The organism is Streptomyces sp. NBC_01384, from assembly GCF_045040035.1.
GTDB lineage: Bacteria > Actinomycetota > Actinomycetes > Streptomycetales > Streptomycetaceae > Streptomyces.
Genome location: NZ_CP109559.1, coordinates 2,461,296 through 2,576,638, shown reverse-complemented (window position 1 = coordinate 2,576,638; position 115,343 = coordinate 2,461,296). Strand labels below are relative to the sequence as shown.

102 protein-coding genes and 1 riboswitch (2 of these 103 cut by a window edge) are annotated in these 115,343 nt (G+C 71.1%); of the genes, 65 read left to right on the top strand and 37 right to left on the bottom strand.

The genetic code is table 11. The features are described from left to right. The 3 genes from OG747_RS11600 to OG747_RS11590 all read left to right on the top strand — a co-directional run. Nucleotides 1-657: the 3' portion of a glycoside hydrolase domain-containing protein gene (locus tag OG747_RS11600; RefSeq protein WP_405879234.1), read on the top strand. The gene continues 516 nt to the left of window position 1, outside the view; 657 of the gene's 1,173 nt are visible here — the last part of the coding sequence; its start codon lies off the left edge, out of view; its stop codon occupies nt 655-657. Nucleotides 658-816: 159 nt separating this feature from the next. Further along, nucleotides 817-2,169, top strand: a complete 1,353-nt coding sequence (locus tag OG747_RS11595) for a class II 3-deoxy-7-phosphoheptulonate synthase (RefSeq protein WP_405879233.1) — start codon at nt 817-819, stop codon at nt 2,167-2,169. A gap of 177 nt (nt 2,170-2,346) precedes the next feature. Continuing rightward, the gene (locus OG747_RS11590) at nt 2,347-2,607 is read left to right on the top strand and encodes a bacterioferritin-associated ferredoxin (protein WP_405879232.1); all 261 of its coding nucleotides are present in this window, start codon (nt 2,347-2,349) and stop codon (nt 2,605-2,607) included. On the opposite strand, the gene bfr is transcribed toward OG747_RS11590, so the two are convergent. Beyond that, nucleotides 2,604-3,083, bottom strand: a complete 480-nt coding sequence (gene bfr / locus OG747_RS11585) for a bacterioferritin (protein ID WP_405879231.1) — start codon at nt 3,081-3,083, stop codon at nt 2,604-2,606. The genes OG747_RS11590 and bfr overlap by 4 nt on opposite strands. A gap of 155 nt (nt 3,084-3,238) precedes the next feature. Between bfr and OG747_RS11580 the strand changes: the two genes are divergently transcribed. After that, on the top strand, nt 3,239-3,871 hold the full coding sequence (locus OG747_RS11580) for a sulfite oxidase-like oxidoreductase (RefSeq protein WP_405879230.1): 633 nt from the start codon (nt 3,239-3,241) through the stop codon (nt 3,869-3,871). A gap of 107 nt (nt 3,872-3,978) precedes the next feature. Here OG747_RS11580 and OG747_RS11575 read toward each other — a convergent pair whose 3' ends face one another. The 5 genes from OG747_RS11575 to thiO form a co-directional block, all read right to left on the bottom strand. Then, the gene (locus tag OG747_RS11575; protein WP_405879229.1) at nt 3,979-4,848 is read right to left on the bottom strand and encodes a deoxyribonuclease IV; all 870 of its coding nucleotides are present in this window, start codon (nt 4,846-4,848) and stop codon (nt 3,979-3,981) included. Between the two features lie 89 nt (nt 4,849-4,937). Further along, complete coding sequence (pknB, locus tag OG747_RS11570) at nt 4,938-6,884, bottom strand: Stk1 family PASTA domain-containing Ser/Thr kinase (RefSeq protein ID WP_405879228.1); 1,947 nt, start codon at nt 6,882-6,884, stop codon at nt 4,938-4,940. A gap of 200 nt (nt 6,885-7,084) precedes the next feature. Beyond that, nucleotides 7,085-7,879: a thiazole synthase gene (locus OG747_RS11565; RefSeq protein ID WP_405879227.1), complete on the bottom strand. Its 795-nt coding sequence runs from the start codon at nt 7,877-7,879 to the stop codon at nt 7,085-7,087. A gap of 3 nt (nt 7,880-7,882) precedes the next feature. Continuing rightward, nucleotides 7,883-8,083, bottom strand: a complete 201-nt coding sequence (thiS, locus tag OG747_RS11560; protein ID WP_405879226.1) for a sulfur carrier protein ThiS — start codon at nt 8,081-8,083, stop codon at nt 7,883-7,885. Further along, the gene (gene thiO, locus OG747_RS11555) at nt 8,080-9,282 is read right to left on the bottom strand and encodes a glycine oxidase ThiO (protein ID WP_405879225.1); all 1,203 of its coding nucleotides are present in this window, start codon (nt 9,280-9,282) and stop codon (nt 8,080-8,082) included. The genes thiS and thiO overlap by 4 nt, the downstream gene beginning before the upstream one ends. Continuing rightward, a riboswitch (TPP riboswitch) is annotated at nt 9,280-9,391 on the bottom strand. (Overlaps the previous gene by 3 nt.) Before the next feature lie 341 nt (nt 9,392-9,732). Between thiO and OG747_RS11550 the strand changes: the two genes are divergently transcribed. From OG747_RS11550 to OG747_RS11530, 5 genes are all read left to right on the top strand, one after another. Continuing rightward, nucleotides 9,733-10,896 carry an NAD(P)/FAD-dependent oxidoreductase gene (locus tag OG747_RS11550; RefSeq protein WP_405885508.1) on the top strand — a complete coding sequence of 388 codons (1,164 nt, stop codon included), beginning with the start codon at nt 9,733-9,735 and terminating at the stop codon, nt 10,894-10,896. Between the two features lie 411 nt (nt 10,897-11,307). Further along, nucleotides 11,308-11,679: an Rv2175c family DNA-binding protein gene (locus OG747_RS11545; protein WP_405879224.1), complete on the top strand. Its 372-nt coding sequence runs from the start codon at nt 11,308-11,310 to the stop codon at nt 11,677-11,679. Between the two features lie 150 nt (nt 11,680-11,829). Beyond that, nucleotides 11,830-12,480, top strand: a complete 651-nt coding sequence (gene thiE / locus OG747_RS11540) for a thiamine phosphate synthase (protein ID WP_405879223.1) — start codon at nt 11,830-11,832, stop codon at nt 12,478-12,480. A 168-nt stretch (nt 12,481-12,648) separates the two neighbouring features. Then, complete coding sequence (metF, locus tag OG747_RS11535; protein ID WP_405879221.1) at nt 12,649-13,572, top strand: methylenetetrahydrofolate reductase [NAD(P)H]; 924 nt, start codon at nt 12,649-12,651, stop codon at nt 13,570-13,572. A 56-nt stretch (nt 13,573-13,628) separates the two neighbouring features. Beyond that, nucleotides 13,629-14,645: a hypothetical protein gene (locus tag OG747_RS11530; RefSeq protein WP_405879220.1), complete on the top strand. Its 1,017-nt coding sequence runs from the start codon at nt 13,629-13,631 to the stop codon at nt 14,643-14,645. 48 nt (nt 14,646-14,693) lie between these two features. Here OG747_RS11530 and OG747_RS11525 read toward each other — a convergent pair whose 3' ends face one another. The 5 genes from OG747_RS11525 to OG747_RS11505 form a co-directional block, all read right to left on the bottom strand. Next, nucleotides 14,694-16,217: a phytoene desaturase family protein gene (locus OG747_RS11525; RefSeq protein ID WP_405879219.1), complete on the bottom strand. Its 1,524-nt coding sequence runs from the start codon at nt 16,215-16,217 to the stop codon at nt 14,694-14,696. A gap of 45 nt (nt 16,218-16,262) precedes the next feature. Then, nucleotides 16,263-16,877 carry a DUF4126 domain-containing protein gene (locus OG747_RS11520; protein WP_405879218.1) on the bottom strand — a complete coding sequence of 205 codons (615 nt, stop codon included), beginning with the start codon at nt 16,875-16,877 and terminating at the stop codon, nt 16,263-16,265. Nucleotides 16,878-17,286: 409 nt separating this feature from the next. Next, nucleotides 17,287-17,913: a TetR/AcrR family transcriptional regulator gene (locus OG747_RS11515; RefSeq protein WP_405879217.1), complete on the bottom strand. Its 627-nt coding sequence runs from the start codon at nt 17,911-17,913 to the stop codon at nt 17,287-17,289. Between the two features lie 11 nt (nt 17,914-17,924). Further along, nucleotides 17,925-20,009, bottom strand: a complete 2,085-nt coding sequence (locus tag OG747_RS11510) for a YhgE/Pip family protein (RefSeq protein WP_405879216.1) — start codon at nt 20,007-20,009, stop codon at nt 17,925-17,927. Continuing rightward, nucleotides 19,981-20,727 (bottom strand): ATP-binding cassette domain-containing protein, encoded by a 747-nt coding sequence (locus OG747_RS11505; protein WP_405879214.1) that lies wholly within the window; start codon nt 20,725-20,727, stop codon nt 19,981-19,983. The genes OG747_RS11510 and OG747_RS11505 overlap by 29 nt, the downstream gene beginning before the upstream one ends. Nucleotides 20,728-20,889: 162 nt before the next feature. Between OG747_RS11505 and OG747_RS11500 the strand changes: the two genes are divergently transcribed. From OG747_RS11500 to OG747_RS11490, 3 genes are all read left to right on the top strand, one after another. Then, the gene (locus tag OG747_RS11500) at nt 20,890-21,444 is read left to right on the top strand and encodes an SAV_6107 family HEPN domain-containing protein (protein ID WP_405879213.1); all 555 of its coding nucleotides are present in this window, start codon (nt 20,890-20,892) and stop codon (nt 21,442-21,444) included. 255 nt (nt 21,445-21,699) lie between these two features. Next, nucleotides 21,700-22,470, top strand: coding sequence for a methyltransferase (locus OG747_RS11495; RefSeq protein WP_405879212.1), 771 nt, complete (start codon nt 21,700-21,702; stop codon nt 22,468-22,470). A gap of 275 nt (nt 22,471-22,745) precedes the next feature. Next, nucleotides 22,746-23,144 carry a DUF3040 domain-containing protein gene (locus OG747_RS11490; RefSeq protein ID WP_101405634.1) on the top strand — a complete coding sequence of 133 codons (399 nt, stop codon included), beginning with the start codon at nt 22,746-22,748 and terminating at the stop codon, nt 23,142-23,144. 200 nt (nt 23,145-23,344) lie between these two features. Here OG747_RS11490 and OG747_RS11485 read toward each other — a convergent pair whose 3' ends face one another. From OG747_RS11485 to OG747_RS11470, 4 genes are all read right to left on the bottom strand, one after another. Continuing rightward, on the bottom strand, nt 23,345-25,729 hold the full coding sequence (locus OG747_RS11485; RefSeq protein ID WP_405879211.1) for a DUF3488 and DUF4129 domain-containing transglutaminase family protein: 2,385 nt from the start codon (nt 25,727-25,729) through the stop codon (nt 23,345-23,347). After that, nucleotides 25,726-27,087, bottom strand: coding sequence for a DUF58 domain-containing protein (locus OG747_RS11480; RefSeq protein WP_405879210.1), 1,362 nt, complete (start codon nt 27,085-27,087; stop codon nt 25,726-25,728). The genes OG747_RS11485 and OG747_RS11480 overlap by 4 nt, the downstream gene beginning before the upstream one ends. Beyond that, nucleotides 27,087-28,124, bottom strand: a complete 1,038-nt coding sequence (locus OG747_RS11475) for an AAA family ATPase (RefSeq protein ID WP_405879209.1) — start codon at nt 28,122-28,124, stop codon at nt 27,087-27,089. Before OG747_RS11475 ends, OG747_RS11480 begins: the two co-directional genes overlap by 1 nt. Nucleotides 28,125-28,388: 264 nt before the next feature. After that, the gene (locus OG747_RS11470; protein WP_405879208.1) at nt 28,389-28,952 is read right to left on the bottom strand and encodes a beta-class carbonic anhydrase; all 564 of its coding nucleotides are present in this window, start codon (nt 28,950-28,952) and stop codon (nt 28,389-28,391) included. A 436-nt stretch (nt 28,953-29,388) separates the two neighbouring features. On the opposite strand from OG747_RS11470, the gene rsmH reads away from it, so the two are divergent. The 16 genes from rsmH (at nt 29,389) to OG747_RS11390 (ending at nt 47,642) form a co-directional block, all read left to right on the top strand. Then, nucleotides 29,389-30,345 carry a 16S rRNA (cytosine(1402)-N(4))-methyltransferase RsmH gene (gene rsmH, locus OG747_RS11465; RefSeq protein ID WP_405879207.1) on the top strand — a complete coding sequence of 319 codons (957 nt, stop codon included), beginning with the start codon at nt 29,389-29,391 and terminating at the stop codon, nt 30,343-30,345. Between the two features lie 243 nt (nt 30,346-30,588). Beyond that, nucleotides 30,589-31,200, top strand: coding sequence for a hypothetical protein (locus tag OG747_RS11460; RefSeq protein WP_405879206.1), 612 nt, complete (start codon nt 30,589-30,591; stop codon nt 31,198-31,200). 5 nt (nt 31,201-31,205) lie between these two features. Further along, nucleotides 31,206-33,158: a peptidoglycan D,D-transpeptidase FtsI family protein gene (locus OG747_RS11455; protein WP_405879205.1), complete on the top strand. Its 1,953-nt coding sequence runs from the start codon at nt 31,206-31,208 to the stop codon at nt 33,156-33,158. A 233-nt stretch (nt 33,159-33,391) separates the two neighbouring features. Then, complete coding sequence (locus OG747_RS11450; RefSeq protein WP_405879204.1) at nt 33,392-34,912, top strand: UDP-N-acetylmuramoyl-L-alanyl-D-glutamate--2,6-diaminopimelate ligase; 1,521 nt, start codon at nt 33,392-33,394, stop codon at nt 34,910-34,912. A gap of 4 nt (nt 34,913-34,916) precedes the next feature. Then, nucleotides 34,917-36,347 carry a UDP-N-acetylmuramoyl-tripeptide--D-alanyl-D-alanine ligase gene (gene murF, locus OG747_RS11445; protein ID WP_405879203.1) on the top strand — a complete coding sequence of 477 codons (1,431 nt, stop codon included), beginning with the start codon at nt 34,917-34,919 and terminating at the stop codon, nt 36,345-36,347. Then, complete coding sequence (mraY, locus tag OG747_RS11440; RefSeq protein ID WP_389602223.1) at nt 36,347-37,417, top strand: phospho-N-acetylmuramoyl-pentapeptide-transferase; 1,071 nt, start codon at nt 36,347-36,349, stop codon at nt 37,415-37,417. Before murF ends, mraY begins: the two co-directional genes overlap by 1 nt. Next, nucleotides 37,399-38,832 carry a UDP-N-acetylmuramoyl-L-alanine--D-glutamate ligase gene (gene murD / locus OG747_RS11435; RefSeq protein ID WP_405879202.1) on the top strand — a complete coding sequence of 478 codons (1,434 nt, stop codon included), beginning with the start codon at nt 37,399-37,401 and terminating at the stop codon, nt 38,830-38,832. Before mraY ends, murD begins: the two co-directional genes overlap by 19 nt. Before the next feature lie 120 nt (nt 38,833-38,952). Continuing rightward, a complete protein-coding gene (gene ftsW / locus OG747_RS11430) occupies nt 38,953-40,317 on the top strand; it encodes a putative lipid II flippase FtsW (RefSeq protein ID WP_405879200.1) in 1,365 nt (454 codons plus the stop codon). Nucleotides 40,318-40,323: 6 nt separating this feature from the next. Then, nucleotides 40,324-41,415 (top strand): undecaprenyldiphospho-muramoylpentapeptide beta-N-acetylglucosaminyltransferase, encoded by a 1,092-nt coding sequence (gene murG / locus OG747_RS11425; protein WP_405879199.1) that lies wholly within the window; start codon nt 40,324-40,326, stop codon nt 41,413-41,415. 25 nt (nt 41,416-41,440) lie between these two features. Then, nucleotides 41,441-42,253, top strand: a complete 813-nt coding sequence (locus OG747_RS11420) for a cell division protein FtsQ/DivIB (RefSeq protein WP_405879198.1) — start codon at nt 41,441-41,443, stop codon at nt 42,251-42,253. Nucleotides 42,254-42,528: 275 nt separating this feature from the next. Continuing rightward, on the top strand, nt 42,529-43,722 hold the full coding sequence (gene ftsZ, locus OG747_RS11415; RefSeq protein WP_405879197.1) for a cell division protein FtsZ: 1,194 nt from the start codon (nt 42,529-42,531) through the stop codon (nt 43,720-43,722). A 26-nt stretch (nt 43,723-43,748) separates the two neighbouring features. Further along, a complete protein-coding gene (gene pgeF / locus OG747_RS11410; protein WP_405879196.1) occupies nt 43,749-44,456 on the top strand; it encodes a peptidoglycan editing factor PgeF in 708 nt (235 codons plus the stop codon). 6 nt (nt 44,457-44,462) lie between these two features. After that, nucleotides 44,463-45,182: a YggS family pyridoxal phosphate-dependent enzyme gene (locus OG747_RS11405; protein WP_405879195.1), complete on the top strand. Its 720-nt coding sequence runs from the start codon at nt 44,463-44,465 to the stop codon at nt 45,180-45,182. Nucleotides 45,183-45,311: 129 nt separating this feature from the next. Continuing rightward, nucleotides 45,312-45,953, top strand: a complete 642-nt coding sequence (locus OG747_RS11400; RefSeq protein ID WP_405879194.1) for a cell division protein SepF — start codon at nt 45,312-45,314, stop codon at nt 45,951-45,953. Nucleotides 45,954-46,015: 62 nt separating this feature from the next. Continuing rightward, nucleotides 46,016-46,300 (top strand): YggT family protein, encoded by a 285-nt coding sequence (locus OG747_RS11395; protein WP_028803186.1) that lies wholly within the window; start codon nt 46,016-46,018, stop codon nt 46,298-46,300. A gap of 46 nt (nt 46,301-46,346) precedes the next feature. Further along, a complete protein-coding gene (locus tag OG747_RS11390) occupies nt 46,347-47,642 on the top strand; it encodes a DivIVA domain-containing protein (protein WP_405879193.1) in 1,296 nt (431 codons plus the stop codon). Between the two features lie 291 nt (nt 47,643-47,933). Here OG747_RS11390 and ileS read toward each other — a convergent pair whose 3' ends face one another. Next, nucleotides 47,934-51,086, bottom strand: coding sequence for an isoleucine--tRNA ligase (ileS, locus tag OG747_RS11385; protein ID WP_405879192.1), 3,153 nt, complete (start codon nt 51,084-51,086; stop codon nt 47,934-47,936). Nucleotides 51,087-51,716: 630 nt separating this feature from the next. On the opposite strand from ileS, the gene OG747_RS11380 reads away from it, so the two are divergent. From OG747_RS11380 to OG747_RS11360, 5 genes are all read left to right on the top strand, one after another. After that, the gene (locus OG747_RS11380) at nt 51,717-52,787 is read left to right on the top strand and encodes a TraR/DksA C4-type zinc finger protein (protein ID WP_405879191.1); all 1,071 of its coding nucleotides are present in this window, start codon (nt 51,717-51,719) and stop codon (nt 52,785-52,787) included. Between the two features lie 92 nt (nt 52,788-52,879). Beyond that, a complete protein-coding gene (gene lspA / locus OG747_RS11375; protein ID WP_405879190.1) occupies nt 52,880-53,476 on the top strand; it encodes a signal peptidase II in 597 nt (198 codons plus the stop codon). Between the two features lie 71 nt (nt 53,477-53,547). Beyond that, on the top strand, nt 53,548-54,492 hold the full coding sequence (locus OG747_RS11370) for an RluA family pseudouridine synthase (protein ID WP_405879189.1): 945 nt from the start codon (nt 53,548-53,550) through the stop codon (nt 54,490-54,492). Further along, on the top strand, nt 54,489-54,956 hold the full coding sequence (locus OG747_RS11365; protein ID WP_405879188.1) for a GNAT family N-acetyltransferase: 468 nt from the start codon (nt 54,489-54,491) through the stop codon (nt 54,954-54,956). The genes OG747_RS11370 and OG747_RS11365 overlap by 4 nt, the downstream gene beginning before the upstream one ends. 101 nt (nt 54,957-55,057) lie before the next feature. Beyond that, on the top strand, nt 55,058-56,644 hold the full coding sequence (locus tag OG747_RS11360; protein WP_405879187.1) for a Na+/H+ antiporter: 1,587 nt from the start codon (nt 55,058-55,060) through the stop codon (nt 56,642-56,644). A gap of 172 nt (nt 56,645-56,816) precedes the next feature. Here OG747_RS11360 and OG747_RS11355 read toward each other — a convergent pair whose 3' ends face one another. Further along, nucleotides 56,817-57,968 carry a mechanosensitive ion channel family protein gene (locus OG747_RS11355; protein ID WP_405879186.1) on the bottom strand — a complete coding sequence of 384 codons (1,152 nt, stop codon included), beginning with the start codon at nt 57,966-57,968 and terminating at the stop codon, nt 56,817-56,819. 99 nt (nt 57,969-58,067) lie between these two features. Between OG747_RS11355 and OG747_RS11350 the strand changes: the two genes are divergently transcribed. Next, entirely contained in the window at nt 58,068-58,637 is a 570-nt protein-coding gene (locus OG747_RS11350; RefSeq protein WP_405879184.1) for a dienelactone hydrolase family protein, read from the top strand. A 24-nt stretch (nt 58,638-58,661) separates the two neighbouring features. Here the strand turns inward: OG747_RS11350 and OG747_RS11345 are convergent, their stop codons facing one another. From OG747_RS11345 to OG747_RS11330, 4 genes are all read right to left on the bottom strand, one after another. Beyond that, nucleotides 58,662-60,329 (bottom strand): alkaline phosphatase D family protein, encoded by a 1,668-nt coding sequence (locus tag OG747_RS11345; RefSeq protein WP_405879183.1) that lies wholly within the window; start codon nt 60,327-60,329, stop codon nt 58,662-58,664. Nucleotides 60,330-60,421: 92 nt separating this feature from the next. Next, a complete protein-coding gene (locus OG747_RS11340; RefSeq protein ID WP_405879182.1) occupies nt 60,422-61,231 on the bottom strand; it encodes a thioredoxin domain-containing protein in 810 nt (269 codons plus the stop codon). Between the two features lie 108 nt (nt 61,232-61,339). Next, nucleotides 61,340-62,026, bottom strand: a complete 687-nt coding sequence (locus tag OG747_RS11335; RefSeq protein WP_405879181.1) for a hypothetical protein — start codon at nt 62,024-62,026, stop codon at nt 61,340-61,342. Nucleotides 62,027-62,118: 92 nt separating this feature from the next. After that, nucleotides 62,119-63,462 (bottom strand): DUF2252 domain-containing protein, encoded by a 1,344-nt coding sequence (locus OG747_RS11330; protein ID WP_405879180.1) that lies wholly within the window; start codon nt 63,460-63,462, stop codon nt 62,119-62,121. Between the two features lie 337 nt (nt 63,463-63,799). On the opposite strand from OG747_RS11330, the gene dnaE reads away from it, so the two are divergent. Then, complete coding sequence (dnaE, locus tag OG747_RS11325) at nt 63,800-67,339, top strand: DNA polymerase III subunit alpha (RefSeq protein ID WP_405879179.1); 3,540 nt, start codon at nt 63,800-63,802, stop codon at nt 67,337-67,339. Nucleotides 67,340-67,478: 139 nt separating this feature from the next. Here the strand turns inward: dnaE and OG747_RS11320 are convergent, their stop codons facing one another. Continuing rightward, the gene (locus OG747_RS11320; RefSeq protein ID WP_405879178.1) at nt 67,479-67,655 is read right to left on the bottom strand and encodes a hypothetical protein; all 177 of its coding nucleotides are present in this window, start codon (nt 67,653-67,655) and stop codon (nt 67,479-67,481) included. Between the two features lie 229 nt (nt 67,656-67,884). On the opposite strand from OG747_RS11320, the gene OG747_RS11315 reads away from it, so the two are divergent. From OG747_RS11315 to OG747_RS11300, 4 genes are all read left to right on the top strand, one after another. Continuing rightward, complete coding sequence (locus OG747_RS11315) at nt 67,885-69,105, top strand: NYN domain-containing protein (RefSeq protein ID WP_405879177.1); 1,221 nt, start codon at nt 67,885-67,887, stop codon at nt 69,103-69,105. A gap of 260 nt (nt 69,106-69,365) precedes the next feature. Then, complete coding sequence (locus OG747_RS11310; protein ID WP_405885507.1) at nt 69,366-70,337, top strand: ABC transporter ATP-binding protein; 972 nt, start codon at nt 69,366-69,368, stop codon at nt 70,335-70,337. 168 nt (nt 70,338-70,505) lie between these two features. After that, a complete protein-coding gene (locus OG747_RS11305; protein WP_405879176.1) occupies nt 70,506-71,330 on the top strand; it encodes an ABC transporter permease in 825 nt (274 codons plus the stop codon). A 34-nt stretch (nt 71,331-71,364) separates the two neighbouring features. Next, nucleotides 71,365-72,024 (top strand): AAA family ATPase, encoded by a 660-nt coding sequence (locus OG747_RS11300; RefSeq protein WP_405879175.1) that lies wholly within the window; start codon nt 71,365-71,367, stop codon nt 72,022-72,024. 100 nt (nt 72,025-72,124) lie between these two features. On the opposite strand, the gene ybaK is transcribed toward OG747_RS11300, so the two are convergent. From ybaK to OG747_RS11280, 4 genes are all read right to left on the bottom strand, one after another. Beyond that, on the bottom strand, nt 72,125-72,625 hold the full coding sequence (ybaK, locus tag OG747_RS11295; RefSeq protein ID WP_405879174.1) for a Cys-tRNA(Pro) deacylase: 501 nt from the start codon (nt 72,623-72,625) through the stop codon (nt 72,125-72,127). 71 nt (nt 72,626-72,696) lie between these two features. Further along, entirely contained in the window at nt 72,697-73,437 is a 741-nt protein-coding gene (locus OG747_RS11290; RefSeq protein WP_405879173.1) for an LON peptidase substrate-binding domain-containing protein, read from the bottom strand. An 11-nt stretch (nt 73,438-73,448) separates the two neighbouring features. Next, on the bottom strand, nt 73,449-74,468 hold the full coding sequence (locus OG747_RS11285) for a hypothetical protein (protein ID WP_405879172.1): 1,020 nt from the start codon (nt 74,466-74,468) through the stop codon (nt 73,449-73,451). Between the two features lie 186 nt (nt 74,469-74,654). Further along, nucleotides 74,655-76,232 carry an oxidoreductase gene (locus tag OG747_RS11280; protein ID WP_405879171.1) on the bottom strand — a complete coding sequence of 526 codons (1,578 nt, stop codon included), beginning with the start codon at nt 76,230-76,232 and terminating at the stop codon, nt 74,655-74,657. 192 nt (nt 76,233-76,424) lie between these two features. On the opposite strand from OG747_RS11280, the gene hisD reads away from it, so the two are divergent. The 12 genes from hisD to OG747_RS11220 all read left to right on the top strand — a co-directional run bounded on the left by hisD (nt 76,425) and on the right by OG747_RS11220 (nt 84,871). Continuing rightward, nucleotides 76,425-77,744: a histidinol dehydrogenase gene (gene hisD, locus OG747_RS11275; protein ID WP_405879170.1), complete on the top strand. Its 1,320-nt coding sequence runs from the start codon at nt 76,425-76,427 to the stop codon at nt 77,742-77,744. After that, nucleotides 77,741-78,880 (top strand): histidinol-phosphate transaminase, encoded by a 1,140-nt coding sequence (locus tag OG747_RS11270; RefSeq protein ID WP_405879169.1) that lies wholly within the window; start codon nt 77,741-77,743, stop codon nt 78,878-78,880. The genes hisD and OG747_RS11270 overlap by 4 nt, the downstream gene beginning before the upstream one ends. Then, nucleotides 78,877-79,470 carry an imidazoleglycerol-phosphate dehydratase HisB gene (gene hisB, locus OG747_RS11265; RefSeq protein ID WP_405879168.1) on the top strand — a complete coding sequence of 198 codons (594 nt, stop codon included), beginning with the start codon at nt 78,877-78,879 and terminating at the stop codon, nt 79,468-79,470. Before OG747_RS11270 ends, hisB begins: the two co-directional genes overlap by 4 nt. A gap of 4 nt (nt 79,471-79,474) precedes the next feature. Beyond that, complete coding sequence (locus OG747_RS11260; protein WP_405879167.1) at nt 79,475-79,639, top strand: hypothetical protein; 165 nt, start codon at nt 79,475-79,477, stop codon at nt 79,637-79,639. A 2-nt stretch (nt 79,640-79,641) separates the two neighbouring features. Continuing rightward, the gene (hisH, locus tag OG747_RS11255) at nt 79,642-80,313 is read left to right on the top strand and encodes an imidazole glycerol phosphate synthase subunit HisH (protein WP_405885506.1); all 672 of its coding nucleotides are present in this window, start codon (nt 79,642-79,644) and stop codon (nt 80,311-80,313) included. After that, nucleotides 80,310-81,035, top strand: coding sequence for a bifunctional 1-(5-phosphoribosyl)-5-((5-phosphoribosylamino)methylideneamino)imidazole-4-carboxamide isomerase/phosphoribosylanthranilate isomerase PriA (gene priA, locus OG747_RS11250; protein WP_405879166.1), 726 nt, complete (start codon nt 80,310-80,312; stop codon nt 81,033-81,035). Before hisH ends, priA begins: the two co-directional genes overlap by 4 nt. Further along, complete coding sequence (locus tag OG747_RS11245; protein ID WP_405879165.1) at nt 81,032-81,445, top strand: RidA family protein; 414 nt, start codon at nt 81,032-81,034, stop codon at nt 81,443-81,445. The genes priA and OG747_RS11245 overlap by 4 nt, the downstream gene beginning before the upstream one ends. Beyond that, a complete protein-coding gene (gene hisF, locus OG747_RS11240; protein WP_405879164.1) occupies nt 81,442-82,197 on the top strand; it encodes an imidazole glycerol phosphate synthase subunit HisF in 756 nt (251 codons plus the stop codon). The genes OG747_RS11245 and hisF overlap by 4 nt, the downstream gene beginning before the upstream one ends. Nucleotides 82,198-82,264: 67 nt before the next feature. Further along, complete coding sequence (locus OG747_RS11235) at nt 82,265-82,483, top strand: hypothetical protein (RefSeq protein WP_405879163.1); 219 nt, start codon at nt 82,265-82,267, stop codon at nt 82,481-82,483. Continuing rightward, nucleotides 82,480-82,854 (top strand): hypothetical protein, encoded by a 375-nt coding sequence (locus OG747_RS11230; RefSeq protein WP_405879162.1) that lies wholly within the window; start codon nt 82,480-82,482, stop codon nt 82,852-82,854. Before OG747_RS11235 ends, OG747_RS11230 begins: the two co-directional genes overlap by 4 nt. A 155-nt stretch (nt 82,855-83,009) precedes the next feature. Beyond that, on the top strand, nt 83,010-83,600 hold the full coding sequence (locus OG747_RS11225; protein ID WP_405879161.1) for an ArsR/SmtB family transcription factor: 591 nt from the start codon (nt 83,010-83,012) through the stop codon (nt 83,598-83,600). A gap of 14 nt (nt 83,601-83,614) precedes the next feature. Continuing rightward, nucleotides 83,615-84,871, top strand: coding sequence for an MFS transporter (locus OG747_RS11220; protein ID WP_405879160.1), 1,257 nt, complete (start codon nt 83,615-83,617; stop codon nt 84,869-84,871). A 9-nt stretch (nt 84,872-84,880) separates the two neighbouring features. On the opposite strand, the gene OG747_RS11215 is transcribed toward OG747_RS11220, so the two are convergent. Next, entirely contained in the window at nt 84,881-85,516 is a 636-nt protein-coding gene (locus OG747_RS11215; protein ID WP_405879159.1) for a TIGR03085 family metal-binding protein, read from the bottom strand. A gap of 120 nt (nt 85,517-85,636) precedes the next feature. Here OG747_RS11215 and hisI point away from each other — a divergent pair, with 120 nt between their 5' ends. The 11 genes from hisI (at nt 85,637) to lgt (ending at nt 95,368) form a co-directional block, all read left to right on the top strand. After that, entirely contained in the window at nt 85,637-86,062 is a 426-nt protein-coding gene (gene hisI, locus OG747_RS11210) for a phosphoribosyl-AMP cyclohydrolase (protein ID WP_405879158.1), read from the top strand. An 11-nt stretch (nt 86,063-86,073) separates the two neighbouring features. Continuing rightward, nucleotides 86,074-87,552: an anthranilate synthase component I gene (locus OG747_RS11205; RefSeq protein WP_405879157.1), complete on the top strand. Its 1,479-nt coding sequence runs from the start codon at nt 86,074-86,076 to the stop codon at nt 87,550-87,552. Nucleotides 87,553-87,656: 104 nt separating this feature from the next. Next, nucleotides 87,657-88,310, top strand: coding sequence for a TIGR02234 family membrane protein (locus OG747_RS11200; protein WP_405879156.1), 654 nt, complete (start codon nt 87,657-87,659; stop codon nt 88,308-88,310). Between the two features lie 181 nt (nt 88,311-88,491). After that, on the top strand, nt 88,492-88,740 hold the full coding sequence (locus OG747_RS11195; protein WP_405879155.1) for an HGxxPAAW family protein: 249 nt from the start codon (nt 88,492-88,494) through the stop codon (nt 88,738-88,740). 94 nt (nt 88,741-88,834) lie between these two features. After that, complete coding sequence (locus tag OG747_RS11190) at nt 88,835-89,290, top strand: DUF2752 domain-containing protein (protein ID WP_405879154.1); 456 nt, start codon at nt 88,835-88,837, stop codon at nt 89,288-89,290. A 167-nt stretch (nt 89,291-89,457) separates the two neighbouring features. Further along, nucleotides 89,458-90,267 carry an indole-3-glycerol phosphate synthase TrpC gene (gene trpC, locus OG747_RS11185; protein WP_405879153.1) on the top strand — a complete coding sequence of 270 codons (810 nt, stop codon included), beginning with the start codon at nt 89,458-89,460 and terminating at the stop codon, nt 90,265-90,267. 7 nt (nt 90,268-90,274) lie between these two features. Continuing rightward, a complete protein-coding gene (gene trpM / locus OG747_RS11180) occupies nt 90,275-90,559 on the top strand; it encodes a tryptophan biosynthesis modulator TrpM (RefSeq protein WP_405879152.1) in 285 nt (94 codons plus the stop codon). Between the two features lie 604 nt (nt 90,560-91,163). Further along, complete coding sequence (gene trpB / locus OG747_RS11175) at nt 91,164-92,456, top strand: tryptophan synthase subunit beta (protein WP_405879151.1); 1,293 nt, start codon at nt 91,164-91,166, stop codon at nt 92,454-92,456. After that, nucleotides 92,453-93,268 carry a tryptophan synthase subunit alpha gene (trpA, locus tag OG747_RS11170; RefSeq protein ID WP_405879150.1) on the top strand — a complete coding sequence of 272 codons (816 nt, stop codon included), beginning with the start codon at nt 92,453-92,455 and terminating at the stop codon, nt 93,266-93,268. The genes trpB and trpA overlap by 4 nt, the downstream gene beginning before the upstream one ends. A gap of 94 nt (nt 93,269-93,362) precedes the next feature. After that, nucleotides 93,363-94,139: a DsbA family protein gene (locus OG747_RS11165; protein WP_405879149.1), complete on the top strand. Its 777-nt coding sequence runs from the start codon at nt 93,363-93,365 to the stop codon at nt 94,137-94,139. Nucleotides 94,140-94,258: 119 nt separating this feature from the next. Then, nucleotides 94,259-95,368: a prolipoprotein diacylglyceryl transferase gene (gene lgt, locus OG747_RS11160; protein ID WP_405879148.1), complete on the top strand. Its 1,110-nt coding sequence runs from the start codon at nt 94,259-94,261 to the stop codon at nt 95,366-95,368. Between the two features lie 64 nt (nt 95,369-95,432). Here the strand turns inward: lgt and OG747_RS11155 are convergent, their stop codons facing one another. From OG747_RS11155 to OG747_RS11125, 7 genes are read right to left on the bottom strand one after another with little or no spacing between them, the layout of a single operon-like run. Continuing rightward, on the bottom strand, nt 95,433-96,278 hold the full coding sequence (locus OG747_RS11155; protein WP_405879147.1) for an HpcH/HpaI aldolase/citrate lyase family protein: 846 nt from the start codon (nt 96,276-96,278) through the stop codon (nt 95,433-95,435). Further along, nucleotides 96,275-97,480, bottom strand: coding sequence for a CaiB/BaiF CoA transferase family protein (locus tag OG747_RS11150; protein WP_405879146.1), 1,206 nt, complete (start codon nt 97,478-97,480; stop codon nt 96,275-96,277). Before OG747_RS11150 ends, OG747_RS11155 begins: the two co-directional genes overlap by 4 nt. Next, a complete protein-coding gene (locus tag OG747_RS11145; RefSeq protein WP_405879145.1) occupies nt 97,477-97,935 on the bottom strand; it encodes a PfkB family carbohydrate kinase in 459 nt (152 codons plus the stop codon). The genes OG747_RS11150 and OG747_RS11145 overlap by 4 nt, the downstream gene beginning before the upstream one ends. Continuing rightward, nucleotides 97,932-99,293 carry an ADP-ribosylglycohydrolase family protein gene (locus OG747_RS11140; protein ID WP_405879144.1) on the bottom strand — a complete coding sequence of 454 codons (1,362 nt, stop codon included), beginning with the start codon at nt 99,291-99,293 and terminating at the stop codon, nt 97,932-97,934. The genes OG747_RS11145 and OG747_RS11140 overlap by 4 nt, the downstream gene beginning before the upstream one ends. Next, complete coding sequence (locus OG747_RS11135) at nt 99,281-100,450, bottom strand: ADP-ribosylglycohydrolase family protein (protein WP_405879143.1); 1,170 nt, start codon at nt 100,448-100,450, stop codon at nt 99,281-99,283. The genes OG747_RS11140 and OG747_RS11135 overlap by 13 nt, the downstream gene beginning before the upstream one ends. A 7-nt stretch (nt 100,451-100,457) precedes the next feature. Beyond that, nucleotides 100,458-101,708, bottom strand: a complete 1,251-nt coding sequence (locus tag OG747_RS11130; RefSeq protein ID WP_405879142.1) for an ADP-ribosylglycohydrolase family protein — start codon at nt 101,706-101,708, stop codon at nt 100,458-100,460. Then, complete coding sequence (locus tag OG747_RS11125; RefSeq protein ID WP_405879141.1) at nt 101,705-102,901, bottom strand: ADP-ribosylglycohydrolase family protein; 1,197 nt, start codon at nt 102,899-102,901, stop codon at nt 101,705-101,707. Before OG747_RS11125 ends, OG747_RS11130 begins: the two co-directional genes overlap by 4 nt. A gap of 249 nt (nt 102,902-103,150) precedes the next feature. On the opposite strand from OG747_RS11125, the gene OG747_RS11120 reads away from it, so the two are divergent. The 3 genes from OG747_RS11120 to OG747_RS11110 all read left to right on the top strand — a co-directional run bounded on the left by OG747_RS11120 (nt 103,151) and on the right by OG747_RS11110 (nt 110,302). Then, nucleotides 103,151-103,882: a VIT1/CCC1 transporter family protein gene (locus OG747_RS11120; RefSeq protein ID WP_405879140.1), complete on the top strand. Its 732-nt coding sequence runs from the start codon at nt 103,151-103,153 to the stop codon at nt 103,880-103,882. 365 nt (nt 103,883-104,247) lie between these two features. Next, a complete protein-coding gene (gene gltB / locus OG747_RS11115; RefSeq protein WP_405879139.1) occupies nt 104,248-108,849 on the top strand; it encodes a glutamate synthase large subunit in 4,602 nt (1,533 codons plus the stop codon). Beyond that, nucleotides 108,842-110,302 (top strand): glutamate synthase subunit beta, encoded by a 1,461-nt coding sequence (locus tag OG747_RS11110; protein WP_405879138.1) that lies wholly within the window; start codon nt 108,842-108,844, stop codon nt 110,300-110,302. The genes gltB and OG747_RS11110 overlap by 8 nt, the downstream gene beginning before the upstream one ends. Nucleotides 110,303-110,440: 138 nt before the next feature. On the opposite strand, the gene OG747_RS11105 is transcribed toward OG747_RS11110, so the two are convergent. The 3 genes in view from OG747_RS11105 to OG747_RS11095 are tightly spaced (at most 1 nt apart) and all read right to left on the bottom strand, a layout consistent with a single transcriptional unit that may run on beyond the window. Beyond that, entirely contained in the window at nt 110,441-111,460 is a 1,020-nt protein-coding gene (locus OG747_RS11105; protein ID WP_405879137.1) for an ABC transporter ATP-binding protein, read from the bottom strand. Continuing rightward, nucleotides 111,457-114,234: an ABC transporter permease gene (locus OG747_RS11100; RefSeq protein ID WP_405879136.1), complete on the bottom strand. Its 2,778-nt coding sequence runs from the start codon at nt 114,232-114,234 to the stop codon at nt 111,457-111,459. Before OG747_RS11100 ends, OG747_RS11105 begins: the two co-directional genes overlap by 4 nt. Nucleotide 114,235: 1 nt before the next feature. Next, nucleotides 114,236-115,343, bottom strand: the end of a protein-coding gene (locus OG747_RS11095; protein WP_405879135.1) for an FtsX-like permease family protein. 2,282 nt of this gene lie beyond the right edge of the window; 1,108 of the gene's 3,390 nt are visible here — the last part of the coding sequence; its start codon lies beyond the right edge, outside the window; its stop codon occupies nt 114,236-114,238.

Below are 115,343 nucleotides of genomic sequence, written 5' to 3'. Positions count from 1 at the left end.
TGCACCGCGCCGGGCCAGTCGGCGATGGACGCCTGGTGGGACGACTCCGACTACGGAGCCGTCGGCGTCTACATCGGCGGGATCAACCGCGCCTGCGCCCAGTCCAAGCTCACCGCCGGGTGGCTCCGGACGCAGTACGCGAACGGCTGGCGGTTCTTCCCGCTGTACGTCGGCCGGCAGCCCTCCGCCGACGGGGGCAGCTGCGGGGGCGGCTGCGCGGCGATCACCGACCCCGTACCGCAGGGCACCGAGGCCGCCGACGACGCGGTCAAGCAGGCGACCACGCTGGGCTTCGACAAGGGCACGGTGATCTACAGCGACCTGGAGAACTACGCTCTCGGCCGCACCGTGACCACCCAGGTGCTGGACTACCTCGACGCCTACACCGAGCGCCTGCACGAGCTGGGCTACCGCTCCGGCGTGTACGGCAACACCTCGTCCCTGGTCACCGACCTGGTGGCCAACAAGAGCCGCCTCACCCTGCCCGACGTGCTCCACTTCGCCCACTGGAACGGCAAGTCGACGACCAAGGACTCGGCGATCCCCTCGGATCTGTGGGCCGACCACCAGCGCATCCACCAGTACGCGGGCGACACGACCGAGAAACACGGCGGCGTGAGGATCTCCATCGACCGCGACCGGCTCGACGTGGGCTAGTGCCCGTTCCGCCTGCTCCGGGCGGTCGCACGGCCCGTCGTACGGCCCCGTCCACGCGCCCGTCGTACGGCTGCCCGGAGCGTTCCCGATCGAGCGCGATCCGTCTCAATCGATGGGCATAGGGAAGGACCCAGTACATGACCCCGTAATGTTGTCGGCGTGACCGTGAACGCTAAGCCCAGCGCGAGCGCTGGCAACACCTGGCGAGACCTGCCCGCGGCGCAGCAGCCCGAGTACCCGGATGCTGAGGCTCTGCGCGATGTGATCGCGGACCTCGAATCGTATCCGCCCCTCGTCTTCGCGGGCGAGTGTGACCAGCTGCGCGCCCGGATGGCGTCCGTCGCCAAGGGAGAGGCGTTCCTTCTCCAGGGCGGCGACTGCGCGGAGGCCTTCGACGCCGTGTCGGCCGACCACATCCGCAACAAGCTGAAGACCCTCCTCCAGATGGGCGCCGTGCTCACGTACGCCGCCTCGGTGCCGGTCGTGAAGGTCGGCCGCATCGCGGGCCAGTACTCCAAGCCGCGCTCCAAGCCGACCGAGACCCGCGACGGGGTGACGCTGCCGACCTACCGGGGCGACTCCGTCAACGGCTTCGACTTCACCGAGAAGGCCCGCGTCCCAGACCCCGAGCGGCTGAAGCGGATGTACCACGCCTCCGCCTCCACGCTCAACCTGGTGCGCGCCTTCACCACCGGCGGTTACGCCGACCTGCGCCAGGTGCACGCCTGGAACCAGGACTTTGTGAAGTCCTCCCCTTCCGGGCAGCGCTACGAGCAGCTCGCGCGGGAGATCGACAACGCGATGAACTTCATGCGGGCCTGCGGGACCGACCCGGAGGAGTTCAAGACGGTCGAGTTCTACGCCTCCCACGAGGCGCTGCTCCTCGACTACGAGTCGGCGCTGACCAGGGTCGACTCGCGCACGGGCCATCTGTACGACGTCTCGGGCCACATGGTGTGGATCGGTGAGCGCACCCGCCAGCTGGACGGCGCGCACATCGAGTTCGCCTCGAAGATCCGCAACCCGATCGGGATCAAGCTGGGCCCGACGACGACGGCCGAGGACGCGCTGAAGTACATCGACCGCCTCGACCCGAACTGCGAGCCGGGCCGTCTGACCTTCATCGTGCGGATGGGCGCCGACAAGGTCCGCGACAAGCTCCCCGAGCTGGTCGAGAAGGTCACCGCCTCCGGCGCCACCGTGGCCTGGGTGACCGACCCGATGCACGGCAACACCTTCGAGGCGGCCTCGGGCCACAAGACCCGCCGCTTCGACGACGTGCTCGACGAGGTCAAGGGCTTCTTCGAGGTCCACAAGGGGTTGGGCACGCACCCGGGCGGCATCCACGTCGAGCTCACCGGTGACGACGTCACCGAGTGCGTGGGCGGCGGCGACGAGATCTTCGTCGACGATCTGCACCAGCGCTACGAGACGGCCTGCGACCCGCGCCTGAACCGCAGCCAGTCCCTCGACCTGGCCTTCCTGGTCGCCGAGATGTACCGGGACCAGTAGCAGATCAGCAGGTAGTGCGCCTGTTACAGACAGATGGAGTGGGGCGCGGATCACATACGATCCCCGCCCCACTCCACTTTTACGGTCCCTGCGTGACGGGTAAGGTTAGGTTTGCCTCACCGATCAAGCGGGTCATCGGCCCATCGGTAGGGCACGACCTGTCTTTCCCGCCGGGAGGTGAACCGCGTGTACGTCTGCAGTTGCTTCGGCATCACCGAGCAGCAGGTGAAGAAGCATGCGGAGGACGGCGCCTGCACCCCTCGCCAGATAGCCTCGGCCTCCAAGGCGGGCACGGACTGCGGTTCGTGCGTGCGTCGGATCCAGGCTCTGCTGGGCAGGGGTTCGTGCCCGCGTCGTGAGCTGGCCGACCAGGGCAAGCCGGTTCTCTCCGAGGTTTCCGAGGTCTCCGGACTCTCCGGACTGGGCGAAGCCGCCTAGCTTTCCGGCTGCTCGATGAGCTGTGCGATGTAGAGCGCCTCGCCGAGTTTGTCCACCAGTTCGAGCTGGGTGTCCAGGTAGTCGATGTGGTGCTCCTCGTCCTCGAGGATCGACTCGAAGATGTTCGCGGACGTGATGTCGCCCTTGTTGCGCATTACCTCGATCCCGCGCTTGAGGCGGTCGATCGCCTCGACCTCCACCTGCCGGTCGGCCTGGAACATCTCGGTGAGGGTCTGACCCACCCGGACGTGGAAGAGCCGCTGGTAGTTGGGCAGGCCCTCCAGGAAGAGGATCCGGTCGGTGAGCACCTCCGCGTGCTTCATCTCGTCGAAGGACTCGTGCCGCGTGTACTTCGCGAGCTTCGTCCAGCCGAAGTTCTCCTGCATCTTCGCGTGCAGGAAGTACTGGTTGATCGCGGTCAGCTCGCCGGTCAGCTGCTCGTTGAGGAATTCGATGACCTCGGGGTCGCCCTGCATTGCACAGGCTCCTTCCAAGCGGGGGACTGGGCAGGTTGCGCCGCATCCTCGCATCGGCGTCCCGGAGCGTCCAGTAAGTGCACACTTAGTACGAGTTGCCCGAATTGAAACGGGGCTGGTCATGTGCACTGTCCCGGGTCTGTCAGGATGGAGTCATGGGTCAGCCGGTGGAGCGTGGAACGGGAGAAGCGGCACAGTCGGAGCTTCCGCCGGGGCAGCGACTGCAGCGCGGCTGGCCGGTCACGCACTACGGTCCCGTACCCAAGTTCCGCCCCGAACGCTGGGAGTTCAGGGTCTTCGGCGCCACCGCCGACGGCGAGAAGCACTGCTGGACGCATGAGGAGTTCACGGCCCTGCCGTACACCTCGGTCGTGGCCGATCTGCACTGCGTCACGAAGTTCAGCATGCTCGGGGCCGAATGGGGCGGCATCCCGGCTCGCACGATCCTGGAGATCGCCCCGCCCGCGCCCACCGTCACCCATGTGATGGTCTGGGCGGAGTACGGCTTCAGCTCGAACCTCCGCCTGGCGGACTTCGCCTCCGACCGCGCGATCTTCGCCACCCACAAGGACGGCGAACTCCTCACCGCGGAACACGGCTTCCCGCTCCGCCTCGTCGTCCCCCATCTCTACGCCTGGAAGGGTCCCAAGTGGGTCCGCGGCGTCGAGTACATGACGGCCGACCGCCGCGGCTTCTGGGAGGAGCGCGGCTACCACAACATCGGCGACCCCTGGCGTGAGCAGCGCTACTCCTACCAGGAGGAGCCCGGGGACGGCCCCGAGCTCTGAGTCGCGAGGGCTCAGCGGCGCTACTACGGGCCGTACGCGAGAGTCCCGCATGTTCGACCTGGCGTGTGGGGTACTGAATGTTCGTTCGGTTGTGGCGCTGGTCGGTGTCAGCCGTCCCTGAGTTTCTTCAGGCGCTCCACGTCCGCCGCGTGCCCCTCCTTTCCGCCCGGTGTCTCGATGATCAGGGGTACGCCCACGGTGGCGGGGTGGGTCATCAGCGCGCGGAACGGGTCCTCGCCGATGTGGCCGGAGCCGATGTTCTCGTGGCGGTCCTTGTGGGCGCCGACCACGTCCTTGGAGTCGTTGGCGTGGATCAGCTTGAGCCGGCCCGCGCCGACGGTGTCCACCAGCAGGTCGAGGGTCTGGTGCATCCCGCTCGGCCCGGTCAGGTCGTGCCCCGCAGCGTAGATGTGGCAGGTGTCCAGACAGACGCCCAGCTTCGGGTGGGCGTCCAGCGCCTCGAAGTACGGCCCGAAGTCCCAGGTGCGCGAGCAGAGGGAGGCGCCCTGCCCGGCGGTCGACTCCAGGAGCAGATACGGGTCGTCGTCGTGGGTCAGCTCGTCGAGCAGCGGCAGCAGACGCTCACGGACCTGTGCGAGGGCCACGGAACGCTCCCGGCCCCCGGTGGCGCTCCCCGTGTGCACGACCACACCGAGCGCCCCGATCTCCCGGCCCCGCCGCAGCGAGTGCCGCAGCGACTCCACCGACTTCTCGACCGTCGCCTCGGTGTGCGAGCCGAAGTTGATCAGGTATGGGGCATGGACGTACGCGGGGATCGACTCGGCGGCACAGGCCGCGCGGAACTCCTCGTCCTGCCGGGGATTGCCGGGGGGCGTCGCCCAGCCGCGCGGGTTGGCGACGAAGACCTGGACGGTCTCGGCGCCCATCTCGCGCGCATAGGTCAGGCCGACGGAGTTGAGGCCGCCGGCCACGGGGACATGGCCGCCGACGGGGTTGCGGAGCTGCTTGCTGGTCACGCCCTTCAGGGTGTCACGCGCTTCTGGCTGCCCCGTCGGCGGTCCTCGGAGCAGTGAGGATCTCCGGCTCGGCCCTCGGAATCTCCGGCTCAGCGGATCTCGATGGTGATCGTCGACCCCTTGGGCGCGGTCTGCCCGCCGTCCACCGACTGGCTCTTGACGTGGTCCCCGAAGAGGCCGAGCAGCCCACGGTCCTCGCTGACCTTGAACCCGGCGGCCTCCAGCTTCGTCTTCGCGTCGTCCACGCTGTCGCCCACCACGTCCGGGACCGAGACCATCTCGGGGCCCTTGGAGATCGTCAGCGTGACGGTGTCGCCCCCGGCGGCCTGGCTGCCCGCCTTCGGTGACTGCTCGGCGACCTGACCCTGATCGAACTCCGAATTGACCTGCGTGGAGGCGATCCTCACCTTCAGGCCCGCCTGCTCCAGCTCCGCGGTGGCGTCCGCGACGGACGCGCCCGTGACCTCGGCGACCTCCACCGGGCTGCCCTTGCTGACGGTGAGGGCGATGGCCGAACCGGCGTGCCGCTCCGTGCCCGCTCCCGGATCCGTACGGAGCACAAAGCCCCTGGGCACGTCCTGGCTGAACTCCCGGGTGACCATGCCCGCGGCGAGTCCGTCACCCTTCAGGACCTCCCGCGCCTTGAACAGCGCGAAGCCCTTCAGATCGGGCACCTTCACCGTCTCCGGGCCGTCGGAGATGGTCAGCGCCACGGAGTCGTTGTCCCGGATCCGCGAGCCCGGCGCCGGGTCGCTGCTGATGACGGTGCCGCGCTTCACGGTGTCGCTGTAGGCGTGCTTGACCTGCCCGACGTCGAGACCGGCCGCCTTGATCCGCGCCTTGGCCTGCACCTCGCTCTTCGCCAGCAGCAGCGGGACCTTGGTGAACTGGCCGGAGTTGATGTACCAGACGCCCGCGCCGAGCCCGAGCACCAGCACTATCGCGGCGACGATCGCGAGCATCCCGCGCCGGGGCCGCGAGCCGCGCCGCGACGGTACCGGCGCCCCGGACTCGAACCGGCTCGTCTGTTCGAACCGACTGGTCTGATGGAGCGCGGCGTCGTCCTCGTCGTCCTCGTTCACCGGCAGCAGGCGTGGCACGGACAGCGAGCGCGGTATCACGCTCGTACGGTCGCCCGCGTTGTCGTGGCCCACGGCGAGCGCCTGTGGCGGTACGGCGTCGAGCTGCTCGGCGGTGAGCCCGGCCCGCGCCTGAAGAACCTGGCCGAGCAGCGCCACCGCGTCGTAGGGGCGCCCCTCGGGGTTGCGGGCGGTCGCCGCGGCGACCAGTTCGTCGAGGGCCGAGGCCAGCGCGGGCACGGCGGCCGACGGCGGTGGCACGTCCGCGTGCAGATGCTGGTAGAGCACCTGGGCGGGGGAGTCCCCGGAGTACGGCTTGCCGCCGGTGAGCATCTCGTACAGGACGACCCCGCAGGCGTAGACGTCGACGCGGGTGTCGGCGGTACCGTGCTCGATCTGCTCGGGGGCGAGGTACGACACGGTGCCGAGCACGGCCCCCGTCGTGTTCGTGACGGTGTCCACGGCCCGGACGAGACCGAAGTCGGCCACCTTGACCCGGCCGTCGTCCCCTATCAGGACGTTCTCCGGCTTCATGTCGCGGTGCACGAACCCGGCGCGATGCGCGGCGCCGAGCGCGGCGAGCACCGGCTCCAGGACGTCCAGCGCGGCCCGCGGCTGCAGCGCGCCGCGCTCGCGCAGCACGTCGCGCAGGGTGCACCCGGCGACGTACTCCATGGCCAGATAGACATACGACCCGTCCGCGCCCTGGTCGAAGACCTGCACCACATTGGGGTGCGCGAGCCGGGCCACCGACTTGGCCTCCCGGATGAACCGCTCGACGAACGAGCCGTCGGCGGCCAGCGTCGGGTGCATCACCTTGAGCGCGAGCACACGGTCCAGGCGGGTGTCCAGGGCCCTGTAGACCGTGGCCATCCCGCCGACCGCGATCCGTGCGTCGACGCGATAGCGGCCGTCGAGCACCTGCCCGACAAGCGGGTCCTGAAGGGTCGTATCCACGCAGGCGAGTCTACGAGCCGCCACTGTCACCCCTCACCCTTCCGGCCCATACCGGGCCGGGACTGCAGCGGACCTGTGACGCATCTCGCAAGACATCCCGCACCCGCCGACGGCGAGACCCGCCCACAGGCGACCGCACCTGTAGGCGGGCTGGAAACGGACGGTGCGCGGGCGGGAGGAAAAACCCCGGCGCCGGGCGCCTAAAAAGCAGGCCGCTCAGGATCCAACCGAGCCAGCCCCTCCGCAGGAGAAGACGCGGCGGCGAAGTGCCGCCGAGGAATCCGCCCCGCACGCCAGGCAAGCCGCCCGGCCGCCACGGCGTGTTTCATCCCCTCAGCCATCAGCACCGGCTCCTGCGCCCGAGTGACGGCCGACGCCAGCATCACCCCCGCACACCCCAACTCCATCGCCAACGCCGCGTCCGACGCCGTACCGGCCCCCGCATCCAAAATCACCGGCACGCGCGCGTGCTCCACGATCAGCTGAAAGTTGTGCGGATTCCGGATCCCCAGCCCGGACCCGATCGGCGACCCCAGCGGCATGATCGCCGCGCACCCGACATCCTCCAGCTTCCGCGCGAGCACGGGATCGTCGTTCGTGTACGGCAGCACCGTGAACCCGTCGTCGACCAAGACCTCGGCGGCATCCAGCAACTCGATCGGATCCGGCAGCAGGGTGCGCTCGTCGGCGATGACCTCCAGTTTGACCATCTCGGTACCGAGCGCCTCCCGCGCGAGCCGGGCGGTCAGCACGGCCTCGCCCGCGGTGAAGCACCCCGCGGTGTTCGGCAGCACCCTGATGCCCAGCTTGTCGAGCACGGACAGCACCGAGCCGTGCGCCGCGGGATCGACCCGCCGCATCGCGACCGTCGTCAGCTCCGTGCCGGACGCCACGAGCGACCGTTCCAGGACGTCCAGGCTGGGTGCACCCCCGGTACCCATGATCAGGCGGGACGAGAAGGACGTACCGCCGAGGACAAAGGGATCGTCGGCCATGGGTCAGCCTCCTTGGACGGCGGTGAGGACTTCGACGCGGTCTCCCTCGGAGAGGGACGTGGACGACCACTGCGCGCGCGGGACGACGGTTTCGTTGAGCGCGGCGGCGACTCCGGACGGCGCGACGGTGAGGGTGGCGACGAGCGTGTCGAGGGCGGTGCCGGCGGCGATCAGCCGCCGCTCCCCATTGACGAAGATGTTCATGCGGGCTGCTCCGTGAGCGCCGTGCTGAAGCGCTGGGGGGTGAAGGGGCGTGCCTCGTCCGGCAGTTCTCCGGTGGTCAGGACGTGCGCCATGGCGTCTCCGGTGACGGGCGTGAGCAGGACGCCGTTGCGGTAGTGGCCGGTGGCCAGCAGCAGCCCGTCGAGCCCGGTCGGGCCGAGCAGCGGCGCGTTGTCGGGCGACCCGGGCCGGAGGCCCGCGCGTGTCTCCGTGAGCGGCAGCTCGGTGATCCCGGGAACCAGCTCGTGCGCGTCGCGCAGCAGCTCGTACACCCCGCCCGCCGTCACCGTCGTGTCCCAGCCCAGCTCCTCGCTGGTGGCGCCCACGACGAGCTCACCGTTCTCCCGCGGCACCAGATAGACCTGACTGCCGCGCACGACGGCCCGCACGGTCCGGCTCAGGAAGGGCGCGTACCGCTTCGGCACGGTCAGCCGCAGCACCTGCCCCTTCACGGGGCGCACGGGCGGCAGTACGTCGTCGGGCACGCCCGCGAGCTTCCCGCTGAGGCTCCCGGCGGCGAGCACCACCTGCCCCGCCGTCAGCTGTTCGCCGTCCGTCGTGCCGACGCCGGCGGCCCGGTCCCGTACGACGGTCAGCCGCTCCGCCCACGTCCGGTGGAACTCCACTCCGGCCCGCTCGCACGCCGTGACCAGGGCCTTCGCGAGCCGTCGCGGATCTATCTGGTGGTCGCCGTCGACCCGCAGCCCGCCGCGCACGCCCGGCGCGAGCATCGGCTCCAGACGGCGGCACTCACGTCCGCTGAGCCACTGCGAGTCGAGCCCCGACCGGCGTTGCAGGGCGTGCAGTTCGCGCAGATGGGCGCGGTCGTCGGCGTCCAGCGCGACGGCCAGTGTGCCGCACCGGCGGTAGCCGAGGTCCTGGCCGCTCGCCTCGCTGAGCTCGGCGGCGAAGTCGGGATAGCGCCGCGCGGAGGCGAGGTTCAGGCCCAGCAGGGTCTGCTCGCCGTAGTGCAGCTCGGTGACGGCGGCGAGCATTCCGGCGGCCACTCGCGCCGCCCCGCACCCCGGCTCGGGGTCCACGACCGTGACGGTGAACCCGCGCTGCGCGGCCCGCCACGCCGTGACGAGCCCGATGATCCCGCCCCCGATGACAAGGACATCTGATGTACGTGTATCCGATGTGCGTGCAGGTGCAGGTGCAGGTGTACGTGTAGGCGACATGGGCGTCCAGCCCCTCCCTTCGCCGGCATGACCCGGATCAGGTTCGTACGGTCGGAGGCCGCCAGCCTCCCTCTCAGCCCGGTGCGTCCGGGCTCCCGCGAGTGCTTTAACTTGGCCACCCTAGCCCGCTGCCGTATGCCTCAGTAAGGGAGCCTCCGTCCATGGCGCGTTCGCTCGACGGCCGCCTCGTCCTCGCGCCGGTCACGGCGAGATCTGGGCCGAGTACGCGGGCGGGGACGTCGTACGCGGGCACCTCGCCGGGACACGGGAGGGCAGCGGGACGAGCCTTGTGGAAGAGCTCACTGAGCACGTCCCCTGACTGACAGATTGTCAGTTGTCTATGGTGATCAGGTGAGCGAGCAGACGCAGGCACAGGCACAGCGGCAGGCGCAGTCGCAGTCGCAGTCGCAGGGGCGTACGGCACGGCGGGTCGTCATCGTCGGCGCGGGCATGGCCGGCGTACAGACCGCGGTCGCCCTGCGCGAACAGGGCTTCACCGGGGACGTGACGCTGATCGGCGCCGAGCCGCACCAGCCGTACGACCGGCCGCCACTGTCCAAGGCGGTGCTGCTCGGCACGGCCGAGGGCTCCGCCTTCGACATCGACTTCGAGGCTCTCGGCATCGAACTGCGGCTCGGCTGCGAGGCGCTGGGCGTGCGCCCCGGGGACCATGAGCTGGACACCGAGGCCGGGCCGGTGCCGTACGACGTCCTGGTCCTCGCCACCGGCGCGGAACCGATCCAGTTGCCGGGCGCGCAGGGCGTCCCCGGCGTCCATCTCCTGCGCACCCTGGACGATGCCGAGCGGCTGCGCCCCGTGCTGGCCCGGCAGCACGACATCGTGGTCGTCGGGGCGGGCTGGATCGGCGCGGAGTTCGCCACGGCGGCGCGCGAGGCCGGGTGCGCGGTGACGGTCGTCGAGGCCGCCGACCGGCCGCTGGCCGGGGCGCTGCCCGCTGAGGTGGCCGCGCCGATGACCGCCTGGTACACGGACAGCGGGGCCTCCTTGCGCACCCACGCGCGCGTGGAGCGCGTCGAGCCGGGCGCGGTGGTGCTGGACGACGGCTCCCGGGTGCCCGCGGGCGCCGTCGTCGTCGGTGTCGGCGCGCGCCCCGCCACCGCCTGGCTGGCCGGCTCCGGCATCGAGCTCGGCGCCCACCAGGAGGTGGTCGCCGACAACCACCTGCGCACTTCCGTGCCGGACATCTACGCGGTCGGCGACTGCGCCTCCTTCCCCTCGGGCCGGTACGAGGAGCGCCTCCTCGTCCACCACTGGGACAACGCCCTCCAGGGGCCGCGCACGGTGGCGGCGAACATCATCGGCGAGGTCCCGGTGGCGTACGACCCGGTCCCGTACTTCTGGTCCGAGCAGTTCGGCCGGTTCGTCCAGTACGTCGGCCACCACGCGCTCGCCGACACGACCGTCTGGCGTGGCGACCCCTCGGGCGCGGCCTGGACGGTCTGCTGGCTCCGCGAGTCCCGCCTCGTCGCCCTTCTCGCCGTGGGCCGTCCCCGCGACCTGGCCCAGGGCCGCCGCCTGATCGAGGCGGGCATGCCGATGAACGCGGAGATCCTCTCGGACCCGTCCCGCCCGCTGAAGGACGCCATGGCATAGCCGCCTCCGCCTCAACCGCCGAGGGCCTCCACCGGTCGGCCCTCTGGAGCCGGAGATCTCCCTTCCGCCGCCACGGCGAGCCGCCGGATGGCCGATTCCGGCCGTGCCGGGCCCGGCGGAGCCCGGGTTTGCCGCTGCGGCGCGTCGCACGGCGGCGGATTTCGGCGGCGCCGAGCGGCGGTCGGCCCCGGTCGGCTCCGGTCACCGAAGGTGGAACCGGTTCGGCGGAACGGGTCCGGCACAGCCGGAAAATCCCCTTTTTGTCACGGTAGTGGGGCACCTGGCGGTGGAGTCCGACGGCGTTGTGGGGCCGCAATCGTGGTCGAGGCTCCGCCCGATCCGTGGGGTTCGGACCGCTCCCCGGCGGACACTCGGGTACCGAGTGTCAGTCCGGGATGGCAGGCTTGTCCCGTGACCGAGATTGACGCAAAGATCGATGCTCTCGTCCCCGCCTGGCTCACCCTCCCCGACATCGCCGAACAGCTCGGCGTCGAGGTGACCCGCGTCCGGCAGCTGGTCAAGGAGGGCCAGCTGATCGCCGTACGCCGTGGTGAGAACCGCGCGCTGCACGTCCCCGCCGACTTCATCGACGGGAACGAGCAGAAGGTCGTCAAGGGCCTGGCCGGCACCTTGACGCTCCTGCGGGACGACGGCTTCACCGACGAAGAGATGCTCGAGTGGCTCTTCACCCCCGACGCGACCCTGCCCGGCACCCCCGCGCAGGCTCTGAGCGAGAATCGCGGCACGGAGGTGAAGCGCCGCGCCCAGGCGCTCGCCGTCTGATCCGACGAACCGTCCGGCGTACGGACCACGGCCGGCCCCGGACCACCCCGGCCGCCGCGGTCCGTACGCACCGCACCACGACCGTGCGCCGCGTACCACGACGGTGCGCAGCACCACGTCCGTACGCACCGCACCACGGGGGACATCCGCATGCCCGAGAACGCCGCCCGCGCCCAGCTCGCCGACGCCCGTGTCTACCTCTGCACGGACGCACGCAAGCGCCAGGGCGACCTCCCGGAGTTCCTGGACGCGGTCCTGGCGGGCGGCGTCGACATCGTGCAGTTGCGTGACAAGGGCATGGAGGCGGCCGAGGAGCTGGAGCACCTCGAGGTCTTCGCGGACGCCTGCGCCCGCCACGGCAAGCTCCTCGCGGTCAACGACCGCGCGGACGTCGCCCACGCGTCCGGCGCCGACGTACTCCATCTGGGCCAGGGCGACCTCCCGGTCCCCGCGGCCCGCGCGATCCTCGGCGACGAGGTCCTGATCGGCCGTTCCACCCACGCCGAGTCCGAGGCCGCGGCCGCCGCCGTCCAGGACGGCGTGGACTACTTCTGCACCGGCCCCTGCTGGCCCACCCCCACCAAGCCCGGCCGCCACGCCCCCGGCCTCGACCTGGTCCGCTACACGGCCTCCCTCGGCACCGACCGCCCCTGGTTCGCCATAGGCGGCATCGACCTCGGCAACCTCGACCAGGTGCTGGAGGCCGGCGCCCGCCGTGTCGTGGTCGTGCGGGCGATCACCGAGGCGGACGACCCCGAAGCCGCGGCCGAAGAGTTCGCGAAGCGACTGCGCCAGGCGTAGCGGCGTCCGCGCCACGCGTAGGCGTCCGGCGATGGTCCGATCGGCCGTTCGATCCGCCGTCCGACTGGTTGTCCCACTGGTGTCCGAAGGGTGGACAAGAAATCGACAAGTCGGACAATTTGTGTCGGTTTGGTTGGGGGACCGCCTCCCCCTGGCTAACCTGCGGGTATGGCCCTCGGATCTGCTTCCACCAGGACTGATCGCGCACGCACTGTGCGTGACATGCTCGCGACCGGTAAGGCGACCTATTCGTTCGAGTTCTCCGCGCCGAAGACTCCCAAGGGCGAGCGGAACCTGTGGAACGCCCTGCGCAGGGTCGAGGCCGTCGCGCCCGACTTCGTCTCCGTGACCTATGGAGCCGGCGGCTCCACCCGTGCGGGCACGGTCAAGGAGACCGAGCAGATCGTCGCCGACACGACGCTCACCCCGGTCGCCCACCTCACCGCGGTCAACCACTCCATCGCCGAACTGCGCAACATCATCGGCCAGTACGCGGACGCCGGCATCCGGAACATGCTCGCGGTCCGCGGCGACCCGCCCGGCGACCCCATGGGTGAGTGGGTCCCGCACCCCCAGGGCCTGGCCTACGCCGCCGAACTCGTCCGACTCATCAAGGAGTCGGGCGACTTCTGCGTAGGCGTCGCCGCCTTCCCCGAGATGCACCCACGCTCCGCGGACTGGGATGTGGACGTCGCGCACTTCGTCGACAAGTGCCGGGCCGGCGCGGACTACGCGATCACGCAGATGTTCTTCCAGCCCGAGTCGTACCTGCGCCTGCGCGACCGCGTCGAGGCGGCCGGCTGCGCGACCCCGGTCATTCCGGAAGTCATGCCGGTGACAAGTGTGAAGATGCTGGAACGACTTCCGAAACTCAGCAACGCTTCGTTCCCGGACGTCCTGAAAGAGCGGATCCTCACAGCCAAAGACGATCCGGCGGCTGTACGCTCCATTGGCATCGAGTTCGCGACGGAGTTCTGCGCGAGGCTGCTGGACGAGGGCGTCCCCGGACTGCACTTCATCACGCTCAACAACTCCACGGCGACCCTGGAAATCTACGAGAATCTGGGCCTGCACCACCCGCAGCGGGCCTAGACCGGTCGCACCCACGTACGACACACTGCGTAGCGGCCACTGGGAGAGGGGCGTACATGGGCTGGACGGTCCTCTATATCGCTTTCGGCATCGTCGCGCTGTGGCTGCTCGGCGAGGTCCTGTTGCAGTACAAGGCGCGGCTGCGCTGGCGCCTGCTCGCCTTCGTCGGCTTCCTCGGCGTGGTTTTCGGTGTGCTGATGGCCTCCGTGGTGGTCATCGGGCTGGGCGCGGCCGCCTTCGCGGTCGGCCAGACGTACGTCACGCTGTCGTTCCGCCGCGGCTTCTCGGCCGGCTGGGCCGTGGGCAACCGTCAGGGCGCCGACGAGGCCGCGGGCAAGGGCTTGGGCAAGAGCAAGCGCCGCCGCGGTGAGCCGGACCGCCAGGACCCGATGCTGGAGGGCTCCGACCCCGAAGCGGCCGAGGGAGCCGGGGCCGCCGAGGGAATGGCCGAAGGAATGGCCCGAGGCGCAACGTATCCGCAGGACGACGACTACGCCCGCGAGGACGACGTGTTCTCGCCCGCCCACTCCGACCGGTTCATGCCGCCCGGCTCCGCCGACCCCACGGCCGCCGAGACCACCGCCGTGTACGAGCCCCAGCCCCTGCCCGAGGACACCGGCTCGTACGGCGTCTACAACAACCCCGCCTACGCGCAGCCCGGCACCGACCAGGCCTACGCCGCCGCGGCCCAGTCCCAGGACCAGCAGGCATACGCCTACGGCGGCTACTCCGGCTACGACCAGCAGCAGTACGCCTACGACAACGGCCAGCAGCAGTACGCCGCCTACTCCGACCCGTACATCGGCACGCAGACCTACAGCGGCGCCTCGTACGACACCACCTACGGCGGCGGTGACCAGCAGCAGTACACGCAGCAGGGCTACGGCCAGGACCAGTACGCCACCGGCGGTTACGGCGGTGAGACCCCGGCCGGCGGTGTCTGGGTCCCGCAGCAGCGCAGCACCGACGAGCAGTACGGCGGCGAACTCCCGCCGGAGCAGCCGTATCCGTACCAGGGCAACACCAACGGCAACGCCAACGGCGCCGGGTTCGACGAGCAGTACCGCTACTGAGAGGTGCCGCCCCGGGGTCCGTGGGCGGCCTTCAGTGCACCGGCGCGCTCACTGCGAGCCCCGGAATTCCGGTCCCTCCACGATGAGTCCGGCCACGAGTGCGCCCGACATGCCCGCGTGCGGGAGGCCGCCGCCGGGGTGCGCCCAGCCGCCGACCGCGAACAGCCCCGGCATACGGGTGCCGTTCGACGGGTGCAGCAGTCGGCCGTCCGCCGCGGCGAGCGCCGGTGCGGGGACGGCGCCGCCTGCCGCGCCGGTCTCCTCCGCGATGTCCCATGGGGTGCGGACTTCCTGCCAGAGGATGCGGTCGCGCAGACCCGGTATCGCGAGCTCGGCACGGGCGACCAGATTTTCGGCCTGGACGGTGAAAACATCACGCGCAGCCCAGTCCGGGACGTCGCGGTACGCGGGCATCGTGGCGGTCAGGGTGACCGACTCGTGTTCGCTGTCCGGCGCCAGGTTGGCGTCTCCCGGTCTGAGCACGGTGACCGTGGGCTGCGCCGAACCCATCGGGGCGTTGCTGTCATCGAACAAGCCCTCCAACTCCTCGGCACGGTCCGCCGAGTGCACCACCGTCCGGTGTGCCACCGCCTCGGGCCGCCCCCCGCGCAGCGCCAGTAGCACGGTCAGCCGGCTGGGGGCCCCGCGTCGCGGCGCGACCTCGCCGCCGCCCCGCAGCGCCGTCCCGGGAACGAGGCCGTCCAGCACCTCGGGCGCGACACCGGCGACCACGAAGTCCGCGTCCGCGATCTGCCCGTCGGCGAGTTCCACACCGGCGGCCCGTCCGTCCTTCTCGACGATCCGCTCGACCGAGGCCCCGAAGCGGAACTCCACCCTGCGGGCGACACACCGCTCATACACCGCGCGCGCCAACTCCCGTATGCCGCCGCGCACATACCAGGTGCCGAAGGCATGCTCCATGTACGGCAGCACGGCCGCGCTCGCCGGGGTGACGCGCGGATCGAGCCCGTACGCGAGGGCGTGGCTCTCCAACAGCGCCGTGAGGCGCGCATCGCGCAGCTCCCAGGCGCCGACCTCGGCGAGGGTGCCGGCGTGGCGGGTGCGCAGCAGCTTCTTGTGCGGCACCGACGGGTAGGGCTCGCGCTCGGCGAGCACCGACCAGTTCGGCCACAGCGGCTCTTCCAGGAGGGGCCGACGGGTGCGGTCCCAGGCCTCACGCGCCCGCACCAGGAAGTCGCCCCACCGCTCGCCGGCGCCCGCCCCGAGCGCCTCGTCGAGGGCGGTGACGACCCCCGCGCGTGAGGCGTTCGGCAGCGCGACCTCCGTGCCGTCGGCGAAGACATGGCGCGACGAGGGGTCCACCTGGACCAGCTCGACGCATGCCTCCAGCGGCTCCTTGCCCGTCTTGACGAACAGATCGCGGTAGACCGCGGGCAGCGGGAGCAGCCCCGGGCCCGTGTCGAACGTGAAGCCGTCGCGCTCGAAGCGGCGCACCGCCCCGCCGTACGTCGCCGCGCGCTCGTAGACCACCACCCGGTGGCCCGCGACGGCCAGCCGGGCGGCGGCCGCCATGGCGCCCATCCCGGCGCCGATCACCGCAATCCGTCCCATGCCCGCGACTTTATCGGCCGCCACTGACAGCGCGGCCCGCGGAGCTCAGTCGGGCGGCTGACCGACCCGCCTGGCCAGCCGTTTCTCCTCCCGGTGCTGGGCCCTGCGGCGCAGGAACCGGCGGATTCGGGAGATCAGGAAGAAGAGCGCCAGCAGCCCCGCGAGCAGCAGCACACCCGCGATGATCGCCGCGGCTTCGGGGTGGAACATCGCGAAGGTCAGGATTCCGGCGACCCCGAGATCCTCGGTGGTACTCATGACGAAGTTGCTGAACGGCTCCGGCGAGGTGTTGATCGCCATCCGTGTCCCGGCCTTGACCGTGTGGCTCGCCAGCGCCGTCGAACCGCCGATCGCCCCCGCCGCCAGGTCGGAGAGCGAGCCGCTCTGCCCGGCCAGCAGCGCGCCGACCCATGCGCCCGCCACCGGCCGGATCACGGTGTGCACCGAGTCCCACACCGAGTCCACGTACGGGATCTTGTCGGCGACCGCCTCGCAGAGGAAGAGAACGCCCGCTGTGACCAGGATCTCAGGGCGCTGCAGGGACTCGGGAACGTCGTCGCTCAGACCGGTCGCGCCGAAGATGCCGAGGAGCAGCACCACCGCGTACGCGTTGATGCCACTGGCCCAGCCGCTGGTGAAGACCAGGGGGAGTACGGACACGGACGCGATCGTAACCAGTTGGCGACGGTGCGTCCTGGGCATGAGTGCGCAGGACTGAGTATCCGTACCTAGTGAGTGAGATGAGTACGCGCGCGGATGGGGCCCGACCTGCGCGAACGAGAGAGTGGAGGCACGGAAGGGGGCGCGGCTCCGGTACCGCCGACACGGGGCGGCGGAACGGTTCTCGCGCCCTTGGCCGCTCCTTCCGCCGGCTTTGTCGGCGGGAGCGAGGCACGGGGGAACCCGGGGAACGACCGAACGGGGGCCCAACGGGGGAGTACGGGGGAAGCAACGGGGGAGCACGGCGAAGCGCCGGTTCGAGGTGGCCCGCGGGGGACGCGGCCAGACCGAACCGGCGCTTTCGTGTTCCGTGCTCCGCAAGGGGTACGGGCAACTGCGCGACCGGTCGCTAACGGTTGCCGCTCACCCGTCCTTGGAGCAGCCGCGACAGCGCCGCGTGGACATCGTCCAGAGACCGTTCCGGCTGGAAGGCCTGCCAGTCCAGGGCGGCCACCAGGACCATCCCGACCAGCGCGGCGGCCGTCAGCGGAATGTCGATCTCGTCGCTGAGCTCGCCGTTCGCCACCCCCTCGCGCAGCACGCCCTCGACGACCGCGACCGCCTCCTGCCGGACCACCATGAGCGTGGACTGCCAGGCCCGGTTGGTGCGCCACAGCTCGGCCACGTACAGCTGGGTGAAGGCCGGGTAGCGGTCGATGAAGACGAGCCCGGCGCGGATCATCGCGTCCAGCGCGTCGACCCTGGTCCCGCCCTCCCGCTCGGTCTTCTCCGCCGCCTCCCGCAGGGACGCGGTGAGGAGTCCCACGCCGTGCCGCAACAGCTCTTCGAAGAGGACGGACTTGCTCGCGAAGTTGTAGTAGACCGTGCCCTTCGCGACCCCGGCCCGTTCGGCGATCTCGTCCACGGTGGTGGCGGAGAAACCTTGTTCCGCGATGAGTGTGACGGCCGCCTCGTAGAGCTTCTGCCGGGTCGCCTCGCGGCGACCGCCGCCTGCCGTGGTGCTGCTGCTTTCCATGGCCCTGATTGTCACAGGCTCAGCTCGGGGTGCAGACGGTCGAGGGTCCACACCTGCTTGCCGCGCGCCGACCGGGCGGTGAGCGCGATCGCGCCCACGGTGAAGGCCGCGAGGACGGCGCACGCCTGCCAGACCGGTCCCAGGCCGCCGCCCGTGATGAGCCTCCTGAGGGCCTGGACGACGTAACTCATCGGCAAGAAGGGGTGGATCGCGTTGAAGAAGCCGGGGCTGGTCTGGACGGGGTACGTGCCGCCCGCCGACGTCAGTTGCAGCATCAGAAGGGCGAGCACCAGGATCTTGCCCGCAGCTCCGAAGCGTGCGTTCAGCCACTGCACGATCGCCGCGAAGCACGCCGTCACCAGGCACAGGAAGCCGACCGTCCCGGCCGCCCGCACCATCTGCAGGCCGATCGCCCAGTGCAGTACGGACATCAGGGCCGCCGTCTGCAGCACTCCCAGGGCGGCCACCGGCAGCCAGCCCGCGAGCGCGATGCGCCAGGCCGAGGCGCCCGCCGCGAGCGCGCGCCGGTTCAGCGGCTGGATCAGCATGTACGCCACCATCGCGCCCACCCACAGGGACAGCGGGATGAAGTACGGGGCGAAGCCGGTGCCGTAGTTCGGCGCCTTGTGCAGGTCCTTGGAGGCGAGCCGCACCGGGTCGGCCATCACCTGGGTGCGCCGGTCACGGTCCTGCCTGTCGTAGTCGGGGATCCGGTCGGCGCCGTCGTGCAGTCCGCCGGCGAGCTTCCCGGAGCCGCCGACGAGCTTGTACATGCCCTCTTCCAGGTCGCCCGCGCCCGTCTTCAGCTTGCCGACACCCGTGTCGAGGTCCGCCGCGCCGGTCCTGGCCGTGGCGAGCCCGGTGCGCAGTCTCTTCGCCCCCTCGGCGACCTTCTCGGCGCCCTCGTTCAGCTTGTTGATCCTGGAGACGGCGTCGTCGAGGTCTTCGGAGAGGCGCGGCGCGCGGTTGGCGAGCGCCTGGGCCCGCTTCTGAAGGGTGCCCAGGTTCTTGTCGAGCCGGTCCAGATCGCCGTCCTGGTCGCCGATCAGCGTGTTCACGTCGTCGGCGACCGTGGCCATGTCCGCGGCTGCCTGCGTGGCCTTCTTCAGGTCGGGGCACGCGGCGTCGGGGATCGGCAGGGTCTCGCAGCGCGCCTTGTAGACGGCGTTCAGTGCGTCGGACGCCGTGTGGGCGCCCTTGGCGGCGGCCGGGGCCGTCTTCACCAGGGTGTCGAGGTTGTGGCGGATCCCGGCGGCGGAGTCGGCGACGAGTCGGGCCGTGTCGCCGATCGACTTCTCGTTGTCCCTCACGAAGGGGCCCACTTCGTCCGCGACGCCGTTGACCTCGGCGGCCAGCGTCCGCGTGCCGTCCGCGACCCGTCGTGAACCGTCCGCCAGGTCGCCCGCGCCCTTGTCGAGCTTCTTCAGGCCGCCGGAGAGCTTGCCGCTGCCCTCCTTGGCGTCCTTCAGCCCGTCCGCGAGATCCTCGGAGCCCTTCTTCGCCCTGCCGATCCCGCCCTTGAGCGTGTCGGCCCCCTCGGCGGCCTTCTCGGTCGCCCCGTGGATGTCCGAGAACGATATGAAGATCTTGTCGAGGAACGACCGCGACGCCTTCGTGGACGCCGCCCTGCGCACCTCGCCGAACACCGTCCGCGAGATCTGCCCGACGATGTAGTTGTTCGCGTCGTTCGTACGCACCTGGAGAGCGCCCGTCTCCGGCTCGTCCCCGGAGTTGGAGGCGATCCGCCGGCTGAGGTCGGAGGGCATGGTCAGCGACAGGTAGTACGTGCCGTCCTCGACCCCCTGGCGGGCCTCGGCCGCGCTCACCTCGTGCCACTCGAAGGTGTCGCTGTCGCGCAGCCCCTTGGTGATGTCGTCACCCGCCGTGAGCCTCTTGCCCGCGACGCTCGCCCCCTTGTCGTCGTTCACGAGCGCCACGGGGATCCGGTCCAGTCGGCCGTACGGGTCCCAGAAGGACCACAGGTAGAGGGCGCCGTACAGCAGTGGCAGCAGCATGAGTGAGACCAGCGCGGCGCGCGGGAGTCTGCCCCGGCCGAAGCGCCTGAGCTCAAGAGCGGCCAGTCTCGGCGAGCGCATCGGCCGTCTCCCTCTGGGTGGTGGGCTTGTCGGTGGATACGAGGACGGCCCCTTCCGGAGCCTCGCTGCACACCGCCACGACGGTGGTGCCGGACTCGGCGAGCGACTTCAACAGGGCCCATGTCTCGCCCCGTTCGGCGTCCGACAGCTTGAGGTCGGTGTCGTCGACGCCGAGCAGCCCCGGACGGCCGATGAGGGCCAGCGCGACGGACAGCCTCAGGGCCTCGAGCCGCTCCAGGTCACGTACGGCGGTCCGGGAGCCCTTGGGCAGGGCCTCCCGGTCCAGCCCGGCGGCGGCCAACGCGGAGTCGATGCGCAGCTTCCCCTCGTCCGCCTGCTCGCTGCGGGGCCGCAGCAGCCCCCGCAGCGAGCCCCCGAACCGCCGCTGCAACAGCGCCCGTTCGAGCAGATGCTCCCCGACGGTCAGGGCCGGGTCCAGGTCGGTGACGCCCGGGACATGAGCCAGTGCGCTCGCGCGGCGCACCGCGGCCATCTGCTTCGGCAGCCCCGCCCCGCCCACGGTGGCCGTCCCCGCGGTCGGCCGCATCCGGCCCGTGAGCGCGAGCAGCAGACACGTGCGGCCGGATCCGGACGGCCCCTCGACCGCGATCAGTGAGCCGGGTTCCGCGTCGAGGCGCACCCCCCGGAACGCCCAGCCGCGGGGGCCCTTGAGCCCGAAGTCCTCGGCCGTGACACCGAGTGCGTGCGGACCGTCCACAGCGTCCCCATCCCCTATTTTTTGAACTGACTGGTCAGTGCAAAAACTAGCCCGAACTTTCGATCGAAGCAAAAGCCCAGGTCAGAACGGATTGTCAGTGGCATACCTCACGATGGGCACATACGGCCACAGTGCCGTCACACAGACGACAGGAGGTTCGTCATGGCCACCTCTTCCGCAGCCGCCGCCCACCGGCGCCGCGCCTCCGGCCCTGCCCCCTCACTGACCGGCCCGGCGGGCGATGTGCACCCCGTGCTCCGCCGGGCCACGGCTCCGCCCGCCGCCCTCGACCTGCTCGCCCAGGCCCGCGCCGGACTCGACGAGGCGGCGGTCCTCGAAACGCCCAACGAACGGTATGCGACGGCCCACTTGGCCGCCCTGCGCACGGCGGCCGCCGTCCTCGCCGCACGGGGCCGTCCGGAGCCCACGCCACGACGCCGGGCCCGCATCCGGAGCGCCTGGGAGGTGCTCCCCGAGATCGCTCCCGAACTCACCGAGTGGAGCGCCCTGTTCGCCTCCGGAGCCACCCGCCGCGCCCGCGCAGAGGCGGGCATCCGGGGCGCGGCCGGCAGCCGCGACGCCGACGACCTGATACGGGACGTGGCGATGTTCCTGCGACTGGTCGAGCGGATGCTGGTGCTGCAGCCCGTGCTGCCCCAGCCGCGCCGGGACGGCGCCCGGGAGGGCGGGGAGCGGGAGGTCCCGGACGCCGGCTGACCGGCTGACCGGCGGCGCGGTCGCGGACGGCCGTGCCGGCCCGGCGCGCGCCCACGGCGTAGCCCGCCGCGCGCCCCATCCCGCGCCACCAGGCCATCCGCCCTGTGATCCGCAGCGCGATCCGCAGCGCGAGACGCGGAATCGGGTACGGCGGCGGAGGCAATAGGGTGGAGGCGCCTGCAGCCTCCTCACCAGGAGGCCCCCCCGATCGCTCCGCCGTGCAAGAGGCGGTGCCGCGCCGAGGAGTCAACTGCCGTGTCGGACCCGATGCGCCCCCGCGCTTCTCTCCGTACCGCCGTGGTCTGGGAGGTCCTCAAGGACGCCCTCGACCGCCGGGTCAAGACCACCGGACGGGAGTCGCTGGACGTCCTCGACACCGGGGGCGGCAGTGGCAACTTCGCGGTGCCCGTGGCCCGCCTCGGCCACCGCGTCACCGTCGTCGACCCCAGCCCCAACGCGCTGTTCGCACTGGAGCGCCGGGCCGCCGAGGCCGGGGTCGCCGACCGCGTCAAGGGCGTCCAGGGCGACGCGCACGGCCTCTTCGACGTCGTCGAGCGCGGCGGCTACGACGTGGTGCTGTGCCACGGCGTCCTGGAGTACGTGGACGACCCGGCCGAAGGCGTGCGCAACGTGGTGGACGCGCTGCGCCCCGAGGGCGTCCTCAGCCTCCTCGCCGCCGGCCTGGGCGGAGCCGTGCTCGCCCGCGCCCTCGCCGGGCACTTCAAGGAGGCCAAGCAGGCGCTCGATGACCCGGACGGACGCTGGGGCGAGGGTGATCCCGTACCCCACCGCTTCACCGCCGACCAGCTCACCGCGCTCGTCGAGGGCGCGGGCCTGCGCGTCGGCGCCGTGCACGGCGTACGGGTCTTCGCGGACCTGGTCCCCGGCGTTCTCGTGGACACCCAGCCGGGCGCCCTGGAAGCCCTCCTGAAGCTGGAGGCGGCGGCCGCCGAACTCGCCGCGTTCCACTCCGTGGCCACCCAGCTTCATGTGCTCGGTGAGACCCAGGGGGCCGAGGAGGGCTGAGCCGCCTCCCATGGTGCGCCCCTGATCAGGGGCGGGGCGGCAGATGGAGTACGCCACACGCCACCCGATCGGGCGCTCGGCGCCGTATGATCGAGGGAGGCCGTCCGGCATGACGAGCCGGTCGCTGGGGAATGCACGCCTCAGTGAATCGGGGTGCCATGACGGGTCCCGGTTGGCGAATTGGCGCAGAGGGGCGGGTTTCACGGGGGCGATTCCCTGCCTATCCTGAAGGGGACCCCCGGTCGCCCCGGCGACTGCACGATGAGGAGGACGCCGTGCCGCTCTCGGAGCACGAGCAGCGAATGCTCGAGCAGATGGAGCGAGCGCTGTACGCCGAAGATCCCAAGTTCGCGACAGCGCTTGAGGGAAGCGGGCTGCGCACGTACACCCGGCGACGGGTCTACCAGGCGGTCGCCGGCTTCCTGGTGGGTATCGCGCTCCTCATGGCCGGAATGGTCTCCAAGCAGATCTGGGTAAGCGTGGTGGGCTTCCTCGTCATGCTGGGCTGCGCGGTGCTTGCCGTGACTGGTTGGCGCAAGGCTCCCAAGCCGGGTGAACAGCCGGCGGCGCCCGGCGCACCCGCCGCGCGCCGCCACCAGGGCCGACAGCGCCGCTCCATGATGGACCGCATCGAACAACGCTGGCAGCGACGCCGAGACGAGCAGGGCCAGTAACCCCGCGGGCGCCGACAGTCGGAAACATCGCGTGAGGGGGGCCACCCGGTTCGGGTGGCCCCCCTCACGCGCGTAGTTGTGGCATGTGTGCCGCATCGCGGTGCAGGAACCCTGTCGGCGAACCCATGTGGCCCGCACCCCTGGAAAGCACCGCCGGGGGTACGGGCCACACAAGTTCAACAACACCCAACGTCAGCACATCAGCTGTTCTGCCCCGAAGGCCGTCGCCAGGTTTCTCCGCGCGCCGCCAGCCGGGCCGTCAGGGCCGTCCAGTAGGCCGAGGCCGCCCAGCCCACACGGACGGCTGAGCGCGGGGCGAGGAGCGCGCGCAGGCGGGCGGTGCGGGTTGCCGGGGCACGCAGGGCACCCGCGATACGGCGGGCGTCTTCCGCCAGACCGGCCGTGAGGCGGGGCTGCGGGGCGTACAGCACCTGCTCCACCGCCGCTGCCAGCCGGTGCACCGCCTCCGACGCCTCCGCATCGAGGTGCCCGAGCCGCACGATGCGCGCCGCGGCCTTGCGCGGCGTCTGGGACTCGTCGGGCACGATCCCGTAGTCCCATGCCGTGTCGGTCACCTCCAGCCAGGCCGCCAGCGTGTACGGCGCCGCATCCGCCTCACTGCGGCCGTGCGCACCGAGCCGTACGGACCGGACCCGCATCCGCCAGAGCATCGGAAGCAACGGAACAACCAGCACCAGAAGCCCCGCCAGGGTCAGCCCCAGGATCTGGAACCACGGCGTGCCGTCGTTCTTGGAGCCCACCGTGGCCAGCGCGGACTGGCTCGCGCATGCGTCCAGCTTCCTCTGCTGGGCCAGGCAGTTGCTGCTGGCCGACGGCGCGGTGGAGGGCCCGGCGGAGGCCGACGTCGACGGCTTCGGCACGGTCGGCGAGTCCGCCCCGGGCGTGTCCGTCTGTGTGTACTCCGGCACCGAGCCCCGGTTGGGGGTCGGCTCGAAGCGGGTCCAGCCCACCCCCTCGAAGTACAGCTCGGGCCAGGCGTGCGCGTCCCGCAGCCCCACCGACATCGAACCGTCCGCCTGCGGGGAGCCGGGCGTGAAGCCCACCGCGACCCGGGCCGGTATCCCCAGTGTGCGGGCCATCGCGGCCATCGCGAAGGAGAAGTGGACGCAGAAGCCCTCCTTGTCCTTCAGGAAGCGCGCGATCGCGGTCGAGCCGCTGCCCGCCTGCACCTCGGTGTTGTAGGTGAATCCGCCGTTCACCGCGAAGTAGTCCTGGAGCTTGACCGCCTGCTCGTAGTGGTTCGCCGAGCCTTCGGTGACCTTGCGCGCGGTTTTGGCCACCACCGCGGGCAACGACGACGGCACCTTGGTGAACTCGCGCTTCAGAGCCGCCGACGGCTCGGGCGCGTTCGCCAACTGCTCCGCGGTCGGCTGCACGATCAGGCTCGTCACCTCGTACTGCGCGCCGCGCGTGTTCTGGCCGTGGTCACCGACGAGCGTGCGTCCCACGGGCTCGTAGCGCCAACTGCCCTTGATGTTCACCTTGCTGACCGGGTACGGCATCGGGAGCCAGTCCTGGGCGTACCAGTCGGCCGCCGAGATACGGGTCCGGATCTCGGTGCGCTGGACGCCGGACCCGAGGCCGATCGGCGTCGGGAACGTGTCCGGCACGCCCTCGATGTGCCGCTGGGCCGGCTTCCACGCCGTGCCGTCGAAGTCGTCCAGGGACACGATCCGCAGATACATGTCCTGGGTGTCGTCGGTGTTGGTGCGGTAGGACATGACCTGGCGGTCCTCGTCCACGTTCAGGCTGTCGCGGAGCGAGACCAGCGGGTTCACCGCGGAGATCGTGCCACCCCCGGAGCCCGAGCCGACGCCCGTGCCCGCGCCGCCCAGCAGACCGCCGTCGAGGGCGGGCAGGCCGAGCGGCACCACCAGGGCGACGCCCAGTGCGACCGCGCCGATGCGCCGCCCCGTACGGACCGGTGCGACCGCGCCCGACGAAGCGTCCAGCCCCTGTGAGCGGGGCGCGCCGCCGAAGACACGACCCCACTGCGAGAGCCGGTCGCGGCCCTCCGCCAGGAGCAGCATCAGATAGCCCGCGGCCGCGAGCAGGAACCACAGCCAGGCCCAGCCGCCGCCCGACAGCCCCGCGGCGACCGAGTACAGCGCGAGCAGCGGGAGTCCGGCGGGGGCCGCGCTGCGGAACGTCACCGCGAGCGTGTCCACCGCGAGCCCGATCACCAGGACACCGCCGATCAGCATCAGGCGGATGCCGTCGGACAGCGGCGCCGGAATCGCGTACCGCCCGACGTCGTCCGTACCCGACTGCAGCAGATCGCCGAAGTGCTGGAATGCCTCAGGCCCCGGAATGAAGCCGAGGAAGGACTGCTGCCGCGCGAAGACCAGCGCCAGCAGCACCAGCGTCACCAGTGTCTGCGCCGCCACCGTCAGCGGCCGGGCCAGCGGAACCCGCCGGGTCAGCGCGCCCACACCGGACTGCAGCGCCAGCAGGAACGCCGCCTGGAGGAACCAGGTCGCCGGCTTGACCAGCGGCAGCAGGGCGCACGACGCCATCAGTGTGGCCGCCGCCGAGCACAGCGTCAGCCGAGCCCGCCCGCTCATGAGCCTCCACCCCCTGCCGTACTCCCCGTCGACGCGGCACCCGTGCGCTGCCGGTCCGCCTCTCGCCACAGGTCGGCGAACTCCGCCCCCCGCGGCACCATCACGGCGGTCCAGCCCGCCTCGCGCAGCATGCGCAGTCGATCCTCGCTCTTGTCCAACGGGCCGGGGACGTCGCTCGGTTCCCGCACCCATGTCTCGCTGTCCAGCAGGAAGGCGACGGCGCCGCCGCTGCGCTGGCGCATCTTGGCGAGCACCGTCGCCTGCTGCTCGTCCAGGTCGCCGAGGAAGGCGATCAGCAGCCCCTCGTTCCCGCCGCGCAGGACGTCGTAGGCCCGGGACAGGCCCGCTCCGTCCGAGTGGTCGATGACCGCGAGCGTGTCCATCATCAGCCCGGCCGCGTCCGCCGATTCCTGGCTCGCGCCCGCGAACCCGTCGGCTCCCTCGCCGGGCACCGAACTGCCGTCGTCCGTCAACAGCCGTACTGAGAAGCCTCGCTCGAGCATGTGCACCAGCGTCGATGCCGTGCCCGAGACGGCCCACTCGAAGGCCGAGTCCGGGCCCGCGCCCTCGTAGGCGATGCCCCGGGTGTCGAGCAGCACCGTGCAGCGGGAGCGCTGTGGCTGCTCCTCACGGCGGACCATCAACTCGCCGTAGCGCGCGGTCAGGCGCCAGTGCACCCGGCGCAGGTCGTCGCCGTAGCGGTACCCGCGCGGGATTATGTCGTCCTCGCCCGCCAGCGCCAGCGAGCGCTGCCGCCCGTCGCCGTACCCCTTCGCCTCGCCGCTCAGCCGCACCGGAGGCAGCGGCTCCACGCGCGGGATGACCGTCAGGGTGTCGTACGTCGAGAAGGACCGGGTCAGCTCGCACATCCCGAAGGGGTCCGTGAGCCGCAGCTGCAGCGGCCCCAGCGGGTAGCGGCCGCGCAGGTCGGAGCGCACGCGGTAGGAGACCTCGCGGCGTCCGCCGGCCTCCACCCGGTCCAGGACGAACCGGGGCCGCGGGCCGAGCACGTACGGCACCCGGTCCTGGAGCATCAGCAGTCCGGTGGGCAGCCGCGAGACGTTGTCCATTCGCAGATGGACGCGGGCCTCGGAACCGGCGGGCACGCGCCCGGGGGAGAGCCTGCGGCTGCCCGCGACCCGGTAGCGCGTGCGGTACAGCACGGTCGCGCAGACCAACGGGAGCACCGCGAGCAGCAGTCCGACCCGGAGCAGATCGCTCTGCCCCAGGACGTACGCGCAGATCGCGGCCGCGATGCCGGCGGCGAGGAAGGAGCGTCCGCGAGTGGTGAGACCGGCGAGCGCGGTGCGCAGCCCGCCCTTGTCCTCCTCGGCGTCGCCCGCCCCCCCGGACGTCATCACAGCCTCCGGGGCGGCTGCTGGCCGTACGCGGGCGCGCCGCGGCCCGTCGTGAGGCCGGTCTGTTGCTGGGGCGCCGCGGGAACGGGGGTGTGCTGCAGGATCTCCTGGACGACCTGCTCGGCCGTTCGACGGTTCAACTGCGCCTGGGCCGTGGGGAGCAGACGGTGGGCCAGGACCGCGACGGCGAGGGCCTGGACGTCGTCCGGCAGCGCGTACTCCCGGCCGCTGAGCGCCGCGGAGGCCTTCGCCGCGCGCAGCAGGTGCAGCGTGGCGCGCGGCGAGGCACCGAGTCTGAGATCGGGATGGGTACGGGTGGCGGCGACCAGATCGACCGCGTACCTCCGGACCGGGTCCGCGACGTGGACCGTGCGGACCGCGTCGATCAGCTTCACGATCTCGTGCGCGTGCGCCACCGGCTGGAGGTCGTCCAGCGGGTTCACCCCGCCGTGGATGTCCAGCATCTGCAACTCGGCGTCCGCGCTGGGGTAGCCGATGGAGACACGGGCCATGAAGCGGTCGCGCTGGGCCTCCGGCAGCGGGTAGGTGCCCTCCATCTCGACCGGGTTCTGGGTGGCCACCACCATGAAGGGGCTGGGCAGTTCATAGGTCTGCCCGTCGATGGTGACCTGGCGCTCCTCCATCGACTCCAGGAGCGCGGACTGCGTCTTGGGCGAGGCGCGGTTGATCTCGTCGCCGATCACGATCTGCGCGAAGATCGCGCCCGGCTTGAACTCGAAGTCCCGGCGCTGCTGGTCCCAGATGGACACACCGGTGATGTCCGAGGGCAGCAGGTCGGGCGTGAACTGAATACGCCGCACCGAGCAGTCGATGGACCGCGCCAGTGCCTTGGCGAGCATGGTCTTGCCGACGCCCGGGACATCCTCGATCAGAAGATGTCCCTCGGCGAGCAGTACGGTCAGCGAAAGCCGTACGACCTCAGGCTTGCCTTCGATCACTCCTTCCACCGAACTGCGGACACGCTCCACAGTGGCGGTCAGATCTGTAAGGCTCGCTCGATCGTCATAGGTCGTCACCCGGCCCTCCTCGGCCCTTTCTCGGGCCGACGCCCTGTGCGGACCGGCCCACCCCGAAACACGGACGCCTGGCGCGGAAAGTTCCGCGCGACGCCACACACGCATTCTTGTTGCCGTTACCGGTTCGTGTCACTCGCCTGTGGATAACTGGCCGCGTTATGTCAGCTCTTACGGCCTTTTGGGCGCCGGTAGGTCGGGGTTTTTCGTGAAGCGAGGGTCCCACGAGGGCCCCAGGGAGTTTTACGAGGGGCCCGGCGGGAGCGTTCAGGCGGGGTCGATCTCGCGCAGCAGACCCGTCGTCACGTCGAAGACGAAGCCGCGCACGTCGTCCCGGTGCAGGAGGAACGGTGAGGTGCGCACGCGCTGCATCGACTGCCGTACGTCCTGCTCGACGTCCCGGAAGGCCTCGACCGCCCAGGCGGGACGCTGGCCGACCTCCATCTCCAGGTCGTGCCGGAAGTCCTCGGTGAGGGACTCCAGGCCGCAGCCGGTGTGGTGGATGAGCACGATGCTGCGGGTGCCGAGCGCTCGCTGGCTGATGGTGAGGGAGCGGATCACGTCGTCGGTGACGACCCCGCCCGCGTTGCGGATGGTGTGACAGTCGCCGAGCTCCAGGCCGAGCGCGGCGTGCAGGTCGAGCCGGGCGTCCATGCAGGCGACCACCGCGACGTGCAGCACGGGATGGGCGTCCATCCCGGGGTCGGTGAAGGCGGCGGCGTACTGCTGGTTCGCGTCGACGAGACGGTCGGTCACGGTGCCGTCCGTGGAGAGGCCGCCGGTGGTTATGGCGTCTTCGGGCTCTGTGGGTACGGATGCAGAAGTCGTCATAGCTATGACGGTACTGGTCACATAGGAAGTAGTCCTGCTGTGAGAGGGGACAAAGAACGTCATCGTGTCTTGTTGTGAGGTAACCCACATGGGCGTTCCGATACCACCCGGATAAGTGATTTTTGCTGATTCATGGCTTCGTCCGGGGGTTCGTCGAGCAGTGGCCCGCGACGCGCATGCCGGTTGATTGACCGCGAGACACCGTGGACTAAAGTGACGCGAAGCGGGAGGCGAGACTCTCCCTGCTGGACTGCTTTTCCCGGAGACCCGGCATTTTTCCGGCGTCTTCCCCCGCGTGCGCGGCGCGTACGTACGGCTCGGCCTCCTCCCGCTCCCGGTCGGCTGACGCCACTCACCCGGCGCCAGCAGGCCTCCCCTTCTCGAGCGGGTGGGGACCCGGCGGTGCGTACGGCCGCGCCGGACCTGAGAGGGCCCCTTGAGCCAGAGTCGACATGTCCCGGTGATGCTCCAGCGGTGCCTGGACATGCTGGCCCCGGCCCTCACCGAGCCGGGTGGCGTCGTGGTCGACTGCACCCTCGGACTCGGCGGCCACAGCGAGGCGCTCCTCACTCAGTTCCCCGAGGCCCGTCTCGTGGCCCTCGACCGTGACAAGGAAGCCCTGCGCCTCTCCGGAGAGCGGCTCGCCCCCTTCGGTGACCGCGCCACCCTCGTGCACGCGGTCTACGACGAACTGCCCGAGGTGCTCGACCGTCTGGACATCCCGCGCGTCCAGGGCGTCCTGTTCGACCTCGGCGTCTCCTCCATGCAGCTCGACGAGGCCGACCGCGGGTTCGCGTACGCCCAGGACGCCCCGCTCGACATGCGCATGGACCAGACGACCGGCATCAGCGCGGCCGAGGTGCTCAACACCTACCCGGCCGGAGAACTGGTGCGGATCCTGCGCGCGTACGGCGAGGAGAAGCAGGCCAAGCGGATCGTCTCCGCCATCGTGCGCGAACGCGAGAAGGAGCCCTTCAGTAACAGCGCGCGGCTCGTCGAGCTGATCCGCGACTCCCTCCCGCAGGCCGCCAAGCGCACCGGCGGCAACCCCGCCAAGCGCACCTTCCAGGCGCTGCGCATCGAGGTCAACGGGGAGCTCAGCGTCTTGGAGCGGGCGATTCCGGCGGCCGTGAAGGCGCTCGCCGTCGGTGGCCGGATCGCCGTCCTGTCGTACCACTCGCTGGAGGACCGGCTGGTCAAGCAGGTGTTCGCGGCCGGCGCCGCCACCACCGCGCCGCCCGGACTGCCGGTCGTGCCCGAGCGCTACCAGCCCCGGCTCAAGCTGCTCACCCGCGGTGCCGAACTTCCCACCGAGGAAGAGGTCGCCGAGAACCGGCGAGCGGCTCCCGCGCGGCTGCGCGGGGCGCAGCGCATCCGTGAGGACGCCGAGTGACGCGCCGGGAGGGGGAGAGCGAGTGAGCGGGAAACCCGGACTCGCCGGCGGTGCCCGCAAGCCGGCGGGGCCGACCCGGGTGGCCGTCCGCAGGCCGGGTTCGCGTCCCGCTCGCGAGCCGGGAGGGCGGGCGCGCGGTGCGTCCGCGCGTTTGGAAAGCAAACGCACGGTGCGATCCCGGGTGGGGAACCCGAACCCGCGGCGCGATCGTGCGTCGGGAAAGCAAACCCGCAGGGAGGGCCCGTGAGTAGGACACCCGAACTCAGGGGCCGCGCCGCCCGGCTCGCCCGGCTTCTCCCCGCCGGGGCGGGCCAAGCCGCCCGCACCCCCTTCGTCCTGCTGGTCGTGCTCCTGCTCGGCGGTGGTCTGATCAGCCTCCTCGTGCTGAACTCCGCACTGAGCGAAGGCTCGTTCCGCCTCGACGACCTGCAGAAGGACACCAAGAGCCTCACCGACGAGGAGCAGGCACTGCAGCGGGACGTGGACGCCTACTCCGCGCCCGACGCCCTCCAGCGCCGCGCCCACGAGCTGGGCATGGTCCCGGGCGGCGACCCGGCCTTCCTCAACCCGGACGGCACCGTCAAGGGCGTCCCCGGAGCCGCCGCCCAGCAGTCCTCCGTGAGCAACACGGTGGTCCGCCCGCCCGAGGTCATCGACCCCACGCGGACCGCGAGCCCGGTCCCGGTCACCAGCACCCCCGCCACCCGCACGCCCACGACGCGGCCCTCCACCGCCCACCCGTCCACGCGGCCCTCCACCGCCCACCCGTCCACGCGGCCCTCCACCGCCCACCCGTCCACGCAGCCCCCCACCGCCCACCCGTCCACGCAGCCCTCCTCGACTCCCGGCAGGTGACGGAAGTGTCCGACAGGGAACCGCCGCGCCGCCGTGTGCCCGGCCCCGCCAGGCCCGTACGCCCCGGTGGCCAGCGGCGCCCGGGCCCCGGTGCCCGCCCCGCACGCCGCCCGGGCGCGCCCCGGCCCGGCGGCCCACAGTCCCTCCGGCTCGGCAGCCCCCGGCCGCGGCTCCGCATGGTCAGCCTCGCCCTGACGCTGGTGATGGTCGCCTTCGTCGTACGGCTGCTCCAGGTGCAGGCCGTGGACGCGAGCGCGTACGCCGCGAAGGCCGAGCAGAACCGGTATGTCGGCCGTACCCTGGCCGCCACCCGCGGCGGGATCACGGACCGCAACGGCGTCGAGCTGGCGACGAGCGTGGACGCGTACGACATCACGGCCGACCCCACGATGTTCACCCAGGGGGCGACGAAGGTGACGGACGCGCCCGAGCAGGCCGCGGCGCTGCTCGGCCCGATCCTCGGCCAGAGCGCGGACGCCGTCGCCAAGAAGCTGCGGACGAGGAACACCCGCTACACGCTGCTCGCACACCGCCAGACCCCCCAGGTCTGGAAGCAGATCAAGGACCTGAAGACCACGCTCGCCGCGAAGGCCGAGACCGACAGGAGCACGGTCAACTTCCTCGCGGGCGTCCTCGCGGTCCCGGCGAGCAAGCGCGTGTATCCGAACGGTGATCTCGCCGCCGGGATACTGGGCTGGGTCAACGCCGACGGCAAGGGCGGCGGCGGAGTCGAGCAGGAGCTGAACAAGGAGCTCGCCGGCAAGGACGGCAAGATCCGCTACGCCCAGTCCGGCGGCCATCAGGTGCCGACCGTGGGCTCGACGGAGACGCCGGCCGTGGCGGGCTCGGACGTCGAGCTGACCATCGACCGCGACATCCAGTGGGCCGCGCAGAACGCCATCACCGAGCAGGTCAAGGCGTCCAAGGCGGACCGCGGGTATGTGATAGTGCAGGACACCCGCACCGGCGAGATCCTGGCGATGGCCAACTCGCCCGGCTTCGACCCCAACGACCTCTCCCAGGCCGACGCGGCGGCCCTGGGCAACGCGGCCCTCCAGGACGCGTACGAGCCCGGCTCCACCGCCAAGGTCATGTCCATGGCCGCCGTGCTGGAGGAGAACGTCGCCACCCCCGAGACACACGTGGTCGTGCCCAACCGGCTGCACCGCGGCGACCGGCTCTTCCAGGACGACATCGACCACCCGACCTGGAACCTGACGCTCAACGGCGTGCTCGCCAAGTCCAGCAACATCGGCACCATCCTGGCGGCCGGCCAGCTCGGCAAGACACAGCAGGAGGCCAACCAGGTCCTCTACACGTATCTGCGCAAGTTCGGCATCGGCGGCTACACCGGACTCGACTTCCCCGGCGAGACGAAGGGCATCCTCGCGCCCGCCGACAAGTGGTCGACCTCGCAGCAGTACACGATTCCTTTCGGCCAGGGCATGTCGATCAACGCGATGCAGGCGGCCTCCGTCTACTCGACGATCGCCAACGGCGGCGTACGCGTCGAGCCGACGCTGGTGCGCGGCAGCAAGGGCGCCGACGGCCGGTTCACCCCGGCCACCCAGCCCAAGAAGACAAGGGTCGTGAGCGAGAAGACGGCGAAGACCCTCGCCCAGATGCTGGAGTCCGTCGTGGACGACGAGCAGGGCACCGGCGCCAGGGCGCGCATCCCGGGCTACCGGGTCGCGGGTAAGACGGGTACGGCCAACCGCGTGGATCCGGCCACCGGCAAGTACCACGGCTACACCTCGTCGTTCGCCGGATTCGCACCCGCGGACAAGCCCCGGATCACCGTCTACTGCGCGATCCAGAACGCCACCAAGGGCAGCTACTTCGGCGGCCAGATCTGCGGACCGATCTACAAGCAGGTCATGGAGTTCGCGCTCAAGACCCTCCAGGTCCCGCCCACCGGGGCCGGGCCCGCCAACCTGCCCGTCACCTTCACCCCCTGATCCACCCCGGCCGCACGCCCCCATCCGCCCGGCTCACCGCCCTGACCAGCACCGACGGAAATCCAGCACCGCCCGGAACACCGACCAGGAACCAGCTCGTGACAACGATCACTCCCGATCACGGGAACCATGGCTCGCCACGCCCCTCGCTTCGCTCCGGCGGGGGTGCGCCCGGTACGCTCACCGCCGTGCCACACGCTGATCAGTCCCAAACCACCCAGAAGGGCGTTCCTGTGACATATCCGGGGCCGCCGCGACCGGTCCAGAACTCCGCCACACCCCTCGCGGAGCTCGCCGATCAGCTGGGTGCCACCGCCCCGGCGTCGACCGCGGAGGTCACGGGCATCACCCATGACTCGCGGGCCGTGCGCCCGGGCGACCTGTACGCCGCGCTGCCCGGCGCCCGCCTGCACGGCGCCGACTTCGTGACGCAGGCGGCCGGTCTCGGCGCGGTCGCCGTGCTGACCGACCCGACCGGCGTCGACCGCGCCGCCGCCACCGGGCTGCCGGTCCTCGTCGTCGACGACCCGCGCGGCCGGATGGGCGAGCTCGCGGCCACCATCTACGGCCACCCCGGGCGAGACCTGCTCCAGATCGGCATCACCGGCACCTCCGGCAAGACCACCACGGCCTATCTCGTCGAGGGCGGGCTGAAGACGCTCCGCTCCACCGGCCTGATCGGCACGGTGGAGATGCGCATCGGGGAGGAGCGCATCAAGTCGGAGCGCACCACCCCCGAAGCCACCGATCTCCAGGCGTTGTTCGCGGTCATGCGCGAGCGCGGCGTCGACGCGGTCGCCATGGAGGTCTCCAGCCATGCGCTGGTCCTCGGGCGGGTCGACGGCTGTGTCTTCGACATCGCCGTCTTCAACAACCTCAGCCCGGAACACATGGAGTTCCACTCCGGCATGGAGGACTATTTCCGGGCCAAGGCGCAGCTGTTCACACCGCAACGCAGCAAACTCGGTGTCATCAACCTCGACGACGAGTACGGGCGCCGGCTGGCCAAGGAGGCCACCGTCCCCGTCGTCACCTTCTCCGCCGAGGGCCACCCGGACGCCGACTGGCGCGCCGAGGAGGTCGAGGTCGGCCCGATGGACTCGGCCTTCGTCGCCGTCGGCCCCAAGGGCGAGCGGATCACGGCCAAGTCGCCGCTCGCGGGCCCCTTCAACGTGGCGAACGCCCTCGCCGCGATCGTCGCCCTCGCCGCCGCCGGGATCGACCCGCAGACCGCCGCGGACGGCATCGCCGCCGTCCCGGGCGTGCCGGGCCGCCTGGAGCGCGTGGACGCGGGCCAGCCGTATCTCGCGGTCGTCGACTACGCCCACAAGACGGACGCCGTCGAATCGGTCCTGCGCGCGCTGCGCAAGGTCACCGAGGGCAAGCTGCACATCGTGCTCGGCTGCGGCGGCGACCGGGACAAGACCAAGCGGATGCCGATGGGGGCCGCCGCGGTGCGGCTCGCCGACACGGCCGTACTGACATCGGACAACCCCCGCTCGGAGGACCCCCTCGCGATCCTCGCGACGATGCTCGCGGGCGCCGCCGAGGTGCCGGCGTACGAGCGCGGCGAGGTCCAGGTCTTCGAGGACCGGGCCGCCGCCATCGCCGCCGCCGTCGCCCGGGCGCGGCCCGGCGACACCGTGCTGGTCGCGGGCAAGGGCCACGAGCAGGGCCAGGACATCGCCGGGGTGGTGCGTCCCTTCGACGACCGCCAGGTGCTTCGCGAAGCTATCCAGCAGACCCAGGGATGAACTTGTGATCGCCCTCTCTCTCGCCGAGATCGCAGCAGTCGTCGGCGGGCAGACGTACGACATACCGGATCCGGCGGTACAGGTCACCGGACCGGTCGTCAGAGACTCCCGTGAAGTGGAGTCAGGCAGCCTCTTCGTCGCCTTCGTCGGCGAACGCGTGGACGGCCACGACTACGCGGCGGCCGTCGTCGAGGCGGGCGCGGTCGCCGTGCTGGCCTCCCGGCCCGTCGGCGTGCCCGCGATCGTCGTCGCGGACGTGCAGACGGCCCTGGGCGCCCTCGCGCGCCACGTCGTCGAGCGGCTCGGCGCGACCCTCGTGGCCCTCACCGGCTCCGCGGGCAAGACCAGCACCAAGGACCTGATCGCCCAGGTACTGCGGAGCAAGGCGCCGACCGTCTTCACGCCCGGCTCGCTCAACAACGAGATCGGACTGCCGCTGACCGCGCTGAGCGCCACCGAGGAGACCAGGTTCCTCGTCCTGGAGATGGGCGCCCGCGGCCTCGGCCACATCAGCTACCTCATGGACCTCACCCCGCCGAAGATCGGCCTCGTCCTGAACGTCGGGACGGCCCACATCGGCGAGTTCGGCGGCCGCGAGCAGATCGCACAGGCGAAGGGTGAGCTCGTCGAGGGTCTTCCGCCGTCGGAGGCGGGCGGCGTCGCCGTCCTCAACGCCGACGACCCCCTCGTACGCGCCATGGCGTCCCGGACGAAGGCGCGCGTGATCCTCTTCGGAGAGTCCGGCGAAGCGGACGTACGTGCCGAGAACGTGCGCCTCACGGACGCCGGACAGCCCGTATTCAGACTTCACACACCCTCCGGGTGCAGCGATGTGACCATGCGCCTGTACGGTGAGCACCACGTGTCGAACGCGCTCGCCGCGGCCGCCGTCGCCCATGAGCTGGGCATGTCCGCAGACGAGATCGCCCTCGCGCTCTCCGAGGCGGGCTCCCTCTCCCGCTGGCGGATGGAGGTCACCGAGCGCCCGGACGGCGTGACGGTCGTCAACGACGCCTACAACGCGAACCCCGAGTCCATGCGGGCCGCCCTGCGCGCGCTCGCGGCCATGGGCAAAGCCGCACAGGCGAAAGGGGGTCGGACGTGGGCGGTGCTCGGTCAGATGGCCGAGCTCGGGGACGAGGCGCTCGCCGAGCACGACGCGGTCGGACGGCTCGCCGTCCGACTCAATGTCGGCAAGCTCGTCGCGGTCGGGGGCAGGGAAGCGTCCTGGCTCCAACTGGGCGCATATAACGAGGGTTCGTGGGGTGAGGAGTCGGTGCACGTGTCCGACGCACAGGCGGCTGTCGACCTGTTGCGCAGCGAGTTGCGCCCGGGGGACGTCGTGCTCGTGAAGGCGTCCCGGTCGGTCGGGCTCGAACGGGTGGCGCAGGCGCTGCTCGACGGCGGTGCCGAGGGTGAGGTCGCGGCCCGATGATGAACCAGATCCTGTTCGCAGGAGTCATTGGTCTGTTCCTGACCCTGATCGGCACCCCGCTGCTGATCAAGCTGCTGGCCCGCAAGGGCTACGGGCAGTACATCCGCGATGACGGCCCGAAGGAGCATCACAGCAAGCGCGGTACGCCGACCATGGGTGGTATCGCCTTCATCCTGGCGACGATCATCGCGTACTTCCTGTCCAAGGTGATCACGGGCAAGCCGCCGACCTTCTCGGGTCTGCTGGTGCTCGGTCTGATGTCCGGCATGGGCCTGGTCGGCTTCCTGGACGACTACATCAAGATCGTCAAGCGGCGTTCACTCGGTCTGCGGGCCAAGGCGAAGATGGCCGGCCAGCTGATTGTCGGCATCAGCTTCGCGGTCCTCGCACTGCAGTTCGCCGACAATCACGGCAACACCCCGGCCTCCACCAGGCTCTCCTTCGTGGAGGACTTCGGCTGGACCATCGGCCCGGTGCTCTTCGTGGTCTGGGCCCTGTTCATGATTCTCGCCATGTCGAACGGCGTGAACCTGACGGACGGTCTGGACGGTCTCGCCACCGGCGCCGCGACCATGGTCTTCGGCGCGTACACCTTCATCGGCGTCTGGCAGTTCCAGGAGTCCTGCGCCAACGCGCAGACCCTCACCAACCCGGCCGCCTGTTACGAAGTACGAGATCCACTGGACCTCGCGGTCGTCGCCTCCGCCCTGATGGGAGCCTGCTTCGGCTTCCTGTGGTGGAACACCTCGCCCGCCAAGATCTTCATGGGTGACACCGGCTCGCTGGCCCTCGGCGGCGCGCTCGCCGGCCTCGCGATCTGCTCCCGCACGGAGCTGCTGGTCGCGCTCCTCGGCGGTCTCTTCGTCCTGATCACCATGTCGGTCGTCATCCAGGTCGGCTCCTTCCGGCTCACCGGCCGGCGCGTCTTCCGCATGGCACCACTCCAGCACCACTTCGAACTAAAGGGGTGGTCCGAGGTCCTTGTCGTGGTCCGCTTCTGGATCATCCAGGGCATGTGCGTCATCGTGGGTCTGGGCCTCTTCTACGCAGGATGGGCAGCCAAGAAGTGACCGACTGGCAGGGCAAGCACGTCACCGTCGCCGGGCTCGGCGTCTCCGGCATCCCGGCGGCCAAGGTGCTGCACGGTCTCGGCGCCGTCGTCACGGTCGTCAACGACGGCGACGACGAGCGCTCCCGGGCGCAGGCCGCGGAGCTGGAGGCGCTCGGCATCACCGTGCGCCTCGGTGACGGCGCCACCCTGCCCGAGGGCACCGAACTCATCGTCACCGCGCCCGGCTGGAAGCCGGACAAGCCACTGTTCGCCGCGGCCGCCGCGGCGGACGTCCCGGTCTGGGGTGACGTCGAACTGGCCTGGCGGCTGCGGGGGCTGGACGGTAGAGAACCAGCCCCCTGGCTCGCCGTCACCGGTACCAACGGCAAGACCACGACCGTCCAGATGCTCGCCTCGATCCTGACGGCGGCCGGGCTGCGCACGGCCGCCGTCGGCAACATCGGGGTCTCGCTCCTGGACGCGGTCCTCGGCGAGGAGAAGTACGACGTCCTCGCCGTGGAGTTGTCCAGCTATCAGCTGCACTGGGCGCCGTCGCTGCGCGCGCACTCGGCCGCCGTACTGAACCTGGCGCCCGATCACCTCGACTGGCACGGCTCGATGGAGGCGTACGTCGCCGACAAGGGCCGTATCTACGAAGGCAATCGGGTCGCCTGCGTCTACAACGTCGCCGACAAGGGCACCGAGGACCTGGTCCGCGAGGCCGACGTCGAGGAGGACTGCCGGGCCGTCGGCTTCACGCTCGGCACCCCGGGACCCTCCCAACTCGGCGTGGTGGAAGGCATCCTGGTCGACCGCGCCTTCGTCGAGAACCGGCAGAAGAACGCCCAGGAGCTCGCCGAGGTCTCCGACGTCAACCCGTCCGCCCCGCACAACATCGCCAACGCCCTTGCGGCGGCGGCCCTGGCGCGCGCCTTCGGAGTGCCCGCCGCGGCCGTACGGGACGGGCTGCGGGCCTTCACGCCGGATGCCCACCGCATCGCGCACGTCGCCGACGTGGACGGTGTCGCGTACATCGACGACTCCAAGGCCACCAACACACATGCCGCGGAAGCCTCTTTGGCGGCCTACGAGTCGATCGTGTGGATCGCGGGAGGGCTCGCCAAGGGCGCGACCTTCGACGAGCTGGTCGCCAAGTCGGCAAAGCGACTTCGGGGGGTCGTGCTGATCGGTGCGGATCGTGCGCTGATCCGTGAAGCCCTTGTGCGACACGCGCCGGAAGTACCCGTCGTCGACCTCGACCGGACCGACACTGGGGCGATGCTCGCGGCGGTTCAGGAGGCACGGGGCCTTGCGCGCGCGGGCGACACGGTGTTGCTGGCGCCGGCCTGTGCCTCCATGGACATGTTCGCCAACTACAACAAGCGCGGGGACGCGTTCGCGCAGGCGGTTCGCGAACTCGGCGCGAGCGCCTGACGGCGGGTCCCGGACGGTCCGGGCGCGCCCGGGACCCTTGGGAGGGACGCGTGACGCCATGGTGGGGACCTCCATCGCCCTGCGGGACGCCCTTCCGCGGTGTGGCGGACGGAGCCGGTGATGGTCAGTAGCCGTACTGGCCGTCCCCCCGTCCAGCGTGCCCCCAGGCGGCCCGCCTCGCCCCGGCCCTCCCGCGACAACCCGCTGCGGGTGCTCTACGCGCGTGCCCGCAAGGCCTGGGACCGGCCGCTCACCGCGTACTATCTGATCTTCGGCAGCAGCCTGCTGATCACCGCGCTGGGCCTGGTGATGGTCTACTCGGCCTCGATGGTCACGGCGCTGCAGCTGTCGCTGCCGGGGTCGTTCTTCTTCCGCAAACAGTTCCTCGCGGCCTCGATCGGCACCGTGCTGCTCCTGATCGCCATGCGGATGCCGGTGAAGCTGCATCGGGCGCTGGCGTATCCGATCCTGGCCGGCGCGGTCTTCCTGATGATCCTGGTGCAGGTGCCGGGGATAGGGATGGCGGTCAACGGCAACCAGAACTGGATCTCCCTCGGCGGCTCGTTCCAGATGCAGCCCAGCGAGTTCGGCAAGCTCGCGCTCGTGCTGTGGGGCGCCGACCTGCTCGCCCGCAAGCAGGACAAGGGCATGCTCACACAGTGGAAGCACATGCTGGTGCCGCTCGTCCCGGGCACCTTCCTGCTGCTCGGGCTGATCATGCTCGGCGGCGACATGGGTACGACGATCATCCTGACCGCGATCCTGTTCGGGCTGCTGTGGATGGCCGGGGCGCCCACGCGTCTGTTCGCCGGGGTGCTGAGTGTCGCCGTGGTGCTCGGTGCCATCGCCATCAAGACCAGCCCGCATCGCCTGAACCGGCTCGCCTGCATCGGTGCCACCGACCCCGGACCGAACGACATCTGCTGGCAGGGTGTGCACGGCATCTACGCGCTCGCCTCCGGCGGAATCTTCGGTTCCGGCCTCGGCGCCAGTGTGCAAAAATGGGGCCAACTTCCCGAAGCGCACACCGACTTCATCTTCGCCATCACCGGGGAGGAACTCGGCCTCGCGGGGACACTGTCGGTGCTCGCCCTCTTCGCGGCTCTAGGCTATGCGGGTATCCGCGTGGCCGGACGCACGGAGGACCCCTTCGTGAGGTATGCCGCGGGAGGCGTGACCACCTGGATCACGGCCCAGGCCGTGATCAACATCGGTGCGGTGCTCGGTCTGCTGCCGATCGCCGGAGTCCCGCTCCCGCTGTTCTCCTACGGGGGTTCCGCCCTGCTGCCGACCATGTTCGCCATCGGGCTGCTGATCGCGTTCGCACGCGACGAGCCCGGTGCGCGGGCGGCGCTTGCGATGCGGCAACCCCGCTTTGGTAGAAAGCGTGCTGCGGTGAGAGGCTCCGCGGGGGCCGCGGGGCCTCGGAGATGGAACACGATGCGACGGCGTGCCTCGGCGGCGCGTTCGTCCGGAGAGCGGTGAATTTCGGTGCATGTCGTACTCGCCGGCGGGGGGACCGCCGGCCACATCGAGCCCGCGCTCGCCCTCGCGGACGCCCTGCGCAGGCAGGACCCGACCGTGGGGATCACGGCCCTGGGCACGGAACGCGGACTGGAGACCCGGCTCGTACCGGAGCGGGGCTACGAACTCGCGCTGATCCCCGCCGTCCCGCTGCCGCGCAAGCCCACGCCGGAGCTGATCACCGTCCCCGGACGGCTGCGCGGCACGATCAAGGCGGCCGAGCAGGTCCTGGAGCGCACCAAGGCGGACGCGGTAGTCGGCTTCGGCGGCTATGTCGCGCTGCCCGCCTACCTCGCGGCCAAGCGCCTCGGCGTGCCGATCGTCATCCACGAGGCCAACGCCCGGCCGGGCCTCGCCAACAAGATCGGTTCCCGGTACGCGGCGCAGGTCGCCGTCTCGACCCCGGACAACAAGCTGCGCGGCGCCCGCTACATCGGCATCCCGCTGCGCCGCTCCATCGCCACCCTCGACCGGGCCGCCGTACGCCCCGAGGCGCGCGCCGCGTTCGGTCTGGACCCCTCGCTGCCGACCCTGCTGGTGTCGGGCGGCTCGCAGGGCGCCCGGCGCCTCAACGAGGTCGTCCAGCAGGCGGCTCCCTACCTCCAGCAGGCGGGCATCCAGATTCTGCACGCGGTCGGCCCGAAGAACGAACTGCCGCAGGTGCATCAGATGCCGGGAATGCCCCCGTACATCCCGGTACCGTACGTGGACCGGATGGACCTCGCGTACGCCGCGGCCGACATGATGCTCTGCCGCGCGGGCGCGATGACCGTCGCCGAACTCTCCGCCGTCGGGCTGCCCGCCGCCTATGTCCCGCTGCCGATCGGCAACGGCGAACAGCGGCTCAACGCCCAGCCGGTGGTCAAGGCCGGTGGCGGCCTCCTTGTCGACGACGCGGAGCTGACGCCCCAGTGGGTGCAGCAGAACGTGCTGCCCGTACTCGCCGACCCACACCGGCTGTACGAGATGTCCCGCGCCGCCAGCGAGTTCGGCCGCCGGGACGCCGACGACCTGCTCGTCGGCATGGTGTACGAGGCGATCGCCTCTCGTCATCACTAGGGACGTGTGAGGGAAGGCAGGGAGCGTGGCCGGACCGAGGACCGCCGACCGCGGTGAACGGCAGAAGTCGGAGTCCGGCCCGCCCCGGCCGCCCCGGTTCGGGCGATTGCGACGCCTTCGTATGCTCATCATCCTTTTGATTGCGGTGGTGTTGGCGGGCGCCGCCGCGGTCTGGGTCCTCTACGGCTCGCCGTGGGTGCGGGTCGAGAAGGTGTCGGTCTCCGGGGTGCGGGTCCTGACGGAGCGGCAAGTGCGCGAAGTGGCCGATGTGTCGGTCGGATCGCCACTGATTTCCGTCGACACCGACGCCATCGAGGCGCGATTGCGCCGGAAATTGCCCCGAATTGATGCGGTTGATGTCGTCCGTTCCTGGCCGCACGGAATCGGGCTGAAAGTGACCGAACGTACCCCGGTGCTCATTGTCAAAGACCCCGGAAACTCCGAAAACAGGGCCAAGTACGTCGAAGTGGACGCCAAGGGCGTGCGATTCGCGACGGTTTCGAGGGCCCCGAAGGGTGTGCCCGCACTGGAATTGGCGGTGTCCGGGAAGTCCAAGGCGGCCGTTCTGCGTCGCTTCCCGGTCGACCGGCTGGTGCGCGAGGCGGTCCGGGTCGCCGGGATCATTCCGGCCGCCGTCGCCCGCGACACCCAGGTCGTCAAGGTCCGCTCGTACGACTCCATCTCCCTGGAGTTGAGCGGCGGCCGCACCGTCGAGTGGGGGAGCGGCGAGAGGGGCCGTGCGAAGGCCAGGACCCTCAGTGCTCTCATGAAAGCAGCTCCAGGGGCCAGGCACTTCGACGTCAGTGTCCCCACCGCCCCTGCGTCATCCGGGAGTTGACGCACATATGCGCAGGCCAGCACCCTGGTTGGGCAGTGCTACGCCTGATCACATAGGGTGAAAAGAAAAACGGGAGGTTCGGCGTGTTCGTTGAACGTGCGCCACTTGTCGACTTAGTGTCCTGTTCGGAAGAGTCCAAGGAACAGGCACACTGGTAACCCTAAACTTCAGCGTTAGGGTTCGGGTCGGCGTTCGGACCGTCCCATTCGGCATCAGTCGTCGGATCGCGAGCGTGCGAGGCGACGACACGTAACTCGAGGCGAGAGGCCTTCGACGTGGCAGCACCGCAGAACTACCTCGCAGTCATCAAAGTCATCGGTGTCGGCGGCGGTGGTGTCAATGCCATCAACCGGATGATCGAGGTCGGTCTCAAGGGCGTCGAGTTCATCGCCATCAACACGGACGCGCAAGCTCTGTTGATGAGCGACGCCGACGTCAAGCTCGACGTCGGCCGCGAACTCACCCGCGGACTCGGCGCCGGAGCCAACCCGGCCGTCGGCCGCAAGGCCGCCGAGGACCACCGCGAGGAGATCGAGGAGGTCCTCAAGGGGGCCGACATGGTCTTCGTGACGGCCGGTGAAGGCGGCGGCACCGGCACCGGCGGCGCGCCCGTCGTGGCCAACATCGCCCGCTCGCTCGGAGCCCTCACCATCGGCGTGGTCACGCGCCCGTTCACCTTCGAGGGACGGCGCCGCGCCAACCAGGCCGAGGACGGCATCGCGGAACTCCGCGAAGAGGTCGACACCCTCATCGTCATCCCGAACGACCGGCTGCTGTCCATCTCGGACCGCCAGGTCTCCGTCCTCGACGCCTTCAAGTCGGCGGACCAGGTCCTGCTCTCCGGTGTTCAGGGCATCACCGACCTCATCACCACGCCCGGTCTGATCAACCTCGACTTCGCCGACGTCAAGTCCGTGATGTCCGAGGCGGGTTCCGCGCTCATGGGCATCGGCTCGGCCCGCGGCGACGACCGCGCGGTGGCGGCGGCCGAGATGGCGATCTCCTCGCCCCTCCTGGAAGCCTCCATCGACGGCGCCCGCGGCGTCCTGCTCTCCATCTCCGGCGGCTCCGACCTCGGCCTGTTCGAGATCAACGAAGCCGCCCAGCTGGTCAGCGAGGCCGCGCACCCCGAGGCCAACATCATCTTCGGCGCGGTCATCGACGACGCGCTCGGCGACGAGGTGCGGGTCACCGTGATCGCCGCCGGCTTCGACGGCGGTCAGCCGCCGGCCAAGCGGGACAACATCCTCGGCTCCACCTCCGCCAAGCCGCGCGAGGAGCCCGCGCCGGTACGGGCCGCCGAGAACCGTCCGTCCTTCGGCTCGCTCGGCAGCGTGACGCCGAAGGAGGCTCCGGAGCCCGCCCCGGAGCCGGTCAGCGAAATCCAGGTCGCTCCGCCGGTCCCGCCGTCCCGCTCCTACTCGGACAGCGCGGCCGAGGAGCTGGACGTGCCGGACTTCCTGAAGTGATAGGACATCGCTCCGAAACGAGCACCGTGAGCGGCGCGCACTTCGCCTTCACCGACCGGTGGGGCGGGGTGAGCGCCGTTCCGTACGAGGAGCTCAACCTCGGCGGAGCGGTCGGCGACGACCCCGACGCCGTACGGACCAATCGTGAACTGGCGGCCAAGTCGCTCGGACTCGACCCGGCCTTGGTCGTCTGGATGAACCAGGTGCACGGGCCGGACGTGGCGGTGGTCGAGGGACCGTGGCTCTCCTCGGAGATCCCGTCCGTCGACGCGATCGTCACCGCGCGGCGCGGGCTCGCCCTCGCCGTCCTCACCGCCGACTGCACGCCGGTCCTGCTGGCCGACCCGGTCGCCGGGATCGCGGCCGCCGCCCACGCGGGACGGCCCGGCATGGTCGCCGGGGTCGTCCCCGCCGCCGTACGGGCCATGGTGGAACTCGGCGCCGAGCCCGAGCGGATCGTCGCCCGCACCGGACCCGCCGTCTGCGGCCGGTGCTACGAAGTGCCGGACACGATGCGCGCCGAAGTCGCCGCCGTCGAGCCGGCGGCGTACGCCGAGACCAGTTGGGGCACTCCGGCGGTCGATGTGACCGCCGGAGTGCACGCGCAGCTGGAACGGCTCGGGGTGTGCGACCGGGCGCAGTCGCCGGTGTGCACGCTGGAGTCGGACGACCACTTCTCGTACCGACGGGACCGCACCACCGGGCGGCTCGCGGGCTATGTCTGGCTGGACTGATGGGGCATGAAGGAACGTAAGGCTCAACTCGCCGGAAATCTGGCGAAAGTGGAAGAACGCATCACGGCGGCGTGTGTGGCCGCCGGGCGCAAGCGCGAAGAGGTGACCCTGATCGTGGTCACCAAGACCTACCCCGCGAGTGATGTGCGGATCCTGTCGGAACTCGGTGTGCGCCATGTCGCCGAGAACCGGGACCAGGACGCGGCGCCCAAGGCCGCGGCTTGCTCGGATCTGCCCCTCTCGTGGCATTTTGTCGGTCAGTTGCAGACCAATAAGGTGCGTTCCGTGGTCGGTTACGCGGATGTGGTGCAGTCCGTCGACCGTTCCCGGCTTGTCACCGCCTTGTCGAACGAGGCGGTGCGGGTGGAGCGGGAGGTGGGCTGTCTCATCCAGGTCGCGCTGGACGCGGAGGAGAGCGGCCGGGGCGAGCGGGGAGGCGTGGGAGTCGGCGGAATCGAAGAGTTGGCCGACCTGGTCGCCCGGTCCGAGGGGCTCCGGCTCGACGGGCTGATGACCGTCGCCCCGCTCACCGGGGTGTACGCGGGGCGCCAACAAGCCGCGTTCGAGCGGCTGATGGATTTGTCGACTGCTATGCGCCGCACGCATCCGGCTGCGAACATGGTGTCTGCAGGGATGAGTACGGACCTCGAGCAGGCCGTGGCGGCCGGAGCGACACATGTGCGCGTCGGTACTGCGGTACTCGGAGTCCGACCCGGGCTCGGGTAACGTCGCCAAGAAGTCGGACCACAGCAGAAAATATGGTCATTACCGCCACTGGCGGGCATAACGACCTCGTGGATCGCGGGCACTTGGCAATTCGTCAGCCGATCCACCACAGAGCGGAGGACTCAGAGCATGGCCGGCGCGATGCGCAAGATGGCGGTCTACCTCGGCCTCGTGGAGGACGATGGGTACGACGGCAGGGGATTCGACCCCGATGACGAGTTCGAGCCCGAGCTCGATCCGGAGCCCGAGCGGGACCGTCGGCGGCACGAGCCGCCCCACCAGTCGCACCAGGCGCACCAGTCCCAACGGGACGAATCGGTACGAATGGTGCAGCCCCCCGCACAGCGCGATCCGGTGCCGCACTCCGCTTCGCTCTCTGCGGAATCCGGCCGTCCGGCGCGCATCGCGCCCGTGGCATCCATCACACAAGAACGCGCAAGCCTGGAGAAGAACGCACCGGTGATCATGCCCAAGGTCGTGTCGGAACGAGAGCCGTACCGGATCACCACGCTCCACCCGCGGACATACAACGAGGCCCGTACCATCGGGGAACACTTCCGTGAGGGCACCCCTGTGATCATGAATCTGACTGAGATGGATGACACAGATGCGAAGCGACTTGTCGACTTTGCGGCCGGTTTGGTGTTTGGTCTCCACGGCAGCATCGAGCGGGTGACGCAGAAGGTGTTCCTGTTGTCGCCTGCTAACGTCGATGTCACGGCGGAGGACAAGGCCCGCATCGCAGAGGGCGGGTTCTTCAACCAGAGCTGAGACGCAAGACCGGAGCCATCGGGAACAATGCACGGGAAACAGGGGAGAGGGAAGCACGGATCATGAGCGTGGTCGGGCAGGTTCTGTACATCGCGCTGATGTGTTTCCTCATCGTGCTGATTTTCCGGTTGGTCATGGACTACGTCTTCCAGTTCGCCCGCTCATGGCAGCCCGGCAAGGCGATGGTGGTCGTTCTTGAGGCCACCTACACTGTCACCGATCCACCGCTCAAGCTTCTGCGGCGGTTCATTCCGCCGCTGCGTCTCGGGGGCGTGGCGCTCGACCTGTCCTTCTTCGTACTGATGATCATCGTCTACATCCTGATCTCCGTCGTGAGCCGGCTGTGAACGATACGGTCTTGCCGAATGCCGACGACTACGTTGAGGTGAAGAGATGCCGTTGACCCCCGAGGACGTGCGGAACAAGCAGTTCACGACCGTCCGCCTCCGAGAAGGCTATGACGAGGACGAGGTCGATGCCTTCCTCGATGAGGTCGAAGCCGAACTGACGCGACTGCTCCGCGAGAACGAGGACCTGCGCGCCAAACTGGCGGCGGCCACGCGCGCGGCTGCGCAGAACCAGCAGCAGGGCATGCGCAAGCCGCCCGAGCAGCAGGATCAGCAGCAGGGCCCGCCGCAGGGTATGCGAGGTCCCGGCGCCCCCGTACCCGCCGGCATATCGGGCCCGCCGCAGCAGCAGATGGGTGGCCCCATGGGTGGTCCGCCCCAGCTGCCGAGCGGTGCGCCGCAGCTGCCCGCGGGACCCAGCGGGCAGGGCGGTCAGCAGGGTCAGGGCCCCATGGGTCCGGGCCCGATGGGTCAGGGCCCCATGGGTCAGGGGCCGATGGGCCAGGGTCCGATGGGTCAGGGCATGGGCCAGGGTCCGATGGGCCAGGGTCCGATGGGCCAGGGCCAGATGGGTCAGGGCATGGGCCAGGGTCCGATGGGCCAGGGTCCCGGCCAGCAGATGCAGCAGCAGATGCCCGGCCAGATGCAGCCGCCGCAGATGCAGCAGCAGATGGGCGGCCCGATGGGCGGACCCATGGGTGGCCCCATGGGCGGTCACGGCCCGCAGATGCCGCAGCAGGGCCCCGGTGGCGACAGCGCCGCGCGTGTCCTCTCGCTGGCCCAGCAGACCGCCGACCAGGCGATCGCCGAGGCCCGTTCCGAGGCCAACAAGATCGTCGGTGAGGCCCGCAGCCGCGCCGAGGGTCTCGAGCGCGACGCCCGTGCCAAGGCCGACGCGCTGGAGCGGGACGCCCAGGAGAAGCACCGTGTCGCGATGGGCTCCCTGGAGTCCGCCCGCGCCACGCTGGAGCGCAAGGTCGAGGACCTGCGTGGCTTCGAGCGCGAGTACCGCACTCGCCTGAAGTCCTACCTGGAGTCGCAGCTGCGCCAGCTGGAGACGCAGGCGGACGACTCGCTCGCCCCGCCGCGCACTCCGGCCGCGGCCTCCCTGCCCTCGCCCTCGGCGCCCTCGATGGCTCCGGCCGGCGCGAGTGCGCCGTCGTACGGCGGTCAGGGCATGGGCGGTGCTCCGGCACCGGCCGCGCCCTCCTACGGCGGGCAGCAGCAGATGTCGCCGGCGATGACCCAGCCGATGGCTCCGGTACGGCCGCAGGGGCCGTCGCCGATGCAGCAGGCCCCCTCGCCGATGCGTGGGTTTCTCATCGACGAGGACGACAACTGACGGCCTCTAGTACGCCTTAGGCGTCGGCAGCGTTCAGGGCGGAGCCCCGGCCACGCGACGGTAGTCGCATATGTACTGGCCCGGGGCTCCGCCCTTTTGCCGTGTTATTTGGGGCAAGCGTTCTGTTCCTTGGGGCATGTGTGCGGGGTACGCAACGCCGAAGGCCGGGGTCCACCAAGATCTTTGGTGGACCCCGGCCGGGTTCTTCGGCTGCGGGCCGGTGGGGGCGCGGAGTCCCTGGGGATGGGACGGGTAGGGGCGGCGGGGGTGAAGAACCTCCGCCGCCCGCTGCTACGCCTTGCGGAGGCGGAAGGTGAGGGACAGGCCCTCGTCGGTGAACGGGGCACCGTAGGTGTCGTCCGCCTCGCTCTGGGTGAAGTCCGTGGCGAGGACCTCGTCGGCGATGAGCTCGGCGTGCTCGCTCAGGGCTGCGATGACCGCCGGGTCCGTGGACGTCCAGCGCAGCGCGATCCGGTCGGCCACGTCGAGGCCGCTGTTCTTGCGGGCCTCCTGGATCAGCCGGATCGCGTCACGGGCGAGGCCCGCCTGCCGCAGCTCCTCGGTGATCTCCAGGTCGAGGGCGACCGTGGCACCCGAGTCGGACGCCACCGACCAGCCCTCGCGAGGGGTCTCCGTGATGATGACCTCGTCGGGGGCAAGCGTCACCGTCTCGCCGTCGACCGCCACCGAGGCCGTGCCCTCGCGCAGGGCCAGCGACAGCGCCGCGGCGTCCGTCTCGGCGATCGCCTTCGCCACCGCCTGGACACCCTTGCCGAAACGCTTGCCGAGCGCACGGAAGTTCGCCTTGGCCGTGGTGTCGACCAGCGAGCCCCCCACCTCGGACAGCGAGGCCAGGGAGGTGACGTTCAGCTCCTCCGTGATCTGCGCGTGCAGCTCGCCGTCGAGGGACTCGAAACCGGTCGCGGCGACCAGCGCCCGGGACAGCGGCTGGCGCGTCTTGACACCCGACTCCGCGCGCGTGGCACGGCCGAGCTCCACGAGCCGGCGGACGAGCACCATCTGCTTCGACAGCTCCGGGTCGATGGCGGACAGGTCCGCCTCCGGCCAGGAGGAGAGGTGCACGGACTCGGGCGCGCCCGGGGTCACCGGCGCGATCAGGTCCTGCCAGACCCGCTCCGTGATGAACGGGGTCAGCGGGGCCATCAGCCGGGTGACCGTCTCCACGACCTCGTGCAGCGTGCGCAGCGCGGCCTTGTCGCCCTGCCAGAAGCGGCGGCGCGAGCGGCGCACGTACCAGTTCGAAAGGTCGTCGACGAACGCCGAGAGGAGCTTTCCGGCGCGCTGGGTGTCGTACGCCTCCAGCGCCTGGGTCACCTGGTCGGTGAGCGCGTGGAGCTCGGAGAGCAGCCAGCGGTCGAGGACCGGGCGGTCCGCCGGGGCCGGATCGGCCTCGCTGGGCGCCCAGTCGGAGGTGCGGGCGTACAGGGCCTGGAAGGCGACCGTGTTCCAGTACGTGAGGAGCGTCTTGCGGACGACCTCCTGGATGGTGCCGTGCCCGACGCGACGGGCCGACCAGGGGGAGCCGCCGGCCGCCATGAACCAGCGCACCGCGTCCGCGCCGTGCTGGTCCATCAGCGGGATCGGCTGCAGGATGTTGCCCAGGTGCTTGGACATCTTGCGGCCGTCCTCGGCGAGGATGTGCCCGAGGCAGACGACGTTCTCGTACGAGGACTTGTCGAAGACCAGCGTGCCGACGGCCATCAGCGTGTAGAACCAGCCGCGGGTCTGGTCGATGGCCTCCGAGATGAACTGCGCCGGGTAGCGGCTCTCGAAGAGCTCCTTGTTCTTGTACGGGTAGCCCCACTGCGCGAACGGCATCGAACCCGAGTCGTACCAGGCGTCGATGACCTCCGGGACGCGGGTCGCCGTCTCTCCGCAGCCGTCCTGCGGGCACGCGAAGGTGACCTTGTCGATGAAGGGGCGGTGCGGGTCCAGGTTCGACTGGTCGGTGCCCGTCAGCTCGGTGAGCTCGGCGCGGGAGCCGACGCAGGTGAGGTGGCCCTCCTCACAGCGCCACAGCGGGAGCGGGGTGCCCCAGTAGCGGCTGCGGGACAGCGCCCAGTCGACGTTGTTGTTCAGCCAGTCGCCGAAGCGGCCGTGCTTGACGGACTCCGGGAACCAGTTGGTCTTCTCGTTCTCCTGGAGGAGACGGTCCTTGATGGCCGTGGTGCGGATGTACCAGGACGGCTGCGCGTAGTAGAGGAGCGCGGTGTGGCAGCGCCAGCAGTGCGGGTAGCTGTGCTCGTAGGGGATGTGCTTGAAGAGCAGCCCGCGGTTCTGGAGGTCTTCCGTGAGCTGTTCGTCCGCCTTCTTGAAGAAGACGCCGCCGACGAGCGGGACGGTCTCCTCGAAGGTGCCGTTCGGGCGGACGGGGTTCACCACCGGCAGTCCGTACGCCCGGCAGACCTTGAGGTCGTCCTCACCGAAGGCGGGGGACTGGTGGACCAGACCCGTGCCGTCCTCGGTCGTCACGTACTCCGCGTTGACCACGTAGTGGGCCTCGGCGGGGAACTCGACCAGCTCGAACGGACGTTGATACGTCCAGCGCTCCATCTCGGCGCCGGTGAAGGTCTCGCCGGTGGTCTCCCAGCCCTCGCCGAGCGCCTTCTCGACGAGCGGCGCGGCGACGACGAGCTTCTCCCCGCCGGAGGGGCCCTTCGTCGCGACGACGTAGGTGACCTCGGGGTGCGCGGCGACCGCGGTGTTGGAGACCAGCGTCCACGGGGTCGTCGTCCACACCAGGAGCGAGGCCTGGCCCGCGAGCGGACCGGAGGTGAGCGGGAAACGGACGTACACGGACGGGTCGACGACCGTCTCGTAGCCCTGCGCCAGCTCGTGGTCCGACAGCCCCGTCTCGTCGCGCGGGCACCACGGGGCCACGCGGTAGTCCTGGACCAGCAGGCCCTTGTTGAAGATCTCCTTGAGCGACCACCACACGGACTCCACGTACTCGGGGTCCATCGTGCGGTACGCGTCGTCCAGGTCGACCCAGTAACCCATGCGGTTGGTCAGGTCGGTGAAGGCGTCGGTGTGGCGGGTCACGGACTCGCGGCACTGGGCGTTGAACTCGGCGATGCCGTACGCCTCGATGTCCTGCTTGCCGGTGAAACCGAGCTCCTTCTCCACCGCCAGCTCCACGGGCAGGCCGTGGCAGTCCCAGCCGGCCTTGCGGGCCACGTGGTAGCCGCGCATGGTACGGAAGCGCGGGAAGACGTCCTTGAAGACGCGCGCCTCGATGTGGTGGGCGCCCGGCATGCCGTTCGCGGTGGGCGGGCCCTCGTAGAACACCCACTCGGGGCGACCCTCGGACTGCTCGAGGCTCTTGGCGAAGATCTTCTGCTCGCGCCAGAAATCGAGCACGGCGTGCTCGAGGGCGGGCAGGTCGACCTGGGCGGGCACCTGGCGGTACGTCGGCGTTGTCATCAGCGAGCTTCCTCCGGCGGACTTTCTGCCTTCCGTCCGGAGGGACGAGAGCCTGTGCAGCCACCTCGCAGCTGCTGCGGACGCCGTGCGCGGCGCGCTCCCGCGGTACCACCCTCCTTGGCTCCCCGGTGCGTGCTGTGCACCAGTGAGCCCCCTCATTGGGGTCGCGATGCCGGGTCTACTGACCGCTGCGCGCTCGCTGCGGCTTTCTTCCGGTGGCTCCGGGGTGATCTTCGCGTCGCGCTCGCCCCCGGGCTTCCACCGTCCCCGGGTCGCTCTTGGCTGCCTACGCCGCTACTCGTCCCCATCCACGCTTCTCGCTGCGCTCAGTGTACGGCGCCGCGCGGACAGCGGCCGACTGGTTTCCCGGGGTGCGGTGCCGGGGCCGGCCGGGCTGGTGCCGTGGCCTGCGAAGTGACCCGAATGGCGAGGCGTGGGCGTCCGGATCCTGGGACGCCCGGCCCGGCGGATTACCCGGCGGGGAGCTGGGCACAACGCATGCAGGTCGGCCGCGCGGGACCCGCGGGGCGTGCGAAAAGTAGGCGTGCCCCGTTGCCGCGGGCCGGAAGTCGATTTATCGTCCCAGCACGATTTGCGCGCAAAATCACAATATGTGAAGGGGCCGCGGCCATGGTGGCGAAAAAGACCGCCGTACAGCAGTCGGCGTCCGACAGATCCACGGGTCCGACGGCCAAGGACGTGGGTGGGAAGAAGAACGCACAGGGGGCACCGGGGGCGCGCGCGGCCAAGGCGGTGAAGACGACCACGAAGCCGGCCGCCAAAGGGACGGCCCAGAAGACGGCCGCTACGAAGGCCGCGGTAAAGGAGACGGTTGCTACGAAGGCGGCCACCAGCAAAACGGCCTCTACGAAGGGGGCCGACAGGGGAACGGCCGCTGCGGAGGAGGCTGCTCCGAAGACGGCCGTCAAGCAGTCTGCCGCCACGAAGACGGCCGTCAAGAAATCGGTGGCCAGGAAAGCCGTCGGGAAGGAGGTCGCGGCGGTGGATGCCGTCCCGGAGGACATGGGGGCGGCTCGGAGCGGCGCGGCGAAGGGGGGCGCCGAGAAGAGAGCCGCGGCGAGAGGTGCGGCGAAGAAGAACACCAGTGCGGCGAAGAGCACCGGTACGGCAAGGAAAAGCACCAGCAGGGCGAAGAAGGCGGTCGCTTCCGCGGCCGAAGGTGCGGCCCAGGCCGCGAAGACGACGGGAGCCACGACGGTGGTTGCGAAGAAGACTCCTGGCACGGCCACGGCGGCGCAGAACCCCACCGCGGTTCCCAAGGCGCGGATCGCCGCGGTGGAGCCCGGCGAGCTCGCGGTGCGCCCCGGTGAGGACCCCTGGACCCCGGAGGAGGTCGCGGAGGCGCGCGCGGAGCTGCAGTCCGACGCGCTGCGGCTGAGCGACGAGATCTCGTCGTCCGAGGAGGCGCTCGTCGGCCTGATGCGCGACTCCGGCGACGGCGCGGGCGACGATCAGGCGGACACCGGCGCGAAGAACATCACGCGCGAGCACGAGATGGCCCTCGCGGCCAACGCGCGCGAGATGCTGGAGCAGACCGAGCGGGCGCTGGAGCGGCTCGACGCGGGGACGTACGGGCTCTGCGAGAACTGCGGCAACCCGATCGGGAAGGCTCGTATGCAGGCCTTCCCGCGCGCCACCCTGTGCGTCGAGTGCAAGCAGAAGCAGGAACGCCGTTCGTGAACGACTCGGGAGGGCTACTGGGCACGTGGGCGCCGGGGGGTGTGCCGTACCCTCGTCCTCAGTCAGGCACCTAGGTCGAGGGACTCACTCACGTGGCAGAGGCGGAGCGCATCATCGGTACGCCGGATACCCCAGAAGCGGGGGGCGCCGAGCCGGAGCAGTCCGGCGTGGCCGGGACCGGGGCCCCGGCCGAGGGATCCAAGGGCAGGCGCAGGATCGCCGTCCTGTTCACGGTCGCCGCCCTGGCGTACGCCCTCGACCTGGTCAGCAAGCTGATCGTGGTCGCGAAGCTGGAGCACCACGCGCCGATCCAGATCGTCGGGGACTGGCTGAAGTTCGAGGCGATCCGCAACGCGGGTGCGGCCTTCGGCTTCGGTGAGGCGTTCACGATCATCTTCACGGTGATCGCCGCGGCGGTGATCGTGGTGATCGCGCGACTCGCGCGCAAGCTCTACAGCCTGCCCTGGGCGATCGCGCTAGGCCTGTTGCTGGGCGGTGCGCTGGGCAACCTGACCGACCGGATCTTCCGCTCGCCGGGCATCTTCGAGGGCGCGGTCGTCGACTTCATCGCGCCCAAGCACTTCGCGGTCTTCAACCTGGCCGACTCGGCGATCGTCTGCGGCGGCATCCTGATCGTGCTGTTGTCCTTCCGCGGGCTCGACCCGGACGGCACCGTCCACAAGGACTGAGGGCCGGCCCGCGGGCACTGATGTTCGGTCCGTGGTCCGGCGGTGTCCGACCCGTCCGGCATACTCGACGGGTGAGCACGATTCCCGAGATCCGTACCCTGTCCGTGCCCGACGGCCTGGAGGGCGAGCGCGTCGACGCCGCCATCTCCCGCATGTTCGGCTTCTCCCGCACGAAGGCCGCCGAGCTCGCCGCGGCGGGGAAGGTCACGGTCGACGGCTCGGTGGTCGGCAAGTCCGAGCGGGTGCACGGCGGCGCCTGGCTCGAGGTCGAGATGCCCCAGGCGCCCGCGCCGGTGCAGATCGTCGCCGAGCCCGTCGAGGGCATGGAGATCGTGCACGACGACGATGACGTGGTCGTGATCGTCAAGCCGGTCGGCGTCGCCGCGCACCCCAGCCCCGGCTGGTCGGGCCCGACCGTGATCGGGGGCCTCGCCGCCGCCGGGTACCGGATCTCGACCTCGGGCGCCTCGGAGCGCCAGGGCATCGTGCACCGCCTCGACGTGGGCACCTCGGGCCTGATGGTGGTCGCCAAGTCGGAGTACGCGTACACGTCGCTCAAGCGCCAGTTCAAGGAGCGCACGGTCGACAAGCGCTACCACACGCTCGTGCAGGGCCACCCGGACCCGACCAGCGGCACCATCGACGCGCCCATCGGCCGGCACCCGAACCACGACTACAAGTGGGCGGTCACGGCCGAGGGCAAGGCCTCGATCACGCACTACGACCTGGTCGAGGCGTTCCGTGCCGCCTCCCTGCTCGACATCAAGCTGGAGACCGGGCGCACCCACCAGATCCGCGTCCACATGGCGGCCCACCGCCACCCCTGCGTCGGCGACCTGACCTACGGCGCCGACCCCACGCTCGCCAAGCGGCTCGGTCTCACCCGGCAGTGGCTGCACGCGGTGCGGCTCGGCTTCGAGCACCCCGGGGACGGGCAGTGGGTGGAGTTCGGGAGTGACTACCCCGAGGACCTGCAGAAGGCGCTCGACCAGGTGCGCGAGGAGAGCTACGCATGACCCCCGGGTACGTGCTGCGGGTGGCCGAGGACGCCGCCGACCGCGAGGCGTGCTTCGCGGTGCGCAAGGAGGTCTTCGTCGGCGAACAGGGCGTCCCCGAGGACATCGAGTACGACGCCTACGACGCCGGCGCCCTGCACGTGCTGGCGGTCCGCGAGGACGGGGTGCCGCTGGGCACCGGGCGGCTCCTGTACGGCGCCCAGGCCGCCGCGAAGACCGACGGCGACCTGACGGTCGGCTCGCTCGGGCGGCTCGCCGTGACGAAGGCCGCGCGCGGGCTCGGCGTCGGCGTCGCCCTCGTACGGGCCATCGAGGACGCGGCACGCGCGCGTGGGCTCGCGGCGGTGGATCTGCACGCGCAGACGCATGCGCTGGGGTTCTACGAGCGGCTCGGGTACGTGGCGTACGGCGAGGAGTTCCTCGACGCCGGGATCGCGCACCGGGCGATGCGGCGCTCTCTTTAGCGGGGCCCGCCCGCGGCGGGCGCTCCCCCGCCCGCCCACCCTTCAGTGGCACGCTGGACGTCTGCTCGCTTGATCGTCGAGACCCCGTCGGAGCGCTGACCGTGGATCAGTTGGCCCTGTTGTTCGTGCTGCTGCTCGGGGCCGTGGTGAGCGTCCCGGTGGGGGACCGGTTCGGGCTGCCCGCTCCTGTGCTGATGACGCTCCTCGGGATCGCGCTGGCCGTGCCGGACTTCGTGCCCGAGGTGGACATCCCGCCGGCCCTGATCCTGCCCGCGCTGCTGCCGCCGCTGCTGTACGCCTCGGTGCGGCGCACGTCCTGGAGACAGTTCGCCGCCAACAAACGGCCGATCTTCCTGCTGGCCGTGGCGCTGGTGTTCGTCACCACCGCGGCCGTGGCCGTCGTCGCGGGCGCCATCGTGCCGGGGCTGCCGATCGCCGCCGCCGTCGCGTTGGGCGCGCTCGTGGCGCCGCCCGACCCGGTCGCCGCCACCGCCGTCGCGGGCCAGCTGGGGCTGCCGCGCCGACTGGTGTCGATCCTGGAGGGCGAGGGGCTCTTCAACGACGTCACGGCCATCGTGCTCTACCACGTGGCGATCGCCGCCGCCGTGAGCGGCACCTTCTCGCCATGGCGGGCCGGGCTGGACCTCGTGCTGTCCGCCGTCGTCGCGGTCGTCGTCGGGCTGGCGCTCGGGTGGGCGGCGAACAAACTGATGTCGGCACTCGGTGAGGCCACGCTGCAGATCGGGCTGACCCTGCTGGTGCCCTTCGCGTCGTACGTACTGGCCGAGGAGTTGCACGGGTCCGGGGTGCTCGCCGTGCTCACCACCGCGCTGTTCCTGGCGGAGTACGCCACCGATGCCGACGACGTCCTGACGCGGCTCGCCGGGTACACGTTCTGGGACGTGGTGGACACGCTCGTCACCGGGGTCGCGTTCGGGCTGATCGGGCTCGAACTGCACAACGCGATCAGGACGGCGTCGGGGCGGTGGGGCGAGATGCTCGGGTGGGCCGCCGCGATCGTCGCCGTCGTCGTGCTCGTACGGCTGGCGTGGCTGCTGCCGGCGACGTGGCTGACGAAACGGCTCCATGCGAAACGGGACTACGACGAGGAGATTCCCACCTCGTGGCGGGAGACCGTGGTGATGTGGTGGTCGGGGATGCGGGGGGTCGCGTCCGTGGCTCTTGCGCTGGCGATTCCGCTGAAGATGGACGACGGGTCGCCGTTTCCGGGCCGGGACGAGATCATCTTCATCGCGTTCGGGGTGATCATGGCGACGCTCGTGCTGCAGGGGCTCACGCTGCCGTGGCTGGTGCGGAGGCTCGGGGTGCGGGCCGACACGGATGTCGAGAAGGCGTTCGAGAAGGAGCTGGCGGTACGGGCGGCGAAGGCCGCGAAGCGCAGACTCAAGGAGATCGAGGAGGTCGAGGAGCTGCCGGAGGAGGTGTCCGAGCAGTTGCTGCGGCGGGCCTTCGACATCGGGACGCGGATCAGTCCGGATCTGGGGGACGAGGAGCGGAGGGAGGCGCATCAGCAGCGGGCTCGGCGGATCAAGCGGATTCGACGGATCCAGGGGGAGTTGTTGAGTGCGGCTCGGCATGAGGTGTTGTCCGCGCGGAGTGAGCCTGGGGCCGATCCGGAGATCGTGGACCGGGTGTTGCGGCATCTGGATGTGCGTAGCTTGCGGTGACGTTGTGCTGGGCCTGGGCTGAGTTTGTTCCTACGCCCGCGCACCGCCCGTTTCCACCCCGCTGACAAGTGACGGTCGCCTGTGGGGGTGATTCGTCGTCGGCGACTGCGGGGGAGAGGTGTACGGATACCTTGCGGTCTGCGGGTGGTGAGGGGCGGGGCCCCGAGGGGGGTCAGCCCAGGCCTGGGCCCGTTCGTGGGGGCTCGGGGGCGTGGGGGGTTCTCGGGCCGGTCACCGCGCCGTCGGTGTCGTCGTGGTCCGCCGGGCGGTGGGGATGGCCGTCGGGCCCGCCCGGGGGCAGGATGGCCTCCGCCGTGTTGACGCGGGGGAGGGCGTAGGGGTGCTCGTCGGTCAGCCAGCGGATCATGCGCTCGCGCACCGTGACCCGTACCGTCCAGATGTCGGCGGCGTCCTTCGCGGTGACCAGGGCGCGCACCTCCATGGTGTTGGGGGTCGAGTCGGTGACGGCGAGGCCGTAGTCGCGGCCGTCCCAGGCCGGGCACTCGCGCAGGATGTCGCGGAGTTGCTCGCGCATCGCCTCCACGGGCGCCGAGTGGTCGACGTGGAAGAAGACGATGCCGGTCATCTGGGGGGTGCCACGGGACCAGTTCTCGAAGGGCTTGGAGGTGAAGTACGAGACCGGCATGGTGATCCGGCGCTCGTCCCAGGTCCGTACCGTCAAGAAGGTCAGCGTGATCTCCTCGACCGTGCCCCACTCGCCGTCCACGACGACCGTGTCACCGAGGCGCACCATGTCGCCGAAGGCGATCTGCAGCCCGGCGAAGAGATTCGCCAGCGTCGACTGAGCGGCGACACCGGCGACGATGCCGAGGATGCCGGCCGAGGCCAGCAGCGAGGCGCCGGCAGCCCGCATCGCGGGGAACGTGAGCAGCATCGAGGCGGCCGCCACCACGGCGACGATCGCGGACACCACGCGCTGGATCAGCGTCACCTGCGTGCGCACCCTACGGACCCGCGCCGGGTCGCGGTGGGCGGCCGCGTAGCGGGTGTAGGAGGACTCGACGATCGCCGTCGCGATGCGGATCACCAGCCAGGCGGCGGACCCGATGAGGATCAGGGTCAAGGTGCGGCCGACGCCGACCCGGTGTTCCATCAGCAGCTTCGCCTGGTAGTACGAGCCGCGCAGCAGGGCCGCGAACAGCACCAGTTGGAAGGGGATCCGGGCGCGGCGCAACAAGCCCCAAAAGGGAGTCTCCCGCCGGGCGTCGGCCTGGTGCAGCAAGCGGTCCACGGCCCACCCGACGAGCAGCGTGAGCACGACCGAGCCACCGATGACGATCAGGGGACGCAGTACGTTCTCCATGTCTGAGACCGTAACCGGCCCGGGGCCGCCCTGAACATGCCGTCCGGCCGGCTAGCCCTCGATCCGGCGTTGTCAGTCCCGGCTGGCACGATGGGGCTCATGAACATCATGCTCTTTCACTCGACCTACGGGCTGCGGCCCGCGGTGCGCGCCGCGGCGGACCGGCTGCGTGCCGCGGGACACGAGGTGTGGACACCGGATCTCTTCGAGGGGCACACCTTCGAGACCGTGGAGGAGGGCATGGCCTTCAACGACGGGATCGGCAAGGAGGAGCTGCTCAAGCGTGCCGTCCTGGCCGCGGCACCCTACTCCGAGCGCGGCCTGGTGTACGCGGGGTTCTCGCTCGGCGCCTCCATCGCGCAGACCTTGGCGCTGGGCGACGAGAAGGCCCGCGGGCTGCTGCTCCTGCACGGCACGTCGGACATCGCCGAGAGCGCGTCGGTGGACGAGCTGCCGGTCCAGCTGCACGTCGCCGAGCCGGACGCGTTCGAGACGGACGACTGGCTGAGCGCCTGGTATCTGCAGATGCAGAGAGCGGGGGCGGATGTGGAGATCTACCGGTACGCGGGAGCCGGGCACCTCTACACAGACCCCGACCTGCCCGACTACGACGCGGAGGCGGCCGAGGCCACCTGGAAGGTGGCGCTCGGCTTCCTCGACAGCCTGTAGGCGCCTTTCGGCTCCGCTACGGGGTCACACCGGGTCGTACGTCCGCTCCACCTTCTGCGTGCCGCTGGGCGTGCGGTACGAACGGGCCCAGGACGACGTGGCGTTCGGGCTCGTGCGGTCCGAGATCACGTAGTAGTCCATCTGCGCCCGGTCCGCGGTGATGTCCAGGACGCCATAGCCGTGGCGGTCGGTGTCGACCCAGTGGACATGCCGGTTCGCGGCGCGGATCACCGGCGAGGCGATCGCCGACACGGTGCCCTCGGGGACCTTGACGATGTCGTCGAGGTTGTCGGAGGTCACCGAGGTGATGACGAACTCCGTGGCGGCGGACGCGGACAGCGGGTAGGTGCCGGCGTCCACGGGCACGTCGTTGGCCCACGACATGTGGATGTCGCCGGTCAGGAAGACGGTGTTGCCGATGGCGTTGGAGCGCAGGTGTGCCAGCAGTTCGCGGCGGTCGTCCGTGTAGCCGTCCCACTGGTCGGTGTTGAGGGCGATGCCCTCCTGGGGCAGGCCGAGCAGTTTGGCGAGCGGCTTCAGCAGGTCGGCGGAGAGCGAGCCGATCGCGAAGGGCGCGATCATCACCGAGTTGCCGACCAGCCGCCAGGTGGTGTCGGAGGCCTTCAGCCCGGCCTTCAGCCAGTCGAGCTGGGCCCGGCCCGTGATCGTACGGTCCGGGTCGTCGACCGTGCCGCTGCCCGTGGCCGCCTGCTGGGAGCGGAAGGAGCGCAGGTCGAGCAGGGAGAGATCGGCGAGCTTGCCGAAGCGCAGTCGCCGGTAGGTGGTGCCCTCGATCGCGGGGCGCACCGGCATCCACTCGAAGTAGGCCTGTTTCGCGGCGGCCTGACGTGCCGTCCAGGTGCCCTCGGCGCCCTCGGTGTGGTTGACCGCGCCGCCCGACCAGGCGTTGTCGGCGAACTCGTGGTCGTCCCAGATCGCCACGACCGGTGCCTTGTGGTGCAGGGCCTGGAGGTCCGGGTCGGTCTTGTAACGGCCGTGCCGGGTGCGGTAGTCGGCGAGGGTGATGATCTCGTTCGCGGGGGAGTGCGGCCGGACGACCGTGCCGCGCGCCGCGTACTCGCCGCTCTTGTACTCGTAGATGTAGTCGCCCAGGTGCAGCCAGGCGTCCAGGTCGCCGCGCGCGGCCAGGTGACGGTACGGGGCGAAGTAGCCCGCCTCCCAGTTGGCGCAGGTGACCACGCCGAAGCGCAGACCCCTCACGGCGGCGTCGGCGGCCGGGGCGGTGCGGGTGCGGGCGACGGGCGAGTCGGTGCCGCCCGCGGAGAAGCGGAACCAGTAGTCGGTGGCCGGTTCCAGGCCGCGGATGTCCGCCTTCACGGTGTGGTCGGAGGCGGCCGTCGCGGTGAGGGAGCCCTTGGCGACGACCGTGGTGAACGCCTTGTCCTTGGCGACGGTCCAGCTGACCTCGGTGTCCGGGCCGAGCCCGGAGCCGGGTATCGCCTCGGAGGTGGGCGTCACCCGGGTCCACAGCAGGATGCCGTTCGGGAGCGGGTCACCGGAGGCGACACCGTGCAGGAAGGCGGGCGCCTCGGCGGCGCGGGCCGGCAGGGCGGCCGCGAGCGGGGCGGCGAGGACGGCGGTGGCGGCCGCGGCCTTGACGACCGTACGGCGGCGGGGCGAGGGAGAGTTGAGGCCCTGGGATGCCTCGGATGATCTGTATCGACTGGTCACGACCGATCAGGTTACTGATCAGTATGCGCGAGAGCGGGCGAACCTCGAAAGTTCGCCCGCTCTTCATGCGGAGGCCGGATTCCCCGTTGGCGTCAGCCCTTGAGAGCCGCGTCCACCACCTTGTCGAAGTCGGCCACCGTCAGGAGCGGGGTGCCCCCGTTGAGCTGCTTGCCGTCCATGACGAAGCCCGGGGTGCCGGTCACGCCGTCCTTGTTGTCGTCGAAGGTCTTCGACATGGCCATCGCCCAGGCGTCGTAGGTGCCCTTCTTGACCGCGTTCTGGAACGCGGTGTTGCCCTTCAGCGCGGGAACGGTGTCGGCGACCTTGAGGAGGTAGGCGTCGTCCTTGAACTTGTCGGTCGTCTCGTCCGGGTGCCACTGCGTCGAGTACAGCGCGGTCTTGTACTCGAGGAACGCCTCGGGGCTGACGTTCAGCGCGGCGCCCAGGGCGCTCAGCGCGTTCTTGGAGCCCTGGCCGTTGTCCTTGTTGTCGATGAACGTGGCGCCGACGTACTGGAACTTGAACTTGCCGTCGTCGATGTCCTTCTTCACGGTCGAGCCGACGGTCTGCTCGAACTGGGCGCAGACCGGGCAGCGCGGGTCCTCATACACCTTGAGGGTCTTCTTGGCGGTGCTCTTGCCGATGACGACGGTGGTGCCCTTGGCGCCCGTGGTGTTGGCCGGGGCGACGACCTTGGCGTCCTTCAGGCCCGCCCAGTAGCTCGGCTTGTTGTTCTGCACAACCGCGTAGCCGACGCCGCCGGCTATCGCGAGGACGCCGACGATGGAGCAGGCCACGATGACCTGCCGCTTGATCTTGTCGCGCTTGGCCTGGCGCTCGCGTTCGAGGCGCAGCTTCTCACGCGCCGCCGACTTCGCCGCCAGGCTGTTCCGCTTGCTCATGTTGGTGATCTCCATGGGGGACGCGCACAGGTCGTACGCGGGATACGTATGGGGGACTGCTGGTGCTCAGGGGCTGTCGCTCAGGAGCGCTTGCTCAGGAAAGGTTGCTCAGGCGAAAGCGGCCGGGCGAGGCGGTCCGCGACGTCCCAGGGAGTGCACGAACAGGTGGGTACGGGCGCCCGCGCTCCGGCGCGCGGGGCACGGGAGCCGGCGTACCGGGGTGAGCCGTACGGTCACCGCGGCGACCGCGATCAGCAGGGGCCGGAAGGTGGCCGCGGCCACCGCGCGCAGCAACTGGTCCAGGGCCCGCTCGCCGCGGCGCAGCCAGGCGGCCGCGAGGAGCCCGACGGTGATGTGCGCGGCGAGCAGCAGCCAGGCGGCGGCCGGGTCGGCGTGCGCTAGCAGGGCCGCGGCGCGGTCGGGGCTACCGCCCGTCACGCGGGCCAGCGGGGTGCCCACGCTGCCGCCGCCGCACAGCACGTCGAGGCCGACCGAGCGCAGCGGACCCGCGACAGGGCCGCCCGCCCTGCCGTAACAGACGTGCTGGCCCGTGGTGAACACGGTGTCGGAGGCCAGCTCCAGCGGGATCAGCAGGGCCGCGATCCGGCCGAAGCCCCGCTCGCGGCCCGCCAGCGCGTACGCGATGACGAAGACCGCGGCGGCGATCGCCGCCACGGTGCCCAGCGGCAGCGCGACCCGGGACAGCAGCACGTGCGACGCGGTGGAGAGCGTCACGACGACAGCCGTGAACAGTGCCGCGCGCACGGCTCTGAGCTGGGTCCCGGATATGTCCATAGCGGAGCCGAGTGTCCCACGGGCTCCCGTAAGGGCCCCCTAAAGGATTCCTATGCGTTACGGGAGCGTTGTGAGTCCGTCGTCAGGGGTGCCTACAGGCCCGGAATCCGGCCGTTGCGGAACAGGTCGACGAAGATCTGGTGATCGGCACGCGCGCGTGCGCCGTAGCCGTGCGCGAAGTCCACCAGGAGGCCCGCGAAGCCGTCCTCGTCGGCGGCGATCGCCGCGTCGATGGCCCGCTCGGTGGAGAACGGGACCAGCTCCGAGTGGCCGCTCTCGTCGTCGGCCGCCGCGTGCATGGTGGCCGTGGCCCGGCCGAGGTCGGCGACGACCGAGGCGATCTCCTCCAGGTCGTCGATGTCGCCCCAGTCAAGGTCCACCGCGTACGGCGAGACCTCGGCGACGAGCTGGCCCGCGCCGTCCAGCTCGGTCCAGCCCAGCCACGGGTCGGCGTGCGCCTGCAGGGCGCGCTGGGAGATCACCGTGCGGTGGCCCTCGTGCTGGAAGTACTCGCGGATCGAGGAGTCCGTGATGTGCCGGGAGACGGCCGGGGTCTGGGCCTGCTTGATGTAGATCACGACATCGTTCTCCAGGGCGTCGCTGTTGCCCTCCAGAAGGATGTTGTACGAGGGCAGACCGGCCGAGCCGATGCCGATGCCGCGGCGCCCGACGACGTCCTTCACGCGGTACGAGTCCGGGCGGGCCAGGGAGGACTCCGGGAGCGTCTCCAGGTAGCCGTCGAAGGCGGCGAGGACCTTGTAGCGGGTGGCCGCGTCCAGCTCGATGGAGCCGCCGCCGGGCGCGAAGCGGCGCTCGAAGTCGCGGATCTCGGTCATCGAGTCGAGCAGCCCGAAGCGGGTCAGCGAGCGGGCGTCGCGCAGCGCGTCCAGGAGCGGGCCCTCGGCGGTGTCCAGCGTGAAGGGCGGCACCTCGTCGCTCTTGGCGCCGGTGGCCAGGGCGTGTACGCGCTCGCGGTACGCGGCCGCGTACACCTGCACGAGCTCGGTGATCTGGTCGTCGCTGAGCGCCTTCGCGTACCCGATGAGCGCCACGGAGGCGGCGAAGCGCTTGAGGTCCCAGGTGAAGGGGCCGACGTACGCCTCGTCGAAGTCGTTCACGTTGAAGATCAGGCGGCCCTGGGCGTCCATGTACGTGCCGAAGTTCTCCGCGTGCAGGTCGCCGTGGATCCAGACCCGGGAGGTGCGCTCGTCCAGGTACGGGCCGCCCCGCTTCGAGCCGAACCCGATGTCCGCGGTGAGGTCGTGGTAGAAGAGCGCCGCCGTGCCCCGGTAGAACGCGAAGGCGGAGGCCGCCATCTTGCGGAACTTGACGCGGAACGCGGCCGGGTCGGCGGCCAGGAGCTCGCCGAAGGCGGTGTCGAAGACGGCGAGGATCTGCTCGCCGCGTTGCTCGGCGCTGAGCTGCGGGACCGACATCGCTGGGTGCCTCCTGGTGCAGGTGGTGCGTGACATGGGGAAGGACGTGCCGTCCGCCAGGACGATTGTTTCCGTCCACGGATTCTTCCGTCCTCTCCCAACGGACGAAGGTGCGCGGGAGTGCCCGCGTGCCCGGGACGAAGGTACGCGCGCGCACCCGTGCCCCGCATGAAGGTACGGGTGATCCGCCCGCCCGTCACCCGACCACCACCCCTCATCGAGGCGCTTCGCGCCGCGGTGTCCGTCTCAAGTGTCAGTCCCGCGTCATAGACTTCGACGCTGTCCCCCCAGACTGTCCGCAGTCTGTCGACGATTGTTCTTCCTGGAGGCCGAAGCCGTGTCAAAGCCGCCGTTCACGCACCTGCACGTCCACACCCAGTACTCGCTGCTGGACGGTGCCGCGCGGCTCAAGGACATGTTCAATGCCTGCAATGAGATGGGCATGACGCACATCGCGATGAGCGACCACGGCAACCTCCACGGGGCGTACGACTTCTTCCACACGGCGAAGAAGGCGGGCGTCACGCCGATCATCGGCATCGAGGCGTACGTCGCCCCGGAGTCCCGGCGCAACAAGCGCAAGATCCAGTGGGGCCAGCCCCACCAGAAGCGCGACGACGTGTCCGGTTCGGGTGGTTACACGCACAAGACGATCTGGGCGGCCAACAGGACGGGTCTGCACAACCTCTTCCGGCTCTCCTCGGACGCGTACGCCGAGGGCTGGCTGCAGAAGTGGCCCCGCATGGACAAGGAGACCATCTCCCAGTGGTCCGAGGGGCTCATCGCCTCCACCGGCTGCCCCTCCGGAGAGCTCCAGACCCGCCTTCGCCTCGGCCAGTACGACGAGGCCCTGAAGGCGGCCTCCGAGTACCAGGACATCTTCGGCAAGGACCGCTACTTCCTGGAGCTGATGGACCACGGCATCGAGATCGAGCGCCGGGTCCGCGACGGACTCCTGGACATCGGCAAGAAGCTCGGCATCCCGCCCCTGGTGACGAACGACTCGCACTACACGTACGCGCACGAGGCGACCGCCCACGACGCCCTGCTGTGCATCCAGACCGGCAAGAACCTCTCCGACCCGGACCGCTTCCGCTTCGACGGCACCGGTTACTACCTGAAGTCCACGGACGAGATGTACGCCGTCGACTCCTCGGACGCCTGGCAGCAGGGCTGCGCCAACACCCTCCTGGTGGCCGAGCAGATCGACACCTCCGGCATGTTCGAGGCGAAGAACCTCATGCCGAAGTTCGACATCCCGGACGGCTTCACCGAGGTCACCTGGTTCAAGGAGGAAGTCCGGCTCGGCATGGAGCGCCGCTTCCCCGGCGGCGTCCCCGAGGACCGCCAGAAGCAGGTCGAGTACGAGATGGACGTCATCATCCAGATGGGGTTCCCGGGGTACTTCCTCGTCGTCGCCGACTTCATCATGTGGGCCAAGAAGCAGGGCATCGCGGTGGGCCCGGGCCGTGGTTCGGCGGCCGGTTCGATCGTCGCGTACGCCATGGGCATCACCGACCTCGACCCGATCCCGCACGGTCTGATCTTCGAGCGGTTCCTGAACCCCGAGCGCGTCTCCATGCCCGACGTCGACATCGACTTCGACGAGCGCAGGCGCGTCGAAGTGATCAGGTACGTGACCGAGAAATACGGCGCCGACAAGGTCGCCATGATCGGCACCTACGGAAAGATCAAGGCGAAGAACGCCATCAAGGACTCCGCGCGCGTGCTGGGCTACCCGTACGCGATGGGCGACCGCCTCACCAAGGCCATGCCCGCCGACGTCCTCGGCAAGGGCATCGACCTCAGCGGCATCACCGACTCCTCGCACCCGCGCTACAGCGAGGCCGGCGAGATCCGGGCGATGTACGAGAACGAGCCGGATGTGAAGAAGGTCATCGACACCGCCAAGGGCGTCGAAGGCCTGGTCCGGCAGATGGGCGTGCACGCCGCCGGCGTCATCATGTCCAGCGAGCCCATCGTCGACCACGCCCCGGTCTGGGTGCGGCACACGGACGGCGTGACGATCACGCAGTGGGACTACCCGCAGTGCGAGTCGCTCGGCCTGCTGAAGATGGACTTCCTCGGCCTGCGCAACCTGACGATCATGGACGACGCCGTCAAGATGGTGAAGTCCAACAAGGGTATCGACCTCGACCTGCTGGCCCTCCCGCTCGACGATCCGACGACCTTCGAGCTGCTCCAGCGCGGTGAGACCCTCGGCGTCTTCCAGTTCGACGGCGGCCCCATGCGCTCGCTGCTGCGCCTGATGAAGCCCGACAACTTCGAAGACATCTCCGCCGTCTCGGCGCTCTACCGTCCCGGCCCCATGGGCATGGACTCGCACACGAACTACGCGCTCCGCAAGAACAAGCTGCAGGAGATCACTCCGATCCACAAGGAGCTGGAGGAGCCCCTCCAGGAGGTCCTGGCGGTCACCTACGGCCTGATCGTGTACCAGGAGCAGGTGCAGAAGGCCGCCCAGATCATCGCCGGGTACTCGCTCGGCGAGGCCGACATCCTGCGCCGCGTGATGGGCAAGAAGAAGCCCGACGAGCTCGCGAAGAACTTCACCATCTTCCAGGCCGGCGCCCAGAAGAACGGCTACAGCGACGAGGCGATCCAGGCCCTGTGGGACGTCCTGGTCCCCTTCGCCGGCTACGCCTTCAACAAGGCCCACTCGGCCGCGTACGGCCTGGTCTCGTACTGGACCGCCTACCTGAAGGCGAACTACCCCGCCGAGTACATGGCGGGCCTGCTCACCTCGGTCAAGGACGACAAGGACAAGTCCGCGATCTATCTGAACGAGTGCCGGCGCATGGGCATCAAGGTACTGCCGCCCAACGTCAACGAGTCGGTGCACAACTTCGCCGCCCAGGGTGACGACGTCATCCTCTTCGGCCTTGAAGCCGTCCGTAACGTCGGTACGAACGTGGTCGAGTCGATCATCCGCAGCCGCAAAGCCAAGGGGAAGTACGGCTCCTTCCCGGACTACCTCGACAAGGTCGAGGCGGTCGCCTGCAACAAGCGCACCACGGAGTCGCTGATCAAGGCGGGCGCGTTCGACACGATGGGGCACACCCGTAAGGGCCTCACCGCGCAGTTCGAGCCGATGATCGACAACGTGGTGGCGGTCAAGCGCAAGGAGGCCGAGGGCCAGTTCGACCTCTTCGGCGGGATGGGCGAGGAGGAGACCAGCGAGCCCGGTTTCGGACTCGACGTCGAGTTCACCACCGACGAGTGGGACAAGGCCTATCTGCTCGCCCAGGAGCGGGAGATGCTCGGCCTGTACGTCTCCGACCACCCGCTCTTCGGCCTGGAACACGTCCTGTCCGACAAGGCCGACGCGGGCATCGCCCAGCTCACCGGAGGTGAGCACGCGGACGGCGCGGTCGTCACCATCGGCGGCATCATCTCGGGCCTCCAGCGCAAGATGACCAAGCAGGGCAATGCCTGGGCCATCGCCACGGTGGAGGACCTCGCGGGCTCCATCGAGTGCATGTTCTTCCCGGCGACGTACCAGCTGGTGTCGACCCAACTCGTCGAGGACGCCGTCGTCTTCGTCAAGGGACGCCTCGACAAGCGCGAGGACGTGCCGCGGCTGGTCGCGATGGAGCTCCAGGTCCCGGACCTGTCGAACGCGGGCACCAACGCACCCGTGATCCTCACGATTCCGGCGCTCAAGGTCACCCCGCCCATGGTCAGCCGCCTCGGCGAGATCCTCGGCCACCACAAGGGCGACAGCGAGGTGCGCATCAAGCTCCAGGGCCCCCGCAAGACCACGGTGCTCCGGCTCGACCGGCACCGAGTGAAGCCGGATCCGGCGCTGTTCGGTGACCTGAAGGTGCTGCTCGGCCCGTCCTGCCTGGCGGGCTGACGCACGGACCGGCCGGCTGACAGAAGCAGCGGGCCGGCAGGAGTGGCCGACAGAAGTAGAAGATGTACGCGAGGGGCGCATCCGCCGTCGGATGCGCCCCTCGGTGTGTCCCTGGGCTTCAACGGCCCTGAGCCGGGTCTCAGTTGTGGCCGAAGCGCTTCTGGTGCTTACGGGCAACATCCGCGGGGCTGCCCTGGGCCTGCGACATCGGCGAGTGCGCCTCCGTCGAGGACCGCTGCGCCTGCTCCTGCGCACGTTCGGCCTGCGAGGAGCGGTCCTGCTGGCCGCCCTGCTTGCGGTTCTTGTTCTTGGCCATGGTGATTGCCTCCTGTGGGGCTCTAGGGGCCAGGGCCGGAACCAGATTCACATAGCCTGACAAGCAGTGCATTTCAGAGAATTACCGTGCGTAATAAGCCCTGTCGGGGAGTTATCTCCCGATACGCCACGCCGAAGATCGAGTTCGGGCCGTTAACCTCCGCGCGGTCGGGCAGACTCGAGGGAAGCCCGAAGCAAACCTCCCGGAAACCGGAAAGAGGGTGGACCGCGTGGACCGCTGCATCGTCCTGGTGGACGCCGGGTATCTGCTCGGGGCTGCCGCCAGTCTCCTCGCCGGGGAGCCTTCGCGATCTCGGATCACCGTCGACCACGCCGCCCTCATCCAGGGCCTGCGCGAGCGCGCCGAGTCCGACACGGAGCGGCCCCTGCTGCGCATCTACTGGTTCGACGGCGCCCCCGACCGCGTACCGCAGCCTGAACACCGCAGGCTGCGCGTGATGCCACGGGTGACGGTGCGCCTGGGCGCCCTGACCCGCAGCGACGGGCGGTGGGCGCAGAAGGGCGTCGACGCCGCCATGCACGCCGAGCTGACCGAGCTGGCCCGCAACCGCGCCTGCTCCGACGTCGTCCTGGTGACCGGCGACGGGGACCTGCTGCCGGGCATGATGGCGGCCAAGGAGCACGGCGTCGCCGTACACCTGTGGGCCGTGCAGGCCGCGGACGGGGACTACAACCAGTCCGAGGACCTGGTCGCCGAGGCCGACGAGCGCCGGGTGCTGGACCGGGCCTGGATCACCAAGGCCGTACGCGCCAAGGAACTCGGCGGGATCTGCGCGCCGCAGCCCGTGCCGCGCCCCGAGATCGCCGCGATCCTCTCCGCCCCGCTGCCCGAATCGACGCTCGCAGGTACGGCCGAGCGGCCCGACGAGGCCGCGGAGCACGGCCCCGCGGCCGAGTCGCGGGGCGGCGCCGAGGAGCGGGTGCCCGCCGCCAAGGGCGTACCGACGCCGAAGGACCTGGCCGCACTGCGCGCGCCCGGTATCCAGACCGCCGCCCAGCACCCCGCGAGCGCGACGCTGCGCTGGTCGTCCGACAAGGGGTGGATCGAGCGGCCCGGGGGCGCCACGGAGTCCGCGGACGCCGCCGCGCTGCCCACCCTCGCCCAGCTCACCTCCGCCGAGCAGCGGTGGGCCGACCGCGAGGAGGACATCACCACGGTCGGCGGTGATCCGTACGAGGTGGGACAGGTCTTCGCGCGCCGCTGGATGGAGCGCCTGACCGACCAGAGCCATCTGCAGAAGCTGTCCACGATGTACCCGCGCATTCCGCACCGCGTGGACGGGGAACTGCTGCGCTATGCCGCGCGCTTCGGGCTGCTCGCGCACAAGGACGACCAGATCGACGAGCACGACCGGTATGCGATCCGGGCGGGCTTCTGGCGCGAGGTCGACGTGCGTACGGCGGCGGAGCATGCCCCTGCCGGGGAGTGAACCGGGGCTGAGGTCGCACAACCCCGGTGTGTTTCCTGGCCGCGGGCGGGTGGGGGCTGGGCGCGCCCACGCGGCGGAGCCGCACCATGTCCCAGCCCGCGCCCCTTACGGGACGGGGCTCCGGGCGGGGGTCGGCGCGGCTCGTGATCGGGCTGAGGCCGGGGCCCCGGGCGCATAACGGGGCATCGGACCCCGTAGGCTCGTTCATCGTGAGTATGCGCACGGCACAGGCAGTCCGGAACGGGCACAAGGGCGATGTCGTGTGCTCGGTGCGCGCACTGACCAAGACCTATCCGGCTGTACGCGGACGCCGGGGCGCCCCCGGCACGCCCGAGGTGCGGGCCACCGACGGGGTACGGCTGGACATCCGGCGCGGTGAGATCTTCGGACTGCTCGGGCCGAACGGCGCCGGCAAGTCGACCCTCGTACGGCAGCTGACCGGGCTCATGCGCCCCGACAGCGGCAGTGTCGAGATGCTCGGGCACGACATCGTGCGCCACCCCGAGCGCGCGGCGCGGCTCCTCGCCTACCTGGGGCAGGAGTCCACCGCCCTCGACGAGCTGACGGTGTCGCTCGCGGCGGAGACGACCGGGCGGCTGCGCGGCCTCGAAGTTCGTGCGGCGCGGGCCGAGCGGGACGCCGTCCTGGACGAGCTGGGCCTCACGCCGCTCGCCTCCCGCCCCCTGAAGAAGCTCTCCGGCGGGCAGCGGCGGCTGGCCTGCTTCGCCGCGGCGCTGGTCGGACAGCGGCCGCTGCTCGTCCTCGACGAGCCGACCACCGGTATGGACCCCGTCGCACGGCGCGCCGTCTGGGCCGCCGTCGACCGGCGCCGGGCCGAGCACGGCACGACCGTGCTGCTGGTCACCCACAACGTCATCGAGGCCGAGACCGTCCTCGACCGGGTCGCCGTCCTCGACCGGGGCCGCGTCATCGCCTGCGACACCCCGGGCGGCCTGAAGGAACAGGTCGCGGGCGAGGTGCGGGTCGAACTCGTCTGGCGCGAGAGCGCCCCGCTGGAGGTGCCCGAGGTCGCCGCGCTGCGCGCCCGCGCCATCGAGTCGGGGCGTCGCTGGACCCTGCGGCTCGCCCCGGAGGAGGCCCGTGCGGCCGTCGCCACGGTCACCGGCGGCGCCGCCTTCGCCGCGCTCGACGACTTCACGCTGGCCACGCCGAGCCTGGAGGACGTGTATCTGGCGCTCGGGGGCAATGCGCAGGGGCTGGTGAAGGCGTGAGCGTGAGCGGCCTGGAATCCGTAGGGGAGTCCGTACGGACGGTGAGAGGCGTCGTGGGTGTGGAAAGCGGCGTGGAATTCGGCGTGGAATTCGGCGTGGGAATCGGAGTGGGAATCGGCGTCGGACGCAGGGACAGGACGGCTGCCGGAGTGAAGAGGAGCGCTCGACGTGAGTGTCGTACCCACTGAGGCGCTGCCGAGCGGCAGTGCGCTGTCCGTGGCCGAGGAGATCGGCGACGCGGTGGAACTCGGGCCGCGGGCGCGGTTCGCACCCTCGCTCGCCGCCGTGTACCGGGCGCAGCTCTCCAGGGCGCGCGTGGCGCGGATCCCGCTGCTGTTCGTGGCCACCTTCCAGTCCGTCGGGATCATGATCATGATGCGCGGCGTGGTGGACGGCGGGGGCGAGGCACGGTCCATCGTGGCCGGGGCGTCGGTCCTGGTGGTCGCCTTCGTCGGGCTCAACCTCCTCGCGCAGTACTTCGGACAGCTGCGGGCCAGCGGCGGGCTCGACCACTACGCGACGCTGCCGGTGCCGCCGGCGGCCGTCGTGCTGGGCGCCGCGGGCGCGTACGCGTCCTTCACCGTGCCCGGCACCGTGATCACCGCCGTCTTCGGCTGTGTGCTCTTCGGGCTGCCGATGGCCCACCTGTGGGTGCTCGCCGCGGTGATCCCGCTCGCGGGTGCCGCGCTCGCCGGGCTCGGGGCGGCGTTCGGGCTGCTCGCGCCGCGGCCCGAACTCGCCACGCTGCTCGGGCAGTTGGGGATGTCGGCGGCGCTGCTGCTCGGGGTGCTGCCGGCGGACCGGATGCCGACGGTGGTGCAGTACGGCCGTGATCTGCTGCCCTCCACGTACGGCGTCGAGGCGTTCTCCCGGACCTTCGGGGCGCACCCGGACTGGGCCTTCGTCCTCGGTGACCTCGCCGTCTGCGCGGGCGTCGGGGTGGCCTCGCTGGCCATGGCGACCTGGGCGTACCGCCGAGCGGCCGTCCGGTGACGCGGCTGACAGCCGGGCCTGGCACGATGTCAGTGTGACCGCACCGCTGACTCCGCCTCCGCCGCCGCATCAACAGCCCTCGGACCACTCCTGGCAGGCTCCGCCCGCCGGTGGGGTCGCGGGGACCGTCGGGTACGAACAGGACGGGCCCGGGATGAAGACCGAAGTGCGGGATGCCGCCGTCGTCACGGTGGCGGTGGCGCTTGCCGGTGTGCTGCTCGGGGTGCTGTGGTCGTGGCTGGCGCCGCATGTGCCGTTGATCGCGGACGCCAGCGCGGTGTATCTGAAGGACACCGAGGGAGAGCAGGCCATCGGGGTTGACGGAACGTTTACGCTGCTGGCGCTCGGGTTCGGGGTGCTCAGTGCGGTGGGTGTGTTTCTGGTGCGGCGGCATGGGGGTGTGCCGCTGGTTGTCGCGCTCGCGGTGGGGGGTGTGCTCGGGTCGCTGCTCGCCTGGCGGATCGGAATCTGGCTCGGGCCCCCGCAGAACGTGGTCGCCCATGCCAAGGCCGTGGGCAAGGGGGTGACCTTCTCCGCGCCGTTGAAGCTGGGCGCGAAGGGGGCGCTGCTGGCGTGGTCCGTGGCGGGGCTGGTGGTCCATCTCGGGCTGACCGCGCTGTTCGGCCCGCGGGATCCGGATCCTTACGCGAGCCCGTACGTGACGCCGGAGCCGCCGGTGCCTCCGGCGGGTTGAGCGGGGTCGGGGTCGCCGGGTTTCCTCGCCCCGCCGTCCCAGACCCCCGCAACGGCCTGAACGGCACTCGTCCTCAAACGCCGGACGGGCTCCCCGTCGCTCAACGGGCGACGGGGGCCGAGACCGCTTCCGTGAGTTTCACCAAGTCGTCGGGGGCGAGTTCCACCTCAAGGCCGCGGCGGCCCGCCGAGACGCAGACCGTCGGGTGAGCGGCGGCCGAGGCGTCCAGGACCGTGGGGAGCTTCTTGCGCTGGCCCAGAGGGGAGATGCCGCCGCGGACGTAGCCGGTGGTGCGTTCGGCGGCGGCCGGGTCGGCCATGGCGGCGCGCTTGCCGCCCACCGCCGTGGCCAGGGCCTTCAGGTCCAGGGAACCGGAGACGGGCACCACGGCGACCACCAGGACGCCGTCCACGTCCGCGACCAGGGTTTTGAAGACGCGGTCCGGCGAGACGCCCATCGCCTCGGCGGCCTCCTCGCCGTAGGAGGGGTGGGAGGGGTCGTGTTCGTAGGCGTGGACCGTGTACGCGACGCCCGCCGCCGTCAGGGCCACCGTCGCCGGGGTGCCTCCGGACTGCTGCTGCTTCTTCGGCTTCTTCGCCAAGGTGTCGATGCCTCACGTCAATTACGTTCAGTTACGTCACTTGTGTCACTTGCGCCATTGCGTCAATTGCGTCAGTTGAGACTTGTCGGGCCGCGCGTCAGGTCCGATGCCGGCAGAGACGGCAGATTACGGATGATCGCGGTCTCGGCGCGCAGGAGTTTCAGTTCCTCGCGGAGACGGGCGGCCGTGTCGGGGGCCTGAAGCAGCTTCTGCTTCGCCGGGACGTCCAGCATCACGGCGGCCGCCACCAGGTAGGAGACCACCGCCGGGTCGTCCGGGAGGTCCGCGCCGGTGGACAGCGAGCGTTCACGGGCGCCCGCCAGGCGCTTCTGGTACTGGCGGAAGGCCCGCAGGACCCCCTCGGCGAGCGCGCCCGCCTCCTCGCCCTGCTCCTCGGGGAGCTCCTCCAGTTCGGCCGTCAGGAAGGCGCCGGACGCGTCCACCGACAGGAGCCGTACGCGTGTCGTGCCCGTGGCCAGTACCTCGAAGCTGCCGTCGGCGCGCTCCCGTATGGTGGCCGCGTCCGCGATGCAGCCCACCTCGTTGAAGGCCTTGAGCGGGTCGTCGCCGAAACCGGCCGTGGGCCCGCGCTGCGCCGCCGCCGTCTGGTCCGGCATGCCGGGTGCGGAGGGCGCGACCTCGCGGCCGTCGCGGATGGCGACGACGGCGAACCGGCGCGGTTCGTTCTCGGGGGTCTTCAGCAGCTCGCGCATCAGGGCGCGATAGCGCTCCTCGAAGATGTTCAGAGGAAGCACGAGCCCCGGGAACAGTACCGAGTTCAGGGGGAAGAGCGGGAGCCGCACGGTGGTCACGACGCGAAAGCCTAATGGTCGCCGGAGCGGGCACGTCCGTCGTGCTCACTCCGTGGATGGAGGGGGGTGTTCGAGGCGACCTCCAGGCGGACCCCGTCGCGCAGCTCCAGGAACTGGCCGAGCGGGTCGTCGGAGACCCGGTCCCAGGGGAACGAGGTCGCGTAGGGGCCGATCAGACGGAGCTGGTCCAGGGCGTCCTGCCAGCGCTCCAGCCTGATCAGGACGTAGGTGAGGAGGTTGCGTACCTCCGCGGGCCACGGGTCGGCGGCCGCGTACGTCGCCGAGACCGCGATCGCCAGGTCGGCCGCCGCGTCGAGCCGCTCGCGCAGGACGACGGCCCCGCCGCCCTCGGTCAGATAGGCGAAGGCCGCGCGCACCGGCAGCGCCTGCACCAGCGAGCCGGGCAGCGCGTCCTGGGCGGCCCGCTCGGCGAAGTCGAAGCACTCGCGGTGCGAGCCGTACCAGGCGGCCGAGAGGTACTTCAGGGCGGCCACGTGGCAGCCGTAGTGGTGCGGGGAGCGGCGTACGGCCTCGCCCCACAGCCTCTCGAACTCGGTGTGCCCGGCGTTGGTGCCCCGGGCGTGGTCGAGCGCGATCCGCCAGGGCACCGGGTCGCGTGGGTCGCCCTCGGCGGCGGCCCTGATCAGCGGACCGACCTCGCGCAGCAGTTCGGCGCGGGCGGGCGACTCCCACCAGCGGCGCACCGCGAGCTCGGCCTTGACCAGCAGGGCGTCAGGGTCGTGCGGGGACTCGCTCTGCCAGGTCTGGAGCCACTCGTCGCGGGAGCGCGCGAAGGCCGCGAGGCGCATCGCGTACCGGTCGCGATTCTCCCACTCGGCGGCCTCGCGGGTGGTGGCGAGCAGCTTGGCGGCGATGTCGTACTCCCCGCGGCTCGCCGCGACGAGGGCCGGGGCGAGCCGCTCGTCCGGGGCGTCCAGCAGTACCTCGTCGTCGGCGGGCAGACCGGCGGCGAGGCGCGAAGTGTTCCTTGCCATCCGGGCCGTACGGATGAGGGCGCGCAGCAGTGCCATGGTGTCGACCATTGAAAACCGCAGGTGGGAGCTGTACCAGAGGGCGCGCGGTGACACTTTCGTAACCGTCGATTGGTTGTACATTTGGCAGTCAAGGGTGAGTAAAAAGTGAGGGTTGCTCTGTTATTGAACACCTGTCGACAGCGGCGGGCACACCCGTCCTCGGCACCGGGTGCGCACCCGTCCTCAGCTGCGGCGCAGCAGCCGTGTCGCGCCCGCCGCGACCGTCGTCGCCAGGATCCAGCCCAGCAGGATCACCACCGCGGCCAGCCACTGCCAGCCGCCGCGCAGCTGCCAGACGCCCACCTGGCCGAGGTCGATCACCGGCAGCAGCAGGTCCAGCGCGAACAGCGCGGCGTTCCACGGCGGATGCCCGCCGCCCGCCGGCGTGTGGCTCGCGTGCGAGAAGGCCACCGAGGTCGCCGCCCACAGCACCGCCATCCACAGGGCCGCCCGGCCGGGCCGGTACCCGTAGGCGACCGTCCAGTCCTGCGCGTACCCCCACAGCTTGGCCGCGAGCGGCAGAGTCTCGCGGCGGCGGCGCTGCTTGGCGAGCAGCACCTCGCGCGCGTCCTCGTCCTCGCCGGAGTCGCGCAGCACGGTGGCCAGCCGCTCGTACGGCTCCGGGCTGTACTCGGCGGTCGCCGCAGCCACCCACTCCAGCCGCCGGGTCAGCGGGAACGCGCCCTGCGGTACGAGGTTCTCGTAGCTGAAGCCGCCCATGTGGAGGTTGCCCGGGCCCGGCCAGCTGTCCGCCCGGTCGACGAGATTGACGATCCGGGCGCCGGACAGGACCACCTTGCCCCGCTCGGGGCGCTCCCCGAGGAAGCGCAGCTCGGGCGTCTGCACCCGAAGCAGTGACAGCTCCTGGTCGTCGTCGAAGGTGAACCGGGCCCGCTCGAAGTCGACCGCGTCCCCGAACCGCCCGTCGTCGAGGCGTATCCCGCCCCGGCACTCGAAGCGCTGCACCAGCGTCCCGTGCGCCGGGGTGGTGCCGCTGGTCAGCAGCGGATTGCCGAGGCCCGCGGGGGTCATGTACAGCGTGCGGTTGACAGTCAGCTGGGGGGCGTTCAGGGCGAGCCGCGTGTACGGATTGCTCAGCTTGCTGCCGCGCAGGCTGAGCGAGACCCCGACGGTGGCGCCGCGCAGGCTCAGCTCGCCGTGCGACTCCAGCATCTCGGCCTGCAGATCCTGCCCCACGGTCATGCCGTCGCCGGTGAGCGAACGGCCGCGCCGGTCCCGGTAGACCACGGCCTGGTTGAGCATCAGGTCCGTACCGATGTGCGCGTCCGTCAGCCGCACGCCGTTGTGGAAGCGGCAGCGCGGCAGATGCAGATCGCCCTCGGTGTGCACCCGGGCCGCCTCCAGGCGCGGCACCGAGCAGTTCACCAGGCGTACGGTCGTGAAGCGGGCCTCCGGGAGCAGGATCTCCTTCTCGAACCGGCAGCCCTTCAGCTCGACGTACGGCACCACCGTGCCGCCCGCCAGGTCGAGGATGTCGGTGATCTGTACGCCGGTCAGCTTCAGGGAGGACACCCGGCCCTGGAGCGCGCGCGGCCCGTCGAGCAGCAGCCACGCCACGATCCGCGCCCGGACACTGCGCTCGGGCCCCCAGGGGTGCCCTCCGTGCGGATCGTCCACGGTCATGTCCCCGCTGCGCAGGTCGTACACGCTGCCGTTGCGGAAGGCCTGCCACATCCCGGCCTCGGCGGCTGTCAACTCCTCCGGCAGATCCCCGCCGCGCATGCCGGCACCGTCCGTCACGGCTCTTCACTTCCTCCCCAGCTACTCGCGGGTTTAGTACAACCGTTCATGCCCGCTGTGTGACGGACCGAACGCTACTGGTGACGGGGATCTCCAGGGGAAGCCCGGGGCGGCTTGTATCAGCCATTGATACAGCCGTCCGGCGCCTTATCGCGGTCTGAGAGAATTGCTCACGTGCTGCACTCTTTCTCTATGGCCCGAATCGATCTGCGCGGCGACGCCCTCCCCGAGGGCTCCGCCCTGCGCGACCTGCTGCCCCGAGCCGACTTCGACGTACAGGCCGCCCTGGAGAAGGTGCGTCCGATCTGCGAGGCCGTGCATCATCGGGGGGACGCGGCGCTGATCGACTACGCGGAGAAGTTCGACGGCGTACGGCTGGAGTCCGTGCGGGTCCCGGCCCAGGCCCTCGCCGACGCCCTGGAGCAGCTCGACCCGGCCGTGCGCGCGGCCCTGGAGGAGTCCATCCGCCGCGCCCGCCTGGTCCACCGCGAGCAGCGCCGCGCCGCGCACACCACCCAGGTCGTACCGGGCGGCTCGGTCACCGAGAAGTGGGTGCCGGTCGAGCGTGTCGGTCTGTACGCGCCCGGCGGACGCTCCGTCTACCCCTCCTCCGTGATCATGAACGCGGTCCCGGCGCAGGAGGCCGGAGTCGCCTCCATGGCGCTGGCCTCCCCGCCGCAGAAGGAGTTCGGCGGTCTCCCGCACCCCACGATCCTCGCCGCCTGCGCGCTCCTCGGCATCGACGAGGTGTACGCGGTCGGCGGCGCCCAGGCCGTGGCGATGTTCGCGCACGGCACCGAGTCCTGCGCCCCGGCCAACATGGTCACCGGCCCCGGCAACATCTGGGTCGCCGCCGCCAAGCGCTACTTCACCGGCAAGATCGGCATCGACACCGAGGCCGGTCCGACCGAGATCGCGATCCTCGCGGACGAGACCGCGGACGCGGTGCACGTGGCCGCCGACCTGATCAGCCAGGCCGAGCACGACCCGCTGGCCGCGGCCGTCCTCGTCACGGACTCCGTCGAGCTGGCGGAAGCGGTCGAGAAGGAGCTGGAGCCGCAGGTCGCGGCCACCAAGCACATCGAGGACCGGGTCGTCCCGGCGCTCGGCGGCAGGCAGTCCGCGATCGTGCTGGTCGACGGCGTCGACGAGGGTCTGCGGGTCGTGGACGCGTATGGCGCCGAGCACCTGGAGATCCAGACGGCGGACGCGGCTGCCGTCGCCGACCGGGTGAAGAACGCGGGTGCGATCTTCGTCGGCCCCTGGGCCCCCGTGTCGCTGGGCGACTACTGCGCGGGCTCCAACCACGTCCTGCCGACCGGCGGCTGCGCCTGCCACTCCTCGGGGCTGAGTGTCCAGTCCTTCCTGCGCGGGATCCACATCGTGGACTACACGCGCGATGCCCTCGCCGAGGTGGCGCACCACGTGGTGACGCTCGCGGAGGCGGAGGACCTGCCGGCCCACGGGGCGGCGATCAAGGCGAGGTTCGGTTGGAAGGTGCCCGGCAAGTGACCTTTGGAATTGACGATCTTCCCGTACGGGACGAGCTGCGCGGCAAGTCCCCCTACGGCGCGCCCCAGCTCGACGTACCCGTACGGCTGAACACCAACGAGAACCCGTACTCGCTGCCCGAACCGCTCGTCGAACGTATCGCCGAGCGCGTGCGTGAGGCCGCGCGGAACCTCAACCGTTACCCCGACCGGGACGCGGTCGAGCTGCGTACCGAGCTGGCCAAGTACCTGACGAAGACCGGCAAGCACCGGGTCGGCGTCGAGAACGTCTGGGCGGCCAACGGCTCGAACGAGGTCATCCAGCAGCTGCTGCAGACCTTCGGCGGCCCCGGCCGTACGGCGATCGGCTTCGAGCCCTCGTACTCGATGCACGCGCTCATCGCGCGCGGCACGGGCACGGGCTGGATCTCGGGCCCCCGCAACGAGGACTTCACGATCGACCCGGCCGCCGCCGAGCAGGCCATCGCGGAGGGCCGGCCGGACGTCGTCTTCATCACCACACCCAACAACCCCACGGGCAACGCGGTGCCGCCCGAGACGGTCCTCGCGCTGTACGAGGCCGCACAGGCCGCCAAGCCGTCGATGGTCATCGTGGACGAGGCGTACATCGAGTTCAGCCACGGCGACTCGCTGCTGCCGCTGATCGAAGGCCGGCCGAATCTCGTCGTCTCACGGACGATGTCGAAGGCGTTCGGCGCGGCCGGACTGCGCCTCGGCTATCTCGCCGCGCACCCGGCGGTCGTGGACGCGGTCCAGCTCGTACGGCTGCCGTATCACCTGTCGGCCGTCACCCAGGCCACGGCCCTGGCCGCCCTGGAGCACACCGACACGCTGCTCGGGTATGTGGAGCAGCTGAAGGCCGAGCGGGACCGGCTGGTCGCCGAGCTGCGTGCGATCGGGTACGACGTGACCGAGTCCGATGCGAACTTCGTCCAGTTCGGGCGATTCGAGGACTCCCACACCGCCTGGCAGAAGATCCTCGACCGGGGTGTCCTGGTCCGGGACAACGGCGTACCGGGATGGCTGCGGGTCTCCGCGGGCACCCCGGCCGAGAACGACGCGTTCCTGGACGCGGTCCGTGAGTTGCTGAGTTTTGTGGGGGACACCCCCACACCCCCGAAGGAGCAGAGCGCATGAGCCGCGTCGGAAGAGTGCAGCGGACGACCAAGGAGACGTCGGTCCTCGTCGAGATCGACCTCGACGGGTCCGGCAAGGTCGAGGTGTCGACAGGTGTCGGCTTCTACGACCACATGCTCGACCAGCTCGGCCGGCACGGTCTGTTCGACCTGACGGTGAAGACCGAGGGCGACCTGCACATCGACTCGCACCACACCATCGAGGACACCGCCCTCGCGCTCGGCGCCGCCTTCAAGCAGGCACTCGGCGACAAGGTGGGGATCTATCGATTCGGCAACTGCACGGTCCCGCTGGACGAGTCGCTCGCCCAGGTGACCGTCGACCTCTCCGGCCGTCCGTACCTCGTACACACCGAGCCCGAGAACATGGCGCCGATGATCGGCGAGTACGACACGACGATGACCCGGCACATCCTGGAGTCCCTCGTCGCCCAGGCCCAGATCGCCCTGCACGTGCACGTGCCCTACGGGCGCAACGCACACCACATCGTGGAGTGCCAGTTCAAGGCGCTGGCCCGTGCGCTGCGCTACGCCTCCGAGCGCGACCCGCGCGCCGCCGGCATCCTCCCCTCCACGAAGGGCGCGCTGTAAAGCCATGACAGGCCTCAACACCATCCTGATCGTCGTCGGGCTCTTCCTCCTGGGCGGTGTCTACTCCTTCGTCAAGCAAAAGATGCCCATGAGCCTCATCGTGCTGCTCTCCTTCGGCGCAGCGATGTGCCTGGTCGCGGGCGTCATGAGGCTGGAGGTGTGGAATTGACCATCCCATCGACCGTCCCCGAGAAGACCTCTGCGAAGAGTCCCAAGAAGGTCGTCGTCTTCGACTACGGCTTCGGGAACGTGCGCTCCGCCGAGCGTGCCCTCGCGCGCGCGGGCGCCGAGGTCGAGATAACGCGTGACTTCGACAAGGCGATGAACGCGGACGGGCTGCTGGTGCCCGGCGTCGGCGCCTTCGCCGCCTGCATGAAGGGCCTGAAGGACGCCCGCGGCGACTGGATCATCGATCGGCGTCTGTCCGGTGGCCGCCCGGTGATGGGCATCTGCGTGGGCATGCAGATCCTGTTCGCACGCGGCATCGAGCACGGTGTGGAGAGCGAGGGCCTCGACGAGTGGCCCGGCACGGTCGAGCCGCTGCAGGCCGACATCGTGCCCCACATGGGCTGGAACACGGTCGAGGTTCCGGCCGGCTCGCAGCTCTTCGAGGGGCTCGACGCCGACGCGCGCTTCTACTTCGTGCACTCCTACGCCGTCCACGACTGGTCCCTGGAAGTCGCGAACCCGGCGATGCGCGCCCCCCTGGTGACCTGGTCGACGCACGGCAAGCCCTTCGTGGCGGCCGTCGAGAACGGCCCCCTGTGGGCCACGCAGTTCCACCCCGAGAAGTCCGGCGACGCCGGAGCCCAGCTCCTCACCAACTGGATCGGAACCCTGTGAGCAAGCTCGAACTCCTCCCCGCCGTCGACGTCCGCGACGGCCAGGCCGTCCGCCTCGTGCACGGTGAGTCCGGGACGGAAACTTCTTACGGCTCCCCCCTTGAGGCCGCCCTCGCCTGGCAGGCCGCGGGTGCCGAGTGGCTGCACCTGGTCGACCTGGACGCCGCGTTCGGCACCGGCGACAACCGGGGGCTGATTGCCGAGGTCGCGGGCGCCATGGACATCAAGGTCGAGCTGTCCGGCGGTATCCGCGACGACGACACGCTCGCCGCCGCCCTCGCCACCGGCTGCACCCGCGTCAACCTCGGCACCGCCGCCCTGGAGACCCCCGAGTGGGTCGCCAAGGTCATCGCCGAGCACGGCGACAAGATCGCGGTCGGTCTCGACGTACGCGGTACGACGCTGCGCGGCCGCGGCTGGACCCGTGACGGCGGCGACCTCTACGAGACCCTGGAGCGCCTCGACGCCGAGGGCTGCGCGCGGTATGTGGTCACCGACATCGCCAAGGACGGCACGCTGCAGGGCCCGAACCTGGAGCTGCTGAAGAACGTGTGCGCCGCGACGGACCGCCCGGTGGTGGCTTCCGGCGGGGTGTCCTCCCTGGACGACCTGCGCGCCATCGCCGAGCTGGTCCCGCTGGGCGTCGAGGGCTCCATCGTGGGGAAGGCCCTGTACGCCAAGGCGTTCACGCTGGAAGAGGCACTGGAGGCGGTAGCCCAGTGAGCGACGTGCGACGCGTCACGACCGGCGGGCCCTGGGAGGAGGCCTTCGGCTACTCCCGCGCCGTCGAGCTGCCGAACGGCCTCGTGCTGGTCTCCGGCTGCACCTCCGTGATCGACGGTGCGATCGTCGCCGGCGACCCGTACGAGCAGGCCGTCAACTCCTTCAACGTCGCGTTCGCCGCGCTGCAGCAGCTCGGCCTCGGCCGTGACGACGTGGTCCGTACGCGTATGTACATCACCCACGCCCGGGACGTGGAGGAGGTCGGCCGCGCCCACAAGGAGCTGTTCGACGCCGTCCGCCCCGCCGCGTCCATGATCATCGTCTCCGGCTTCGTGGACCCGCGTCTGGTCGTCGAGGTCGAGGTGGAGGCGTTCCGCCCCGGCGGAGCACAGGGAGTGTCCGCGTCATGACCCTTGCCGTACGAGTCATCCCCTGCCTGGACGTGGACAACGGCCGGGTCGTCAAGGGTGTCCACTTCCAGAACCTGCGCGACGCGGGCGACCCCGTCGAGATGGCCAAGGTCTACGACGCCGAGGGCGCCGACGAGCTGACCTTCCTGGACATCACCGCCTCCTCGGGCAACCGCGAGACCACGTACGACGTGGTGCGCCGCACGGCCGAGCAGGTCTTCATCCCGCTCACCGTGGGCGGCGGCGTGCGCACCGCCGAGGACGTCGACAAGCTGTTGCGCGCGGGTGCCGACAAGGTCGGGGTCAACACGGCCGCGATCGCCCGGCCCGATCTGATCCGGGAGATCGCGGAGCGGTTCGGGCGGCAGGTGCTGGTGCTGTCGGTGGACGCGCGCCGCACGGAGAGCGGGTCCTACGAGGTCACCACGCACGGCGGACGCAAGGGCACCGGCATCGACGCCGTCGAGTGGGCGCACCGCGCCGCCGAGCTGGGCGCGGGAGAGATCCTGCTCAACTCGATGGACGCGGACGGCACGAAGGACGGCTACGACATCGAGATGATCGAGGCCGTCCGGAAGCACGTCACCGTGCCGCTCATCGCCAGCGGCGGCGCGGGCCGGCTGGCCGACTTCCCGCCCGCCATCGCCGCGGGCGCCGACGCGGTGCTCGCCGCGTCCGTCTTCCACTTCGGGGATCTGCGGATCGGCCAGGTGAAGGAGACCCTGCGGGGGGCGGGGCATCCCGTTCGCTAGTTCGAGGCGTCGCCCTTGGTAGTGAACGTGGTAGTGATCAAGGTTCCGGCGTGTCTACGCTGCTTGTATGCCTGGAATCACGATTGAGTTCACCGAGGAAGAGCTGGCCGAGCTGCGCGCGGAGGCCAAGGAACAGGGCGTCGCGATCAAGCGGCTGGCGCACGACATACTGACTGAGGATGTCGTGCGTCGGCGGCAGAAGCAGCGGTTCGTCGAGGGGGCCTCGAGGAAGGCCCGGGAGATCATGGCGGACTTCGATGAGCGCTTCCCGAAGGGGCTTCGGTGACGCTGTACGTGGACGCCGGATGGGTCCTCAACATCCAGGTCAACGTCTCTCCACAGAACACGCCGATTTGCGACTGGGGTGCGCTGCACTGCATGGCTGAGCGGCACAGGTACGAACGTGTCGCGGGCGAGCCCTACTACGAGGAGGTGTCTGCGCGGGCGGCGACATTCCTGCATACCGCCCTGAGGCTGCGGCCCTTCAGCGACTACAACGCCTCGATCGGCCTCGCCTGCGCCTGGGAGTACATGGAGCAATCCGGGATGCCGTTCGATCTCCCGTACGGCGAGGTCGCGAAACTCGTCGCCGACATCCGCAGCGACGAGGCCGACCTTGCGGAAACCGCACGCCTCCTGCGCGACTGGGCCGTGTGACCCGGCGATTCGGGTCCGTGGAAACGGCCGTCGGCGGGAGCTTGAGCCGTTGAGCCCCGGTCACTGAGTGGCCGGGGCTTCGCTCGGGGCAGATGCGAAAGAGAAGTTGCGCAAAATGTGTTGTGCAATTTTTCTTTCGTATTTACAGTGAGCTCATGGCAGAGAAGGAGAACCTCCGCCGCATCGCGGACATGGGCACGCTCAAGGCGATAGCCCATCCGCTGCGGATGAAGCTGTACCGGGCCCTGTACGTGGCCAGGACCGCGACCGCGTCCCAGCTGGCCGAACAGGTCGACGAGGCCCCCTCGCTGGTCAGCTACCACCTGCGCAAGCTCGCCGAGCACGGGCTGATCGAGGAGGCCGAGCCGCAGAGCGGGGACGGGCGGGAGCGGTGGTGGCAGCCGGCGTCGGACGGCGTGAGCCTTCACGACGAGGACTTCCGGGACGCGCCTGAGAAGACGGCAGCGCATCTGGCGGCCACCCGGCTCTTCCACGAGCAGCGCAGCGACATGTACCGGCGCTACCTCGACGAGCGTCCCACCTGGGCCCCGGAGTGGAACACCGCCGCTCCGGACAGCGAGTCCCTGCTGCGACTGACGGCGACAGAACTGTCCGAGCTCGGCGCGGAGCTGATCGCTCTCATCAAGAAGTACGACGAGAAGGGCCGCGCCGACGAAGCGACCGGTGTCACCGAAGGGCGCGAGAACGTCGCGCTGCACGTGTACGGCTTCCCGTTCCGCTCCTGAGAGGACGCATTCCCGTGACCGCGACTGTCATAGGCGGCCCCGCCCCTGTCGCCACTGACAGGCCCGCCCACCGCGACGGCAACGTGCTGCGCTGGCTCGGCGCCTACACCTCGTCGATGATCGGCGACAACGTCTACTACCTCGCGCTGTCCTGGGCCGCCGTCCGGGCCGGAACGCCCTCGCAGGCCGGGCTCGTGATGGCCGTGAGCGCCGTGCCGCGGGCCCTGCTGATGCTGGGCGGGGGAGTGGTCGCCGACCGGTTCGGGCCGCGGAAGGTCGTCATCGGCAGCGACGCCGTGCGCTGCGCGGCCGTCCTCGCGGTGGCCGCGCTGCTGTTCGCGGCCGGTCCGGACCTGTGGCTGCTGTCCCTGCTCGCCGTCGTCTTCGGCACCGTCGACGCCGTCTTCATGCCCGCCGTGGGTGCCCTCCCGGCGCGCGTCACCAGTCACGGTCAGCTCGCCCGCGTCCAGGGCATGCGCGGCCTCGCCAGCCGCTTCGCCAATGTGGTGGGGGCGCCGCTCGGTGGCCTAGGCGTGGCCCTCGGCGGCGCGGAGGCAGCGTTCGGGCTGGCCGGGATGCTGATCGCCGTGTCCGTGCCGCTGCTGATCTCCGTACGGATGCGGGAGCTGCCCGCCGACGACACGCCGGACAAGGCCGGCCGCACCGCGTGGCGCGACCTCCGTGACGGCCTGCGATACATCCGGGGCCACCGCGTGCTCACCCCGCTCATCGTCGCCATCGCCCTCGGTGACCTCGGCTTCGTCGGGCCGCTCAACGTGGGCCTGACCCTGCTGGCCGACCAGCGCGGCTGGGGCGCCGCCGGGATGGGTTGGGTGGTCGCCGGGTTCGGGACCGGCGCGGGGGCCGCCGCGCTGCTGCTGACCGTGCGCGGGCACCTGCCGCACGCGGGACGTCTGGCCGGGGTGGCGATCCTGGGGGGCTCGGTCGCGATCGGCGCGGTCGCCTATGCACCGAGTGTCGCCGCGGCTGTCGGTGTCGCCCTGCTCGTGGGGCTGCTCGCGGGGCTCAGCGGTGCCTTGTGCGGCGCCCTGCTGCAGACCCATGCGGACCCCGCCTACCTGGGCCGCGTCAGCGCCGTCGCGGGCCTCGTCAGCCTCGGTCTCGCCCCGCTGAGCATGCCGGTGGCCGCCGCCGCGATCGGCTGGTGGGGCACCGGACCGGTCTTCGTGGCCAGCGCCGCGGTCTGCGGCCTCGGCGGGGTCCTCGCGCTGTGCGTCCGCGACCTGCGCCGCGCCGAGCTGCCCTGCTGAGAAGGCCCCTCAGAGCCCCAGCTGCTTCGTCTCCCGCAGCTTCGCGATCGCGTCTTCGTCGCCCTCCAGCTCCACGTCGGCCGTCTTCTGCCGCCCGAACGCGAACATCAGGAGCTCCGAGGGCTCGCCGGTCACCGTCACGACCGGCGTGCCCTTGTGCGCGACCGCCGTCTGGCCGTCCGGGCGGCGCAGGACCAGGCCGGTGGGGGAGTTACGACCGGCGAGCCGGGCCGTACGCTCCAGCCGGGACCACAGGGCGTCCTGGAAGACCGGGTCCAGCGCGCGTGGCGTCCAGTCCGGCTGCGCCCGCCGTACGTCCTCGGTGTGGACGTAGAACTCGACCGTGTTCGACGCCTCGTCGATCTGCTTGAGGGAGAAGGGCGACAAGCGCGGCGGACCTGTACGGATCAGCTGGATCAGCTCCTCGTAGGGCTTCTCGGCGAACTCCGTCTGCACCCGCTCCAGGCGCGGCGCCAGCTGCTTGATCAGCAGCCCGCCCGCGGCGTCGGCGCGGCGCTCGCGCACCACCACGTGCGCGGCGAGATCGCGGGTGTTCCAGCCCTCGCACAGAGTCGGGGCGTCCGGGCCCTCGGCCTCCAACAGGTCGGCGAGGAGAAGTCGTTCACGCTTGGCATGGGTCGACATGTCAGCAAGCCTACGACCGTCCCAAGAGCCCGCCCAGTGGACATAGGCGTTCAGAGGGCGCACGGTCCGGCCTGTGGACAACTGCCGGGTGCGACCCATGGGCGCGGCACAATGGTCGGCATGACCAGCATGCCCCCGCCCGGCAGGCCCAGCAGCCTGGATCCCGAGATCGCCGCGCGCCTCAAGCGCAGCGCCGACGGGCTCGTCCCCGCCATCGCCCAGCAGTACGACACCGGTGAGGTGCTGATGCTCGGCTGGATGGATGACGAGGCGCTGCACCGCACGCTCACCACGGGCCGCTGCACCTACTGGTCGCGCAGCCGCCGGGAGTACTGGGTGAAGGGCGACACCTCCGGCCACTTCCAGTGGGTGAAGTCCGTGGCCCTCGACTGCGACGCCGACACGATCCTGGTCCAGGTCGACCAGGTGGGCGCCGCCTGCCACACCGGGGCCCGCACCTGCTTCGACGAGGACGTGCTTCTCCAGCGGACGGGCTCCCTGGACGCCAAGGGAGCCGACTCCGGCGTACCGGCACTGGATCAGTAGGGTCAGCCGCCATGGACCTCCAGACGTTCCGCAAGCTGGCCACCGACCGCCGGGTCATCCCCGTCAGCCGCAAGCTTCTCGCCGACGGCGACACGCCGGTCGCGCTCTACCGCAAGCTGACCGCCGAGCGCCCCGGCACCTTCCTGCTGGAATCCGCCGAGAACGGCCGTGCGTGGTCTCGCTACTCCTTCATCGGCGTCCGCAGCCACGCCACCCTGACCGCGCGCGACGGACAGGCCCACTGGCTCGGCACCCCGCCTGTCGGCGTCCCCGTCGACGGCGACCCGCTCGTCGCCCTGCGCGCCACCATCGAGGCCCTGCACACGCCGCACGGAGAGGGCCTGCCCCCGTTCACCGGAGGCATGGTCGGCTATCTCGGCTACGACATCGTGCGCCGCCTGGAGAAGATCGGCCCCGGCGAGCGCGACGACCTGAAGCTGCCCGAGCTGACCATGCTGCTCACCAGCGACCTCGCGGTCATGGACCACTGGGACGGTTCGGTCCAGCTGATCGCCAACGCGATCAACCACAACGACCTCGACACGGGCGTCGACGAGGCCTACGCGGACGCGGTCGCCCGCCTCGACGCCATGGAGGCCGACCTCTCCCGCACGATCTCCCAGCCGCCCGCCGCGCTCCCGCCCTCCGAGCTGCCCGAGTACACCGCCCTGTGGGGCGGCCCGGACTTCCAGGACGCCGTCGAGGACATCAAGGAGCGCATCCGGGCGGGCGAGGCCTTCCAGGTCGTCCCCTCCCAGCGCTTCGAAACGCCGTGCACGGCCGACGCGTTGGACGTGTACCGCGTACTCCGGGCGACCAACCCGTCGCCGTACATGTACCTCTTCCGCTTCGACGGCTTCGACGTCGTCGGTTCGTCTCCCGAGGCCCTGGTCAAGGTCGAGGACGGGCAGGCGATGGTGCACCCCATCGCGGGCACCCGGCCGCGCGGCGCCACCGTCCAGGAGGACCAGGCCCTCGCCGACGAGCTGATCGCCGACCCCAAGGAGCGCGCCGAGCACCTCATGCTCGTCGACCTGGGACGCAACGACCTCGGACGGGTCTGCGAACCCGGCTCCGTCGAGGTCGTCGACTTCATGTCCATCGAGCGGTACTCGCACGTGATGCACATCGTCTCGACCGTGACCGGCCGGGTCGCGGCGGGCCGTACGGCCTTCGACGTGCTCACGGCCTGCTTCCCGGCCGGCACCCTCTCCGGCGCCCCCAAGCCGCGCGCGATGCAGATCATCGACGAACTCGAGCCGTCCAGGCGGGGGTTGTACGGCGGCTGCGTCGGCTACCTCGACTTCGCCGGCGACTCCGACACCGCCATCGCCATCCGTACGGCGGTGCTGCGCGAGGGCACCGCATACGTCCAGGCGGGCGCCGGAGTCGTCGCCGACTCCGACCCCGTCGCCGAGGACAACGAGTGCCGCAACAAGGCCGCCGCGGTGCTGCGCGCGGTGCACACGGCCAACCGGCTCGGCCAGTGATCGGTACAGAAGCGGGCAGCCACGGGAAATAGCGGGCAGCCGCGGGAAATAGGACGAGTGTCACGTGAACCCCGGGTGACGGTTCGCCCGGGGTTCAGGCGATAGTGGAGAACGTGACAGCTGTACCTCACCCCCCGTCCGAAGCCGACGGACCCGCCCGGTCCGGCCGCCGCAGCCTCGCCGTCGCCCTGCTCAGCGGCGCCCTCGGCGCGGCCGTGGCGCTGCTCTCCACCCGGCAGAGCTGGTCGGAGGGCACCGCGACGGTGGCCGGCGGCGCCTTTCCGCTGACCGCCAAGGGCAGCGACGTCACGGGCGTGCCCGCGGCGCTCGCCATAGTGGGCCTCGCCGCGCTCGTCGCCGTCTTCGCAGTCCGCAGCTCCGGGCGCTTCCTCGTCTCCGCGCTGCTCGCGCTCTCCGGCGCGGGCATCGTCGTCGCGGCGGTGCTCGGCGCGAGCGACACCTCCGCCCTCGACGAGAAGGCCGCGGCGGCCTCCGGCGACACCGCCGCCACCGCGGGCGCCCTCAGCCACACCGCCTGGCCGTACGTCGCCGCGGTGGGCGGCGCGCTCATCCTCCTCGCGGGGCTGCTCGCGCTGCGCTACGGACGGCTGTGGCCCGCGATGTCCGGCCGCTACGAGCGCGACGGGACGCCCCGGCCGCGCAAGGCCAAACCGGTCGACCCCGACCGGCCCGAGGACATCTGGAAGGCACTCGACCGGGGCGAGGACCCGACGGGACCGGACCCTGCCGGGACCTGAGGCCTGTCCTTCGGACCGGGGCCGCCGGGGTCGGCAGGGTCTTACGGCCCGGGACCTTGGTCACGACGTGACGTATTCGACGCGCGAGCGGACACCCCCCGCTCACGGCAGACCTTCGAGTACGGGACAATGGACGACAAGCGTCCGAACCACACACGCATACAGCAACGAGGAGCAAGTCATGGCGGGCAGCAGCCACGGCCACACCCCGGCCGCCTGGACCGGTGTCATCATCGTTTTCATCGGTTTCTGCGTCGCGGGTGCCTTCATGGTGATGGCCAACCCGCTGGGCTTCTGGGCCGGCATGGTCATCGTCGCCCTCGGCGGCGTCGTCGGCATGGCCATGCGCGCGGCGGGCCTGGGCCAGCCGAAGCAGACCGCGACCGCGGTCGCGCACCCGGTCCGGGAGCCTGTCGGCGCGGAGAGCTGACCCTGTAAGGCTTCTCGAGAGGCGGTCCCGGCACTCCTGCCGGGACCGCCTCTCGTGCGTCCGCGCCGAGCGACCCGCGTCCCGGAGGGGCAGAATGCGTCGGGTGAACACCGAAAGCCAGAGGGTGACGCAGCGGACCGGGCGTCCTGTGCCAGTCGCGCTGCGGCGGCTGGTCGTCCCCGGCGGGGTGCTCGCGGCCGTCGCCGGTGCGTTCGCGTACGTCGGGGCCGTGGACCCCAACCAGCCCGGGCACTACCCCGTCTGCCCGCTGCTGCGCTACACGGGCGTGTACTGCCCCGGCTGCGGCGGTCTGCGCAGCGCGCACGCCTTTGTGCACGGGGACTTCACCACGGCGCTCACGGACAACGCGCTCGCCGTCGCCGGATATCTGGTCTTCGCGGTGGTGTGGACCGTCTGGGCGGTCCGGTCGGCGCGCGGCCGGCCGGTACGGATCGACCTGGGGCCCGTGCACCTGTGGAGCGCCGGCGTGTTGCTGGGGGCCTTCACCGTTGTCCGGAACCTGCCCTTCGGCGGCTGGCTGCACCCTTGATCAAGTGACAAATGTCCAGGTAGTGGGACCGGCGTCAACTGGATGTGAGGCCTGGCCCTTCCTCCGGATACCATCAGAGTGACCCATCATGAACCGCCGGGACGGCGGCCCGGGTCGACAGGCTCAACCGCTTCAACCGTCCACCGTCAGGGAAGGGGGCCGCTCGCGTGAGTGTGCTCGACGAGATCATCGACGGAGTCCGTGCCGACCTCGCGGAACGGCAGGCGCGCGTCAGCCTCGACGAGCTCAAGGAGCGCGCGGCGAAGGCTCGCCCGGCCAAGGACGGCGTGGCCGCCCTGCGCGGCGAGGGCGTCAAGGTCATCTGCGAGGTCAAGCGCTCCAGCCCGTCCAAGGGCGCGCTGGCCGCGATCGCCGACCCGGCGGCTCTGGCCGCGGACTACGAGGCGGGCGGCGCGGCCGTCATCTCGGTCCTGACCGAGCAGCGCCGCTTCGGCGGTTCGCTGGCCGACCTGGAGGCCGTCCGCGCCAGGGTCGACATCCCGGTGCTCCGCAAGGACTTCATCGTCACGTCGTACCAGCTGTGGGAGGCCCGCGCGTACGGCGCCGACCTCGCGCTGCTGATCGTGGCCGCCCTCGACCAGCCCGCCCTGGAGTCCCTCATCGAGCGCGCCGAGTCCATCGGGCTCACGCCGCTCGTCGAGGTGCACGACGAGGACGAGGTCGAGCGGGCGGTGGACGCCGGGGCGAAGGTCATCGGCGTCAACGCGCGCGACCTCAAGACCCTCAAGGTGGACCGCTCCACCTTCGAGCGGATCGCTCCCGAGATCCCGGCCGGCCTCGTCAAGGTCGCCGAGTCCGGCGTCCGCGGACCGCACGACCTCATCGCGTACGCCAACGCCGGCGCCGACGCGGTCCTGGTGGGCGAGTCCCTCGTCACCGGCCGCGACCCGAAGACGGCGGTCGCCGACCTCGTCGCGGCCGGGGCCCATCCCGCGCTGCGTCACGGACGGAGCTGACACCCCGGTGCGGACCGCGCCCCACGCCACCGTCGCCACCCGTCCGGGCGCTCGCCCCGACGGGGGACCGGCGTGCGTGCGGGCGGCTGCCGCCGGGGTGCGCGACCCGTACGCCCGGCTTGCCCGTGGCTGCCGGCCGCGCGGCTGCCGGGCGCCGGCCCGCCGTGTTCACGGGCGCCGCGTCCGCTATGTCATCGGCGACGAGCCGGGCCAGGTCAACGGCATGCGATGGCCCGCGCGTACGCGCGCGCCCACGCCCTCTCCGACCGGGGCCACCCTCCGGGTGAGCTGAGCCGGGTCCGACACCGCGGGTCCACTCCGTGGGTCAGCAGGGTGGTTCGGGTCGGTTCGGCACCGCACCCGCTCGCCGTCGTGGCGGGAAGCCACCCCAAAGGTGGCTCCTCAGCTCCGGACCCCTCCGCCTCACGGCCGGGAACGGCGAACGGACCTCCGCCCCGGCCCAGAACCCTGCCCTCGGGCCCACGGACCTGGCTTCGGGCCCACGGACCTGGCCTCCGGTCCATGGACCCGGCTTCGGGCTCGTGGACCTGGGTTCCGGCTCCTGGACCCGGCTTCGGGCCTCTGGACCCGGCTTCGGGCCTCTGGGCCTGGCGGTGGCTCCGGTCTCTGTCGGCCCTGGCCTTTGCCTCTGGGCCCCGGGTCCGGCTTCCGGCCTCGGTCGCTGGGCTGCGGGCTCCGGCCTTTGTGGCTGGGCATCCGTCTCCAGTGAAGGGCGGACGGGTGGGAAACCGGCGGTGCCGACAGCGGGGCGAACCCGTCCAGGCGAGGGTTTTCCGCGCCGGGCCCCGCCGGAGGCGCAGCGCGCGCGAGTACGTGGTTGAACGTGACCCCTGTCCGACCTGCAACCGGGGCTGTCGCCCCTGCGAGGTAACCGCATGCCCAGCGAGTTCTTCATTCCCGACCCCGAGGGTCAAGTTCCCAGCGCCGAGGGGTACTTCGGCGCGTTCGGCGGCAAGTTCATCCCGGAGGCGCTGGTCGCCGCCGTGGACGAGGTCGCCGTCGAGTACGACAAGGCGAAGGCGGACCCCGAGTTCGCCCGCGAGCTCGACGACCTGCTCGTCAACTACACGGGGCGCCCGAGCTCACTCACCGAGGTGTCCAGGTTCGCCGAACACGCCGGTGGCGCCCGTATCTTCCTCAAGCGGGAAGACCTCAACCACACCGGGTCCCACAAGATCAACAACGTGCTCGGTCAGGCCCTCCTCACCAAGCGGATGGGCAAGACCCGCGTCATCGCGGAGACCGGCGCAGGGCAGCACGGCGTCGCCACCGCCACCGCCTGCGCGCTCTTCGGCCTCGAGTGCACCATCTACATGGGCGAGATCGACACCAAGCGCCAGGCCCTCAACGTGGCCCGTATGCGCATGCTCGGCGCCGAGGTCATCGCCGTGAAGTCCGGCTCCCGTACCCTCAAGGACGCCATCAACGAGGCCTTCCGGGACTGGGTGGCCAACGTCGACCACACCCACTACCTGTTCGGGACCGTCGCCGGCCCCCACCCCTTCCCGGCCATGGTCCGCGACTTCCACCGGGTCATCGGCGTCGAGGCCCGGCGGCAGATCCTCGAGCGCGCGGGACGGCTGCCCGACGCCGCCATCGCCTGCGTCGGCGGCGGCTCCAACGCCATCGGCCTCTTCCACGCCTTCATCCCGGACGCGGACGTACGCCTCGTCGGCTGTGAGCCCGCCGGACACGGTGTCGAGACCGGGGAGCACGCCGCGACCCTGACCGCCGGTGAACCCGGCATCCTGCACGGGTCACGGTCGTACGTCCTCCAGGACGAGGAGGGGCAGATCACCGAGCCCTACTCCATCTCGGCGGGGCTCGACTACCCGGGCATCGGGCCCGAGCACTCCTACCTCAAGGACAGCGGCCGCGCCGAGTACCGCGCGGTCACCGACGACGCTGCCATGCAGGCCCTGCGCCTGCTCTCCCGCACCGAGGGCATCATCCCGGCGATCGAGAGCGCCCACGCGCTCGCCGGAGCCCTGGAGGTCGGCAAGGAGCTGGGCAAGGACGGGCTGATCATCGTCAACCTGTCCGGCCGCGGCGACAAGGACATGGACACGGCCGCCCGCTACTTCGGCCTGTACGACACCGAGGCCGACGCCGTCGTCGAGGCGGACGCCGACAGCGGGAACGCCGAGATCGAGGGGGACGCCAAGTGAGTGGCAACATCCAGCTGTTGAGCGACACCCTCGCCGCGGCGAAGGCCGAGGGGCGGTCCGCGCTCATCGCGTACCTGCCGGCCGGCTTCCCGACCGTCGACGGTGGCATCGCGGCCATCAAGGCCGTCTTCGAGGGCGGCGCGGACATCGTCGAGGTCGGTCTGCCGCACAGCGACCCGGTCCTCGACGGTCCCGTCATCCAGACCGCCGACGACATCGCCCTCAAGGGTGGCGTCAAGATCGCCGACGTCATGCGGACGGTCCACGAGGCCCACCTGGCCACCGGCAAGCCCGTACTCGTGATGACGTACTGGAATCCGATCGACCGCTACGGCGTCGAGCGCTTCACCGCCGAGCTGGCGGAAGCGGGCGGGGCGGGGTGCATCCTGCCCGACCTCCCCGTCCAGGAGTCGGCGCTGTGGAGGGAGCACGCCGAGAAGCACGGCCTCGCGACCGTCTTCGTCGTCGCGCCCAGCAGCAGGGACGCCCGGCTCGCCGAGATCACCGCGGCGGGCAGCGGGTTCGTGTACGCCGCCTCGCTGATGGGCGTCACGGGCACGCGGGCGTCGGTGGGGGCCCAGGCCCAGGACCTGGTGCGGCGCACCAAGGCCAGTACCGAGCTGCCGGTCTGTGTCGGCCTCGGCGTCTCCAACGCCGTCCAGGCCGCCGAGGTGGCCGGCTTCGCCGACGGCGTGATCGTCGGCTCGGCCTTCGTGAAGCGGATGCTGGACGCGAAGGACGAGGCCGCGGGTCTCGACGCCGTACGGGCGCTCGCCGGCGACCTGGCGAAGGGCGTGCGCGGCACGGCCTGAGCCACCGCACATGTAACGGACGATCCGCTCACCCGAACGGGTGGACCTGGGACCGGGGAGGCGCGCTGCGCCTCCCCGGTTCGTTCTGCCGGATGTGAGCGAGAAGAACCGTGACGGAAAGCGCACCGCCCGCGAGCGGATCGCGGTCGAGCGAGAGAAGCAGAAGGCCGCGGACAAGCGCCGCCGCGCGCTGATCGTGGGCGCGACGGTGGTGTGCGTCCTGGGCCTTGCCGCGGTGGTGGGCGTGCTGGCCGCCAACTCCGGCAAGAGCAAGAAGACCACCGCGTCGGGCCCGGTCGCCTCGCCCTCGGGCGCGACCGGCAAGGACGGCCTCGCGATCCCCGTCGGCAAGGAGAGCGCCAAGTCGACCCTCACGGTCTGGGAGGACTTCCGCTGCCCGGCCTGCCAGGCCTTCGAGACGGTGTACCGCCCGACGATCCACGAGTTGGTGGACGCCGGTCAGCTCAAGGTCGAGTACCACCTGGTCACGCTCATCGACGGGAACCTGGGGGGCAGCGGCTCCCTCCGCGCGGCCAACGCGGCGGCCTGCGCCCAGGACGCGGGCAAGTTCAGCGCGTACCACGACGTGCTGTACGAGAACCAGCCCAAGGAGACCGACGACGAGTTCGCGAACAACGGCAAGCTCATCGAGCTGGCGGGCAAGGTCGACGGCCTCGACACCCCGGCCTTCCGGAAGTGCGTCAACAACAGCACGCACGACAGCTGGGTCGTGAAGTCGCACGCGGTCTTCAAGAGCGGCGGTTTCAACGGCACCCCGACCGTGCTGTTCGGCGGCAAGAACATCTACGCGGACCAGACGATGACCCCCGCGAAGCTGAAGCAGATGGTGGAGGCGGAGAACAAGGCCTGAGCCCCGCGTCGGCCGTGTGCCCCCGGCCGTGTGGGCGCCGTCCGTACGGGGCCCGTTATGGACCCGTAGCCGGGCTGCTTGCCGTGGGTCCCGTCCGGCAGGGTAGCGTCGACCCTGCCATGGAACTTGCCTACATTCCCAGCCCGTCGCACGGTGTGGTGCACCTCGGCCCCATTCCGCTGCGCGGCTACGCGTTCTGCATCATCATCGGCGTCTTCGTAGCCGTCTGGCTCGGCAACAAACGCTGGATCGCCCGGGGCGGCCGGCCCGGCACGGTGGCCGACATCGCGGTGTGGGCCGTGCCGTTCGGCCTTGTCGGCGGTCGCCTCTACCACGTGATCACGGATTACGAGCTGTACTTCAGCGACGGCCGTGACTGGGTGGACGCCTTCAAGGTGTGGCAGGGCGGCCTCGGCATCTGGGGCGCGATCGCGCTCGGTGCGGTGGGCGCGTGGATCGGCTGCCGTCGACGCGGCATTCCGCTCCCCGCCTGGGCCGACGCCCTCGCCCCCGGCATCGCCTTCGCACAGGCCATCGGGCGCTGGGGCAACTGGTTCAACCAGGAGCTGTACGGCAAGGCGACGCACGTTCCCTGGGCGCTGCACATCACGTCCGCGACGGACGGTCGCGTGCCGGGGTACTACCACCCGACGTTCCTGTACGAGTCGCTGTGGTGCGTCGGCGTCGGTTTCCTCGTCATCTGGGCGGACCGCCGCTTCACGCTGGGCCACGGGCGGGCGTTCGCGCTGTACGTCGCCGCGTACTGTGTCGGCCGCGGCTGGATCGAGTACATGCGCGTGGACGACGCCCACCACATCCTGGGCCTGCGTCTCAACGACTGGACCGCGATGGTGGTCTTCGCCCTCGCGGTGACCTACTTCGTGGTGTCGTCGCGGCTGCGGCCGGGGCGCGAGACGGTCGTCGAGCCCGAGGGCGACGCCCTCGAGGGTGACGCCTCCGACGGTGACTCCTCCGGCGGGGTCGAGGGCGAGTCCGACGGTGACGCCGTCGCCCTCGACAAGAAGGCCGAGGAGAAGGCCGAGGAGAAGGCCGGCGGGAAGGCTGACGAGAAGGCCGGGGTAGAGGCCGACCAGCAGGCCGACGGCAAGAAGCTCGACAAGAAGGCGGACGCCGGGTCCGACGAGGCCCCCGAGTCCGAGGAGTCGGCCGAGTCCGCCGAGTCCGCGGAGTCCACGAAGGGCGAGGCCGAGTCGGCCAGCAAGGGCTGAGTTCTTCCGGTTCGTCGAAGGGGGCGCCGCGTCCGAGGATGCGGCGCCCCCTTCGCGTGCCCGGTCAGGCGTCCTGCCTACGGCGCGCCAGTGCCAGCGTGCGGCGGGCGCCCGCCACTACCGCCGCGTCCACGAAGCGGCCGTCGGGCAGGGCCTGGGCGCCCGGTTCGGTGGCGGCGGCCTCGACGATGACCTCGGCGGTCTCGATTTCGGCCGGGGTCGGGAGATAGGCGCGTTCGATCACCGGGAGCTGACGGGGGTGGATGGCCGCGCGGCCGAGGAAGCCCAGAGTGCGGCCATGGGCGCAGGACGCGGCCAGGCCCTCCAGGTCGCGGATGTCCGGGTAGATCGACTGCGCGGGCGGCGCGAGGCCGGCGGCCCGGGCGGCGACCACGACCCGGGCGCGGGCCCAGTCCAGGCCCGCGTCCTCCCGTACCCCCAGGTCGGCACGGAGATCCGCTTCCCCCAGCCCGATGCCGCGCACCGCCGGGTGGGCCGAGGCGATGGTGAAGGCGCGTTCGACGCCGAGGGCCGTCTCCAGGAGGGTGTAGAGGGGGATCGCGCCTCCCTCGGCGGGGGCGGCGCGTTCCGCGACGTGGACGACGTCGCTGGGGGAGGTCACCTTGGGCAGGCGGAGGCCGGAGAGGCCGGGGAGCGGGGAGAGCGCCTTGAGGTCGGCCTCGGCGAGCGGACCGTCCAGCGCGTTCACGCGGACGTGGACCGGGACCGGGGGAGGGGCCGAGAGCAGCTCGGCCGTGGCGGTGCGGGCGTACTCCTTGCGGTGCGGGGCGACCGCGTCCTCCAGGTCGATCAGGACGATGTCCGCGCCGGATACCAGGGCCTTGGCCACCACCTCCGGGTGGTCTCCGGGGGCGTAGAGCCAGGTGAGCGGGAGGGCCGGGACCGTCATAGGGCACCTTCCGATCTGAGGGCGGTGATCTCGGCCTCGGACAGGCCGAGTTCGGTGAGGACGGCGTCCGTGTCGGCGCCGTGCGGGCGGCCCGCCCAGCGGATCGCGCCGGGGGTGGCGGAGAGCCGGAAGAGGACGTTCTGCATGCGCAGGGGGCCCAGCTCGGGGTCGGCGACGGTCGTGATCGTGTCGAGGGCCGCGTACTGCGGATCGGCCATCACGTCCCGTACGTCCTGGATCGGCGCCACCGCCGCCTGCGCCTTGTCGAAGGCCTCCAGGACCTCGTCGCGGTGGTGCCGGGCGATCCACGCACCGACCGCCTCGTCCAGGACGTCCGCGTGGCGGGCCCGGTCCGCGCCGGTCGCGAACCAGGGTTCCTCGATCAGCTCCGGGCGCCCGACCAGCCGCATCAGCCGCTCGGCGACGGACTGGGCGGAGGTCGAGACGGCGACCCAGGAACCGTCCGCCGTGCGGTAGGTGTTGCGGGGCGCGTTGTTCGCGGAGCGGTTGCCGGTGCGGGGCTGGACGTGGCCCAACTGGTCGTACCAAGTCGGCTGGGGGCCGAGCACCGTGAGGATCGGCTCGATGATCGCCATGTCGATCACCTGACCGCGGCCGGACGCGTCGCGGGCCCGCAGCGCGGCCAGTACGGCGTACGCCGTCGCCAGGCCCGCGATGGAGTCGGCGAGGCCGAAGGGCGGGAGCGTCGGTGGGGCGTCCGGTTCGCCGGTGATCGCCGCGAAGCCGCTCATCGCCTCGGCGAGGGTGCCGAAGCCGGGGCGGTGCGCGTACGGGCCGAACTGGCCGAAGCCGGTGACGCGGGCGAGCACCAGGCCGGGGTTGGCGGCCGACAGCTCGTCCCAGCCCAGCCCCCACTTCTCCAGGGTGCCGGGGCGGAAGTTCTCGATGATCACATCAGCGGTGGCGGCGAGGCGCAGGAGGGTGGCACGGCCGCCGGGCTTGGACAGGTCGAGGGTGATGGTGCGCTTGTTGCGGCCGAGGAGTTTCCACCACAGGCCGATGCCGTCCTTCGACGGGCCGTGGCCCCGGGACGGATCGGACTTGGTCGGATGCTCGACCTTGACGACCTCCGCGCCGAAGTCGCCGAGCATGGTGGCGGCGAGCGGCCCGGCGAAGAGGGTGGCGAGATCGAGGACGCGCAGCCCGGTGAGCGGGCCGCTCTGCTCCGGGTGCCCGCTCATGAGGTGTGCCACGGGTGCCGCGCCGCCTGGGCGTCGATCTCGGAGCGGTACGGCATCTCCCGGCCCTCCGCGAGTTCCCCCACTCTCGGCTTCGCTCGAGCGGGGGGACCCCCATCCGCGAGGGCGGCGACGAAGGTGTCGCCCGCACCGGTCGAGTCCACGGCGGTCACCTGGGGTGCGGGCACCGTGAGAGGTGCGGCGCCCCGGGCCGTGTAGAGGCTGCCCGCCGCGCCCAACGTGACGACGACTTCCGGGACCTGGTCGAGCAGCGCGGCGGCCGCTTCATGTGGATCGGGGACTTTGGTGAGCGCCGCGGCCACCGCCTGGTTGGCGCCCTTGCCGCCGGGGACCGTACGGAACTCCCGTCCCGTCACGGTCTCTCCGCGCTGCGGGGGCTTGGCGACGTACGCGACGAGATCCATGTTCGTGCTGCCGAGTACGGCGATGTGGGTCATGGGCGACGGGTCTCCCGGTGCGTGAGATGGGCGAGGGTGTCGAAGCCGACGCCGTTGAAGTCGGCGATCGAGGTGGCGAGGCGGTTCTTCAGGGGGGTGGTCCAGCGGTCCGGGAGGGCGACGGGGTCTCCTGCCAGCAGCCCCGCGATGCTTCCGGCCGTCGCGCCGTTCGAGTCGGTGTCCAGGCCGCCCGACACCGCACGGCAGACGGAGCCGGAGAAGTCGCCGTCCGCATGGGTGAGGGCGGCGGCGATCAGGGCGGTGTTGGGGATGGCGTGGACCCAGTGGTAGGCGCGGTGGGTGCTGTGCAGTTCGTCGACGACCCGGTCGAAGTCGGCTGTCGTACGGGCGAGTCGGACGGCGTGGTGGATCGCCCGGGCCAGGCGCGAGGCCGGGGGGACGACGGTGAGTCCGGTGCGCAGGCTCGCGTGGACGTCGCCGGCTCCGGTGGCCGCGGCGGCGATCGTGGCCGCCGTGAACATCGCCGCGTACACGCCGTTCGCGGTGTGGGTGAGGGTGGCGTCGCGGTGGGCCTGTGCCGCGGCGGCGGCCGGATCGCCGGGGTTCGTCCAGCCGTGGACGTCGGCGCGGATCAGGGCGCCGATCCATTCGCGGAAGGGGTTGCGGTGGCGGGCCGTGTGCGGGGGTTCGATGCCGGAGAGGAGGTTGCGGTAGGCGATGCGCTCCGCGGTGAAGGTGCGGCCCGCGGGGAGTTCGTCCAGCCAGAGGCGGGCGATGTCGGCGGTGGTGAAGTGTCTGCCGTGGCGCTGGAGCAACAGAAGGTTCAGAAGGGGATAGTTGAGGTCGTCGTCCTCGGGCATGCCGTCGATGTTCTCGGCGAGGGAGGTGGGGGCCGAGCGTCTGTTCCAGGGGTAGGTGTGGAGCAGCTCGTCGGGTACGCCCCGGGCGGTGAACCAGGTGCGCAGGGGCCAGTTTCCGGCGGCTCGGGCGAGTTCGCGGATGCCGTGGAGGGGGAGTTTTTCCACCGGTTTGCCCAGGAGGCAGCCGACGGCTCTGCCGAGCCAGGCGGCTTCCAGGCGGGCTGCCCCAGCGGCACGATTGCCCGCGGTTCGGGCGGGCCAGTTCGGGCAGTGGGCCTTGATCTGCCCCAGGTCTGTTGGCTCGGTGTGTGTCAACTTGCTGGGCAGCTCGGCAAGTTCGTCCAGGAGGTCCCGTGCCAGCGTGCGCATGTACCGCGAGGCCGGAGTCGTGGACGCGCCCGCGCGGAGCGGGGAGTCGGCGCCGCCCGCCGTGCGCCAGCGGGCGGCGATCGCGTCCGGCTCGCGGCCGTCCTGGTACGCCTGGGCGAGTTCGTGGCCGAGGAGGTCCTCCGGTTGGACCCAGGTCAGTCGGAGCATGGGGTCCCCGTCAGTTCGGCGTACGCCGACTCGTGGGCGCGGCGGCGGCGTACGTCCCGTTCGAAGATCTCGCGGGTCACCTTGGTGAGGGCCACCGCCGGGGCGCGCAGGTCCAGGCGGCTGGACTCGGCGACCGTCTTGGCCCAGTCGTGGGGGACCTCGGAGCCGAGGGCGCCCGCGAGGGCGCCGGCCATCGTGGCGATGGAGTCGCAGTCGCGGCCGTAGTTCACCGAGCCGAGGATCGCGTGCCGGTAGTCGCCGCCCGCCACCGTCAACATGCCGAGCGCGATGGGTAGTTCCTCGATGGAGTGCAGGCGGGAGGGGCGGCGGGCGCCGAGGGACGGGGCGCGGTAGTCCGGGCCCACCGTGTCGTAGGGGGTCACCGCCTTCCGGAGCGGGCCGAGCGCCGACTCGAAGTCCGTGTGGCGGGCGGCGACTTCGCGGACCGCCTCGATGGCCGACCAGGTGCCGTCCTTCGCCACGGACAGGCAGGCCGCGACGACCGAGTCCGGGGTCGCCCCGGGCGCGCACGCCGCCGCCACCCCCGCCGCGAAGACGCCCGCCGCCTCCCTTCCGTACGACGACTGGTGCGCGCCCGCGACGTCGAGCGCCTCGGTGTACGCGCGCGCCGGGTTGGCCGCGTTGACCAGGCCGACCGGGGCCATGTACATCGCGGCGCCGCAGTTGACGATGTTGCCGACGCCCGCCTCCCGGGGGTCCATATGGCCGTAGTGGAGGCGGGCCACCAGCCACTTCTCCGCGAGGAAGATCCGTTGGAGGGGGAGGGCCTCGGCCTCCAGTTCCGGAATCCAGCGGGGGGCCGTCATCAGGTCGGGGACCAGGTGCTCGGCGACGGCGTACGCGTCGAGGTGGTCGCGGACGGTGGCGTACACCCGTACCAGCGCGTGGGTCATCAGGGTGTCGTCGGTGACGTGTCCGTCGCCCTTGTGGTAGGGGGCGATGGGGCGGGCGGTGCGCCAGGCGTCGCCGTTCCAGGGGCCGACGACGCCGTGCACGCGGCCGCCGTGCCGTTCGGTGATCTGCTCGGGGGTGTAGCCCTCGACGGGGCCGCCGAGCGCGTCGCCGACGGCGGCTCCGACGAGGGCTCCGGCGATCCGATCGTCGAGGGTTCCCGATCCTTCTCCTTTGGGCGTCATGCCCGAATCATCCCTCTGGGGTGGCCAGCTCCGTCGCTTCCAGGAGGTCGGCGAGTCCGATGAGGTCCGTGCCTGTGAGACGGGGCAGCGCGCAGCCGGACAGGATGCGGCAGGCGTCGCGCCAGGCGGCCGGGATCGCGGCGCCGCCGCCCAGCGCGCCGGTGAGCGCGCCCGCGAGGGCCGGGGCCGAGTCCGCGACCCGGGACAGACAGGCGGCGGTGGGCACCGCCTCCGCGATCCGGCCGCGCGCGGCGAGGGCGAGGGCGAGGGCGACCGGGACGGTCTCCGCCGCCGCGATGCCATAGCTGTAGACGTGGTCGACGATCTGGTGTTCCAGGAGGGGGACGAGGGAGAAGGTGTCTTCGCCGGCCCGGGCGAGCTTCAGCGCGTGCCGTGCGTTGCGGCCGATCTCCGTCGCCTTGGGGAGTTCGGCGAGGGCGGCGTCCACGCAGGCGCCGACATCGGCCCCGACCAGGGCGAGGGCCACCGCCGCGGCCATGGCGCGGGCGCCGTGCACTCCGTCGTCGTCCTGGGTGTAGCGGGCGTCGAACTCGGCGAGTTCCGCGGCGCGTCGGGGGTCGCCCGGGTGCGCGACGGCGAGCGCACAGGCCCGTACGCAGGCCGCGTCGTCGAAGTAGTGCGGATTGTCGTGGCCGGTGGCGGGCGGGCGCAGCCCGGTGGCGAGGTTGCCGAGCCCTGCCCGTACGGAGATCCGGGCACGGAGGGGGAGCAGGGCGGACTCGACTTCCGGGGCGCGTTCGGCGGCTGCGGCGACCTCGCTGGCGACGGCGTTCCAGGACAGGTCGATGGACGCCCGCATCCGGCGCTCCCGGCTCAGATCGCCGAGTGCGCTGCTGTCGCAGGCTCGCAGTACGGCCTCCGCCGCGAACGCCGCCCACTCCGCGTCGTCCGACGGGCCGAGCCGCAGCGGCTCCGGCGGCTGGTTCAGCGCGATGGGCACGGGCAGGGTCGTCGTCGCGTTCTGCTCCGCGAACGTGTCCAGCTCGCGGGTCAACCGTCGGGTCCACTCGGGCATACGGGCGGCGCGGTGCCGGGCGGCGGGCCAGCCGGCGGCGTCGCCCGCGGCGAGGCCGAGGAGGAGGCCCTCGATCCGGCGGGGGCGCGGACCGGGTGCGAGGGCCGCGCCCTCCGTGACGGCTTCCCTGTCGACGCCGGGTTCCGTGCCGACCGAGAGCCCGGTTTCCGGCGCCGAGGCCGCCCCCGCGCCGGGTTCGTCTCCCACCAGGCCGGGGCTCATGGCTGCACCTCGTCGTCATCGGTGGCAAGGACGTAATCGCTGGTGAGGGCGTACAGGTCGGGTGGCGGCGCCGGGTCCGGGGCCGGGGGCGGCCAGGCGCGGCCGGGGTCGCCTGCGAGCCGGACCCGTCTCCGTACGGGAACGCCCGCGTCCCGCACCAGGTCCCGTACGAGACCCCTCGTCCCCCACTTCCCGTCGCCCCCCGGTGTCAGCAGCTCCGCCACGTCCAGTACGTGGTGGCCCTCCATGGAAGGGAGGCAGCTGCCGAGTGCCGGGCCGATGGCCGCCGCCCAGGCGGCCGGGATCGAGGCGGCGCCCCGGGTCGCCCCGGCCAGCGCGCCCGCCACCGCCGCCGTGGTGTCGGCGTCGCGGCCCATGTTGACGGCGGTGAGGACGGACTCGGTGAAGTCGCCGTCGGCCGCGGCGTACGCGCCGAAGGCGAGGGCGACGGCCTCCGGGGCCAGATCCGTCCAGGGGTAGCCGCCGATGACGACCGCCGAGCGGACCGCACGTTCCCCGCGGTGGGCGACCGCGACCGCGCGGCGCAGGGAGCGGGCCGTCCAGGAGTTGTCCGGGATCACCGCCAGTGCGGAGGCGGCCACCGCGATCGTGGACGCGCCCGCCATCGCCGCCGCGACGCCCGCCGCGACCGCCTGGCCGCCGTAGATGCCCTCACCGTCGTGGCTGACCGAGCCGTCGATGGCCACCAGTCTCGCGGCTTCCGCCGGGCGGCCCGCCGCGAAGACGCCGAAGGGGGCCGCGCGCATGGCCAGGCCGTCGCTCCAGGCGTGCCGGTGCTGGGCCGAGATGGGCGCGGCCAGGCCCCGGCGCAGGTTCTCCAGCGTGCCGCGCTCGCTGAAGCCCGCTCCTCGGAACGGCCCCTCGTCGTGGTCCGCGATCCACTGGTGCCAGGCCGCCTCGACGTGCGTCACCGTGAGCGCGGAGCCGTGCCGGGCGAGCAGCAGCCCGGAGAAGATCGCGTACTCGGTGTCGTCCGTCCCGGCCGGGTGCTCGGCGACGTACCCCGTGATCCGTCCCCACTTCGCGCGGATCTCCGACGGCTTCATGTTCTCGGCGGGCGCGCCCAGCGCGTCCCCGACGGCGAGGCCGAGCAGCGCGCCGCGTGCCCGTTCGCGGAGATCGGCGGCGTCCCCGGGCGCCGGAACGGAGGGAATGCAGGCGATGGAAGCCATACGGTGCCTCTCCTCTCGGGGCCCAGAGCCCTTTGGGGATGTGTCCCACCGAAGGGGGTGAGGAGAGCCGTTCGCACCCCCGCATTCACCCGGTCGACATCTGTGCAGGGATAACTACGGATGAGCGGAAAGGAACAAAACCGCAGGTTAGCCCAGCCTTTCCTTGCTGGCGGACGGGAAATTACCGGCGTACTTTCAGGGTTGTCGAAAGATAGAAACAGTCCAACCACGGCACTCTGGGGGACCGGTATGTCCATCATCGAGACCGAAGCGACACTGCACGAGGCGCACCGCGACAACCACACCCACCGGGATGTGAACGGCGGATGGCTGCGCCCGGCCGTGTTCGGCGCGATGGATGGGCTCGTGTCCAACCTCGCCCTGATGACCGGCGTCGCCGGCGGGTCCGTCTCCCACCAGACGATCGTCATCACCGGACTCGCGGGCCTGGCCGCCGGCGCCTTCTCCATGGCCGCCGGCGAGTACACCTCCGTCGCCTCGCAGCGCGAACTCGTCGAGGCCGAACTCGACGTCGAGCGCCGGGAGTTGAGAAAGCACCCGCAGGACGAGGAGCGCGAGCTCGCCGCTCTCTACGAGATGCGCGGCGTCGATCCCGCGCTCGCCCGCGAAGTGGCCAGGCAGCTCTCGCGCGACCCCGAGCAGGCCCTGGAGATACACGCCCGCGAGGAGCTCGGCATCGACCCGGGCGACCTGCCCTCCCCGGCCGTCGCCGCCGTGTCGAGCTTCGGCTCCTTCGCCCTGGGCGCCCTGCTCCCCGTACTGCCGTATCTGCTCGGTGCGACCGTCCTGTGGCCCGCGCTGCTGCTCGCGCTGATCGGGCTCTTCGCGTGCGGCGCGGTGGTCGCCCGGGTGACGGCGCGATCCTGGTGGTACAGCGGAATCCGGCAGCTCGCGCTCGGGGGTGCCGCGGCGGGTGTGACGTACGTCCTGGGCGGCTTGTTCGGTGGCACCGTAGGATGATGTCTCGTGCACTTATGCAAGGGACTGCATAAGTAGCCGTTACTCGCTGGTTTCGATTGCTTAACCACTGGGCATGAGCCGTAAGCGCTGCAGGTAATGAGGCCTGCACCGCATCAGTGCGCTGGGCGACGTTGCCCGCCGCACTCCGGGCCCACGGGCAATGATCTGTCCGCTTAGGTCCCCATAACTCCACCGTCGCGAGCGGTACCCCGCCGCCATGCCTTGGTGTCCGCATGCTGGAACGTAGTATCCGGTTCCCGAGAATCGCTCCATCATGTAACCTGCACGAAATTTTGCACCCCTAAGCAGAGGGCCAACGTCGTCCCTCGGCAATCGCATATGCCACGACGACGACGGGAGAGCCGATGCGTACACCGCGCCAGCCGTCCCAGCACTCCGCGAATGGCCAGAACTGGTCCTTCATGGATGCTCGCCCTGCTGCGCAGGGTATGTACGACCCCCGCAACGAGCACGACGCCTGTGGCGTCGGCTTCGTGGCCACCCTCACCGGTGAGGCGAGCTACGCGCTGGTCGAGCAGGCGCTCACCGTGCTGCGCAACCTGGAGCACCGAGGTGCCACCGGCGCCGAGCCCGACTCGGGTGACGGCGCGGGCATCCTGTCCCAGGTCCCCGACGCGTTCCTCCGCGAGGTGGCCGGATTCGAGCTGCCCGCGGCCGGCGCGTACGCGGTCGGCATCGCCTTCCTGCCCGAGGACGGCATCGAGGACGCCGTCTCACGGATCGAGACGATCGCCGCCGACGAGGGCCTGACCGTCCTCGGCTGGCGCGAGGTCCCGGTCGCCCCCGAACTCCTCGGCGCCACCGCCCGTTCCACGATGCCCGCCTTCCGGCAGATCTTCGTCACGGACGGCGCCTCGACGGGCATCGACCTGGACCGCAAGGCGTTCGTGCTGCGCAAGCGCGCCGAGCGTGAGGCCGGCGTCTACTTCCCGTCGCTCTCCGCGCGCACCATCGTCTACAAGGGCATGCTGACCACCGGCCAGCTCGAACCCTTCTTCCCGGACCTGTCCGACCGCCGCTTCGCCTCCGCGATCGCGCTCGTGCACTCCCGCTTCTCCACCAACACCTTCCCGAGCTGGCCGCTCGCCCACCCGTACCGCTTCGTCGCGCACAACGGCGAGATCAACACGGTCAAGGGCAACCGCAACTGGATGCAGGCGCGTGAGTCCCAGCTGGTCTCCGATCTCTTCGGAGACAAGGGCCTGGAGCGGGTCTTCCCGGTCTGTACGCCCGACGCGTCCGACTCCGCCTCCTTCGACGAGGTGCTGGAACTCCTCCACCTCGGCGGCCGCTCGCTCCCGCACTCCGTGCTGATGATGATCCCGGAGGCGTGGGAGAACCACGACTCCATGGACCCGGCGCGCCGCGCCTTCTACCAGTTCCACTCCACGATGATGGAGCCCTGGGACGGCCCGGCCTGCGTCACCTTCACCGACGGCACCCAGGTCGGCGCGGTCCTCGACCGCAACGGTCTGCGCCCCGGCCGCTACTGGGTCACCGACGAGGGCCTCGTCGTCCTCGGCTCCGAGGTCGGCGTCCTCGACATCGACCCCGCGAAGGTCGTCCGCAAGGGCCGCCTGCAGCCCGGCAAGATGTTCCTCGTCGACACCGCCGAGCACCGCATCATCGAGGACGACGAGATCAAGGCCACCCTCGTCGCCGACAGGCCGTACGCGGAGTGGCTCGAAGCCGGCGAGATCGAGCTCTCCGACCTCCCCGAGCGCGAGCACATCGTGCACACCCACGCCTCGGTCACCCGCCGCCAGCAGACCTTCGGCTACACCGAGGAAGAGCTGCGCATCATCCTCGCGCCGATGGCCAACACCGGCGGTGAGCCCCTGGGCTCCATGGGCACGGACTCGCCGATCGCGGCCCTCTCCGCGCGCCCGCGCCTGCTCTTCGACTACTTCACCCAGCTGTTCGCGCAGGTCACCAACCCGCCGCTGGACGCGATCCGCGAGGAGCTCGTCACCTCGCTGCGCTCCTCGCTGGGCCCGCAGGGCAACCTGCTGGAGCCGACGGCCGCCTCCTGTCGCTCGGTCACCCTGCCCTTCCCGGTGATCGACAACGACGAGCTGGCCAAGCTCATCCACATCAACGCCGACGGCGACATGCCCGGCATGAAGGCCGCGACGCTCTCCGGCCTGTACCGGGTCTCCGGCGGTGGCGACTCGCTGGCAGCGCGGCTCGAGGAGATCTGCTCCGAGGCCGACGCCGCCATAGACAACGGCGCCCGTCTGATCGTCCTCTCGGACCGGCACTCCGACGCCGAGCACGCGCCGATCCCGTCGCTGCTGCTCACCGCGGCCGTCCACCACCACCTCATCCGCACCAAGCAGCGCACCCAGGTGGGCCTGCTGGTCGAGGCGGGCGACGTCCGCGAGGTCCACCACGTGGCCCTCCTCATCGGCTTCGGCGCCGCCGCGGTCAACCCCTACCTGGCGATGGAGTCGGTCGAGGACCTGGTCCGCGCCGGCACCTTCCTGACCGGCATCGAGGCCGAGCAGGCCATCCGCAACCTGATCTACGCGCTCGGCAAGGGCGTCCTGAAGGTCATGTCCAAGATGGGCATCTCGACCGTCGCCTCCTACCGCGGAGCCCAGGTCTTCGAGGCCGTCGGCCTCGACCGGGCCTTCGTCGAGAAGTACTTCAACGGCACGGCCACGAAGATCGGCGGCGCCGGTCTCGACGTCATCGCCAAGGAGGTCGCGGCGCGTCACGCCAAGGCCTACCCGGCCTCGGGCATCGCCCCGGCGCACCGCGCGCTCGACATAGGCGGCGAGTACCAGTGGCGCCGCGAGGGCGAGCCGCACCTGTTCGACCCGGAGACGGTCTTCCGCCTCCAGCACTCGACGCGCTCCGGCAGCTACGACATCTTCAAGAAGTACACGGACCGGGTGAACGAGCAGTCCGAGCGCCTGATGACGCTCCGCGGCCTGTTCGGCTTCACGTCGGACCGGCAGCCGATCTCGATCGACGAGGTCGAGCCCGTCTCCGAGATCGTCAAGCGCTTCTCGACCGGCGCCATGTCGTACGGCTCCATCTCCAAGGAGGCGCACGAGACCCTCGCCATCGCCATGAACCAGTTGGGCGGCAAGTCCAACACCGGTGAGGGCGGCGAGGACGCGGACCGGCTGTACGACCCGGCCCGCCGCTCGTCGATCAAGCAGGTCGCCTCCGGCCGCTTCGGAGTGACGTCGGAGTACCTGGTCAACGCGGACGACATCCAGATCAAGATGGCGCAGGGTGCCAAGCCCGGCGAGGGCGGCCAGCTGCCCGGCCACAAGGTCTACCCCTGGGTCGCCAAGACCCGGCACAGCACCCCGGGCGTGGGCCTCATCTCCCCGCCCCCGCACCACGACATCTACTCCATCGAGGACCTGGCTCAGCTGATCCACGACCTCAAGAACGCGAACCCGCAGGCGCGGATTCACGTGAAGCTGGTGTCGGAGGTCGGCGTCGGCACGGTCGCCGCGGGTGTCTCCAAGGCGCACGCGGACGTGGTGCTCATCTCCGGCCACGACGGCGGTACGGGTGCCTCCCCGCTCACCTCGCTGAAGCACGCGGGCGGCCCCTGGGAGCTCGGCCTCGCCGAGACCCAGCAGACGCTGCTGCTCAACGGCCTGCGCGACCGTATCGTCGTGCAGACCGACGGCCAGCTGAAGACCGGCCGTGACGTCGTCATCGCCGCGCTGCTCGGCGCCGAGGAGTTCGGTTTCGCGACCGCGCCGCTCGTCGTCTCCGGCTGCGTCATGATGCGCGTCTGCCACCTGGACACCTGCCCGGTCGGCATCGCCACCCAGAACCCGGTGCTGCGCGACCGGTTCGCCGGCAAGGCCGAGTACATCGTCAACTTCTTCAAGTTCATCGCCGAAGAGGTCCGCGAGATCCTCGCCGAGCTGGGCTTCCGCACGATCGAGGAGGCCGTCGGCCACGCCGAGACCCTCGACGTCACCCGCGCGATCGACCACTGGAAGGCGCAGGGCCTGGACCTGTCCCCGCTCTTCCACGTGCCCGAGCTGCCCGAGGGCGCGGTGCGCCACCAGGTCATCGAGCAGGACCACGGTCTGGAGAAGGCGCTCGACAACGAGCTGATCAAGCTCGCCGCCGACGCGCTGGCCGCGAACTCCCAGGCCGAGGCCCAGCCGGTCCGTGCCCAGGTCGCGATCCGCAACATCAACCGCACGGTCGGCACCATGCTCGGCCACGAGGTGACGAAGAAGTTCGGCGGCGCCGGCCTGCCCGACGACACCATCGACATCACCTTCACCGGCTCCGCGGGCCAGTCCTTCGGCGCCTTCCTGCCGCGCGGTGTCACCCTGCGCCTGGAGGGCGACGCCAACGACTACGTCGGCAAGGGCCTCTCCGGCGGCCGGGTGATCGTCCGTCCCGACCGGGGCGCCGACCACCTCGCCGAGTACTCGACCATCGCGGGCAACACCATCGCGTACGGTGCGACGGGCGGCGAACTCTTCCTGCGCGGCCGCTCCGGCGAGCGCTTCTGCGTCCGCAACTCCGGCGCGACGGTGGTCTCCGAGGGCGTGGGCGACCACGGCTGCGAGTACATGACCGGCGGCCGCGCGGTCGTCCTCGGCGAGACGGGACGCAACTTCGCGGCCGGTATGTCCGGCGGCGTCGCGTACGTCATCGACCTCAACCGCGACAACGTCAACGTCGGCAATGTCGGCGCCGTCGAGGCCCTCGACGACACCGACAAGCAGTGGCTGCACGACGTCGTGCGCCGCCACCAGGAGGAGACCGGCTCGACCGTCGCCGAGAAGCTCCTGGCCGAGTGGGACAGCATCGATGGGGGTGCGTCCCGCTTCAGCAAGATCATCCCCAGCACGTACAAGGCAGTGCTCGCCGCCAAGGACGCCGCCGAGCGAGCCGGGCTCACCGAGTCCGAGATCACCGAGAAGATGATGGAGGCGGCGACCAATGGCTGATCCCAAGGGCTTTCTGAACCACGGCCGCGAGGTCGCCAGGACCCGCCCCGTCGCGGAGCGCGTCAAGGACTGGAACGAGGTCTACGTTCCGGGCTCGCTGCTCCCGATCATCCCCACCCAGGCCTCGCGCTGCATGGACTGCGGCATCCCGTTCTGCCACAACGGCTGTCCGCTGGGGAACCTGATCCCCGAGTGGAACGACTACGCCTATCGCGAGGACTGGCAGGCCGCGTCCGAGCGCCTGCACGCCACGAACAACTTCCCGGAGTTCACCGGCCGCCTGTGCCCCGCTCCGTGTGAGTCGGCGTGTGTGCTCGGCATCAACCAGCCCGCCGTGACCATCAAGAACGTCGAGGTCTCGATCATCGACAAGGCGTGGGACACGGGCGATGTCGCCCCGCGGATCCCCGAGCGCCTGTCGGGCAAGACCGTCGCGGTGATCGGCTCGGGCCCGGCGGGCCTGGCCGCCGCCCAGCAGCTCACCCGCGCCGGTCACACGGTCGCCGTGTACGAGCGCGCCGACCGCGTCGGCGGTCTGCTGCGCTACGGCATCCCCGAGTTCAAGATGGAGAAGCGGCACATCAACCGCCGCATCGAGCAGATGCGCGCGGAGGGCACCCGCTTCCGCACGGGCATCGAGATCGGCCGCGACCTCAAGGCGACGGACCTGCGCAAGCGGTACGACGCCGTGGTCATCGCCGCCGGTGCGACGACCGCGCGCGACCTCCCGGTCCCCGGCCGCGAGCTCAAGGGCATCCACCAGGCCATGGAGTACCTGCCGCTGGCCAACAAGGTGCAGGAGGGCGACTACGTGGCGCCCCCGATCACGGCCGAGGGCAAGCACGTCGTGGTCATCGGCGGCGGCGACACGGGCGCGGACTGCGTGGGTACCGCCCACCGCCAGGGCGCGGCCTCGGTCACGCAGCTGGAGATCATGCCGCAGCCCGGCGAGGAGCGCAGCCCGGGCCAGCCCTGGCCGACGTTCCCGATGCTCTACAAGGTCACCTCCGCGCACGAGGAAGGCGGCGAGCGGGTCTACTCCGTCTCGACCACCCACTTCGAGGGCGACGAGGACGGCAACGTCCAGTGGCTGCACCTCATCGAGGTCGAGTTCGTCGACGGCAAGCTGAACCAGAAGCCGGGCACGGAGCGCAAGATCCCCGCCCAGCTGGTGACGCTGGCCATGGGCTTCACCGGCACCGACGTCGAGAACGGCGTGGTCTCCCAGTTCGGCCTGGAGCTCGACGCGCGCGGCAACATCGCCCGCGACGCCGACTTCGCGACGAACGTGCCCGGCGTGTACGTCGCCGGTGACGCCGGCCGCGGCCAGTCCCTCATCGTCTGGGCCATCGCGGAGGGCCGCTCGGCCGCCCGCGGGGTCGACCGCTTCCTCACGGGCGTGAGCGACCTGCCGGCCCCGATCCGCCCGACGGACCGCTCGCTGATGGTCTGACGCTCCACCCCAACAAACGTCCCGTACAACGACGTACGGAACTGAACGCGGCGCCTGCCTTGTCCCCGACCGGACGGTGGGCGCCGTGGTGCGTCGTCAGCAGGTCGGACGGGCGCTGGGGCGCCGTTGGCGGCGGTCTCAGTCGGCCGGGCGCCCGGTGCCGTCCGGCCACACCCCGATATGGTCCTGCTCCAGTTCCAGCATCACCCGGTCCTCCATGCCGAGGGCCGCGGTGTACTCGGCGGGCAGTTGGAGCCGCCCGGCCCGGTCCAGCGTCGCGTACTCCCGTGTCACCAGGGACTCCTGTCCCTCCGCGTCGACCTCCGTGCGGCGCAGCACCTCCGTCGAGGTACGGCCGTCGCGGATCGCGACCGCGCGGCGGACCTCACCGGCGACCGCCTGGTCGTGCGTGACGATCACGATCGTCGTGCCCAGCTCCTCATTGGCGCGCCGGAACGCCGCGAAGACCTGCGAACCGGTCGCCGAGTCCAACTCGCCCGTCGGCTCGTCGGCGAGCAGCACGGACGGCGAGTTGGCGAGGGCCACCGCGATCGCGACGCGCTGCTGCTGCCCGCCGGACATCTGGTGCGGTCGCCGGTCACGGCAGTCGGCGACACCGAGCATCCCGAGCAGCTCCTGTGCCGTGGCGGCCCGCTGCTTCCCGCGGCCCCGGCCACCGCCGCCTCGCAACTGCATCGGCAGCGCCACGTTCTGGGCCGCCGTCAGATAGGGGAGGAGATTGCGCGCCGTCTGCTGCCATACGAAACCGACCACTTCGCGGCGGTAGCGCAAACGGGCCTTCGCGTCCATCGTGAGCAGATCACGGCCCGCGACCTTCGCGGCGCCCGCGGTGGGCACGTCCAGGCCGGCGAGGATGTTCATCAGGGTCGACTTGCCGCTGCCGGAGGCGCCGACCAGGGCCATCAACTCGCCCTCCTGGACCAGCAGATCGAGCCCCTGGAGCGCCTGCACCTCCACCCCGGCGGCTGAGCCGCCGCGTCCCGGGGAATCGCCCCCGGACCCCCGGCCGGAGAAGATACGGACCAGCCGGTCGCAGGCGATCAGGGCATCACGCCCGTACGAGGCCCCCTCGCGGCGCGCCGCCGCCCGCTGCTCCAGCTCCGCCAGGGTCGCCCGCGACGTCGTCGTACCGGTCATCGCATGCCTCCTGTCCTCAGTTCGGTGATCGACGTACGGCGCCCCGCCCACCAGGCCTGCGCGACGGCGACCGCCCACGCCAGCAGCACCGTGCCCGCCGCGGGCAGCACCAGCGACCACACGTCGGTGCGCAGTGACGCATTGTCGACCGGCGCGCGGCCCGCCGTGGCGGCCAGCGCGAGACGGTCCAGGTCGATGCCGGGAGCGAGCAGCCGGACCGTGGCCCAGCCGGCGACCGTGCCGCCCGAGGCCGCGAGCAGCGCCTGCGGCAGTGCGTCCAGGCCGAGCAGCCGACGGCCCTGGCGGGGCGTGAGGCCCATGGTGCGCAGCCGGGCCAGCAGCGCGGCCCGTTCCGGCGCGGACTGCAGGAGGGAGAGCAGCAGGGCGAGTACGGCGTACCCCGCACCGGCCAGCGCGGCGGCGGTGTAGATCCGCTCGGCGCCCGCCTGCAACGGTGAATCGGAGAGCGCCGCCCGTTCCTCACTGCGCAAGGTCACGGAGAGGCCCTTCCCGGCGCCGCGCACGGCCGCCCGCAGCGCCGGTGCGTCGAGCCTCGCGCCGGTCGCCAGCAGCGCCGTCGGGTCGGAGTGCTTGAGGCCCGCGGCGTCGACCAGCAGGAAGTCGGTGCCGGGGGCGGCGGGGGTGCGGGCGCGTACGGCGGCGATCCGGACCGTGACATCACCGGCCAGGGAGGTGATCCGACGCGGTGTGCGGCCCAGGCGCTCCGCCAGGCCGGGGGAGGCCACGGCGTTCAGCACACCACCCGTCCCCCCACCACCCGTCCCCTTCAGCACGTCGGCCGGGAAGGCACCGAGACCCGACTGCCGGGCCAGCCGGGCGTACGACGACGGCTCGACCCCGATCAGCGTCAGGCCCTCTTTCCCCTCGTCACCGGCCCCGCCGGACGTGAGCTCCGCGGTGCGCTCGATCCGCACGGCCGTCACCTCACGTACGCCCGCGACCCCCCGTACCGCCCGTTCCACTCCCGCCGGGAGCGGTGCCACCTCGCCCAACCCCGCGATCCGCGCGTCCGCACCCGTCGCCAGCAGCGCGGCCCGGTCCCGGGCGTCCGACACCCCGGCGAGCACGGAACCTCCGAACGCCGCCGTCGTCAGGGCCAGCAGCAGCGCCAGCAGCGGCAGCGCGACGCCCACCGTCGACGAGCGGCCCGCGCGGGCCAGCGACAGAAAACCGACCACCCCGCGCCCTCGCGCGGCCGGACGGGCGGCCCACCGCAGGGGCAGCGGATACAGCCGCACCAGCACCAGCGCCGCGATCAGCCCGACCAGCACCGGAGCCGCGCTCACCAGAACGTCGCCCGCGCTGGACGCGCCGCGCCGCCGCAGCGCCACGACCGAGCCGACGGCCAGCACCAGCACGGTGAGTTCGGCGACCGTGCGGCGCCTGCCGGGCCTGGCGTGAGCGAGATCGTCGCGCTCCGCGTGCGCCCGCGGCCTGCGGTGTGCCACCACCGCGCGCACCGGCAGCACGGCGCAGGCGAGGAGCGCGACGGCGGACGCGCCGAGCACGGCGGGCTCCAGCCGGGCCTCGTCCACGGTCACCACGGCGAGCAGCAGACCGGCGGCGGCCGCGGGCACCGCGATCACCGCGGTCTCGGCCAGGAGCCGTCCGGCGATACCGCGCAGCGAGCCGCCCCGCGCGCGCAGCAGAGCGAGTTCGGCGGCGCGGCGGGCGGCGATCAGCCCGCCCATCATCACCAGGACGACCGCGGCGACCGCTCCGATCCCGAACTCCGCGACCGCGACGACGGGGGTGATCGCCGCACGCGTCGTCGTGTACGAGCCGACGACCGTCTCCAGGTCGGTGCCGAGCGTCGCGGTGGGGCCGGCGATCTCGCGCATCCTCACCAGCCCGGGCCCGCCTTCGAGGGACGCGATCCGGTCGACGAGCCGCGGGACGTCCTGTGCGGTGAGCCCTCCGGTGGCGGGGGCGAACCGCCAGTACAGCTCCGGCTGTCCCTGGCTGCCGAGGAGCACCGGGGCGGCGCCGGGCGCCAGCAGCAGGCCCGCGTCCCAGTAGAACTGCGGCGGGACCGGGGCGTCCGCGGCCACGCCCGGGGTGCGCAGGACCGGCTTCGCGGACCAGTAACCGCCCTGCGGACGCCGGGGTTCCACGATCCCGGTGATCCGCACGGCCAGCGGTGCGCCCCCGAAGCCGTCCACATTGACGACGGAACCGACGCGCAGCCGCAGCGTCCGGGCGGTCGCCTCGGTCACGGCGGCCTCGATCTTCCTGGTGTCCGCCGTCACGTCCCCGGCGGCGGTGGGCAGCCGTCCGCTGCGTACGGTGGCGTGGGCGGCGAGCCCCGACTGCGCGACCAGTGTGAAACGGGGCGGCGCGTTGAGCACCGGCAGCCACGGATTCAGTCCGACGAGGCTCTTGGAGGTCCGCACCCCGTAGGCCGACTCCGTGGTGTCCGCCCGCAGTGGCGCGGGCAGCCCGGCCAGCGCCGCGCGCCCGACGGCCGCGAGTGCCGGGGGCCGCACCGCCTTCTCCCGGGTGGACTGCGCGATCTCCAACCCCGGCTGCGGTGCGCTCAGTTCCACCGAGGTGGCGGCCGGGGGCGCCCCGGCGATCTCCTGCCGCAGCCCTTTCGTCTCGTACGCGTCAAGGGCCCGCGGCAGCGCCGCCGCGAGGAACGCCGTGACCAGCACGAGCACTCCGAACGCGACGGCCGCCCCGGGGGCGGTCCGCAGCCGCGTACGCACCCAGGGCGCCACACCGCGCTCCGTGCGCTGCCTCCACCACGCCATCTCAGCTGTCCCCCTGGTGGCGGAGTGCGACCGCCGGGTCGGCGCGGCGGACGGCCGTCGCGGCGCTGATCAGCAGGGGCAGGGCCGCGACGCCCACGAGAAGCAGGGCCACCTGGGACACCGGGAGTTCGACGAGGACGCGGGGGACCGGCCGCGCGGCCCCCGGCGTCAGCACGATCAGCGGGACGACGGTCCGGGTCAGGACGGTTCCGAGGCCGAGACCGGCGAGCAGACCGGCCCCGATCAGCAGGCCCTGCTCCACGGCGACCAGCCGGACGAGCTCCCGGCGGCCCGCGCCCAGGGCACGGAGCACGGCGAACTCGGCGGACCGCTCGCGCCGGGAGCCGGCGGTGCCCACCGCGAAGCCGCCCGCGGCGAGAGCCGCGGCGGCCACCGCCACCGCCAGCAGCGCCGCACGCGGCCCGGCGCCGAGCGGGTCGCCCAGCAGCCGGTCCGCGGCCTCGTCCCGTACGAGCACCTGGTCCGGCTCGATGTCGGGGCGGGCCCGCAGTGCCGCCGCGACCTTCGCGGCCCCGCCGGGGGCGGCGCTCAGCCACCACTCGGCGGGTGCGAGCGAAGCGCGTGCGCGCTGAGCGAACACCGCGTTCACGGCGCGCAGATCCAGCAACAGCGCGCCCCCGTCCGCCGCTTCCGCTCCGGCACCGCCATCGGCCGCCGCCCCCTCCGCGGTGGCTCCGGCCCAGGCCGTGTCCGTTCCCGTCGTCGGCAGCTCCCCGACCGACCGCACGATCGTCACCCGCAGTCGCTCCCCGTCCAGCGTCACGTCGATGCTTTCGCCCGTCCTGGTCCCCGCCGCGCGCAGAAAGGCCCGGGAGGCGACGGCCGCGATCCGTGCCGCGGGCGCGGCCCGCACGGCGTCGACGCGCACGGTGAAGTCCGGCGGACCGGAGGGCGACCCGTCGCTTCCGCGCGCGTCGCCCGTCCCGTACGACACCGTCAGCGGCGCCGTCCTCGACGCGGCCGGACGCAGGGCCGTCGACGGGTGCGCCTCGCCGTTCGCCGTCTCGGTCCTGCTGCCCTGCCAGCGCACCCCGGAGGGCACCACGACCGTGCGGGCGCTCCCGTCGGCGCCCGTGGACAGCATCCGC

Excerpts from the sequence above, each read along its gene's own strand:
- OG747_RS11580 (WP_405879230.1), top strand. The coding sequence starts at position 3,239 with ATGGGTCAGCCGGTGGAGCGTGGAACGGGAGAAGCGGCACAGTCGGAG.
- OG747_RS11395 (WP_028803186.1), top strand. The coding sequence starts at position 46,016 with ATGAGCGTGGTCGGGCAGGTTCTGTACATCGCGCTGATGTGTTTCCTC.
- OG747_RS11565 (WP_405879227.1), bottom strand. The coding sequence starts at position 7,879 with ATGGCCGACGATCCCTTTGTCCTCGGCGGTACGTCCTTCTCGTCCCGC.
- OG747_RS11485 (WP_405879211.1), bottom strand. The coding sequence starts at position 25,729 with ATGAGCGGGCGGGCTCGGCTGACGCTGTGCTCGGCGGCGGCCACACTG.
- ileS (WP_405879192.1), bottom strand. The coding sequence starts at position 51,086 with ATGACAACGCCGACGTACCGCCAGGTGCCCGCCCAGGTCGACCTGCCC.
- thiS (WP_405879226.1), bottom strand. The coding sequence starts at position 8,083 with ATGAACATCTTCGTCAATGGGGAGCGGCGGCTGATCGCCGCCGGCACC.
- OG747_RS11510 (WP_405879216.1), bottom strand. The coding sequence starts at position 20,009 with ATGCGCTCGCCGAGACTGGCCGCTCTTGAGCTCAGGCGCTTCGGCCGG.
- OG747_RS11120 (WP_405879140.1), top strand. The coding sequence starts at position 103,151 with ATGTCCATCATCGAGACCGAAGCGACACTGCACGAGGCGCACCGCGAC.
- OG747_RS11260 (WP_405879167.1), top strand. The coding sequence starts at position 79,475 with ATGACAGGCCTCAACACCATCCTGATCGTCGTCGGGCTCTTCCTCCTG.
- OG747_RS11125 (WP_405879141.1), bottom strand. The coding sequence starts at position 102,901 with ATGGCTTCCATCGCCTGCATTCCCTCCGTTCCGGCGCCCGGGGACGCC.
- OG747_RS11355 (WP_405879186.1), bottom strand. The coding sequence starts at position 57,968 with ATGGAGAACGTACTGCGTCCCCTGATCGTCATCGGTGGCTCGGTCGTG.
- hisB (WP_405879168.1), top strand. The coding sequence starts at position 78,877 with ATGAGCCGCGTCGGAAGAGTGCAGCGGACGACCAAGGAGACGTCGGTC.
- lgt (WP_405879148.1), top strand. The coding sequence starts at position 94,259 with ATGGAACTTGCCTACATTCCCAGCCCGTCGCACGGTGTGGTGCACCTC.
- OG747_RS11155 (WP_405879147.1), bottom strand. The coding sequence starts at position 96,278 with ATGACGGTCCCGGCCCTCCCGCTCACCTGGCTCTACGCCCCCGGAGAC.
- OG747_RS11225 (WP_405879161.1), top strand. The coding sequence starts at position 83,010 with ATGGCAGAGAAGGAGAACCTCCGCCGCATCGCGGACATGGGCACGCTC.
- OG747_RS11330 (WP_405879180.1), bottom strand. The coding sequence starts at position 63,462 with ATGTCGGTCCCGCAGCTCAGCGCCGAGCAACGCGGCGAGCAGATCCTC.
- thiO (WP_405879225.1), bottom strand. The coding sequence starts at position 9,282 with ATGTCGCCTACACGTACACCTGCACCTGCACCTGCACGCACATCGGAT.
- OG747_RS11365 (WP_405879188.1), top strand. The coding sequence starts at position 54,489 with ATGACCCCCGGGTACGTGCTGCGGGTGGCCGAGGACGCCGCCGACCGC.
- OG747_RS11320 (WP_405879178.1), bottom strand. The coding sequence starts at position 67,655 with ATGGCCAAGAACAAGAACCGCAAGCAGGGCGGCCAGCAGGACCGCTCC.
- gltB (WP_405879139.1), top strand. The coding sequence starts at position 104,248 with ATGCGTACACCGCGCCAGCCGTCCCAGCACTCCGCGAATGGCCAGAAC.
- mraY (WP_389602223.1), top strand. The coding sequence starts at position 36,347 with ATGAACCAGATCCTGTTCGCAGGAGTCATTGGTCTGTTCCTGACCCTG.
- OG747_RS11530 (WP_405879220.1), top strand. The coding sequence starts at position 13,629 with ATGGGCTGGACGGTCCTCTATATCGCTTTCGGCATCGTCGCGCTGTGG.
- OG747_RS11380 (WP_405879191.1), top strand. The coding sequence starts at position 51,717 with ATGGTGGCGAAAAAGACCGCCGTACAGCAGTCGGCGTCCGACAGATCC.
- OG747_RS11110 (WP_405879138.1), top strand. The coding sequence starts at position 108,842 with ATGGCTGATCCCAAGGGCTTTCTGAACCACGGCCGCGAGGTCGCCAGG.
- OG747_RS11145 (WP_405879145.1), bottom strand. The coding sequence starts at position 97,935 with ATGACCCACATCGCCGTACTCGGCAGCACGAACATGGATCTCGTCGCG.
- OG747_RS11470 (WP_405879208.1), bottom strand. The coding sequence starts at position 28,952 with ATGACGACTTCTGCATCCGTACCCACAGAGCCCGAAGACGCCATAACC.
- OG747_RS11150 (WP_405879146.1), bottom strand. The coding sequence starts at position 97,480 with ATGAGCGGGCACCCGGAGCAGAGCGGCCCGCTCACCGGGCTGCGCGTC.
- OG747_RS11480 (WP_405879210.1), bottom strand. The coding sequence starts at position 27,087 with ATGACGTCCGGGGGGGCGGGCGACGCCGAGGAGGACAAGGGCGGGCTG.
- OG747_RS11195 (WP_405879155.1), top strand. The coding sequence starts at position 88,492 with ATGGCGGGCAGCAGCCACGGCCACACCCCGGCCGCCTGGACCGGTGTC.
- thiE (WP_405879223.1), top strand. The coding sequence starts at position 11,830 with ATGCCCGAGAACGCCGCCCGCGCCCAGCTCGCCGACGCCCGTGTCTAC.
- OG747_RS11135 (WP_405879143.1), bottom strand. The coding sequence starts at position 100,450 with ATGACGCCCAAAGGAGAAGGATCGGGAACCCTCGACGATCGGATCGCC.
- OG747_RS11105 (WP_405879137.1), bottom strand. The coding sequence starts at position 111,460 with ATGACCGGTACGACGACGTCGCGGGCGACCCTGGCGGAGCTGGAGCAG.
- OG747_RS11190 (WP_405879154.1), top strand. The coding sequence starts at position 88,835 with ATGCGTCGGGTGAACACCGAAAGCCAGAGGGTGACGCAGCGGACCGGG.
- metF (WP_405879221.1), top strand. The coding sequence starts at position 12,649 with ATGGCCCTCGGATCTGCTTCCACCAGGACTGATCGCGCACGCACTGTG.
- OG747_RS11405 (WP_405879195.1), top strand. The coding sequence starts at position 44,463 with ATGAAGGAACGTAAGGCTCAACTCGCCGGAAATCTGGCGAAAGTGGAA.
- OG747_RS11130 (WP_405879142.1), bottom strand. The coding sequence starts at position 101,708 with ATGAGCCCCGGCCTGGTGGGAGACGAACCCGGCGCGGGGGCGGCCTCG.
- OG747_RS11500 (WP_405879213.1), top strand. The coding sequence starts at position 20,890 with ATGGCCACCTCTTCCGCAGCCGCCGCCCACCGGCGCCGCGCCTCCGGC.
- ftsW (WP_405879200.1), top strand. The coding sequence starts at position 38,953 with ATGGTCAGTAGCCGTACTGGCCGTCCCCCCGTCCAGCGTGCCCCCAGG.
- hisI (WP_405879158.1), top strand. The coding sequence starts at position 85,637 with ATGACCAGCATGCCCCCGCCCGGCAGGCCCAGCAGCCTGGATCCCGAG.
- hisF (WP_405879164.1), top strand. The coding sequence starts at position 81,442 with ATGACCCTTGCCGTACGAGTCATCCCCTGCCTGGACGTGGACAACGGC.
- OG747_RS11400 (WP_405879194.1), top strand. The coding sequence starts at position 45,312 with ATGGCCGGCGCGATGCGCAAGATGGCGGTCTACCTCGGCCTCGTGGAG.
- OG747_RS11390 (WP_405879193.1), top strand. The coding sequence starts at position 46,347 with ATGCCGTTGACCCCCGAGGACGTGCGGAACAAGCAGTTCACGACCGTC.
- trpB (WP_405879151.1), top strand. The coding sequence starts at position 91,164 with ATGCCCAGCGAGTTCTTCATTCCCGACCCCGAGGGTCAAGTTCCCAGC.
- bfr (WP_405879231.1), bottom strand. The coding sequence starts at position 3,083 with ATGCAGGGCGACCCCGAGGTCATCGAATTCCTCAACGAGCAGCTGACC.
- OG747_RS11515 (WP_405879217.1), bottom strand. The coding sequence starts at position 17,913 with ATGGAAAGCAGCAGCACCACGGCAGGCGGCGGTCGCCGCGAGGCGACC.
- hisD (WP_405879170.1), top strand. The coding sequence starts at position 76,425 with ATGGCCCGAATCGATCTGCGCGGCGACGCCCTCCCCGAGGGCTCCGCC.
- OG747_RS11335 (WP_405879181.1), bottom strand. The coding sequence starts at position 62,026 with ATGGACATATCCGGGACCCAGCTCAGAGCCGTGCGCGCGGCACTGTTC.
- OG747_RS11525 (WP_405879219.1), bottom strand. The coding sequence starts at position 16,217 with ATGGGACGGATTGCGGTGATCGGCGCCGGGATGGGCGCCATGGCGGCC.
- OG747_RS11205 (WP_405879157.1), top strand. The coding sequence starts at position 86,074 with ATGGACCTCCAGACGTTCCGCAAGCTGGCCACCGACCGCCGGGTCATC.
- murD (WP_405879202.1), top strand. The coding sequence starts at position 37,399 with ATGGGCAGCCAAGAAGTGACCGACTGGCAGGGCAAGCACGTCACCGTC.
- OG747_RS11340 (WP_405879182.1), bottom strand. The coding sequence starts at position 61,231 with ATGAGCAAGCGGAACAGCCTGGCGGCGAAGTCGGCGGCGCGTGAGAAG.
- OG747_RS11235 (WP_405879163.1), top strand. The coding sequence starts at position 82,265 with ATGCCTGGAATCACGATTGAGTTCACCGAGGAAGAGCTGGCCGAGCTG.
- OG747_RS11285 (WP_405879172.1), bottom strand. The coding sequence starts at position 74,468 with ATGGCACTGCTGCGCGCCCTCATCCGTACGGCCCGGATGGCAAGGAAC.
- OG747_RS11215 (WP_405879159.1), bottom strand. The coding sequence starts at position 85,516 with ATGTCGACCCATGCCAAGCGTGAACGACTTCTCCTCGCCGACCTGTTG.
- OG747_RS11140 (WP_405879144.1), bottom strand. The coding sequence starts at position 99,293 with ATGCTCCGACTGACCTGGGTCCAACCGGAGGACCTCCTCGGCCACGAA.
- OG747_RS11100 (WP_405879136.1), bottom strand. The coding sequence starts at position 114,234 with ATGGCGTGGTGGAGGCAGCGCACGGAGCGCGGTGTGGCGCCCTGGGTG.
- OG747_RS11550 (WP_405885508.1), top strand. The coding sequence starts at position 9,733 with ATGGCCGGCGTACAGACCGCGGTCGCCCTGCGCGAACAGGGCTTCACC.
- OG747_RS11350 (WP_405879184.1), top strand. The coding sequence starts at position 58,068 with ATGAACATCATGCTCTTTCACTCGACCTACGGGCTGCGGCCCGCGGTG.